The sequence below is a fragment of the Chryseobacterium pyrolae genome, from assembly GCF_025153485.1.
Lineage (GTDB): Bacteria > Bacteroidota > Bacteroidia > Flavobacteriales > Weeksellaceae > Chryseobacterium > Chryseobacterium antibioticum.
The window spans coordinates 634,387-749,729 of the sequence record NZ_JANZQH010000001.1; the positions used below are offsets into that span (position 1 = coordinate 634,387).

At 37.2% G+C, this 115,343-nt stretch carries 106 protein-coding genes, 3 tRNA genes and 1 riboswitch (2 of these 110 only partly in view); of the genes, 53 read left to right on the plus strand and 56 right to left on the minus strand.

The annotated features are described in order from the left end of the window. The 6 genes from NZD88_RS02780 to NZD88_RS02805 form a co-directional block, all read left to right on the plus strand. Positions 1-104, plus strand: partial view of a hypothetical protein gene (locus tag NZD88_RS02780; RefSeq protein ID WP_259827262.1) — the 3' end only. 373 nt of this gene lie to the left of the window's left edge; 104 of the gene's 477 nt are visible here — the last part of the coding sequence; the start codon falls outside the window, past its left edge; it ends in the stop codon at positions 102-104. A gap of 6 nt (positions 105-110) precedes the next feature. After that, positions 111-2,699: a DNA gyrase/topoisomerase IV subunit A gene (locus NZD88_RS02785; protein WP_259827263.1), complete on the plus strand. Its 2,589-nt coding sequence runs from the start codon at positions 111-113 to the stop codon at positions 2,697-2,699. An 11-nt stretch (positions 2,700-2,710) separates the two neighbouring features. Next, entirely contained in the window at positions 2,711-3,364 is a 654-nt protein-coding gene (locus NZD88_RS02790; protein WP_259827264.1) for a rhomboid family intramembrane serine protease, read from the plus strand. Between the two features lie 30 nt (positions 3,365-3,394). Continuing rightward, positions 3,395-4,504, plus strand: coding sequence for a helix-turn-helix domain-containing protein (locus NZD88_RS02795; protein ID WP_259827266.1), 1,110 nt, complete (start codon positions 3,395-3,397; stop codon positions 4,502-4,504). Positions 4,505-4,646: 142 nt separating this feature from the next. Further along, on the plus strand, positions 4,647-5,432 hold the full coding sequence (locus tag NZD88_RS02800) for an SDR family NAD(P)-dependent oxidoreductase (protein WP_259827267.1): 786 nt from the start codon (positions 4,647-4,649) through the stop codon (positions 5,430-5,432). Beyond that, positions 5,429-6,400, plus strand: a complete 972-nt coding sequence (locus NZD88_RS02805) for an NAD-dependent epimerase/dehydratase family protein (protein WP_259827269.1) — start codon at positions 5,429-5,431, stop codon at positions 6,398-6,400. The genes NZD88_RS02800 and NZD88_RS02805 overlap by 4 nt, the downstream gene beginning before the upstream one ends. Positions 6,401-6,454: 54 nt before the next feature. Here the strand turns inward: NZD88_RS02805 and NZD88_RS02810 are convergent, their stop codons facing one another. The 7 genes from NZD88_RS02810 to NZD88_RS02840 all read right to left on the minus strand — a co-directional run bounded on the left by NZD88_RS02810 (position 6,455) and on the right by NZD88_RS02840 (position 12,633). Then, positions 6,455-7,996, minus strand: coding sequence for an L-type lectin family protein (locus NZD88_RS02810; RefSeq protein ID WP_259827270.1), 1,542 nt, complete (start codon positions 7,994-7,996; stop codon positions 6,455-6,457). Between the two features lie 7 nt (positions 7,997-8,003). Beyond that, positions 8,004-8,576, minus strand: a complete 573-nt coding sequence (locus tag NZD88_RS02815; RefSeq protein WP_259827271.1) for a hypothetical protein — start codon at positions 8,574-8,576, stop codon at positions 8,004-8,006. Positions 8,577-9,144: 568 nt separating this feature from the next. Further along, a complete protein-coding gene (locus NZD88_RS02820; protein WP_259827273.1) occupies positions 9,145-9,504 on the minus strand; it encodes a DUF4180 domain-containing protein in 360 nt (119 codons plus the stop codon). Between the two features lie 156 nt (positions 9,505-9,660). After that, the gene (gene prmC, locus NZD88_RS02825) at positions 9,661-10,512 is read right to left on the minus strand and encodes a peptide chain release factor N(5)-glutamine methyltransferase (protein WP_259827274.1); all 852 of its coding nucleotides are present in this window, start codon (positions 10,510-10,512) and stop codon (positions 9,661-9,663) included. Beyond that, entirely contained in the window at positions 10,513-11,271 is a 759-nt protein-coding gene (gene yaaA / locus NZD88_RS02830; protein WP_259827275.1) for a peroxide stress protein YaaA, read from the minus strand. 4 nt (positions 11,272-11,275) lie between these two features. Next, the gene (locus tag NZD88_RS02835; RefSeq protein ID WP_259827276.1) at positions 11,276-11,977 is read right to left on the minus strand and encodes a CPBP family intramembrane glutamic endopeptidase; all 702 of its coding nucleotides are present in this window, start codon (positions 11,975-11,977) and stop codon (positions 11,276-11,278) included. Between the two features lie 44 nt (positions 11,978-12,021). After that, positions 12,022-12,633 (minus strand): L-threonylcarbamoyladenylate synthase, encoded by a 612-nt coding sequence (locus NZD88_RS02840; RefSeq protein ID WP_169234632.1) that lies wholly within the window; start codon positions 12,631-12,633, stop codon positions 12,022-12,024. A 101-nt stretch (positions 12,634-12,734) separates the two neighbouring features. Here NZD88_RS02840 and NZD88_RS02845 point away from each other — a divergent pair. The 3 genes from NZD88_RS02845 (at position 12,735) to NZD88_RS02855 (ending at position 13,031) form a co-directional block, all read left to right on the plus strand. Next, positions 12,735-12,807, plus strand: a tRNA-Met gene (locus tag NZD88_RS02845). Positions 12,808-12,846: 39 nt separating this feature from the next. Next, positions 12,847-12,919 (plus strand) — tRNA-Met (locus NZD88_RS02850). 39 nt (positions 12,920-12,958) lie between these two features. After that, positions 12,959-13,031 (plus strand) — tRNA-Met (locus NZD88_RS02855). A 234-nt stretch (positions 13,032-13,265) separates the two neighbouring features. Here the strand turns inward: NZD88_RS02855 and NZD88_RS02860 are convergent. The 4 genes from NZD88_RS02860 to NZD88_RS02875 form a co-directional block, all read right to left on the minus strand. Further along, positions 13,266-14,030: a GLPGLI family protein gene (locus NZD88_RS02860; RefSeq protein ID WP_259827277.1), complete on the minus strand. Its 765-nt coding sequence runs from the start codon at positions 14,028-14,030 to the stop codon at positions 13,266-13,268. Between the two features lie 117 nt (positions 14,031-14,147). Beyond that, positions 14,148-14,390, minus strand: coding sequence for an Ada metal-binding domain-containing protein (locus NZD88_RS02865; RefSeq protein WP_259827278.1), 243 nt, complete (start codon positions 14,388-14,390; stop codon positions 14,148-14,150). A 566-nt stretch (positions 14,391-14,956) separates the two neighbouring features. Next, entirely contained in the window at positions 14,957-15,538 is a 582-nt protein-coding gene (locus tag NZD88_RS02870; protein WP_259827280.1) for a hypothetical protein, read from the minus strand. 245 nt (positions 15,539-15,783) lie between these two features. Further along, a complete protein-coding gene (locus NZD88_RS02875; RefSeq protein ID WP_259827282.1) occupies positions 15,784-16,653 on the minus strand; it encodes an ATP-grasp domain-containing protein in 870 nt (289 codons plus the stop codon). Between the two features lie 455 nt (positions 16,654-17,108). On the opposite strand from NZD88_RS02875, the gene NZD88_RS02880 reads away from it, so the two are divergent. The 4 genes from NZD88_RS02880 to NZD88_RS02895 all read left to right on the plus strand — a co-directional run bounded on the left by NZD88_RS02880 (position 17,109) and on the right by NZD88_RS02895 (position 21,138). Then, positions 17,109-17,474, plus strand: coding sequence for a BlaI/MecI/CopY family transcriptional regulator (locus NZD88_RS02880; protein ID WP_259827283.1), 366 nt, complete (start codon positions 17,109-17,111; stop codon positions 17,472-17,474). A gap of 6 nt (positions 17,475-17,480) precedes the next feature. Further along, positions 17,481-19,505 carry a M56 family metallopeptidase gene (locus NZD88_RS02885; RefSeq protein WP_259827285.1) on the plus strand — a complete coding sequence of 675 codons (2,025 nt, stop codon included), beginning with the start codon at positions 17,481-17,483 and terminating at the stop codon, positions 19,503-19,505. 70 nt (positions 19,506-19,575) lie between these two features. Beyond that, positions 19,576-20,484: a GLPGLI family protein gene (locus NZD88_RS02890; protein WP_259827286.1), complete on the plus strand. Its 909-nt coding sequence runs from the start codon at positions 19,576-19,578 to the stop codon at positions 20,482-20,484. 96 nt (positions 20,485-20,580) lie between these two features. Further along, positions 20,581-21,138: a sugar O-acetyltransferase gene (locus tag NZD88_RS02895; protein WP_259827288.1), complete on the plus strand. Its 558-nt coding sequence runs from the start codon at positions 20,581-20,583 to the stop codon at positions 21,136-21,138. A 95-nt stretch (positions 21,139-21,233) separates the two neighbouring features. Here the strand turns inward: NZD88_RS02895 and fsa are convergent, their stop codons facing one another. Beyond that, entirely contained in the window at positions 21,234-21,887 is a 654-nt protein-coding gene (fsa, locus tag NZD88_RS02900; protein ID WP_259827289.1) for a fructose-6-phosphate aldolase, read from the minus strand. Positions 21,888-22,120: 233 nt separating this feature from the next. Between fsa and NZD88_RS02905 the strand changes: the two genes are divergently transcribed. Next, positions 22,121-22,615 (plus strand): YdeI/OmpD-associated family protein, encoded by a 495-nt coding sequence (locus NZD88_RS02905; protein ID WP_259827291.1) that lies wholly within the window; start codon positions 22,121-22,123, stop codon positions 22,613-22,615. A gap of 63 nt (positions 22,616-22,678) precedes the next feature. Here the strand turns inward: NZD88_RS02905 and NZD88_RS02910 are convergent, their stop codons facing one another. Beyond that, positions 22,679-23,233: a tetratricopeptide repeat protein gene (locus NZD88_RS02910; RefSeq protein WP_259827293.1), complete on the minus strand. Its 555-nt coding sequence runs from the start codon at positions 23,231-23,233 to the stop codon at positions 22,679-22,681. Between the two features lie 192 nt (positions 23,234-23,425). On the opposite strand from NZD88_RS02910, the gene pepE reads away from it, so the two are divergent. From pepE to blaIND, 4 genes are all read left to right on the plus strand, one after another. Continuing rightward, the gene (pepE, locus tag NZD88_RS02915) at positions 23,426-24,118 is read left to right on the plus strand and encodes a dipeptidase PepE (protein ID WP_259827295.1); all 693 of its coding nucleotides are present in this window, start codon (positions 23,426-23,428) and stop codon (positions 24,116-24,118) included. A 168-nt stretch (positions 24,119-24,286) separates the two neighbouring features. After that, a complete protein-coding gene (gene dacB / locus NZD88_RS02920; RefSeq protein ID WP_259827297.1) occupies positions 24,287-25,657 on the plus strand; it encodes a D-alanyl-D-alanine carboxypeptidase/D-alanyl-D-alanine endopeptidase in 1,371 nt (456 codons plus the stop codon). Positions 25,658-25,665: 8 nt separating this feature from the next. Beyond that, positions 25,666-26,820 carry a sensor histidine kinase gene (locus tag NZD88_RS02925; RefSeq protein ID WP_259827299.1) on the plus strand — a complete coding sequence of 385 codons (1,155 nt, stop codon included), beginning with the start codon at positions 25,666-25,668 and terminating at the stop codon, positions 26,818-26,820. Between the two features lie 273 nt (positions 26,821-27,093). Next, positions 27,094-27,813 (plus strand): IND family subclass B1 metallo-beta-lactamase, encoded by a 720-nt coding sequence (gene blaIND / locus NZD88_RS02930; RefSeq protein ID WP_259827301.1) that lies wholly within the window; start codon positions 27,094-27,096, stop codon positions 27,811-27,813. A 69-nt stretch (positions 27,814-27,882) separates the two neighbouring features. On the opposite strand, the gene NZD88_RS02935 is transcribed toward blaIND, so the two are convergent. From NZD88_RS02935 to NZD88_RS02955, 5 genes are all read right to left on the minus strand, one after another. Further along, positions 27,883-29,739 carry a M61 family metallopeptidase gene (locus NZD88_RS02935; protein WP_259827303.1) on the minus strand — a complete coding sequence of 619 codons (1,857 nt, stop codon included), beginning with the start codon at positions 29,737-29,739 and terminating at the stop codon, positions 27,883-27,885. Between the two features lie 191 nt (positions 29,740-29,930). Further along, positions 29,931-31,562, minus strand: a complete 1,632-nt coding sequence (locus tag NZD88_RS02940) for a M1 family metallopeptidase (protein WP_259827305.1) — start codon at positions 31,560-31,562, stop codon at positions 29,931-29,933. Between the two features lie 171 nt (positions 31,563-31,733). Then, complete coding sequence (locus NZD88_RS02945) at positions 31,734-34,703, minus strand: reprolysin-like metallopeptidase (RefSeq protein ID WP_259827307.1); 2,970 nt, start codon at positions 34,701-34,703, stop codon at positions 31,734-31,736. Positions 34,704-35,175: 472 nt separating this feature from the next. Then, positions 35,176-36,003 carry a twin-arginine translocase subunit TatC gene (tatC, locus tag NZD88_RS02950; protein ID WP_169234649.1) on the minus strand — a complete coding sequence of 276 codons (828 nt, stop codon included), beginning with the start codon at positions 36,001-36,003 and terminating at the stop codon, positions 35,176-35,178. A gap of 222 nt (positions 36,004-36,225) precedes the next feature. Continuing rightward, positions 36,226-37,185 carry a KpsF/GutQ family sugar-phosphate isomerase gene (locus tag NZD88_RS02955; protein ID WP_259827309.1) on the minus strand — a complete coding sequence of 320 codons (960 nt, stop codon included), beginning with the start codon at positions 37,183-37,185 and terminating at the stop codon, positions 36,226-36,228. Between the two features lie 158 nt (positions 37,186-37,343). Here NZD88_RS02955 and recQ point away from each other — a divergent pair, with 158 nt between their 5' ends. The 8 genes from recQ to NZD88_RS02995 all read left to right on the plus strand — a co-directional run bounded on the left by recQ (position 37,344) and on the right by NZD88_RS02995 (position 44,926). Then, the gene (recQ, locus tag NZD88_RS02960; protein ID WP_259827312.1) at positions 37,344-39,548 is read left to right on the plus strand and encodes a DNA helicase RecQ; all 2,205 of its coding nucleotides are present in this window, start codon (positions 37,344-37,346) and stop codon (positions 39,546-39,548) included. A gap of 227 nt (positions 39,549-39,775) precedes the next feature. Beyond that, on the plus strand, positions 39,776-40,090 hold the full coding sequence (locus tag NZD88_RS02965; protein WP_259827314.1) for a hypothetical protein: 315 nt from the start codon (positions 39,776-39,778) through the stop codon (positions 40,088-40,090). Between the two features lie 9 nt (positions 40,091-40,099). After that, positions 40,100-41,182: a glycosyltransferase gene (locus NZD88_RS02970; RefSeq protein ID WP_259827316.1), complete on the plus strand. Its 1,083-nt coding sequence runs from the start codon at positions 40,100-40,102 to the stop codon at positions 41,180-41,182. A gap of 77 nt (positions 41,183-41,259) precedes the next feature. Continuing rightward, complete coding sequence (locus tag NZD88_RS02975; protein ID WP_259827317.1) at positions 41,260-41,622, plus strand: hypothetical protein; 363 nt, start codon at positions 41,260-41,262, stop codon at positions 41,620-41,622. Positions 41,623-41,665: 43 nt separating this feature from the next. Further along, complete coding sequence (locus NZD88_RS02980; protein WP_259827318.1) at positions 41,666-42,052, plus strand: cupin domain-containing protein; 387 nt, start codon at positions 41,666-41,668, stop codon at positions 42,050-42,052. A gap of 129 nt (positions 42,053-42,181) precedes the next feature. Beyond that, complete coding sequence (gene lpdA, locus NZD88_RS02985) at positions 42,182-43,585, plus strand: dihydrolipoyl dehydrogenase (RefSeq protein WP_169234656.1); 1,404 nt, start codon at positions 42,182-42,184, stop codon at positions 43,583-43,585. Positions 43,586-43,811: 226 nt separating this feature from the next. Beyond that, positions 43,812-43,937 (plus strand): hypothetical protein, encoded by a 126-nt coding sequence (locus NZD88_RS02990; RefSeq protein WP_259827319.1) that lies wholly within the window; start codon positions 43,812-43,814, stop codon positions 43,935-43,937. Positions 43,938-44,101: 164 nt separating this feature from the next. Next, entirely contained in the window at positions 44,102-44,926 is an 825-nt protein-coding gene (locus NZD88_RS02995) for a CvfB family protein (RefSeq protein ID WP_259827320.1), read from the plus strand. A gap of 39 nt (positions 44,927-44,965) precedes the next feature. On the opposite strand, the gene NZD88_RS03000 is transcribed toward NZD88_RS02995, so the two are convergent. Further along, positions 44,966-48,982, minus strand: a complete 4,017-nt coding sequence (locus NZD88_RS03000) for a DUF7948 domain-containing protein (RefSeq protein ID WP_259827321.1) — start codon at positions 48,980-48,982, stop codon at positions 44,966-44,968. Positions 48,983-49,168: 186 nt separating this feature from the next. Between NZD88_RS03000 and NZD88_RS03005 the strand changes: the two genes are divergently transcribed. From NZD88_RS03005 to NZD88_RS03020, 4 genes are all read left to right on the plus strand, one after another. Further along, positions 49,169-49,762 (plus strand): TetR/AcrR family transcriptional regulator, encoded by a 594-nt coding sequence (locus NZD88_RS03005; protein WP_259827322.1) that lies wholly within the window; start codon positions 49,169-49,171, stop codon positions 49,760-49,762. A gap of 95 nt (positions 49,763-49,857) precedes the next feature. Further along, positions 49,858-51,210: a TolC family protein gene (locus tag NZD88_RS03010; RefSeq protein ID WP_259827324.1), complete on the plus strand. Its 1,353-nt coding sequence runs from the start codon at positions 49,858-49,860 to the stop codon at positions 51,208-51,210. A 9-nt stretch (positions 51,211-51,219) separates the two neighbouring features. Then, entirely contained in the window at positions 51,220-52,281 is a 1,062-nt protein-coding gene (locus NZD88_RS03015; RefSeq protein ID WP_259827325.1) for an efflux RND transporter periplasmic adaptor subunit, read from the plus strand. A 6-nt stretch (positions 52,282-52,287) separates the two neighbouring features. Further along, positions 52,288-55,476 carry an efflux RND transporter permease subunit gene (locus NZD88_RS03020; RefSeq protein WP_259827326.1) on the plus strand — a complete coding sequence of 1,063 codons (3,189 nt, stop codon included), beginning with the start codon at positions 52,288-52,290 and terminating at the stop codon, positions 55,474-55,476. Positions 55,477-55,855: 379 nt separating this feature from the next. On the opposite strand, the gene NZD88_RS03025 is transcribed toward NZD88_RS03020, so the two are convergent. The 3 genes from NZD88_RS03025 to metE all read right to left on the minus strand — a co-directional run bounded on the left by NZD88_RS03025 (position 55,856) and on the right by metE (position 60,233). Next, entirely contained in the window at positions 55,856-56,302 is a 447-nt protein-coding gene (locus NZD88_RS03025) for a KTSC domain-containing protein (protein ID WP_259827327.1), read from the minus strand. Between the two features lie 204 nt (positions 56,303-56,506). Then, entirely contained in the window at positions 56,507-57,589 is a 1,083-nt protein-coding gene (locus NZD88_RS03030) for a serine hydrolase domain-containing protein (RefSeq protein WP_341482999.1), read from the minus strand. Between the two features lie 322 nt (positions 57,590-57,911). After that, complete coding sequence (metE, locus tag NZD88_RS03035; protein WP_259827328.1) at positions 57,912-60,233, minus strand: 5-methyltetrahydropteroyltriglutamate--homocysteine S-methyltransferase; 2,322 nt, start codon at positions 60,231-60,233, stop codon at positions 57,912-57,914. 374 nt (positions 60,234-60,607) lie between these two features. Then, a riboswitch (cobalamin riboswitch) is annotated at positions 60,608-60,792 on the minus strand. A gap of 154 nt (positions 60,793-60,946) precedes the next feature. On the opposite strand from metE, the gene NZD88_RS03040 reads away from it, so the two are divergent. Further along, positions 60,947-61,408 (plus strand): Lrp/AsnC family transcriptional regulator, encoded by a 462-nt coding sequence (locus tag NZD88_RS03040; RefSeq protein ID WP_259827330.1) that lies wholly within the window; start codon positions 60,947-60,949, stop codon positions 61,406-61,408. An 86-nt stretch (positions 61,409-61,494) separates the two neighbouring features. On the opposite strand, the gene NZD88_RS03045 is transcribed toward NZD88_RS03040, so the two are convergent. Beyond that, a complete protein-coding gene (locus NZD88_RS03045; protein ID WP_259827332.1) occupies positions 61,495-62,259 on the minus strand; it encodes a hypothetical protein in 765 nt (254 codons plus the stop codon). Positions 62,260-62,421: 162 nt separating this feature from the next. Continuing rightward, the gene (locus tag NZD88_RS03050) at positions 62,422-62,802 is read right to left on the minus strand and encodes a VOC family protein (RefSeq protein ID WP_259827334.1); all 381 of its coding nucleotides are present in this window, start codon (positions 62,800-62,802) and stop codon (positions 62,422-62,424) included. Between the two features lie 153 nt (positions 62,803-62,955). Here NZD88_RS03050 and NZD88_RS03055 point away from each other — a divergent pair, with 153 nt between their 5' ends. Next, positions 62,956-63,159, plus strand: coding sequence for a hypothetical protein (locus NZD88_RS03055; RefSeq protein WP_259827335.1), 204 nt, complete (start codon positions 62,956-62,958; stop codon positions 63,157-63,159). Here NZD88_RS03055 and NZD88_RS03060 read toward each other — a convergent pair. The 6 genes from NZD88_RS03060 to NZD88_RS03085 all read right to left on the minus strand — a co-directional run bounded on the left by NZD88_RS03060 (position 63,156) and on the right by NZD88_RS03085 (position 67,272). Beyond that, positions 63,156-63,788 (minus strand): DUF2306 domain-containing protein, encoded by a 633-nt coding sequence (locus NZD88_RS03060; RefSeq protein WP_259827337.1) that lies wholly within the window; start codon positions 63,786-63,788, stop codon positions 63,156-63,158. The genes NZD88_RS03055 and NZD88_RS03060 overlap by 4 nt on opposite strands. Positions 63,789-63,861: 73 nt before the next feature. Beyond that, the gene (gene nudK / locus NZD88_RS03065; protein ID WP_259827339.1) at positions 63,862-64,443 is read right to left on the minus strand and encodes a GDP-mannose pyrophosphatase NudK; all 582 of its coding nucleotides are present in this window, start codon (positions 64,441-64,443) and stop codon (positions 63,862-63,864) included. A 27-nt stretch (positions 64,444-64,470) separates the two neighbouring features. Next, positions 64,471-65,388 (minus strand): TIGR01777 family oxidoreductase, encoded by a 918-nt coding sequence (locus NZD88_RS03070; RefSeq protein WP_259827341.1) that lies wholly within the window; start codon positions 65,386-65,388, stop codon positions 64,471-64,473. A gap of 27 nt (positions 65,389-65,415) precedes the next feature. Then, the gene (locus NZD88_RS03075) at positions 65,416-65,760 is read right to left on the minus strand and encodes a hypothetical protein (RefSeq protein ID WP_169234673.1); all 345 of its coding nucleotides are present in this window, start codon (positions 65,758-65,760) and stop codon (positions 65,416-65,418) included. Positions 65,761-65,764: 4 nt separating this feature from the next. Then, positions 65,765-66,367, minus strand: a complete 603-nt coding sequence (locus NZD88_RS03080; RefSeq protein ID WP_259827343.1) for an HPP family protein — start codon at positions 66,365-66,367, stop codon at positions 65,765-65,767. Continuing rightward, positions 66,367-67,272 carry an arginase family protein gene (locus tag NZD88_RS03085; RefSeq protein WP_259827345.1) on the minus strand — a complete coding sequence of 302 codons (906 nt, stop codon included), beginning with the start codon at positions 67,270-67,272 and terminating at the stop codon, positions 66,367-66,369. The genes NZD88_RS03080 and NZD88_RS03085 overlap by 1 nt, the downstream gene beginning before the upstream one ends. 434 nt (positions 67,273-67,706) lie before the next feature. Between NZD88_RS03085 and NZD88_RS03090 the strand changes: the two genes are divergently transcribed. The 9 genes from NZD88_RS03090 to NZD88_RS03130 all read left to right on the plus strand — a co-directional run bounded on the left by NZD88_RS03090 (position 67,707) and on the right by NZD88_RS03130 (position 74,288). Continuing rightward, the gene (locus tag NZD88_RS03090; RefSeq protein ID WP_259827347.1) at positions 67,707-68,039 is read left to right on the plus strand and encodes a single-stranded DNA-binding protein; all 333 of its coding nucleotides are present in this window, start codon (positions 67,707-67,709) and stop codon (positions 68,037-68,039) included. Between the two features lie 14 nt (positions 68,040-68,053). Beyond that, on the plus strand, positions 68,054-68,512 hold the full coding sequence (locus NZD88_RS03095) for an HRDC domain-containing protein (RefSeq protein WP_259827348.1): 459 nt from the start codon (positions 68,054-68,056) through the stop codon (positions 68,510-68,512). 124 nt (positions 68,513-68,636) lie between these two features. Beyond that, positions 68,637-69,986, plus strand: a complete 1,350-nt coding sequence (gene hisS / locus NZD88_RS03100; RefSeq protein ID WP_259827349.1) for a histidine--tRNA ligase — start codon at positions 68,637-68,639, stop codon at positions 69,984-69,986. A 193-nt stretch (positions 69,987-70,179) separates the two neighbouring features. Beyond that, complete coding sequence (locus NZD88_RS03105) at positions 70,180-70,716, plus strand: PH domain-containing protein (protein ID WP_259827350.1); 537 nt, start codon at positions 70,180-70,182, stop codon at positions 70,714-70,716. Positions 70,717-70,726: 10 nt separating this feature from the next. Further along, complete coding sequence (locus tag NZD88_RS03110) at positions 70,727-70,852, plus strand: hypothetical protein (protein WP_259827351.1); 126 nt, start codon at positions 70,727-70,729, stop codon at positions 70,850-70,852. Between the two features lie 101 nt (positions 70,853-70,953). Continuing rightward, positions 70,954-71,868 carry a PH domain-containing protein gene (locus NZD88_RS03115; protein WP_259827352.1) on the plus strand — a complete coding sequence of 305 codons (915 nt, stop codon included), beginning with the start codon at positions 70,954-70,956 and terminating at the stop codon, positions 71,866-71,868. Between the two features lie 13 nt (positions 71,869-71,881). Continuing rightward, positions 71,882-72,727, plus strand: a complete 846-nt coding sequence (locus tag NZD88_RS03120; RefSeq protein ID WP_259827353.1) for a PH domain-containing protein — start codon at positions 71,882-71,884, stop codon at positions 72,725-72,727. 16 nt (positions 72,728-72,743) lie between these two features. Next, positions 72,744-73,388 (plus strand): GNAT family N-acetyltransferase, encoded by a 645-nt coding sequence (locus NZD88_RS03125; RefSeq protein ID WP_259827355.1) that lies wholly within the window; start codon positions 72,744-72,746, stop codon positions 73,386-73,388. 108 nt (positions 73,389-73,496) lie between these two features. Continuing rightward, positions 73,497-74,288, plus strand: coding sequence for a class I SAM-dependent methyltransferase (locus NZD88_RS03130; protein WP_259827356.1), 792 nt, complete (start codon positions 73,497-73,499; stop codon positions 74,286-74,288). Between the two features lie 92 nt (positions 74,289-74,380). Here the strand turns inward: NZD88_RS03130 and NZD88_RS03135 are convergent, their stop codons facing one another. The 3 genes from NZD88_RS03135 to NZD88_RS03145 form a co-directional block, all read right to left on the minus strand. Further along, positions 74,381-74,617 carry a YtxH domain-containing protein gene (locus NZD88_RS03135; RefSeq protein WP_259827357.1) on the minus strand — a complete coding sequence of 79 codons (237 nt, stop codon included), beginning with the start codon at positions 74,615-74,617 and terminating at the stop codon, positions 74,381-74,383. A gap of 97 nt (positions 74,618-74,714) precedes the next feature. Further along, entirely contained in the window at positions 74,715-75,557 is an 843-nt protein-coding gene (locus NZD88_RS03140; RefSeq protein ID WP_259827359.1) for an isoaspartyl peptidase/L-asparaginase, read from the minus strand. Positions 75,558-75,657: 100 nt separating this feature from the next. After that, complete coding sequence (locus NZD88_RS03145; RefSeq protein ID WP_394332549.1) at positions 75,658-76,548, minus strand: cyanophycinase; 891 nt, start codon at positions 76,546-76,548, stop codon at positions 75,658-75,660. A gap of 197 nt (positions 76,549-76,745) precedes the next feature. Here NZD88_RS03145 and cphA point away from each other — a divergent pair, with 197 nt between their 5' ends. Beyond that, complete coding sequence (gene cphA, locus NZD88_RS03150; protein WP_259827361.1) at positions 76,746-79,376, plus strand: cyanophycin synthetase; 2,631 nt, start codon at positions 76,746-76,748, stop codon at positions 79,374-79,376. Between the two features lie 111 nt (positions 79,377-79,487). On the opposite strand, the gene NZD88_RS03155 is transcribed toward cphA, so the two are convergent. The 10 genes from NZD88_RS03155 to NZD88_RS03200 form a co-directional block, all read right to left on the minus strand. Further along, positions 79,488-79,982, minus strand: coding sequence for a MepB family protein (locus NZD88_RS03155; RefSeq protein WP_259827363.1), 495 nt, complete (start codon positions 79,980-79,982; stop codon positions 79,488-79,490). Between the two features lie 246 nt (positions 79,983-80,228). Continuing rightward, positions 80,229-80,930 (minus strand): glutamine amidotransferase-related protein, encoded by a 702-nt coding sequence (locus NZD88_RS03160; RefSeq protein ID WP_259827365.1) that lies wholly within the window; start codon positions 80,928-80,930, stop codon positions 80,229-80,231. A gap of 17 nt (positions 80,931-80,947) precedes the next feature. Then, on the minus strand, positions 80,948-82,126 hold the full coding sequence (locus NZD88_RS03165; RefSeq protein ID WP_259827367.1) for a hypothetical protein: 1,179 nt from the start codon (positions 82,124-82,126) through the stop codon (positions 80,948-80,950). Between the two features lie 185 nt (positions 82,127-82,311). After that, positions 82,312-83,145 (minus strand): type 1 glutamine amidotransferase, encoded by an 834-nt coding sequence (locus NZD88_RS03170; RefSeq protein ID WP_259827368.1) that lies wholly within the window; start codon positions 83,143-83,145, stop codon positions 82,312-82,314. Between the two features lie 35 nt (positions 83,146-83,180). Next, positions 83,181-84,299 carry a carboxylate-amine ligase gene (locus tag NZD88_RS03175; RefSeq protein ID WP_259827369.1) on the minus strand — a complete coding sequence of 373 codons (1,119 nt, stop codon included), beginning with the start codon at positions 84,297-84,299 and terminating at the stop codon, positions 83,181-83,183. A 31-nt stretch (positions 84,300-84,330) separates the two neighbouring features. Beyond that, the gene (locus NZD88_RS03180) at positions 84,331-85,284 is read right to left on the minus strand and encodes an ATP-grasp domain-containing protein (RefSeq protein WP_169234686.1); all 954 of its coding nucleotides are present in this window, start codon (positions 85,282-85,284) and stop codon (positions 84,331-84,333) included. Between the two features lie 60 nt (positions 85,285-85,344). After that, entirely contained in the window at positions 85,345-86,058 is a 714-nt protein-coding gene (locus tag NZD88_RS03185) for an alpha/beta hydrolase-fold protein (RefSeq protein ID WP_259827370.1), read from the minus strand. 27 nt (positions 86,059-86,085) lie between these two features. Continuing rightward, positions 86,086-87,297 carry an ATP-grasp domain-containing protein gene (locus NZD88_RS03190; RefSeq protein ID WP_259827371.1) on the minus strand — a complete coding sequence of 404 codons (1,212 nt, stop codon included), beginning with the start codon at positions 87,295-87,297 and terminating at the stop codon, positions 86,086-86,088. Positions 87,298-87,437: 140 nt separating this feature from the next. Next, positions 87,438-88,853 (minus strand): leucyl aminopeptidase family protein, encoded by a 1,416-nt coding sequence (locus NZD88_RS03195; RefSeq protein ID WP_259827372.1) that lies wholly within the window; start codon positions 88,851-88,853, stop codon positions 87,438-87,440. Between the two features lie 4 nt (positions 88,854-88,857). After that, complete coding sequence (locus tag NZD88_RS03200; RefSeq protein WP_259827373.1) at positions 88,858-89,979, minus strand: alpha/beta hydrolase-fold protein; 1,122 nt, start codon at positions 89,977-89,979, stop codon at positions 88,858-88,860. 203 nt (positions 89,980-90,182) lie between these two features. On the opposite strand from NZD88_RS03200, the gene glgB reads away from it, so the two are divergent. Genes glgB through NZD88_RS03220 form a run of 4 tightly spaced genes read left to right on the plus strand, consistent with a single transcriptional unit; the run spans position 90,183 to position 95,415 of the window. After that, complete coding sequence (gene glgB / locus NZD88_RS03205) at positions 90,183-92,129, plus strand: 1,4-alpha-glucan branching protein GlgB (protein ID WP_259827374.1); 1,947 nt, start codon at positions 90,183-90,185, stop codon at positions 92,127-92,129. A gap of 55 nt (positions 92,130-92,184) precedes the next feature. Continuing rightward, the gene (locus NZD88_RS03210) at positions 92,185-93,591 is read left to right on the plus strand and encodes a glycogen synthase (RefSeq protein WP_259827375.1); all 1,407 of its coding nucleotides are present in this window, start codon (positions 92,185-92,187) and stop codon (positions 93,589-93,591) included. Positions 93,592-93,595: 4 nt separating this feature from the next. After that, positions 93,596-94,132, plus strand: a complete 537-nt coding sequence (locus tag NZD88_RS03215) for an FEKKY domain-containing protein (protein ID WP_259827377.1) — start codon at positions 93,596-93,598, stop codon at positions 94,130-94,132. A 14-nt stretch (positions 94,133-94,146) separates the two neighbouring features. Then, a complete protein-coding gene (locus tag NZD88_RS03220) occupies positions 94,147-95,415 on the plus strand; it encodes a glucose-1-phosphate adenylyltransferase (protein ID WP_259827378.1) in 1,269 nt (422 codons plus the stop codon). A 73-nt stretch (positions 95,416-95,488) separates the two neighbouring features. Here the strand turns inward: NZD88_RS03220 and NZD88_RS03225 are convergent, their stop codons facing one another. Continuing rightward, positions 95,489-96,949, minus strand: a complete 1,461-nt coding sequence (locus tag NZD88_RS03225; protein WP_259827380.1) for a S41 family peptidase — start codon at positions 96,947-96,949, stop codon at positions 95,489-95,491. 267 nt (positions 96,950-97,216) lie between these two features. Here NZD88_RS03225 and NZD88_RS03230 point away from each other — a divergent pair, with 267 nt between their 5' ends. The 4 genes from NZD88_RS03230 to apaG all read left to right on the plus strand — a co-directional run bounded on the left by NZD88_RS03230 (position 97,217) and on the right by apaG (position 102,941). Next, the gene (locus NZD88_RS03230; protein WP_259827382.1) at positions 97,217-98,233 is read left to right on the plus strand and encodes an SRPBCC domain-containing protein; all 1,017 of its coding nucleotides are present in this window, start codon (positions 97,217-97,219) and stop codon (positions 98,231-98,233) included. A 124-nt stretch (positions 98,234-98,357) separates the two neighbouring features. Continuing rightward, positions 98,358-101,174 (plus strand): 2-oxoglutarate dehydrogenase E1 component, encoded by a 2,817-nt coding sequence (locus NZD88_RS03235; RefSeq protein ID WP_259827383.1) that lies wholly within the window; start codon positions 98,358-98,360, stop codon positions 101,172-101,174. A 40-nt stretch (positions 101,175-101,214) separates the two neighbouring features. After that, positions 101,215-102,471, plus strand: coding sequence for a 2-oxoglutarate dehydrogenase complex dihydrolipoyllysine-residue succinyltransferase (gene odhB / locus NZD88_RS03240; RefSeq protein ID WP_259827385.1), 1,257 nt, complete (start codon positions 101,215-101,217; stop codon positions 102,469-102,471). Between the two features lie 80 nt (positions 102,472-102,551). Beyond that, on the plus strand, positions 102,552-102,941 hold the full coding sequence (gene apaG, locus NZD88_RS03245; protein ID WP_259827387.1) for a Co2+/Mg2+ efflux protein ApaG: 390 nt from the start codon (positions 102,552-102,554) through the stop codon (positions 102,939-102,941). Here the strand turns inward: apaG and NZD88_RS21320 are convergent. From NZD88_RS21320 to NZD88_RS03260, 4 genes are all read right to left on the minus strand, one after another. Then, positions 102,938-103,102, minus strand: coding sequence for a T9SS type A sorting domain-containing protein (locus NZD88_RS21320; protein WP_423738653.1), 165 nt, complete (start codon positions 103,100-103,102; stop codon positions 102,938-102,940). The genes apaG and NZD88_RS21320 overlap by 4 nt on opposite strands. A gap of 101 nt (positions 103,103-103,203) precedes the next feature. After that, entirely contained in the window at positions 103,204-103,761 is a 558-nt protein-coding gene (locus NZD88_RS03250; protein WP_259827388.1) for a 3'-5' exonuclease, read from the minus strand. 278 nt (positions 103,762-104,039) lie between these two features. Then, positions 104,040-105,017, minus strand: coding sequence for a glycosyltransferase family 2 protein (locus NZD88_RS03255; RefSeq protein WP_259827390.1), 978 nt, complete (start codon positions 105,015-105,017; stop codon positions 104,040-104,042). Positions 105,018-105,022: 5 nt separating this feature from the next. Then, positions 105,023-105,907 carry a lysophospholipid acyltransferase family protein gene (locus NZD88_RS03260; RefSeq protein ID WP_169234702.1) on the minus strand — a complete coding sequence of 295 codons (885 nt, stop codon included), beginning with the start codon at positions 105,905-105,907 and terminating at the stop codon, positions 105,023-105,025. A 79-nt stretch (positions 105,908-105,986) separates the two neighbouring features. On the opposite strand from NZD88_RS03260, the gene NZD88_RS03265 reads away from it, so the two are divergent. Beyond that, positions 105,987-106,559, plus strand: coding sequence for a thioredoxin family protein (locus NZD88_RS03265; protein WP_259827392.1), 573 nt, complete (start codon positions 105,987-105,989; stop codon positions 106,557-106,559). A gap of 33 nt (positions 106,560-106,592) precedes the next feature. On the opposite strand, the gene NZD88_RS03270 is transcribed toward NZD88_RS03265, so the two are convergent. From NZD88_RS03270 to NZD88_RS03285, 4 genes are all read right to left on the minus strand, one after another. Next, the gene (locus NZD88_RS03270) at positions 106,593-107,954 is read right to left on the minus strand and encodes an aldehyde dehydrogenase (protein WP_259827393.1); all 1,362 of its coding nucleotides are present in this window, start codon (positions 107,952-107,954) and stop codon (positions 106,593-106,595) included. A gap of 43 nt (positions 107,955-107,997) precedes the next feature. Next, positions 107,998-109,560, minus strand: a complete 1,563-nt coding sequence (locus NZD88_RS03275; protein WP_259827395.1) for an MFS transporter — start codon at positions 109,558-109,560, stop codon at positions 107,998-108,000. Between the two features lie 336 nt (positions 109,561-109,896). Continuing rightward, the gene (locus tag NZD88_RS03280) at positions 109,897-110,943 is read right to left on the minus strand and encodes an HlyD family secretion protein (RefSeq protein WP_259827396.1); all 1,047 of its coding nucleotides are present in this window, start codon (positions 110,941-110,943) and stop codon (positions 109,897-109,899) included. A 5-nt stretch (positions 110,944-110,948) separates the two neighbouring features. Next, positions 110,949-112,286 carry a TolC family protein gene (locus NZD88_RS03285; RefSeq protein ID WP_259827397.1) on the minus strand — a complete coding sequence of 446 codons (1,338 nt, stop codon included), beginning with the start codon at positions 112,284-112,286 and terminating at the stop codon, positions 110,949-110,951. Positions 112,287-112,396: 110 nt separating this feature from the next. Here NZD88_RS03285 and NZD88_RS03290 point away from each other — a divergent pair, with 110 nt between their 5' ends. Both NZD88_RS03290 and NZD88_RS03295 read left to right on the plus strand, forming a co-directional pair. After that, on the plus strand, positions 112,397-113,227 hold the full coding sequence (locus NZD88_RS03290) for a helix-turn-helix domain-containing protein (RefSeq protein ID WP_259827399.1): 831 nt from the start codon (positions 112,397-112,399) through the stop codon (positions 113,225-113,227). Between the two features lie 66 nt (positions 113,228-113,293). Beyond that, entirely contained in the window at positions 113,294-113,470 is a 177-nt protein-coding gene (locus NZD88_RS03295; protein ID WP_259827401.1) for a hypothetical protein, read from the plus strand. Between the two features lie 16 nt (positions 113,471-113,486). Here NZD88_RS03295 and rplI read toward each other — a convergent pair whose 3' ends face one another. The 4 genes from rplI to NZD88_RS03315 form a co-directional block, all read right to left on the minus strand. Beyond that, entirely contained in the window at positions 113,487-114,008 is a 522-nt protein-coding gene (gene rplI / locus NZD88_RS03300) for a 50S ribosomal protein L9 (protein ID WP_259827403.1), read from the minus strand. A 171-nt stretch (positions 114,009-114,179) separates the two neighbouring features. Then, entirely contained in the window at positions 114,180-114,482 is a 303-nt protein-coding gene (gene rpsR / locus NZD88_RS03305) for a 30S ribosomal protein S18 (RefSeq protein WP_034706728.1), read from the minus strand. Positions 114,483-114,514: 32 nt separating this feature from the next. After that, positions 114,515-114,856, minus strand: a complete 342-nt coding sequence (gene rpsF, locus NZD88_RS03310; protein WP_073336304.1) for a 30S ribosomal protein S6 — start codon at positions 114,854-114,856, stop codon at positions 114,515-114,517. Positions 114,857-115,107: 251 nt separating this feature from the next. Then, on the minus strand, positions 115,108-115,343 hold the 3' end of the coding sequence (locus tag NZD88_RS03315) for a chloride channel protein (RefSeq protein ID WP_259827412.1). It continues 1,117 nt past the right edge of the window; the window shows 236 of its 1,353 coding nt (coding positions 1,118-1,353); its start codon lies off the right edge, out of view; its stop codon occupies positions 115,108-115,110.

The window sequence follows — 115,343 nt, forward strand, 5'->3', positions numbered from 1 at the left end:
CCATACTCAAATATGAAATATCCTATTTGAGCCAAAAAGAAGTAAACGATTTAAAAATCTCTCTGAATAAAGTAGTGAAGGCTAATAAAGAGATAAACGATTAAAAACAGATGACGACAGAAGAAAACTCGCACGAAGGTGAGAGCTTGAAAAAAGTCTCAGGACTTTATAAAGACTGGTTTCTGGACTATGCTTCCTATGTAATTCTGGATAGAGCAATTCCTTCCGTCTATGATGGGCTAAAGCCTGTTCAGAGAAGGATCATGCACTCTATGCGGGAACTGGAAGATGGCCGTTACAACAAAGTAGCCAATATTGTAGGAAATACCATGAAATATCACCCGCACGGTGATGCTTCCATTACCGATGCTATGGTACAGATCGGCCAAAAAGAGCTCTTGATAGATACTCAGGGAAACTGGGGAAATATCTATACCGGAGACTCTGCGGCGGCAGCAAGATATATTGAAGCCAGGCTGACCCCTTTCGCATTGGAAGTAGTATTTAATCCAAAAACTACTGAATGGGCGAAATCCTACGACGGCAGAAATAACGAACCTATTGATCTTCCCGTTAAATTCCCTTTGCTTCTTGCACAGGGAGTGGAAGGAATTGGGGTAGGACTTTCTACGAAAATTCTTCCTCATAATTTCAATGAACTGATCAATGCATCTGTCGCCCACTTAAAAGGTAAGAAATTTGAATTGTTTCCCGACTTTTTAACGGCAGGATATCTTGATGTTTCCGAATATAATGATGGACACAGAGGAGGTAAAGTAAGAGCGAGAGCCAGAATTACCCATACCGACAAGCACATGCTGGTGATCTCAGAGCTTCCTTTCTCAAAAACAACAAGCGACCTGATTGATTCTATCCTGAAGGCCAATGAAAAAGGAAAGATCAAGATCAAAAAAATAGAGGATAATACATCCGATAAGGTAGAAATCCTTATCCATCTTCATAATGATGTGTCGCCGGACAAGACCATTGATGCACTGTATGCCTTTACAGACTGTCAGGTGACCATTTCTCCGAATGCATGTGTAATCGTAGGGGATAAGCCTATGTTTATGAATGTTTCCGACATTCTGAAAATGAATACGGAACACACTGTTTCGCTGCTTAAAAAAGAGTTGGAAATAGAACTTCATGAACTGCAGGAAAGCTGGCATTTTTCTTCACTGGAAAGGATCTTCATAGAAAACAGAATCTATCATGATATTGAAGAAGTAAAGACCTGGGAAGATGTTATTAAAACTATTGATAAAGGTTTAAAACCACATACCAAGCATCTTTTAAGAGCGGTAACGGAAGAAGATATTTTAAAACTGACCGAGATCAGGATCAAGAGAATTTCAAGATTCGATTTAGATAAATTTAAAGAAAATATAGCAGCCCTTGAAGGCAAAATAGAGCAGGTAAAATACAATCTTGCCCATCTGATTGCTTATGCGATTGATTATTATTTAAATATTCAGAAGAAATACGGAAAAGATAAAGAAAGAAAGACCGAGCTTAGAATTTTTGATACCATTGATGCTACAAAGGTAGCGGTGGCCAATGAGAAATTCTATGCCAATTTTGAAGAAGGTTTTATCGGAACATCGCTGAAAAAAGACCAGTATCTGTTTGACTGTTCGGATATTGATGATATCATCATATTCAGAAAGGACGGAACGATGAAAGTCGTAAAGGTAGATGCTAAAATTTTCGTCGGAAAAGACCTCCTGAGCGTTGCCATATGGAAGAAAAACGACAAAAGAACGGTCTATAACATGATCTACCGCGAAGGCAGGGACGGACCGTACTATATGAAACGTTTTTCTGTAACGGCGGTGACCAGAAACACAGATTACCCGCTGGCTTCTGATAAAAAAGGTTCTGAAGTCCTGTATTTCTCTGCTAATCCTAACGGGGAAGCAGAAACGGTGAGCGTTCTTTTAAAACCGAATCCGAGAATAAGGAAAAACAAAATGGAAATTGATTTTTCCGATCTTGCGATCAAAGGAAGAGATTCCAAAGGAAATCTGGTGACCAAATATTCCGTGAAAAAGGTGGATATGAAAGAGGAAGGCGTTTCTACGCTGGCTCCAAGAAGAATCTGGTTTGATGATACGGTAAGAAGATTGAATGCTGATGCCCGCGGAACTCTTTTAGGCAGTTTCAAAGGAGATGACAGAATTCTCACCATTAATACAAACGGTGAAGTGAAACTGGTTTCTTTCGATCTTGGGAACCGTTTCGATGATGAATACCTGGTGCTGGAGAAATGGAAACCGGAACAGCCTGTAACATGTATCTATTACGACGGAGAAAAAGACATGTATTTTATCAAGAGATTCCTGTTGGAAAATACGGTGAATCTGCAAACCTTTATGCCATCGGAACACCCGAAATCATTCATAGAAAATGTGATTGTAGCCAACGGGGCTTCAGCAGAGATTATTTTTGCTAAAGATAAAGGGAAAGACCGCGATGCTGAAACGATAGATCTTGATGAATTTATTACCGTAAAAGGAATCAAAGCCATTGGAAACCAGTTTACGAAATTTAAAGTAAAAACCATCAACATCACCATCCCGGAACCTGTAGAAGAGGAGCCGGAAGTGTATGAAGAGCCGGAAACCGGAGACGGTATTGTTGATGATGACCGGACAGTAATCGGAGATCTCTTTGAAACCGATGAACCAGAAAATTAAGAATTTAAATTATGAATATTTTAATCGTATTTATTATCATTACAGCTATTATCAGTTTCGTTGCCTTCAACAATCCTGGTATTACTGAGAAATATAAATTCAGTGTAGGATCAATTCTGAACAGGAAAGAATACATCCGTCTTCTTTCATCAGGATTTCTTCATGCAGACATCATGCACCTGGTGTTTAACATGATGACGCTGTATTTCTTTGGACCCATTGTTATTCAAGCTTTCGGAAATATAGGTTTCGCCATCGTATATCTGGGCTCTATATTGCTTGGGAATTTTCTGTCACTTTATATTTACCAGAAGCAGCCCTGGTATTCTGCCGTAGGAGCGAGTGGAGGAGTTTCGGGAATATTATTTGCCTCAATAGCCATGAATCCTCAGATTGGTATCTATATCTTCTTTATTCCGATTCCGGTTAAGGGATATATTTTCGGACTGCTCTATTTCGGATATTCCGTATATATGATGCTTAATCCGAAACAGCATGATAATATAGGACATGCCGCCCACCTGGGAGGAGCTTTTCTCGGATTAATTTATGCAGTAGTTACAGCTCCCGATATTGCAATGCATAATGCTCTCTATTTGGGAATTATGTCGCTGCCTTTAATCTATCTGGGTTACGAAATTTTTGTCAGGAAGAGAATAGGATAAAAACTATCTTTACTATAAATATCAAAACCAATGAACACATCAGAATTAAACCGCTTCATCGTTGTATTAATCTATGGTTCATTGGTTTTGCTTTCTCTGTTGAAATTGTCCAATCCTTTACGGGTGAACAGGAAAGCCAATTTCTGGTTTGGGATATTTCTTTTTTTATGGTCGAGTTTCTGGCTGGATGAAGTACTTACATTGGTCAAAGAGTCTCCGATTGAGATTCATTCCATCATTTCAGTTCAGATCATACAGTTTCTCACGCCGATCATGTTCTATTTCAGTGTGTTATTTTACACCAATCCATCATTTAAATTTAAAATTTCAGACCTGAAGTATCTGATTCTTCCGGTTATTTTTTGGATCAACATTATATTGCAGCGTTTTGGTGGATTTAAGGATAATAGCATTTTTAATTATGTCTTTATTGGATTAATCCTTTTCCAGGCTTTATTCTATACCGGTCTTTCATACTTTACGATCCGAAAACATAAAAAAAGAATTCAGCAGTTTTCTGCCAATACGGAAGGCATCAATCTGAACTGGCTGGAATATATCACGATTATTATTTTCATTATCAATATTGCCTACGTAGTTTATAATTTATCCTATGATTCTAAAGCCCTGAATTTTTTCATTAACACCGCTTTTCTGCTGGTTATTTATTTTGTGGGATATTATTCGTTAAAACAGAAGGAAATCTATCCTTTAGAAGAAAAACAACGCGAAGAACTGATTTCGATCGACGAAAATCCGGAAGCAGCAGAAGTAAAGAAAAAACTGATCTCCGACGAAGAGGTAAGTAAAATCAAAAACCAGCTGGAAGAGATTATGACTCAACAGAAACCTTATCTCGATAGTGAGCTTAACCTGATCCGTCTTTCTGAACTTTTATTTATTTCTACCCATCATCTGTCCTACGTGATCAATACCGGATTTAAAAAGAATTTTTTCCAGTATGTGAATGAATACAGAATCGATTACGCCAAAAAACTTCTCAAGGATTCCCGGAGTAAACTGTCGATTTTGGGAATTGCCTACGAATCCGGATTCAATTCCAAGACTTCTTTCAATACCACCTTTAAAAAACTAACTGATCAGACCCCTTCCGAATATAAAAATGGTTCTGATTTATAAATCTTAACGCTATAGTTTTGCTAACTAGTTTTAATTCAGTTTATTATGTTTTTGTTTTTTTAATTTTAAAATAGGTTCAATCAGATAATCCTGAACATTCAAAGACCCTTTTGAGGATAGCTTTGCACCATAAAATTGTATTATGGATACCAAAGAATCATATGCGGTCGTAACGGGAGCGAGTCAGGGACTGGGAAAAGCGTTTGCAGAAAACCTGGCCAGCAAAAACATCAATGTTGTTCTGGTAAGTCTGCCGGGCCAGCATTTGAAAGAACTTTCCCAAAAGCTTGAAGAAACCTATCAGATCAAGGCACAGTATTATGAAGTAGACCTTTCTGTGAATGAAAATGTGATGAAGCTCACCGAATGGCTGAACCAGTCATTTGAAATTCATATTTTGATCAATAATGCCGGTCTTGGAGGGACTAAAAAGTTTGTAGATGCATCACCAGCTTATATCAATATGATCCTTCAGGTGAATGTAGCAGCAACATCACTGATTACGCACCAGCTGCTTCCCAATCTTTTGCGGCAACCCAAAGCTTATATTTTAAATGTATCCAGCATGGCAGCCTTTTCACCGATCGGTTTCAAAACGGTATATCCGGCTTCCAAAACCTTTATCCATTCATTTTCAAGAGGGCTTCATGAAGAATTGAAAGATACCAATGTTTTTGTAAGTGTTGTGAATCCCGGTGCAATGAAAACGAATATTGATGTCTGCAAAAGAATTGAAAAACAGGGTGTTTTGGGAAGACTTACCCTTCTGGATCCGAACAAAGTCGCAGCCTACTGCATCAGGCAACTTTTTAAAAAAGATTCTGTTATTATGGTGAATCCCATCAGCTGGCTCGTTATGAAGTTGCTGCCGATATGGATCAAGCTGCCTCTGATGACCAGTGCCATAAAAAAAGAAATTGAAGCATGAAAAAAGTTTTCGTGACCGGAGCCACAGGGCTTCTGGGTGCTAATACCGTTATTAAATTACTACAATATGATTATTCTGTTATTGCTCTGGTTCGTAAAAAAAGCAGCTGGATGGGTGAAGAAAATAAAAATCTCAGATTCATAGAAGGAGATCTGTTCTCGGATATTTCAGAATATTTGCAGGAGGTGGATGCCATCATTCATATAGCGGCAGAAACAAGCCAGAATTTGTTGTGTTATGAGGATTATAAAAAGATTAATTATGATGCAACTGTTCATTTATGGGCACAGGCTGCCGCTGCTGAAGTGGAAAAATTCCTGTTTGTGAGCACAGCCAATACTTTAGGATACGGAAACTCTGCCATCCCGGGTAGTGAAAATACGCCTCAGTTTTACCCTTTTACCCATTCTTACTATGCACAAAGCAAACTGGAAGCAGAGAACTATCTTCTGCAACAGAGCAGGGGAACGAAGACCGTTATTGTAAATCCGACTTTCATGATCGGAGCCTACGACCGTAAGCCCAGTTCGGGAAAGATAATCTTTTGGACCTGGAAAAAGAAGCTTGTTTTTTATCCGAAAGGCGGAAAGAACTTTGTTCATGCGGAAGATGCTGCCGAAGGACTGGTAAAAGCATTTGAAAATGGTAAAAACAGCGAGAAATATCTTTTAGCCAATGAAAACCTGACTTATAAAGAATTTTTCAAAAAAGTAAATACCATAACCGGGCAAAATCCAGTAATGATAGCTATTCCAAACAGAGTTTTGAGCTTCCTTGGATGGATAGGTGATGGTTTGAGGAAATTAAAAATTAAAACAAATCTCAGTACCTCCAATATGAAAGCCCTGCAGATCTGTAATTATTATTCTAATCAGAAATCCCTGAAGGAGTTAGGTATTCAATATCAATCCATTGATAAAGCAATCGAAGATGCCGTTCAGTATTTTATTAAAAACAATAAACATTGATTTTCACTCCGTTAAAAATAAAAAACCAGCTTTTAAAAGCTGGTTTTTATCAAATTATCTTGTTATTTTCTGAGTTACATTTTTGTTGGAAATAACGCAGGCTTTGCTGCAGTTATTTGCGCTTGAAATATTAACCTGTATCAACGCCGGCATTGATCTGTATTCTTCATTATTATAAGGAGCTTCAGTACCATTTCTTCCGCCACCTTTAATATCATATTGTATTTGGGCGACTCCTGTAAATCCAATGGCGGGCCTGAAAGAAAGCGCTCCTGTAGTGGATGAATAGGTCCATGTACCCTGACTGCTAGTATAAACTCCACCTGTTATATTCGGAATCACATTACCATTGATATCCAAAAAACGAAATGAATTAAAATCAAGGTTGTTATAAGAAAGTGTTGGCGGGTTTTGGCCACTTGCGGAAGAATAAGCTGCATCATTAAGTAAAGGAGAATACGTAGATTTTATCCCTGGGCATCCTGCAAATAGATCATCTGTTACTTCGGCTGCATAAGGTCTGGTAACCCCTAAGTTTTTCAATAAATGTATATTCTTGGCAGCTCCCGTAGAAGCAGCAAAGCCAATCCTGAAAGTAGCAGGAGGTGACGTATCCAGCGTTCTTACCGTACTGGTAGATATTGTACTCTCCGTATATTTCAGAGAAGTAGGATAATAATAATTATCAATAACTTTTTCTTTCACATTCCCGTGCTGTATTTCCAGAGTTATATTGTAACCACCGGCAGGATTGGGTATTAATGTAATATATGCTTTACGGAATCTTACGTCATTTTCATTTTGGGGAATCGTAGTTCCGCCACTTTCAATGCTGAATTGCTGAAGGTTCGGATTTTTAATGCCAATAAATTTCCCTGTCTGTGTATCCAGATAAGCGGATCTATTGGTGCTAGAAGGGGAAACATTGGTAGCTGTACTATAAAGTAATGGATAACCATTGTATCCAGAAGGTTCAGATGCCGACAGATATTGATTTCCGCGTTTACCTCTTAAAGAAATATTGCTTCGCCCATTGGCTAATGTTAAGCCAAAAATTCCATTTCTAACTCTTTCACCCTGGTTAAAGGTTGTTTTAAAATTTCCGAATTCATCCAGACCTATTCCCAGATATGCTCCTCTCAGTCCTTCCGTGGACTCACCTCCACGGACAAAACTATACCCTAATCCTCCTCCAAAATATCCGATATTGAGCTGTGCTTTAGGAATAGATCCGTCTACTAAAAATATAGAAATACCATCTCCTCCGTTAGTATTTCCTCCATAAATTGCAAATTCAAATTCGAATTTAATTCCCTGATCACTTTTGAATATTTTATCAGCAAGGATAACCCCACCTGAAATATTATTAACACTTCGGGTCAGTCGTAATCCTTCTGTGGTAAAAGTAGCATCATTCTGGACACCGCTGGTAGACACCTTATAGGCTTCCTGGGGTTGTAATCCCTGTGTAAAGTTGACAAAATATGGATAGCCCGTTCCTTGCTCATTCTGCGCCTGAATATTCTGGAAGAAAATAAACAATGAAAAAATAAGCAAAAATCTTTTGCTTTGTACAATTGAGGTACTTTTTATCATAACTCAATTATTTAACAACAAAAACAATATTAATAAAAGAACAGTCTGTAGCTGCTGCTTTTACATCATATGTCATTACACCATCATCAGAAATAGAAATATTGCTGAATACATTAGGATCAGCATCAGTCACATAATAGTAAAGATCTTTACTTGATGGGAAAAAAGGAATCGCTGCAGGCGCGCTGGTACTCTTTGCTTTTGGAGACCCGAACTGAGTTTTATATAATGTATACAAATCTTTAATTCGGCCATTGGCACTGGTGGAAGTGTCAAATGAAACACTAGGCATGTAAAACATTTTTACGGCATTACCACTTATACATAGCCAGTCGGGTTTGGTAGGTGTACCAATATTCTGGCTTAAACATTTTTTATCAGTATCATAAATGAGAAGTGAGGTGGCCGGATTGATAATAGCGTCTCTATTTGCAGTGGTAAGTCTTGGTACCAACATTCCTCTACTTTGACTATAAATATCCAGCGCAGCGCTTGCATCAGGTGTGGCCGTGTTAATGCCTATCTGGGCAAATGAAAATGAACTTACTAAAACGATTGGTAGAAATAATTTTTTAATCATGATGTACTTAATAATTTTTTATCTGTGTATTTTTTTGTTTTTATGTGTTTTATGGTTATGTTTTTTTTTGAAAGGCATTCAAAGGCAACTTAATTCCACAAAAGGAATAAGTAAGCTTCAACAATTCATTTGAATAATGAATTGTTCTATTCAAGAAATGGCATAAGGAAACGCTTTGTTCCAAAAACCAATGACAGATATAACAAGTATGCCTTATAAAAGAGCATTTTATGTTTCATCTGAAATAGTCGATAAAGTAAATTGAGTTAAGTAGCTTTGTAAGCTATATAAGTAAGATTCATATTCCGTTGTGTTTTTGCAAATGTACAAAAAAAATATTTAGGTACTCATTTTCAGATAATTAATTTTAATCTATCCGGATTTTTTAATTTAATTAATGTTTTTTAGTTTAAATTTTTATGTAATTACTAAACTATTAATTGTTATTTTTAATGTGCAAATCATTGTATTTTATTAAAAATCCTAAAAATAGACTTTATTGAGGTGATAATATTTGAAAAAAGAGGCTGTAAATTTTATGTTTTTTGCTAAATAGCTTCTACAGAGCCTATTTTGAAAAATTATTCAATGCATCTTTCAATAGTTCGACAAAATTGATGTGTTTTGTTTTATTACTTTCAAAAATGAAATCTCGGATGCTTTTGCTTTGATATTTTTCAAAATCTCCCACGATGGCAAGGCCTACACGGTAATTGGAAAACTTCTGAAGGATATCTCCTGCCATTTTCGTCTTCAGATCAAAGAATTCAGGAGTGATATTGTGTTCATATATGATCAGTTTATCGAAGCCCTGATAATAAATATCTCCAAGAAGATCCAACCCATCCTGAGCCGATTTGATAATGATTTCATCAGAGATAATTTCAGCAATTTTTGTTGTATTGATGTCATGAGATGTTATCTTCATCCTGTTTTATTCTAAGGTTCTTTTCATATCTTTTAAAAAATCAGTCACAGGAAATGCATCCCTTTTGCAGGATGAAAGCTGCAGAATGAATGTAAACCTTATCAATACACTGAATACAGACGTCCGCATAATTTTGTGGTTAAGAAGAGTATTTACTTATTTCTTTCCCACAATAAACCGGTCGTTTTCGGATAAATCTTTGATGAGTTGAGCATCAGAAAAATGTCCGGTATATAAGTCCAGCGTTTCAGAACCCAATTTTTGATTAATTTCCAAAAATAAAAGGCCATTATCCTTCAGATGTTTTTTAGCATCTTCAGCAATTTTCCGGTAGAAAATCAACGTATCCTGAACCGGGGAGAAAAGAGCCATTTTAGGCTCAAATTCCTTGACAGAATCGGCGATTTCAGTTTCCTCTTCAATGCCTATATATGGCGGATTGGAAATAATAACATCATAGCTTTCTGCCAATTCAAAATTAAGATAATCCCCATGAATGAAATTGATTTCCAGTTGATGATGTTCCGCGTTTCGTTGAGCTGTTTCCAAAGCTTTTTCAGAAAAATCAATGGATGAGATTTCTGCCCCGGGAAAATGTTTTTTTAAGACCAGGGGAATCACACCGCTTCCGGTTCCGATATCCAGAATCTTCAATCCCTGAACATCAATTTCTGAATCATGAATTTTATGAATGGCTATTTCAAGGAGTTCCTCCGTTTCAGGACGAGGGATCAGGACATTCTCATCCACGAAAAATACCATTCCGTAAAACTCAGTTTCCCCAAGGATCTGTTGATAAGGTCTTCCGGTTTTTAAATCTGACATTATCTGAAGAAGCTGCTTTTCATCATCTACAAGAAGTTCCTGACTGGATAACCTTCTCTGATGAAATGAGTCGAGGCCAACTGTCTTCTGTATGAAAACAGCGCACAAAAAAGCACTTTCCGAGTCACTATAGACTTCGGAAAGCTCTGTTTTGAAATGTTTTTTGAATTCTGTTATTGTCATTTATCTTGTGAAAACCAGTTTGCTGTCTGTAGATTTTTCTTCATCGATCAGGTAGCCTTCATAGTTGAATGCTTTTACATCGTTTAGAGTTTTGGCATTGGTTTCGGCACAGAACCGTACCACAAGGCCTCTTGCATGTTTGGTATAAACGACGATGGTTTTAAGCTTTCCTTCTTTCAATTCATAAAAATCGAAATCAATGACCTTATGGTTTAATTTTTTTCTGTCGATCACTTTTCCGTACTCGTTGCTGGCCAGATGAAGAAGAATTTCTCCTTTTTTCATTTCAGAATTAAGCTGTTCCGTGATCTTTTCTCTCCAGAATTCATATAGATTTTTGTACTGATCAAATTGAAAAGGACGTCCCATCTCCAGTCTGTAAAGCATCACTTTATCAGAAGGTTTCAACAGACCATACAGTCCGGAAAGCATTCTGTAGTTTTTCTGTAAGTAATCTACAGCATTTTTGTCCAGAGTTTTAGCATCCAGTCCTCTGTATACCTCACCTGTAAAAGCGAACATAGCAGGAGCGGATTCTTTTGCTGTAGGCTTATCTTTCCATCTCTGGTTTCTTTCCCAGTTTTCATCGGCCAGTTTTGGCGATATTTCCATCAGTTCGGAAAGATATTTCGGCGATTTATGTTTTAAATAAGACTGTATCAGTGCAGCTTCTTCGATGAATTTCGGAGTGGTAGATCTCAGTAGGTCTGTTGAATTCTCAACGTTCATCAGTTTCGCTGGAGAAGTTATAATTTTCATAATGTTAGAATGCAGATAAATGTTTAATGTCAATAAAATTCATCATCATCATAGACACAAAGTCGTACATAAAATGACAGATGATCAGAATCTTAATATTAGAATATATTTTATAAAATGAAGCAAAAACAGCTCCGATAAAGAAAGGTACCAGGACCTGTCCAATCGTTCCGTAGGTGCTGTGAAGAATCCCAAATAATGCAGCAGAAACAAAAATACCAACGTATGGATTGTTGTATGTTTTTTCAATTCTCGGCTGAATGTATCCCCGCATCAGAAGTTCTTCCACAGCTCCTGCGGTAAAGCAGGTCAGGATAATCAACAAATAATTACCCTTAAAAACAGAAGAAATTTGAGCCAGTTTTTTGCTTATCCCTTCCTGGGTCAAAAGCTGAATAATAAGATTCAGAAAAGAACCACCGAAAGCACAGATCAGATAAAGAACAATCACTGCTTTGATATAAAACAGGACAGGATATTTCTTCTCTTTCCAAAGTAGAAAAGTATTTTTCTCAATGAAAACGCTGTAAAGAAAGATCAGCCCAAGAACGGCCCAGAGTGCGATCCTTGTATAGAAGAAATTAACTGGTGTAAATGCTTTTATTCCCGTAATCAAATAAATAAACGGAAAAATATAAAGCATTACCGCGGCTAAAAGTACAAAGGTGAAAAGAATCCCCAGTGCGTATTTTCCGTTCAAACTCATAATCCCAAACAATCAGCTGTTGGCCCTCAACGATTTATACTTTATTAAATAATTCCTTTTCCCTGACGGATGATTTCCGGTTCACCGGAAGTAAGGTCCACAATGGTAGACGCTATATTATCCCCGTATCCTGAATCAATAACAATATCTACCAGGTGATCGTATTTTTCTGCGATCAGTTCCGGATCTGTAGAATATTCAATGATTTCGTCATCATCTTTAATAGAGGTTGAAGCAATCGGGTGACCCAGTTTTTCCACAATAAGCTGTGGAATCGGGTGATCGGGAACACGGATACCGATGGTCTTATGATTTTTGTAGGCCAGAGGAAGGCTCTTATTGGCATCAAGAATAAATGTGAACGGCCCCGGAAGATGGCTTTTCAGAAATCTGAAAACGGAAGTGTCAATAGGTCTTGTAAAATCTGAAAGATGGCTTAGGTCATTACAGATAATCGAGAATTTAGACTTTTCCAGCTTTACTTTTTTAATCTGGGCCAGCTTTTCCATGGCCTTTATATCAAAAATATTACATCCTAAGGCATAGATAGTGTCGGAAGGATAGATAATCAGCCCGCCATTTTTTAAGGTTTTAATAACCTCATTCACAAGATTTTCCTGAGGGTTGTCAGGGTAAATTTTCAGTATTTTTGCCATAAAACAAAGATACAAATAATAAAATAGTTTTCATAAAAGTCCTTTATTTAAAAGAAAAATTAGGATTTTTAAAAAATAGCCGTATCTTTGCAATCCAATATCGCGGGATGGAGCAGTAGGTAGCTCGTCGGGCTCATAACCCGAAGGTCATAGGTTCGAGTCCTGTTCCCGCTACTAAGCAAAGTGTTTTCGGTAAACACTCTAAAGATACACCGCGGGATGGAGCAGTAGGTAGCTCGTCGGGCTCATAACCCGAAGGTCATCGGTTCGAGTCCGGTTCCCGCTACTAAGTTAAGTGCTTTCGGTAAGCACTCTAAAGATACACCGCGGGATGGAGCAGTAGGTAGCTCGTCGGGCTCATAACCCGAAGGTCATAGGTTCGAGTCCTGTTCCCGCTACTAGAGAAAAAGAAGCAATAATTATATTGCTTCTTTTTTGTTATTTATAATTTTGGAGACATAAGTAAAATAGCGTCTTTTTTTAACGCTAAGTTGAATTTTGAAACTACAGATTTTAAGGAAGGAAAAGGCTGGCGGTGGTATTGCTGATGAAGATGCCGGATAAAAGGCTTGATTAAGTAAGTCAATTCTGATTGATTCCGTCTTTCTAAACCCTAATAAAACATTTGTATTTTAATCCAGAAATGTGGTGAGACTTTTGATACGGTCTGTCATCATCTTGGTTTTTTCATTTCCATATTCATCAAATAATCTCATATTTCCGTTGTATATAGATGGGTTTTCCTGGTAATTCTTTCTGGCTTCTAAAAACTGATCTTTAGATTTTGTCTTTACATTAGTTGTATAATTAAGAGGTTCTATTATTTCGCCAGATTTTTTAATATCTGTGGCATATATCTCAATGGTCCTATTCTTATTATATACTTCCAGTACAAGCCCGGATAAACCTTTAAATCTGAAAGGTCCGTCTGGGATCGCGATATCGTCAGTAAACCAGGCGAAAAAAGTTTCACCTGTATCGGTTACGGTTTTTGCCAACCGGCTTTTGAAACCTTTTATATCTTTTTTCTCATTCAGTATTTCCCATTTCAGTTGGGGCTCTTCGTAGGTGAAAATATATCTGCCAACAGGCATAGATACTATTAAATTGTCTTTGCTTTTATAAACACTGCTTACTGATTTGGGGTATTTGGGAATGCCTCCATAGTTGGTTTTTATGGTTTCTTTAGAATTTCTGTTATAAAATGCTTTAGCTTCCCGACTGTAATAAGAAGACTCCAGATTATTACACAATAAAGTGGAAGCATAAATAGCAAGCTGACTTTTGTTGACGCTGTCCTGAATAATTTTAGTTTCATAATTTATTTCCATGACGGCTGTCTGACCGCCTACTGAAATGAAACCGAAAATCAGAAATATACACGCTTTAATTTTCATACCCCTACATTCTTTTGATTTTACAATGGTATTAAAAAAAAGCGATTCATTGTTAATAAATTCTGTAATTCTGATCTATTTTATCATGTACAGAACAAGCTAAGAATACCAGAGCACTTACGAATTGTTTTTCCATTGTTTGTATTCTGTCTTCATGCAATGCCCGCAGGGGCGGTAATTATTTTCCAATGCTTCGTTTTCAGATATAAAGAAGATTCTGTTTTCTTTTTTCATTCTTTTGCCGGACGAACAAGAAAGTAATCCGTAAATCTTCAATTTCTGATTCCCTGCAAAATTGATTTCTTTTCTTCGTATTTTACTTTTTAAGACAGGATCAGATACTTCAATATGTTTTTCCATAGGATAAAGATCCGAAGTTGCTGGTATTCATAAAATCCGGAACGTGCTGTATTGGATTGTATGACCCAATTATCCTATTGTCTCAAAAGTAGTATTACTTCTACAAGACATGTAATTTAATTCTACAGGATTTTTTTTAACAGAACGGGACTGAAGCTTACTTTTGTATTACTCTTATGATCAGGAGACTGGTTGTAGAGTATATTTATGTTTAATGATCTCCGCCTCATTTTCTACTTTTTCCGGAATGTTTTATGATTAATTTATACGGCTTTCCCGGCGGAGATCGTTTTCTAAATCACCCTTTAAAAGATTTTTCATCAGGATATCAATGATGAGTATGTTATATATTCTAACGAAAAAGAGAGCTGCATCTGAGGTTCTCTTTTTTTTGCTTAAAAACAAATTATAACGGTTTTTAGATTAAGTGGATATGTTTTTCCATACCTCCTGATCCTACTATTTCCAGGACTAAGATAGCACGGAATATCAAAAATGACGAATCATCTGTAAAATAAAAATCCCACTTTCAAAAGCGGGATTCATTATAGTTTGTAGGATTAATATTAATGAGCTAACTGACCGAAAGGAGTCAACTTGTTATCATCAGACATTGTTTGTTCTAAAAAGTCTTTCTTTTGGTTTCCTTTCATTCTTCCTGCTGCTTCATGAGCATTGAAATAAGCTTCACTTAATTTTGTAGTAATATCAATCGGTTTGAAGTCAAATTTTGTATCCCCTTCCACACCTAAGTATCCGTTCTTTCTCGTAAGGTTTGAGATATAATTATTGTAGTTAAGGAATGTATTTCTCAGGTATTGCGTATGGTATTCCATGCATTTTTTAGCTTTTTTAGAAGAATTGTTCAGAATACAGTTCTTCATATTATTTCTGTAAAGGAACCACTCGGACTCCAGAATGCCATATTCTTTCCCTAAAGCAACTTTTCCGTTGGTAACGATATTGTTGTCACCTTCTTTATCAGCGATAGCCTGAAGATGCTTGATCACTAGGGGAACCGTATTTTCAATCTTTGTTTTGGTTTCCTTTAAGATACTGAGATCTGCAGCCGGAGAATTTTTCTTTTGAGCTGTAGTCACGTTAAAAATAAGCAGTAATAGTACAATCAGTAAATTATATCTTTTCATGAGAAATTTTTAAAGCACTAAAATAAATATATTTTCTCAGTTTAAACAACATCATTTTAATTTTATTTAATAAATTTTAACAAATCTATAATATTATTTGTCCATCATTGTATAAATGGTGATGAGAAGGTCTTTATTAATACAATTTTTAAACTAAATTCCTTAACTATAATGAACAATTAATGATCAGATCTATTGATGACAGTATGCTGTTTTTAAACCGACTTCAGAATCAACCCAGCAGCTTACGAAATTAAAACCATTAATGCCTTGTAATAGTTTTCCAATAAATTTTTATCATTATTTAGGAATAAATAGGGTTCTATTAATTCCAGTTCCATCAATTCAAATGAATTATTTATGAGTACACCATCCACTCTTGCATAAAGCGTTGACTGTGGCAGACTCTTTAGGTATTGTCCTGCCTGTTCAATATGGAGAGGGTTGGGTGTTGGATAACTGATTGTTCCGCCGTGATAATGTTGCACTCTGAAATCGTCCTTTTTAGGAGTCTTTAATGAACAGTGACTGTATTGGCCATTGAAGAACAGGAACGACCATTCCCCGTTTTTGATTTCTTCTACAAAAGGCTGAACAATATAATCTTCCGCTTTTAAGAGTTCTCCGATTTCTTCTGTACGTTCTTTTAGATTGTTTTTATTAACGGTTAAGGTATTTTGAGCGCCTGCACTTACACAAGGTTTCACAACCAGTTGATCGGTACCGAATAAGTCAAAGAACCGATCGTCAAAGGCAGAACCTTTATCAAGGTACTCGGAGGCAATGACAGGGAGCCCGTTTTGGGCAATGTCTTTCAGGTATTTTTTATTACTGTTCCATTGGATGATTTCCACCGGGTTGAGTACTTTGATATTTAATTTTTCCAGTTTATTAAGCCAATTCAAAAACTCTGGTAAGTGGTTATGATAATCCCAGGGAGATTTAATGATGGCTACATTGAAACTATTCCAGTCTACATGGTCATCATTCCAGATGACGGAAACCACATTCAAACCTTTATCTGTCAAAAAGTTTAAAACGTCTGCATCTTCATCGTTGGTAACACCCTGTGCAAACTTCTCCTGCTTTTTGTAACCTACTATTGCGATTTTCATTCTTCTATTTTTTTATATTTAATTGTATTAAGCTGATTTCTTTATTCCCGCGACTCAAAATCCGTATTTACTTTTGATATCAAGCTTCATCTGATACAAATTTCAGCAAACCCGACAAGTGTACGCAGATACAGTTTAGATTATTTAGACAGATACAGTTATTTCAAATTAAAGAATATGGTTACTGGATGTTTTTCTAACAAGTTGTAAAGATTACCAGCAGAATATGAATTTTTTCTGTCAATTAAACAGGGATGAGTAGAGGATATTAAAAATTTAACATACTTTGATAAAATTTATTTATTTGATTTTCAATGAGTTATATTTATTTATGTTTTATCACTATAAAATTAGTTGTTGGGTTCAGATTTATTTCTACATTTGTATAACTAATTTGTTAGTGATACAGGATTCTAGTAAAAGAGCAGGTCACTATAATGAAAAATGAAACGGGTATGAAAATTCAGAATTTAACAAAAGCAGAAGAACAGGTAATGCAGTATTTATGGAAACTTGAAAAAGGATTCCTGAAAGACGTTCTGGATCTTTTTCCGGAACCGAAACCCCATACGAATACCGTTTCTACTATTTTAAAAGTATTGAAGGACAAAGAATTCGTAGACTACAATGTATACGGAAGACAGCACGAGTATTTCCCTCTGGTAACCAAAGAACAGTATTCGGGGAAAACAATGAAAAGTCTGGTGAAAAATTATTTTAAAGGTTCTTATAAAAGTGCCGTTTCGTTTCTTGTGGAAAAAAATGAAATGACCGTAGAAGACCTTGAAATGCTTCTGAACGAACTCAAAAATAAAAACTAACGGATCATGGAAACTCTACTTCTGTACTTCGGAAAAGTAATTATAAGCTCTGGTGTAATGTTTTTGTATTATCAGTTGTCTTTAAAAGATAAGACATTCCATCATTATAACAGGTTTTATCTCCTGGGTGCGATGGTGATATCGCTGCTGCTTCCCCTGATCAGGGTAGATGATTTTACAATAGAAGTGAATAGTGACCTCTATATGCTTCTAGATAAAATACAAAATTTTAATACAGAAAAAAACATAGACAATGGCCACATTTATTTTAGAATTATTTTTTCAGCTTTGGGACTGGTTTCTCTCTATTTTTTAGGGAAGTTGATTGTAGGAATCTTTAAGATCCAACGGCTTAAAAAACAGTTTCAGAAAGAAAGTTTTGACGGGATCAACTTTTACCGTACAGACTTGACCGAAGCCCCTTTTTCATACTTTAAAAATCTTTTCTGGAAGAATACCATCACATTGAATTCTGATGTGGGAGAACAGATTTTAAAACATGAAATGGTCCACATTGAGCAGAAGCACTCATTCGATAAGATATTTATTGAAATTATTACTTCTGTTTTCTGGTTCAATCCATTTTTTCATATCATTAAAAAAGAGATCAGCCTGATCCACGAATACCTGGCGGATAAAAAAGCCGTCAAACAATCGGACACCAAAGCATTTGCGCAGATGCTTTTAGCAAGCCACTTTTCCGGAACACAGTTGCCTGCCACCAGTCCGTTTTTAAGTTCAAATCTAAAAAAGCGACTCAAAATGTTACAAAAACCACAAACCAAATTCGGATATGCGCGAAGAATTTTTGCATTACCGGTTTTATTTTCAGTAGCCTTTGCCTATATGGTGAATGCCAAGAACAACGAAATTAAAGAAACTAATATAGCGATTGAGGAAGCCGTTTCTCAGATCAAAAAAGACACCGTAAGACCTGAGAAAATTGAGCAGAAAGAAGCTATAGAGCCTAAATTTTTCAAAAATTCATCCAGTGAAAAGAAAATTACAGATCTTGGAAAGAAGATTGAAGAAAAAAGTAAAGTGTTAAAAACGCTGAAGCCTGACAGCAAAGAATTTCAGCGGAACCTTGAAGAGATTGGTGACCTTTCCGAAGAATTAGGAAAAGTTACAAATTCTGATGATTTTAAAATGGCTTTCGCTTTTTCTACATCAGAAGCCAAAAGAGTGAATGACTTTTTCAAATCAGACGAATGGAAAAATAAAACTAAAGCCCTTGAAGACCTTGGTGTGGAAATGCCGGACTTATCCAATCTGAATATCGACTTTCCTGAAGGCCCACCAGCCCCACCTACGCCACCCAACGCTCATGGTGTAAGAGTGTTCCGATTCAATGATGGCGTTTACCAAAACTGGAGCCCTGAAACTGAAAAAGAGACCCGAAAAGCAATGAAAGAAGGAAAGGCAGCCAGAAAAAAAGCTGAAAAGGCCAGAGCTGAAGCGATGAAACTAGGCGAAAAAGCTAGAATAATGGGTGAAGAAGCAAGAATAGCCGGAGAAAAAGCCCGGATTGAAGGCATGAAAGCAGGACAGATTGGAAGATTTCAAGGCGAAGCTGCAAGAGTAGCCGGAGAGAAAGCTCGAATTGAAGCGATGAAAGCAGGTGAGATTGGAAGAATGGCCGGGGAACAAGCTCGGGTAGCTGGTGAAAAAGCAAGAATAGCTGGTGAAAAAATTAGATTGGAAGTCGTGAAAAAGTTTTCGGAAGGTACTAAAGGAAACGTTTATTTTTACAGAAGCACAAATACGGATAAATCAGGTTCATTAAACAGAACCATGGAGCTGGAGGCAGATTATATTAAGAAAGATGCGAATGGAATCATTGCCATGAATGGCGTGAAAAAATTTAAGTTGAACAGTTCGGATAATACAAAAATTTTTATAAACGGAAAAGAAGTCAGCAAAGGAGAACTTGATGCGCTGAACCCTGAAAATATTGGAAGCGTTACCATCAATAAAGAAGGTGGAGCTAATATCGGACAAGGAGAAATAAGAATTCAGACAAAGAAATAAAGTACCATTAAGCTTTGTCAATTTATAATGGGCAAAGCTTTTTTAATTAGAGGTAAAAATTACATAAATTATGAAAAGAAATTATTTTATTTTATTAGCATTTCTAAGTGTGTTTGCCAATGCACAGACCAACAGATTCTTTTATGAGTACAAGTTTATTCCGGATTCTAACAATAAAGAAGAGGTGAAAAAGGAAATGATGCTCCTGGATATTAATAAAAAGGGATCGGCTTACTATAGCCACGATAAATTTGTTGCTGATTCTACTTCCAAAGCAGAGTTGGAAAAACAAATAAACTCCGGCAGCGGAAGCATCAGTGTGAACAGAAGAGACAGGCCGGGACAGGTATCTTATAAGGTAACTAAAGATTATCCGGATTTTAAGACGTATCTTTTTACAAGTGTCAGCACAGATAAATATAAAATAAAGGAAGATAAAAAACCGGAATGGAAAATTCTTCCGGATAAACAGAAGATTGGGGAGTACAATACCCAAAAAGCAGTAACAAGCTACGGTGGAAGAGAATGGACGGCATGGTTTTCATCAGATATCCCTTTTCAGGATGGCCCGTATAAATTCTATGGCCTTCCGGGACTGATTGTGAAAATAGAAGACGGAACAGGTTCACATACCATGACTCTGGTAGGAAATAAAACGATACAGAGTCCCTCAGAAGAAAAAGAAACCCAGCTTCCGGACAATGTAAGAATATTGGGAATGGGCGGAAAAGAGTTGGAGATCACGAAAGACCAGTACAAAAAAGTGTGGAAAGCCTATGTGAACGATCCTACCAAAAATATGAGGGAAATGATGATGAAAAATGGAGGAGATTCAAATACCAAAGTGGCATTTAAAATGAAAACGGCAGACGGGAAAGAGCTTTCAGACCCTAATCAGGTATTTAAAGAAATGGAAAAGAGAACGAAAGAAACACTGCTGAAAAACAACAACCCGATTGAACCGGATATGACGAAGTAGAAGACATACATTTTTAATAGGGAGCAGGATGGTTATTAATGACTATCCTGTTTTTCTTTTTATTGTCTTAATTTTAAAGCTTTAATTCTAAATATAATGACAGAAAAGGAAAAATGTGCTGCAGGACTTTTATACGACGCCAATTATGACAAGGAGCTTATGAATGAACGGCTCACCTGTAAAGATCTCTGCCTGGAATACAACCAGCTGAAAAATTCTGATACCCCAAATAGGGACAAGCTGATTAAAAAGATCATCGGAAAGACAAAGGAAAATATCTGTATAGAACCATCTTTCTGGTGTGATTACGGTTATAATATTGAAACGGGCGAGAACTTTTACGCCAATCATAATTTGACAATTTTAGACTGTGCAAAAGTGAAATTTGGGGATCATGTTTTCATCGGACCCAATTGCAGTTTTTACACCGCCGGACACCCGCTGGATGCCAAACAGAGAAATGAAGGTCTAGAATATGCCCACCCCATTACCGTAGGAGATAACGTTTGGCTGGGAGGAAATGTAGTGGTCCTGCCCGGAGTTTCCATTGGAAATAATGCCGTGATAGGCGCAGGAAGTGTTGTTACCAAAGACATTCCTGAGAATAGTGTTGCTGTGGGGAACCCCTGTAAGGTTATTAAAAATATTGAATAAATAAAACAACAATATCAAATTGGATATCTTTCAATAAAACGAAAATCCCGAAACGAAAGTTTCGGGATTTTTATATTTAAAATAGCTGTTGATGATTAAGCTAATTTCTGAGAATCTGCAATAAACTGAGCCAGTCCGCTGTCTGTTAAAGGATGCTTTAATAAGCTCAAGATCGGAGGAAGTGGAGAAGTGATCACATCTGCCCCGATTTTAGCACAGTCGATGATGTGCATAGAATGACGGATAGATGCCGCTAAGATCTCCGTGTCATACATATAGTTATCGAAAATTAATCTGATCTCCTGAATAAGACCCAGTCCGTCTGTTGAGATGTCATCTAATCTTCCCAAGAAAGGAGAAACATAACTAGCCCCTGCTTTAGCTGCTAAAAGCGCCTGTCCTGCAGAGAAAATAAGAGTACAGTTCGTTTTGATCCCTTTATCAGAGAAATATTTTAATGCTTTGATCCCGTCTTTGATCATTGGGATCTTTACTACGATATTCGGGTGGATTGCTGCCAATTCTTCACCTTCTTTGATCATTTCTTCGTAGGTAGTGGAAAGTACTTCAGCAGAAATATCTCCGTCTACAAGCTCACAAATCGTTTTGTAATGATTCTTGATCGCCTCATTCCCTTGAATTCCTTCTTTTGCCATTAATGAAGGGTTAGTGGTTACACCATCTAAAATTCCAAGGTCTCTTGCTTCTTTAATCTGTTCTAAATTAGCTGTGTCAATAAAAAATTTCATTTTGTTCGATAGATTTATTCCTGCAAAGATAACGATTCCCTTTGTGAGTGGAAAATTTTAATTTTAGTTAGAAGTTAGAAGTTAGAAGTTAGAAGTTAGAAGTTAGAAGTTAGAAGTTAGAAGTGGGAAGGAAGATGGAGTAGTTAGTTATATAAATCAACAGATAATTTATAAATTTGCCTAACACTTAACACTTAACACTTAACACCTAACACCTAACAATTGTATTAACAATGAAAACCAACAGTTTTACAGCCCTACTTGAAATTATTGGAATTAATCCATTTGTTTTCGTGCCTGAAGAGATTTTAAGTGAAATTTTCACGGCAGCAGGGAAGGATAAAAGCCCTATTCCTGTTAAGGGAACGGTGAACGGGAAAGAATTCAAACAAAATTTAATGAAATATTTAGGAGAATGGCGATTGTATATCAACCTGATGATGCTGAAAAATTCTCCCAAAAGAATAGGGGAAACCATTGAAATTTCAATAGAGTATGATGATTCGGATAGAAGTATTTCCATTCATCCCAAACTGGATCAGGCCATTAAAGCGAGTCCTGTTGCAATGAAGAATTTTGAAAACCTGATCCCCTCCAGAAGGCATGAACTGGTACGGTATATCAATAACCTGAAAACAGATGCCAGTATAGAAAGAAATGTTGAAAAGATCATCCGTCATCTTCAGGGTGAAACCGATTTTTTTGGTAAAAGAATTAATGAAAAATAGATTATTAAGATCAATAGATAAAAATAAAATCCGGAAAATTTTTTCCGGATTTTATTTTCTTTATTATGAATTTAAAGCTTTACTTAATTTTACAGCGTCCTGATTGGTAGGGTCGTACTGTATAGATTTGGCGATGTGTTCTTTTGCTTTAGCAGGATCACTTTGCTGTTCTGCGAAGGCAACATAGAAATACGCATAAGCCAGATTTTTTTTATTTTGCTCCACCTCTTCAGGTTTTACAGTAGCAATATACTTTTCATAAGCAAGTTTTGCATTGGCATCATCTTTAGCAGATTGGTAGGCATAGGCCTGACTGTAATAAGATGGAGCCCAGTCCGGTAATAAAGCAGATATTTTTTTCCAGGTATCTACAGCATTGGTCCAGTCTGATGCTTCCTGATAGGCGGCTGCCAGTTTTGCTAATGATTCTGTATCTTTTGGATTGGTTTCAATTTGTTTTTTAAGAGCGTCGATTGTTGGGTTACTTCCTGCCTGAGCTGTAGCAGCTGTAGTATTTGCGGTATCTGTTTGAGTTGTTTGAGCACTAACAAAACCTACACTTCCTACAAGTATCAACCCTGCAAAAAGGTTTTTGATATTAATTTTAGTCATTTTCATAATCTTACATTTTTAAAATTCTATAGATTGAAGTTCAATTATAATTCCACAAAAGTTCAAATTTTAGAAGCTTTAAGTTTTTTTAGAAAATATTAACGGATATATGTTTTTTTTTAGCTTAATTTTTGATTCGTTGATCTTTGAGTTTATCTTTGTCGCTCAACTATTTTTTAAACCATATAATTTCCTTGTATGAATATCATATTAGCCTCAACATCCACTATTTTCGGTGGAGAATATCTGGAATACCTAAGAGAAGAATTAATACAGCTCTATAAAGGAATTGATGAAATCATCTTCGTTCCTTTCGCCAGACCAGGAGGAATTTCCCATAACGATTACACAGCGAAGGCCCGTTCTTTTTTTGAAACCATCCATATTAAAGTGAAAGGTCTTCATGAATTTGAAAACAAAACAGAAGCTTTACATACTGCCAAAGGATACTTTACAGGCGGTGGAAATACATTTTTACTGGTAAAAACTTTACATGAAGAAGGCTTGATGGCTGTACTTAAAGAGAATGTTGAAACCGGAAAAGCTTATTTGGGATGCAGCGCCGGAAGCAATATCGGAGGTCAGAATATGAAAACGACGAACGATATGCCTATCGTGTATCCACCAAGCTTCGAATGTATGGGACTTGTGCCGTTCAATCTCAACCCGCATTACCTTGATCCAAACCCTGATTTGAAACACAACGGGGAAACCAGAGAAACCAGGATCAAAGAATTCCTTACTCAGAATGATACGAAAGTAATTGGTCTTCGTGAAGGAAACTGGATCAGAAGAATTGGAAATACAATTACCGTGGAAGGTAGCGAGCTAACCAGAATCTTTGAAAAAGACAAAGAACCTTACGAAATAGAGGCTGGAAGTGCTGTTTAGATCACTGAAACAAGCTCTTATTTTTACTATATTTGATCAGGCAATTGAATAACGGATGCTTCACCTATGATCAGTATGATGGTGCAAAAGAGCATTCAGATATCAGAAGTGTCATGCTGAGCGGAATCGAAGCCTATTGGTGAAGTTTAGATCTATAAAAACATGTCAATGAAAAAAACACTTGCAGTTCTTGTCCTGTCGGTTCAGATATTATCTGCCCAGAACATGGCGCAGAAGCTGGATAAAGCAACCAAAGATCTTATGGATTCTTCGGGCGCTGTTTCATCCGGTTTATCGTTTTATGTTGCCGATGAAAACGGGACATTTATATACGAATATCAGGGAAATAAAGGTCTTTCAACAGCGTCTACCCAGAAAATATTCACTGCAGGAGCAGCGCTTGAAACTCTGGGAAAAGAATATACGTTTAAAACAAAAGCGGGTTATTCCGGAAATATATCTTCAGGAGTTCTGAATGGAGATCTGATCATCACTTCAAATGGTGATCCCACCTTGGGAAGTTGGCGTTACGAGGACTATAAGCCGGAAAGTTTCAAGAAGAAATTCATTGAAGCCCTTAAAAACTCGGGAATTACTAAGATTTCAGGGAATCTGGTGATCGATGATTCTTATTTTGACCATCAGACCATTCCGGGAGGATGGCCGTGGGATGATCTGGGGAATTATTACGGAGCGGGAGCCTGGGGAATTAACTGGAGAGAAAATCAGTTTGACATCAATATCAATGGAACCGAGTTTAAAGGCTTTTCCTATCCGATTGACAATATAAAATGGCTGAATGACTTGAAAACAGGAGGTAATTCTGACCAGAGCCTTATTTTTACGGCTCCGTATTCTGATGTAGCTTTAATTAACGGGACACTTCCTGCTGGAAAAACAGTGACGGTTTCCGGTGCTTTGCCCAATCCGCCGCTTCAGCTTGGAACCGAAGCTGAGCAATGGCTTAAAGAATCAGGGATTGAAATCTCAGGAAAAGCAATCACCAGTTCACAACTTGAATTGGAAGGAAAGCAGGTGCCGGGAGCTCCGAAAAATGTAATTCTTACGTATCAGTCGCCAACTTTGGATAAAATTATCTATTGGTTTCTAAGGAAAAGTGTCAATCTTTATGGAGAAACTTTAATTAAAACCCTAGGAAAAGAAAAGAAAGGAAATTCCAGTTTTAAAAGTGGAGTCGCTTATTTGAAAGATTTCTGGAAATCAAAAGGAATCAACCCGAATATGATCAATTTTGCTGATGGAAGCGGACTTTCTCCTCAAAATTATGTAGCTGCCAAAGCAGAAGTTCAGGCCTTATTGTACGCGAAAAAGCAAGGCTGGTTTGATGCTTATTATGATGGTTTTCCCGTTCAGGATAACGGAATGAAGATGAAAAGCGGAACCATGAGGGATACCAAATCTTTTGCAGGATACCACACGGCCAAAGATGGAAAAAAATATGTATTTTCAATTATCATTAATAACTATCAGGGAAGTGGAAGTACAGAACTGCAGAAAATTCTGAATGTCTTAAAATAAAAACAGCTTTGAGGAAATCCATACTTTCCAGACTGAATAACTGGATCATATTTTTACTGATGACTTTGGTGGTTGTCACTATTGTGGTGGCATCAACTATCCTGATCAATTTTCTCCGTAAGGAAGAGATTAAAAGAGTAGACATTTTGGTGAGTGCTTTGAAATTTCAACAGGAAGTCACTACACCCAGTCTTGAAATCCAGGCATTGGTCCTTCAGATTTACAGTTCCAATACAACGATCCCGGTGATTATTTTAGATAAGGAGGATCGTCCGATTGAACATAAAAATATTCCCCAGGAAATTGAAAATGATTCAGAAAAAATTGTCGAACTGGCTAAAAAGATGGGAAAGAATTATCCTCCTATTGAATTAAAGTTCTCTAACAGGAACAATCAGTTTGTGTATTATGATAACTCAAAGTTGCTGAATGATTTGCGGTATTCACCTTTTATATTAGGATTTTTTATTTTATGCTATTTCCTGTTTTCATTCTGGTTTCTGAGAACCATCAAGAAAACAGATGAAGGGTATCTCTGGGCCGGACTGGCCAAAGAAACAGCCCATCAGATCGGAACGCCCCTGTCTTCTATGATTGGATGGATGGAGATCATGAAACTGGAAACCCCGGAATCTGAAGGTGTTTACGAGATTGAAAAAGATATAGAAAGGTTGAGAACCATTTCTGAACGTTTTTCAAAAATAGGATCCATTCCTGAACTGAATGATCTGAATTTCAATGAGACGATTGTACAGAATTATGATTATTTAAAAACCAGGATCTCAAAGAAAATAGATTTCAGTCTGCATCTCCCAACATATGCCGTTCTAGTTCCCCACAATAAGATCCTGATGAGCTGGGTAATCGAAAACTTAGTGAAAAATGCAGTGGATGCGATGAAAGGAGAGGGAACATTGCAAATGTCTGTTTTTGAAAGAAATAAAAATCTTTTGATAGAAGTAAAAGATTCCGGAAGCGGAATGACGAAACAGCAGGCAAGAAATGCTTTTAAACCTGGTTATTCCACGAAAAAAAGAGGATGGGGGCTTGGGCTTTCCCTGGCGAGAAGAGTGATTCACGAATACCACAACGGCGATATTAAAATTTCCCAGACAGAAGTGGGAAAAGGAACAACATTCAGAATAACGATCAGGAAAACTTAAGATTAGTTTGTTTAAACTTGTATTTCAAATTCTTTACTCTTACCATACAAATCCTGTTTTTTACAGGATACAATAGAAAAGCTACTTAAACGATTGGTTCTATTAAAAATAGTTAAATCTGTTTAATTTATATCAGTTTACACAAATTATAAATACCTTTGTCCTTCTTCCAAGCCGGAAAATATTCCAATTTTTTATATTATTAATCTATACTTAAGTAATCTTTGCTTAAGTAATTTCTGCTTAAGATTATCAATCAAATATTATGTAATAATGAGAAAAAGTATCAAAGTTTTAGTTATGTTGTTTTTATTCTTAATTAATTTTTTTAGCGCACAAGTAAGGGATTTTGTCATTGAGCCTCCTCTTGGTAAGAACCTGTATCTATACAAAACATTTGGTGTTTTTGATGGCAGAGAATATTCAACGAATGCTCTTTACCTGATTACAAAGAAAGGGGTTGTGCTGTTTGATGTTCCATGGCAGAAATCCCAATATCAAAGCCTTATGGACACCATAAAAAAGCGACATGATTTACCTGTAATTGCAGTATTTGCAACGCATTCACATTCCGACCGTGCCGGAGATCTGAGCTTTTACAACAATAAAGGAATTAGTACCTACGCAACTTCTAAAACCAATGAATTATTGAAAAAGGAAGGGAAAGCCGTTTCAAATAAAATAATAAAAGTTGGAAAGAAATATAAAATAGGAGGGGAAGAGTTTACGGTAGACTTCCTTGGTGAAGGCCATACCGTAGATAATGTGGTCGTATGGTTTCCTAAATATAATGTATTAGATGGCGGATGTTTAGTCAAAAGTATGAATGCCACAGATCTTGGCTATACAGGAGAGGCTAATGTCAAAGAATGGCCATTGACAATGAAAAAGCTTAAAGCTAAATACCCGGCCAATGCCAAAGTAATTCCGGGCCATGACGAATGGAAAGGGAACGATCATGTGAAACACACACTTGAGCTTTTAAATCATTAAATCAGAAGGCAAAAAAAATAAAAAGCGGAGAAAATTTTCTCCGCTTTTTTAGTACCTATTAATTTTTCATTATTTCTTCCCAGTCAGCCACTGATTCTGCAGTTTCTGTTCTGCCGGGGTTGGGTTTGTTTTATACTGCAGACTTTCAATCGTCATTTTATCCAAAACAGCTTTTCCCTTAAGGTCTATTTTATCTGTTTTGTCGCCATTTTTTCTAAGAATGGTAACCGTAACATTTTGACCTTCCTTGATTGATTTAGCATAGCCGATAAACTCCTGCATATTCTGAACATTGATTGTTTTTCCGTCCAGAGCAGCAATTTCGTCAGTGATTTTAAATCCTATACTTTTTGCAAAAGGTGATAAGGCAGAGCTTTCATCAAATACAAAAGTGTTATTCTTATCGTTATAACCAGTCTGATTTGGATCTTTGATGAACCAGAAAAGAGGAGGTGTATCTTTCTTCTTCGCTTCTACGCCTACCATATTCAGGTATTCGGCATAAGGTGTCGGTTGGTTTCCTGCAATATATTTGTTATAGAAATCCTTTACCTGAGGATATCCCGTTACTGTTACCAGTTCATCAATCAGTTTGTCATCTTTGAAAGGTTTATTTTCTCCGAATCTCTGAGACAGTTTTCTGATCATATCACGGTAGCCCATTTCGCCGTTAGACAGCTTTCTCAGCTCAATATCCAGACACATGGTCAGCAATGTCCCTTTTTCATAAACATTTCTGTACTGATCTTTGTATTCGTCTTTCAGGATGTTCTTACTCATCACTGTAAACGGCATTGTATCATCGTAATTCTTTGAATTGGTTATCTTTTCAGTGATTCTTTGAAGGAATTCATCTTTATTGATCAAACCTTCCTGGATCTGGAAAAGATTCGCAAAATATTCTGTTCCACCCTCATACATCCAAAGGTGTTGAGACATTTTAGGGTCTGCATAGTCAAAATAATGGATCTCTTCAGAATGTGTTTTCAAAGGATTCACCGTGTGGAAAAATTCGTGAGAAACCACGTCTGTAATTGTTTTGTCAATGGCTTCTTTAGGCATCATTTCAGGAAGCACTACACTTGTTGATTCATGATGTTCTAAGGCTCCGAAACCTTTAATTTGCGGTCCGTCACCTCCTGAAAGGTAAAGCATGATCGCATATTTTTTATTGGTATTCATATCGCCAAGAAATTTCTTCTGGGCCAATACCATTTTTTCAAGATTGTCTTTAAAATCTGCAGCTTTGTACTTTCCGGTTGGAGAATAAACGCCCAATACCAGATCCATTCCTCCGGCATTGAAGGTGATATAATCCGGTTTGGTGTACATCAGTGGAGAATCTGTTACTTTCGCATAATTAGCGAGTGTAAAAGTATCTGTAGCATCAGATTTATCCTGATCTACCAAAGCTGTTGTGCCATAGAAGCCTGCTGGTTTCTGAATGATCAGCTGATACGGAACATCCTGCATATTGTCAATATATCCAATGAAACCGTGGGTATTCACCATATATACTTTTCCTTGCTCGATATCAGTTCCTGACGGAGAAAATACAGCTTTATGTTTTGAATTGTCTATTTCATCATCAAAACTGTCATTAACCAGATAGGTAACTTTGGTTAAATCCTTAGCGTTTTTTAATGAATACGTATTTTCATTGACTTTCGTATACGTTAGTTCTCTCCCTTTATTATCATAAAACTTGATTCCTTCCACAAATCTTCCGTAGTCATCTACAGAATAAGTACCGGGAACCGTTTTGGGAAAATGAAATTTAATGTCTCCGGATTTCATTTTCGGAAACTCCATAGTAACGGCTACCTTGTCGTCTTTTACGTTCACAAGATCAATCGTTGTCTTTATAGATTGGGCATTCGCTAAAAAAGCGGCGAAAAGACCCAAGCTGATTGCTGTTTTTCTCATTAGGTTTAAATTTTATAGTTAAATAGTAGTTTTTTTGAACAATTTGTTACGGATAAGAGTATTAAACTTTTCTTAAAGTTTTCAAGGAAATAGTATTGATTTCATGATAGCTCAATTTGAAAAGCAATTTTTCGGGCTTTACAGGAAAATAAAAAAGGCAAATCCGTTACATACGGATTTGCCTTTTAGCTTTATTGAACTTCTTTATAATGAATATAGTAGTTTTTATTAAACTCTACCGGACTGTTCTTTTTAAGTTTTACAGTCTGCCAGCTTTCTGTAGGATTGATGGTTTGATTTCCGTCAATGATGATGGGAAGCTTAAGATCTTTAATACTATCCATATATCGGAATTTTAAAGATTCTCCATTCTGAGTATACTCAAGAGTAGGGATCTTTACTGTTCTTAAATATTGATTGAATATACTGGACAGATCAATTCCTGATTTTGACGACATATAATCTTCAATCTGTTTCGTAGTAACCGTCTGATGATAAAAGTCTTTGTTCAGTCCTCTTAAAATCTGTCTGAATTTTTCATCATTATTGATGATCTGTCTTATCGTGTGAAGCATGCTGGCTCCTTTTGGGTACATATCGCCACTGCCTTCATTTCTTACTCCATATTTTCCGATGATAGGAACATCATTGTCAATGTTTCTACGAATTCCTATTGCGTAATGGTCAGCAGACTTTTTATCCATGTATTTTTCTGTGAAAAGCACTTCAGAATACATCGTAAAGCTCTCATGGATCCACATATCTGCCTGATCTTTGGCTGTAATATTGTTGGCAAACCATTCATGGCCGCTTTCATGAATAATAATATAATCCCAGTTAAGGCCTACACCCGTTCCCGAAAGGTCTGAACCACGGTAACCGTTCACGTAGCCATTTCCATAAGCAACATTACTTTGGTGTTCCATTCCCAGATAAGGAGAATCTACCAGTTTATATGAATCTTCATAGAAAGGGTAAGGTCCGAACCAGTATTCAAATGCAGAAAGCATTGGTTTTACCTGCTGAAACTGTTTCTTGGCTTTTTCCAGATTATAGTCTATGACCCAGTAATCCAGGTCCAGTTTTCCCTTTTCCCCGTTGAAGGTATCTTTGAAATTGACGTATTTACCAATATTCGGAATAATAGAGTAGGCGTTAATCGCATTTTTCACTTCCCAGGTATAAGCTGTTTTACCGCCTTCCGTCTTTTTATCGGTCAGTTTTCCGTTTCCTACCCCTACAAGGTCATTCGGAGTAATGATTTTCATGATGACTCCATTCTCCGGTTCATCGCTCCAGATATCTTTTGTCGGCAACCAGATTGATGCTCCGATTCCTTCATCGGCAACACTCATCCACGGATTTCCTTTTTCATCTTTAGTGAAAACCCATCCTCCGTCCCAGGGTGCATTTTTAGCGATTACTGGCTTTCCGGAATACGTTACATTCAGAGTATATTTTTCTCCTTTTTTGAACTTCTTCTTTGCAGTGACAAAGATAAAATCACCATCCTGCTTATAGGTGGCAATTGGAAAGTCACCTTCAACCTTATCTGCCTTCATAGGCTTTTGCAGGTCGATCTGGAAAACAGGATCCGTAATGTCTTTTGTAATTTCAAAGCTGATCTTGTTATACCCTTTAATGCTTTTCTGATTAAAATCAGGTTCTACTGAAAGATCATATTTTTTGACATCCCAAAAGTTTCTGAATGAGGTATCAGAGCCTTTTAAAGTATCCTGTTTGGTAAAAACCTTATCTTTTTCAAAGAACTGCCCGAAGACCAGCCCCGAAGCGAATAAAAGTGTATATGTCAGTTTTTTCATTTAAAATCAAATTAAATTCTTTCAAAAATAGAAAAATTAATGGCACCATGGAGTGTTCCGTGAAAAAAATATAAAACTGATGTGTTCATCAGTAGAAGAGAAATCGCGATTATCCAATAGAATAAAAAAGCCCGGTAAAAACCGGGCTGTGATTGTATAAAAATAAAAGGATTATTTCTTAATAAATTTCAGTTTTGAAACTGTTCCTTTATCTTCAATAGTAATGACATATACTCCTGTACTTAGTTTTGACACAGGGATTTTCTGACCAGCAACAGTACCGTTCATTACAGCCTGTCCAGCCATATTGAAAATACTGAACTGTGCTTTAGAAGAAATGTTGGTTACATTCAGTACATCATAAGCTGGATTAGGGTAAATCTGCACCGTTGTATTGTCTTTTACTACGTCACTGGTACCTAATGCCTGAGGAAGAATTTTTACCGCATAATCTTCAACTTCTCCATATTGGAAGTTAGAACATCCGCTGGTTGGCTGGTCTTCATAGGTTAATACCACTCTCATCGTTGTATTGGCAGTTCCTGCATAAGCATCTGCCGGTACAGTGAATGTTGCTGAAACAGGTGTAACAGCATTTGGAGCGCTGGTATGGATGATTTCAGAATCGGAGAAATTTCCATCTCTGTTAAAGTCGATCCATGCAGTAACGCCTTCGTTGTACGTAGCAGATGTCCATCCTTTAGTAATGCTTACTGTATTACCGGAAGCTCCCTGTGTAAGGGTGATTAGTTTTGAAGGATCTGTAGTATAACTTGTATACGGTGAACCTACACTGGTATTTGACATAGCAGTTCCTCCGGAAGGAGTTACCGTAACATTTGAAATAAATTCATCTCCCGCATTTGCGGTATTGTTTGTACACAATGTATAACCTAGCGTTGTGAAATTACTTGGTGTAGAGAATGTTCCTGTTGTAGATCCACAAATATTAGCGATCTGATATTCATACTGGGTACTGTTGTCAAGTCCGGATACGAAAGAAGAGTTAGCGTTAATGGTAGCTGAAGTCCATGTAGGGGCACCTACCTTTCTGTATCTTATTGTATACTGTCCGCCCTGAAGCGCTGCCCAGTTAATATTGGCAGAAGACATGGTGATTCCTGAAACAGTGATTCCTGTAGGTTCTGCCGTAGAGCAGGCTCCTGCACTTGCACTTACCGTAGCACTTCCGATAGCATAGAATACATTACCGATAGCACTTACTCTGATCTTCACATTGGCACCTGTTGTAAGAGAAGAGAACATAAACGGTTCCGCTCCGTCATTAGGAGTAGATGGAGTGACAACTGTCCACGTTGCTCCGTTATCTGTCGTGTAATCAATTTTAACATTCTGTACCTTATAAGTATTGTTGTTGGTGTTGACAACATCCCACGTAATAGCTCCAGGTGTATTATTATAGACAGTCGTTGAAGTTACTTTGAATGGTCCTTCGTTTCCTATTTCAAGATCCATCCTTCCGCTTTGTGTCTGTTGTTTGGTGATATCAGGATTGTTATCTCTTACCGTTACTTTGAATCTCATTCCTCTAGGAACAGTAGAAACCGTTTCCCAACCTGCAATATTTGAAACAGAACCATTAAGAACTGTAGAAAGAAGAGGGAAATATCTCGTAGGAGATACCGTAGGCATCAGAGATCTGAAATTCGCTCCGTTTGTACGGGTGGCACTTACAGGTCCAAAAGTAGAGGCCGCAAGATCATATTGTTCCCATGTGTAGGTCATAGGATCATTTTGTGCGTCAGCAGCAGAAGCCGTTAATACAAACGCTGTTCCTTTTGGTACTGTTTTACTGGCAAGAGGCTGAATGGTAGGAGGCGTATTATTGGTAATGGTAGTCGTTGTTCCACATTCCTGAGAATCCACATAAGCCTGTACTTCCTCAATATTTTTGATATGGAAATAAGCATCGGAATTCATCTGAACATTGGCACCGGCAACTATACCGGCATAGCCCATAATAGTTGAGCCGGATCCAGGTTCCATGTGGGCACCGTGTAAAGCAACAGACATTGTATGGTTGCCTCCAAATTGGTGTCCGATTTCATGAGCTACAAAATCTATATCATAAGTATCTCCAAAAGGCTGGTCTACGATAAAAGGAGAAGTAATTCCTGCTCCTTTTGAAGTTGCATCATTATTATTTGCAGGATTTCTACATACATTTCCAACATCTCCTGCACTTCCACCGCCACCTCTGTGTCCGAAGAAATGCCCGATATCATAACCTGTATTTCCTATGGCTGCAGTGATTGTCTGCTGAACCTGCAGATTCCATGCGCCAGGTGCACTATAAGTACCATTTGTATTTTGAATTACATTAGAATATGGGTCAGTTGCAGCATTTGTGAAAATCAGCTGGGGAAGATCAAGAACATTCATATGGATGCCGAAATCTTTTTCGAATACCCCATTTACTCTCGTCATTGTAGCATTAATACGGGTTGCTGCACCAGCAACACCTCCTGCTAACTGCGTATATTCTGCATTTACAGAGATCGCTAATCTGTAAGTTCTGTATTTTTGGTCGTTATTTTTATGAGTCCCACCAAGGCCGTTTAGAACATTCTTAGATTGTAATAATTTGGACATTTCCTTTTTTGAATGTTCAGGCTCAGATGTTTTACATTCAAATGGATTTCCGCCTTGTGGTTTATTGGATTTTAAAAATACACCGTATACATCCTTTTCTTTATTGATAGGTTCAATAAACTCATATTTTCCGGTAACTGCGTCAAAAATCATTGACTGGAAATCATTTGGAGCTGTACTGAATCTGATTTGTCTATGAGGATTATCTACGCTAACCCCTGAATAAGCTCCCAGTTCATATCGGTCTGCCATAGATTTTTCCACTACTGGCGAACTGTAAACAGAAAATCTTTCAATTTTTCCATCTGTTGTAGGTAAAGAAATGATGACAGGGGCGCGACCTTGTCCTGCTTCAGGAGCATCTCTTAAAAGACCTCTCAAAGAGTTTAAATCTACCTTATAGGCATACAATACATTGACTTCCTTCCTTATAGGAGCCACTTTTTGGGATACTGGTTCCCAGTTTTGTGCCTGCAGGCCTATAAAGCTTGAAGCCAAAGCGCACACAAGAATAATTCTCTTTTTCATAATATTATTTATTTCGCGAAAGCAAATATAAAATAAATAAACCTTAATACAATCCTTAATTTGTTATTAAATAACAAATTATATTATAATATTAGGTGAGAGAGAATAGTGTTTTTGAACTTTAATGTGATTTTTTAGTATTTTTTATGGATTGCGATTTTTCTAAATGAAATTATTGTTTGAATCTTATAAGGATGCATTCATGGATATAGCTAAGTTCATCGTATCCAATAAACTAAAAAATTGAAATAACAGGGAGAGATAAATTTGAGTGGATCCTGTTACTCTTAACAAAACCTGAAAGAAATAAATGCCTTTATCATAAAGAGTAATTTCTTACTTCACGTTTCTAGAGACTGATTTTGACTGAACTGCATAGCAAGCTTTACACCCTAAAAAGTATAGAAAGATCAGACTGTAGGGTCTTTACATTTTACGGATGGGCAAATCGATATTTTCCCTTTTTCGTCTTTTATTTTTGAACTACCGGAAGATTAGCCGCATTTCTCTGTACTTTTTTGTAAGTGAAAGTACACATGATGATGCTGAATTCATACAGAATAAGCAGCGGAAAAGCAGCCATAATCATACTTAAAACATCTGCAGGTGTGATGATCGCAGCAACAACCATGATCAGAACAATAGCATGTCGGCGATAGGTTTTCATGAACATTGGCGTCAGGATTCCTATGCTGGTAAGGAAATAGATAAGAATAGGGAACAGGAAAATAATGCCCATCCCTAAAATAACCTGTAAAAACAGAGTTGTATAATCGCTTAAGTCATAAAGCGGAATGATAATATCTGAAATTTTGAAAATAACACCAAAATTAACGGCAAACGGAAGGATTAGGAAATAGCCGCATAAAACTCCGGTCATAAAAAGAATCCATACTGCATTGATAATAAAGATAGAATTCTTTCTTTCCTTAGGATGAAGAGCAGGCCCGATAAATCTCCATAACTCCCATACAATATAAGGAAAAGCTCCTACAATACCTCCAAAAACGGAAACCGCCATCATAACGTTGAACTGTTGGTAAAGTCTCTGTACACGAACCGGAAATTCTTTGGGAAGATGAATACTGTCTTCTCCTAAAAGCATCCTTGAAAAATGGTTGACTACCCTGAAAGTTGGAAAATCATTTCTTGTAGGTCCAAAAAAGATATGGTCCATGATCCAGTTAATATTGAATCCTACGGCAAAAGCAACAATTATAATAGCAATAATTGAGCGAACAAGATGACTTCTTAATTCTCCAATATGCCCCAAAAAGGACATTTCTTTTTTTTCGTCCATATACTACAGTCTATCTAAAATAGTAAACTCGTCCGAGTTAAGCTGTTTTAAGTTTGCGAAATTATGAAATAATAATCAGTATTTAGAATTATTGGGGAGGATTTTATTTAAGTTTATAGGGGAAGTACATTTATGTTTGATTTTCAGAAAAAAACAGACCGTATTTTGAAAGATACCGTCTGAAGATTTATTGTTATCAATGAAAAATGTCTTCAAGCAAGCTTAATTGATTCCTTCGTCTAATAATGTATGAAGGTCTATGATTCCTGAATATTTTCCGTTTTCTGTGACAATAAGCTGACCGATATTGTTTTCCTTAAGAATTTTCATCGCCTCTTTTGCCAGCGTATCGCTTTCAATGGTTTTAGGGTTGGCAGACATGATGTCTTTAGCCTGAACTTTAGTGATATCATCTCCCTTCATCAGCATTCTTCTTAAATCTCCATCTGTAATCACTCCGATGATCTTTTCCTCATCAGTTACTACCGTGATTCCGTGGCTTGATGCGCTGATTGAGATAATAACATCCCTTACCGGTGCATTTTCATCTACCTGAGGCTTCTTGGGTGATAAGAACTGGTCTACTTTAGAAACAAGATTCTTTCCTAAGCTTCCTCCCGGATGGAATTTTGCAAAATCATTCTCTCTGAAATCATTAAGTTCCATTAAGGCAACAGCCATAGCATCTCCAAGTGCCATTTGGATGGTGGTAGAACTTGTCGGTGCCAGTTTGTTCGGGCAGGCTTCAACATCTACATGTGTATCCAGAACAATTTCAGAAAATTCAGCAAGTTTACTGTTTTTATTTCCAGTCATCCCGATCAGAGCCGAAGAGTAGTCCTTTAAATAAGGCACCAGATTGGCTATTTCTGGCGAGTTTCCGGAATTGGAGATGCATAAAACTACATCCTGCTTCTGGATCACCCCAAGATCACCGTGAATCGCTTCCGAAGCATGCAGGAACTGTGATGGGGTACCTGTAGAATTTAAAGTAGCCACAATTTTATTGCCTACATGGGCAGATTTTCCGATTCCTACAACTATTAATTTCCCTTTTGCCGAATGAATGATCTTTACAGCTTTGGCAAAATCCTCATCTATTCTGTTTTTTAATTTTTCAAGTTCTGCAATTTCTATCGCTAAAGTGCTTTTGGCAATTGAAATAATGTCGGTTCTTTCCATTTAATTAGTATAAGGTATACAAAAAATCCATTGAAAAACGTTATATTTAAAAAAGAAAATTTAATATAAGTTTTATTTTTTATAAATTCGTTCGCTTTTATTTTAAGCAGAATTTTTATAACTTTGGGTTGGATGCAAATTTAGCAATAGAAAATTAGATGAGCGAAAAAAAAGCCAATTTATCAGGCGAATTGAAAAAGTATTTCGGGTTTTCTACATTTAAAGGCCAGCAGGAACAAATCATAGAAAACCTACTCAGTGGGAAGGATGTATTTGTCTTAATGCCAACAGGAGGAGGTAAATCATTATGTTACCAGCTTCCGGCACTTATTTCAGAAGGTACGGCAATAGTAGTTTCGCCCTTAATAGCGTTAATGAAGAATCAGGTAGATGCCGTAAATGGTCTATCATCTGATGACGGGGTGGCACACGTTTTAAATTCATCATTAAACAAGACACAGACAAAACAGGTCTTTGACGACATCAAAGGAGGCAAGACCAAACTTTTGTACGTAGCTCCGGAATCATTGATCAAAGATGATTATCTGGATTTCCTGAAAGAAGTGAAAATTTCTTTCGTGGCTATTGACGAGGCGCACTGTATCTCAGAATGGGGACATGATTTCAGACCGGAATACCGGAACTTGAAGTCAATTATTGATAGGATTGCCGATGTTCCGGTGATCGCTTTGACAGCTACTGCAACACCAAAAGTTCAGGATGATATCCAGAAAACTTTGGGAATGACCGATGCGCTGGTTTTTAAAGAAAGTTTCAATCGCCCTAATCTCTATTACGAGGTACGCCCAAAAGTCAATGTAGACAAAGAAATTGTGAGATTTATCAATCATCACAAAGGGAAATCAGGGATCATATACTGTTTAAGCCGAAGAAAAGTGGAAGAGTTTGCCCAGCTATTGCAGGTAAACGGGATCAATGCGCTTCCTTATCATGCTGGTCTCGATCAGAAAGTAAGAGTGGCCAATCAGGATAAATTCCTGATGGAAGAAGTAGATGTCATTGTAGCTACCATTGCATTCGGAATGGGAATCGATAAACCGGATGTACGTTTTGTTATCCATTACGATTTTCCTAAATCTCTTGAAAGCTATTACCAGGAAACGGGAAGAGCGGGAAGAGATGGCGGCGAAGGATATTGTTTGTCATTTTATGATCCAAAGGATATTGAAAAGCTTGAAAAATTCCTTGCACAGAAACCGGTTTCCGAAAGAGAGATCGGGCTGCAGCTTTTAAATGAAGTAGTAGGTTATGCTGAAACTTCCATGAGCAGAAGGCAATATATTCTGTGTTATTTCGGCGAAAATTTTGATCCGGTGAAAGGGGATGGCGCAGATATGTGCGACAATTCTTCCGATCCTCCGAAATTGAAAGATGCTACGGCAGATCTTACAAAAACCCTGGAATTGATTAAAGATACAGGAGAAAAATTCAAATCTAAAGATTTGATCTCTGTCATTGTAGGGAAAGAGAATGCAGTGACAAAATCATATAAACTGGAACAGACCTCCTATTTTGGTTTTGGAAAAGCAGAAAAAGACAATTACTGGAAAACCATCTTAAGACAAGCTACAGTTCAGGGATTTCTGCAGAAAGATATTGAAACCTACGGTGTTTTAAAAATGTCCGAGAAGGCCAGGGATTATCTGAATTTTGAATCTAAAGAACCGTTCTTGATTGCTGAAGACAGGGAGTTTGACCTCAGTCAGACCAAAGCAGAGAGCGAACAGGTACAAATGCAGGCCAGCAGTGGCCTGGATCAGAATCTTTTCAGTCAACTAAAAGATTTAAGAAAAAAAGTAGCCAAAAAACACGGTATTCCTCCATATACGGTTTTCATGGATCCAAGTTTGGAAGATATGACGGTACAGTATCCGGTATCGTTGGATGAAATTGCTAAAATTTATGGAGTAGGAGAAGGAAAGGCCAAAAAATACGGTAAAGAATTCGCAGACTTTATCAAAACTTATGTTGAAGATAACCATATAGAACGTACCCAGGATATGGTGCTGAAGCAGGTGGCGAACAAATCCAGTCACAAAGTTTTCATCATTCAGAGTACAGACAAAAAGATCGATCTTGAAGATATTGCCAGAGCTAAAAACCTTTCTATGACTGAGCTTTTGAAAGAAATGGAAAGCATTGTATATCAGGGAACCAAGCTAAATATCGATTATTATATTGAAGATAATTTTGATGAAGATATCGTAGATGGTTTCATGGAATTCATGACCGAATCTGAAAGCGACAGCATGAAAGTGCTTCTCGATGAATTCGGGGATGAACTGTCTGATGAAGAAGTGAGAATGCTGAGGATAAAATTCATCAGTGACGTGGCGAACTAAAAATGGATTTACACAGCAACGAAATAATTTTAAAAGAAATTCTTCCAAAGAAGAGTTTCTTTTTTAATATGACCGAAAAAATAAGAATCGTGTTTTCATTTTTTTATTTGGGAATATCTACAATCCTTCTTATCAATATGACGTCCTTCTTTTTCTTTTTTGCAATAGTATTTTTTGGAGCAGGGCTCTATGTAGCTTTTTTTAGATGGGTTTTACGGTATTTTGATTTGAGAGATAATTATTATCTCATTACTAACGAAAGAATTATTGTTGCTGAAAAGTTGACTAAAGAAATTGTCAAGGAAAAAAAGCTTACAGAAATAGATCAGGTTAATATTGAAATGAATAATAAATTTTTTGGAAATATTATTTTTGGTGAACCCGAAACTATTTTTGGGAAAAATAATGAACTTTTTTCTTTTAAAAGAAGTGGGATGAATTTTGATGAAGATGAATATGCCTTTATAAGTGTTGAAAATATCAGCGAAATTATTCCCATCTTTGAAAACTTAAAATTAAAGGTTAATAAAACTTTTTACTAACTTTAACTGATGAAAAAAATTTCTGTCATATTTATTCTGCCGGACCTGGAAACCGGTGGTGCAGAAAGGATTGTTACCACTATTGCCAATCATCTTTCCAGAGACCGTTTTGAACCAAAGATCCTGTTGCTCCGCAAACAGGGTGGATATCTTAATTTTCTTAAAAAAGATGTTGAAATTATAGATATCAATACAGAAAGGATCAGGCATTCCCTAAAACCTATTTTAGGTGAAATTTACCGCAGAAAACCGGATATTGTATTTTCGGGTTTTGGTGAAGTTAATGCTTATCTGGCCATGTTTATCAAACTTTTTCCGAGAACAAAATTTATTGCCAGGGAAACCAATGTGGTGACGCAGCATGTTACCCGAAAAGAAATTAAATTCTTCTATAATTTTTACAATAACTATCAGAAGATCATTGCACAGAGCGATGACATGATGCATGATCTGATCGACAATTTTAATATTAAGAAAAAGAAGATCGTTAAAATAAACAACCCGGTAGATTTTGATTTTATCAGTGAAAAACTGGTAGACTCACCCAAACCTGAATGTTTTAAATATAATTACAAAAATGTAGTAGCCATTGGAAATCTTTCTGCCAGAAAAGGCTTTGATAATCTTCTGAAGGTTTTTTCCAGACTTAAAAATGAAAATATTATGCTTCATATTCTGGGCGATGGCAAAGACAAAGATATATTGCTCCAGATGAAGGATTTTTTAGGGTTAAAAAATGTCATCTTTCATGGCAGACACGATAATCCTTACCAGTTTTTAAAATATGCTGATCTTTTTATTCTGTCTTCAAGATATGAAGGATTTCCGAATGTCCTTTTGGAAGCCGGAGCTTGTGGTACCTATTCTCTCGCCAATAACTGTCCCGGAGGGATCAATGAGATCATCCAGCATCAGGTGAACGGGGAAGTTGCGGATATTGAGGACTATGAAGATTTCTCCCAAAAAATAATGAAAGTTTTACAGGGAAATTATAACCGTGATGGAATAAAAAATTCTATAAGGTCAAGATTTTCAAAGGACATTATTATGGATAAATATGAAAAGGTTCTGATTGATCTGGTAAATAAATAATGACCAGATTTGCGTTATAGCTTCATATTTTTTTACATTTGACCTTCATTAAATTTATTTAAAATCAATATTCATCAATGAATAAAATCCCCAAAATTGGATGTGCTTGTGAAAAACCGACTTCGGACTATACTGAATACAGAAGTTCTGAATTAGGTATAGACCATACTAACGGAAGATACGCAGAAGTAACGATTCAACAATGCAAACTTTGTCAGAGAATATGGATTCATTATTTTGTTGAATATGAAAGCTTTTCCAAATCGGGAAGATGGTACAAAGGAATCGTTTCGAAAAAAGACCGTTCACAGATCACCCCCGAAAATGCGGTGGAGTATCTGGAAAGCCTTGAATGGTATGTTTATGGGGGCTCCTTTTTTGAAGGTACAGGAACTTTTGGGCAAGGAAAACTGAATGTGGATCTGGTTCATAAGCCATAAAAGACTTAGCATATAATTAAGAATAAATAAAATGGGAAATTTCATGAAGCCATTTATAATCGTTATTTTGATACTGAATTCTGTTGTAATGATTGCCCAGCAAAAGGCAATCTCCAGAAAAGAATTATTAAAAACGGCTATTGATCAGAGCGTTAAATCGGCGGAAATTCAGGAAATAACAATGGCTGCTGGACAAGGAGCTCCTGAACATCTGCACCCGTGTCCCGTTTTAGGATTAATAAAATCCGGGGAAGCCATTTTCCAGATAGAAGGTCAGCAGAAAGTGATACTTCATGAAGGAGATGCTTTCTATGAGCCTAAAAATGTAAAAATCCTTCATTTTGATAATGCATCCGCAGAAAAGCCACTCATTTTTACAGCAATCTACCTGAAAAAGGGGAATGAAGAAAATATAAAATTATTAAAATAATAGTTCCGTAAATCAAATCATCTGAATTGTCAATCTCAAAATTGATAAAACTCACTTTGGTGCTTGGTAATTTATATGTAAATTTGTGAGAATTAAGAAAGATAATAACAAACAAATTCATACAATAACATGAGTCAATTCGATGTTACCGTAATCGGTTCTGGTCCTGGAGGTTATGTAGCTGCGATCCGTGCAGCACAGTTAGGTTTCAAAACAGCAATTATTGAAAAATATTCAACTTTAGGCGGAACTTGTCTTAACGTTGGATGTATTCCATCAAAAGCGCTTTTAGACAGCTCTGAGCATTTCGAAAACGCGAAACACAATTTCGCAGGTCACGGAATCATTATCAATGAGCCACAAGCGGATATCGCAAGAATGATCGAGCGTAAAAACGAAGTGGTAAAACAGAATACAGATGGAATCAACTACCTGATGAGCAAAAACAAAATCACTGTTTTTGAAGGATTGGGAAGCTTCGAATCTGCTACTCAGATCAAAGTAACTAAAAACGACGGTTCTTCTGAAACCATCGAATCTAAATATACCATCATCGCAACCGGCTCCAAGCCGTCTTCTTTACCTTTTATTTCAATCGATAAAGAAAGAGTGATCACTTCTACAGAAGCATTAAATCTTAAAGAAATTCCTAAACATCTGGTTGTAATCGGAGGAGGAGTTATCGGTCTTGAATTAGGTTCTGTATACTTAAGATTAGGCGCTCAGGTAACGGTTGTTGAATTCATGGATAAAATCATTCCGGGAATGGACGGAGCTTTAAGCAAAGAATTGACTAAAGTTCTTAAAAAGCAGGGAATGAAGTTTATGCTTTCTACTGCTGTTTCTGCTGTTGAAAGAAACGGAGATACAGTAAAGATCACAGCTAAAGATAAAAAAGGAGAAGAAGTAACCGTAGAAGGAGACTACTGTTTAGTTTCTGTAGGAAGAAGACCTTACACAGACGGTCTTGCTCTTGAAAAAGCAGGCGTAGAACTTGACGAAAGAGGAAGAGTGAAAACAAACGATCACTTACAGACTAACGTTGCCAATATCTACGCTATCGGTGATGTTATCAAAGGAGCTATGCTTGCTCACAAAGCTGAAGAAGAAGGAGTTTTGGTTGCAGAACAATTGGCTGGTCAGAAACCTCACATCAACTACAACCTTATTCCTGGTGTTGTATACACTTGGCCTGAAGTAGCTGGAGTTGGTAAAACCGAAGAGCAGCTGAAAGAAGAAGGAGTAGCTTACAAAGTAGGTTCTTTCCCAATGAGAGCGTTAGGTAGAAGCCGTGCAAGTGGTGATATCGACGGTCTAGTGAAGATCATTGCAGACGAAAAAACTGACGAAGTTTTAGGAATGCACATCATCGGAGCCAGAGCAGCTGACCTTATCGCAGAAGGCGTAATTGCTATGGAATTCCGTGCAAGTGCTGAAGATATCGCAAGAAGTTCTCATGCCCACCCAACCTATGCTGAAGCTATTAAAGAAGCAGCATTGGATGCAACGGGTAAGAGACCTATTCATATGTAATTTTTAATTGAAAGATTTAAAAATTCAAATAATAAAAGATTAAAGAGAAGCATTTTGCTTCTCTTTTTTTGTGAATACAGAAAATGATTGATTTGTCCTCGTAATTCTTGTTTTTGTACTTTTTCGAAGGGTGAACAAGCACGATATTTTGATAAGAATAAATTTAAACATCATAATTATGGAAACCCTTGAATTGCATCTGTACTTAAAACGAATTGGAGCTTAAATGCCGGAAGAAAGTATCAGAAAACTGGAACTTTTGCAAAAGCTTCATCATCTTTCTGACAATGTATTGGAAAAAACGGATTTGAAATTGACAGATATTCAGGCTCATTTCAATGTCGCTCAATAGTAAAAGATAAAAGAGGGAGGTGCTTTTTTTAGTGCTTTTTTGATGAGATGGACATGTTTTATCAACGGTTTGAAAACAGAAAAGTGCTGTAGTTTGTAGTAAAATAGGATATGTAGTTTTAGAATCTTCAATTTTCCGTACCTTTGTGGCTAATTTTATATTCAATGCAACTCGGAAAAACCCAGACTTTAAAAATTTCAGAAAAAAATCATTCAGGATGGATCCTGGTGGATGAATCAGGCGAAAAAGCTTTCTTGCCTAAGGTTTTCACCAGTGATGATAAAGAAATTGATGATGATGTTGAAGTTTTTGTCTATCAGGATGACGGAAAATTAAAAGCGACCACTGAAATTCCATTGGCCGAAGTGGGAGAGTATGCTGTAATGAGCTGTGTACAGAGTCTTCCGAGCGGTGCATTTATGGACTGGGGAATTATTAAAGATCTTTTTATCCCTTACAAACAGCAGAAATCAAAAATCCTCGAAGGAAAAAGATATTTAGTTCATCTTTATGTAGATGAAGTTCTTGATCTGATCACCGGAACTACAAAATTCAAAAGAAACCCTCAATATCAGGATCTTCCTTTCGAAAAAGGTGAAAAAGTAGACCTGATCATGATGAATGAAAGCGAATTGGGCTGGAATGTCGTGATCAACAAAAAGTACATTGGACTTGTGTATACATCGGATGTATTTAAAAAACTGTACCCATTATCAGAAGAAGGAGGGTACATCAAGGCTATTCGTGAAGATGGCAAGATCGACATCTCTTTGCAGCCTGAAGGTTTTGAGAATGTAGATGAATTCAAGCAGAAAATTCTGGACAGACTGGAAGAGAACTACGGACTTCTTTATCTTTCAGACAAGTCTACACCTGAAGAGATCAAAGATGAACTTCAGATGAGCAAAAAGAATTTTAAAAAGGCCCTCGGTGGACTTTACAAAGATAAGATCGTTGAAATTCTAGACGATAAAATAAAATTAGTATAAAAATAAAAAACGAGCAGAATTTTCTGCTCGTTTTTGTTTTTACTCCCTGTTCTTTACCAGAAGCCATCCGCTGTAGGTTCTTCCGTCAGAAACTTTGATCGTATACCAATAGTTTCCCGTAGCTACAGGCTGCTGATGGTATTTTCCATCCCATACAAATGGTTTATTGGTAATGGTTTCTTTTAGAATAACAAATCCCTTTCTGTCGTATACATATATTTCTGTTCCGGGATAATTTTCTAATCCGGCGATTTTCCAGGTATCATTGTTTCCATCTCCATTTGGGGTCACTGCATTTTGAATGTTGAATATCGAGAATTTCTTCTGCCCGATAATACATCCTGATTTTGTCCTTACATATACCGTATATTCTCCTGTATTTAAATGCGTAAAGACATTGGAGTCCTGCCAAGTAAAATTATCTAAAGAATATTCATAGTTTCCGGTCTCAGAAAGAATAATGGTAGCTGTATTATTGTTGATATTGACCGCTACAATTGTTGCCAGAACAGAATAGGTGATCTGAACTGTTTTCGTATTCTCACATCCAAAGGCATTCTTTACGGTTACAAAATAGGTTCCTGGTGCAGAAACTGTAATTGTTCGGGTAGTTGCCCCTGTACTCCAGAGATAAGAAGCAAAGCCGGGGCCTGCATCCAGTGTAAGGGTTTTACCTTCACAGAAATCCAGTTTTTCGGGAAGTTCAATGAAAGGCTTTGGATTAAGCGTTAGAGTCAGTCTTACTGTGGTAAAGCATCCGTCAATCGTTGCTACCTTCACCATGATCACTGTTGTTCCTAGATTTAAAATATAGTTGGTCAGATTGGTAATGAGGTTTCCTGCATTATCTGTATAGGTGAAAATGTAGTTTCCAGGATTGTTGATGATGTTGCTTTCATAGGAATGAAGATTGACACTCATCGTATTTGCAGTCGTGCTGTTACATATGGCTATAGTCTGATTGGTCGCCGGAACATTGTTAGTAGAAAGTGTCACAGAAATAGCAAGCTTTTCAGATTCACATCCGTTGATGGTTTGTGTTGCATAATAGGTCTGTCCATGTACAAGAGGCGTAGTAATTGGCAGAACATTTCCTGAAGCATGGTAAAAAATAATAGATATCCCGGTAATAGTAAGATGAGCCAGAGTAGGAGATGCTGATGCACAGAAATCCTGAATAACATTCGCTGTTGGCTTGGGCGTACTGTTAATCGTTACCTGAACTGCTGTTTTACCACTTTCACATCCGTTAATTATTTGAGACGCATGATACGTTTGTCCATTAACGAGCGGTGTGGTAGTGGCTAATATATTTCCTGCAGGATCATACCATTTGATGTTCTGTCCTGTTACCTGAAGATCAGAGATCTTTGGAGTATTGGTAGCACAGAAGGTTTGAGCAGCGTTTGCTGTAGGATTTTGAACAGAATTTACAGTAACTGTTTGATTTTGTGTAAAGGTATTTCCGTTTCCATCATTATAATTCCAGTGGATGGTATAAGTTCCCGGAACTGAATAAGAGAGAGGATCCGGTGTAGTGGCCGTAATAGCTCCTGCACAATTGTCTGTTGCAGTTGGGAAACTGGTAATAACCGTATGGCAATCGCCTGTGATCATTGGTAGACTGGTGATATTGGGAACTGGAGCCAGATTATCTCCAACCACAACATTGACCGTGAAACTACCGTCGCAAGCTCCGGAACCTGAAACCTGACAGGTATAAGTTCCTGAATGAGCAGTTGTAGCATTTGGGATAGTGGGATTTTGCAGATTTGATGTAAATCCGTTGGGTCCTGTCCAATTGTAGGTTGTGCCCCCTGTTGCGTTGAATTGGACTGTTGAATTGGTGCAGACAGGAGAGTTGGAGGTTGCAGAAATTCCTGCGGCACAATCATGAAATTTTGCAAAGTTATTGGTTGTATTAGTTCCTCCTAAAGTATAAATGTTCTTGCTTTTTGCAAAAATAGAATGTATACCTCTATAAAAGTAAGAGCCCCAAATTTGATTTCCTAAGGTACTAAATTTTGTAAAAAAGCCTGAATGATAACCTCCGCCATTGTTAGGTAAGAATCCATTGGGAGTAGCGATTTGAGCATTGTTTGATGTTTGTCCGGCAAATACAAGGTTGTTATTATCATCTACAGAAAGCCCTAAAGCCAGATCATCATCTACATTATTATTGGTGGTAGCGCCAAAGTAAGTTCCCCAAATTTGATTTCCGGTTGAATTAAATTTAGTTAAAAAAATATCATTGCCGAGATTTGAAGTACGCTGTGTTTGGTGAGTTCCGGGTGTTGAAATTTTTTCATGAGCATCTGTATCTCCTAAAAGAATTATATTATTGTCTTTATCGATTTTTAAATCTTTTGAAGATGTTCTTCCTTCATTAGAATTCTGCTGAAGCCCATATCCATTTTTTCCGCCGAAGTATGTTCCCCATAACAATTGAAAATTGCTATTTAACTTTGCTATATATACGTTTGATTCTCCGATAATGTTCTGTTGGTGTGTACCTGCTGTTCCGGGTCCGCTATTATTATAAGTTCTGTGTACATCTCCAGTTACATATATATTGTCCGCGTCATCTTTTGCTATTCTTTTTATTCCATATCTTAAATTAAAATATGAACCATAGACTTGTTGTCCGTTAGTTGTGAATTTAGCTATAAATGCTGTTCCGTTATATAAATATAGATTGGTTGAAATTGCAGCATTGGAAGTTGCAATCCCATTATTACCCGCTGTAATACCCGCCAATACTAAATTTTCATTAGAATCAAGAACTAAAGAATTAATAGCGTCAAAATACTCTCCTCCAAAATAAGTTCCCCAAATTTTAAGACCATTATCATTTAATTTTACGATAAAGGCATCTGTATTATCAGATTGGTAGAATTGATTTACATATGATGAATGTTCTTTATGGGCTCCCGGAGTTGTAATAGTATTTGTTCCAGCTTGTGTATCTCTTGCGTAGCCTACAGCATATATATCATTGTTGCTATTAATTACGATATCTTTTAATACATTGGTTTCATCTCCGCTATTGTGATGATTTCCAATATATGTTCCCCATATTTTATTTCCTGAAGGATCAAATTTTGAGACATATCCATAGTTTTGAGAATCAAAATCCATCACAGTATAGGTGCTGGTAGCGATATTATATCTTGCAATAGTTGTAAAACTTGTATAGACCTCCTGATTAGAATTTGCTAAAACTCTGTAATATCCATACTCTGAGTGCCATACCCAATTTGACAAATTTTTAATCCATAAAGGTGTTGGTACAGGATCAATAACCAAAGTTTTATTATATACATCTTGTTTACCAATGAATCCATAAACATTTTCATCAATTTGTTTAAAATTAATCGCCGTTTCCTTTTTAGATGTACCTTCTAATAACCATGAAAGAGGAATGTTTTCCTGTATCTCTCCAAAGCGAACTTTCATGATGATTTTATTGTCTTTTAATGATGTTTTAGCACCATTAAATTTCATTTTAATGTCTGAAACTTTTCCGCCTGGTCTTACAATAAAATTATATTCAATCGGTTTTAAAGTATCTTTTGGTTTAAAAAAGACAAGATCTATATTGTTATAAATACCTTTATAGATCACTTTTTTAAATCTGTGTACGTTTGTTACTCCATTAGGTTTACTCGGGACGTTATAAAAATTTTCATAATCGGGAGATTGATCTTCGGCAATAATTTCTGTATTAAGATTAGAATTGACCAGATCTATATCAATTCGATGATATTTATATTTTATTTTTTCCTGCCTTTGATCAGATAAATTATGAGTCTTTTTAGAGTTGTTTTCTTTTATTTTTTCTAATTGATAAACATCATAAGAAAATCCATTAGAACGCAATTGCACATTCAATCCGGCAGAGTGGAAGAGATACTTTACATCGGCATTTTCCTTGCCATCCTGATCAACGATCTGACCTTTATTTTCATAGAAATAATATTCGTTGCTTGTTGTTTTGTTTTGGGAATAGAACAGCACACAGTAAAACACTGTGAACAAAAATAAAATTTTTCGCATCAATGATTAATATTTTTGCGGCAAAGATATAAAAATGCCCTTTCCAGCAAAGATTAATTCATAATAATCTCAAATTGAGCATCAAAAACATGATGCAAATCATGACAATTTTGTTTAATTATTTTGTTTAACAATTTTGTCAAAAACAGAATTTGATTTACATTTGCACAAAATTGTTTAACAATAATGTCAAATCAAGCGAAAAAAGACCAAACACAGGAATTGATCAAGGAGACAGCGAAGAATTTATTCTTTGTGAAGGGGAAATTTGATGCTACTACCCAGGAGATTGCAGATGAAGCCGGAGTGAACAGAACATTGATCAACTATTATTTCCGCTCAAGAGATAATCTGATTCAGATCATTTTTGATGAAGCTCAAAGAGTGGAACAGGAAAAATCCAAGATCATTCAGAATGCAGATCTTCCTTTTAAAGTGAAGATCAGCAAATTTGTAGAGGGCAGCCTTTCTACCAGTCTTCAGTATCCCTATCTGGAAACGTACATTGTTTCACAGATCAATAAAGGAAACTGCAATCAGAGAGACATCGAAGAAGATGTTCTTGAAACTCTTTATAAAGATATTGAAAAAGAGATGGAGCTCGGAAATATTGAAAAAATGGCTCCGGTTCAGTTTATTCTGAATATGGTTTCTCTGCTCGTATTCCCGAGTGCTATCAGACCTTTATTTATGGAGAATCTGATGATCAGTGACGAGGAATATGACAAGATTATTTCCGAGAGAAAAGAGATCATTATCAACATGCTTTTTAAAAATTAAAAAAATGTTAAAGTATTTTATGAAATGATTCGTCCTTTAGAAACAAAAACCTTGACAGAAAAATTACATTAAAAAAATAAACGAAGTATAATATTATGAAAAGAAAACGTATAACTGCTAAAAAGCTAAAAATTGGGATAGCTGCAGCATTTATGATTTTCGGCTTTTCATCGGTATCTGCCCAGCAGCAGGTTTCTTTACAGGAAGCTATCAAGCAGGCACTACAGAACAAAGCAGAGGCCAAAAAAGCTGCTTTACAGATCAAAAAAGCTGAATATAAAATTGATGAGGCCAGAGCTGGTGCCCTTCCGCAGATCTCTGCTACAGCAGGACTTACCTATAACCCTGTTATTCAGGAGTCCTTGCTTGAATTTGGAGGAGAGAAAATCAGAGCCCAATTGGGACAGCCTTGGAGCTCTACAGCTTCCGTACAGCTTCAGCAGGCTTTATTTGACCAGAGAGTTTTTACAGGTCTTAAAGCCGCGAAATCTACAAGAGAATTCTACGTTTTGAATGCTCAGCTGACGAACGAACAGATCATTGAAAATGTAGCAACAGCTTACTATCAGGTGTTTGTACAGGTAGAAAATTTGAAGACGGTAGAAGCCAGCTATGCCAATACCGAAAGAGTAAGAAACGTGATTAAAAGCTTGGTAGATAATGGTCTTGCAAAAGCCATTGACTTGGATCGTACCAATGTTCAATTAACGAATATCGGTTCAAACAAACAGCAGCTAATCAATTCTGTTGAACTTTCAAAAAATGCTTTGAAGTTTTATATGGGAGTTCCGATCGGTACTGAAATCGAGCTTGAAGAAAAAACAATCGAGCCAAAACCGGAATTGATCGCAAGTACTTTAAATCTTGATAACCGTACGGAAATTAAAGTTTTAAATAAGAACAGAGAACTTCTTCAGTTTAATAAAAAAGCGACCGAAGCCTATCTTTATCCTACCGTGAGCCTTACAGCAAACTATGGCTGGGCTGGTATGGGTAAAAAATTTCCTTTAACCAATGGTCTTAATAATGGAGTTCTTTGGAGCGACTATTCTGCCGTAGGTTTAAACATCAATGTTCCGATTTTTACAGGGGGTGCTACAAAAGCTAAAATTCAGCAGGCAGAAATTGATATTCAGGATCTTGATCAGGATATTCAGAATACGCAGCTGACTTTGGATCTGGATCATAAAAATGCCATTGCCAATATGGAAAATGCCATTATCAATATCCAGAGCATGAAAGATAATGTTGATCTTGCTGAAAGAGTTCAGAAAAATACACAGTCGAATTATCAATATGGTTTAGCAACATTGACCGAAGTTCTGGATTCTGAAAATGCATTAACGCAGGCAAAACAGAACTATTCAAACGCATTGCTGGATTACAAACAGGCTGAGATCAAATTAATTAAAGCTAAAGGGGAACTGAACACACTACAAAACTTATAATAAACTAAAATGAAAAAAACTTTAATATATATCATCGTAGCAGCGGTCTTAGTCGGTTTAGCGGCTTACAAGATTGCAGATAACAAAGAGAAACAGACAAAAGAAGTTAAAGAAGTTGCCAAACAGGTTGATAAAATCAACGTGAATGTGGTAACGGCTACAAGAGAAAATATTGATACTGATTACTCAGCCAACGGAACTTTCATTCCTAAGCAGGAAATGAATCAGTCTTCTGAAATCGCAGGACGTATTGTGAATGTTCTGGTAAAAGAAGGATCAAGAGTTTCTGCCGGACAGACTTTGGCAACCATTAAAAAAGATGCTATTGAGGTAGATGTAGCACAGGCTCAAAATAACCTGCAGAATGCTATTATCGACAATCAGCGTTACGAAAATGCCTTCAAAACAGGAGGGGTTACCAAACAACAGGTTGACAACTCAAGATTACAGCTGAAAAATGCACAGGCAGCGGTGAGAGCACAGGGAGTAAGAGTGAATGATGCTAGTATCCGTGCAGGAATCAGTGGTACGATCAATAAAAAAATGGTTGAACCGGGAACTGTAGTTTCAATAGGAACTTCAATGTTTGAAATCGTTAATATCAACAGCCTTAAATTGTCTGTATTGGTAGACGAAAGCCAGGTGGGAAGAATTGCATTGGGTCAGGAAGTTCCAATTAATGTTAATGTTTTACCGGAAGATTCTTTCAGCGGTAGAATTACATTTATTGCGCCTAAAAGTGACGCCTCTTTAAATTTCCCTGTGGAAATTGAAGTTCAGAACAGAGGAAACTTAAAAGCAGGTATGTACGCAACGGCTTTGTTTAAAACCAATCACGGTGCTGAAACTCAAAATATGCTGACTGTTCCTGCAGAAGCTTTTGTGAACGGAGTAAGTTCAGGGCAGTTATTTATCGTAAGCAACGGAACGGCTAAACTGATCAAAGTACAAACCGGAAAAGTATACGGTGATAAAGTTCAGATCTTAAGCGGACTGAATGGCGGCGAACAGGTAATTACCAGCGGACAGATCAACCTTGATAACGGTTCGAAAATCAATATCGTAAAGTAAGAGAAGATGAAGTTAGCAGAAATATCCATTAAAAGGCCGTCCCTGGTTATCGTATTGTTTACGATATTGACGTTGGGTGGTTTATTAAGTTACTCCATGATGGGGTACGAGTTGATTCCGAAGTTTGAAACCAATATGGTAACCATTTCTACGGTATATCCGGGAGCTTCGCCTGCTGAGGTGGAAACTTCGGTAACCCGAAAAATTGAAGATGCCGTGGGTTCACTGGAAAACGTAAAAAAAGTAGAATCTTCATCTTACGAAAGTTTATCGGTAATTATGGTTCAGTTGAATACCGGTGCCGATGTAAACTATGCTTTGAATGATGCACAGAGAAAGGTAAATGCTATTTTGGCAGATCTTCCCGACGATGCAGATCCTCCTTCTTTGCAAAAATTCTCCTTGGATGATCTTCCGATCATGACTTTGAGTATTTCCAGTGACAAGCTGAATAATAAAGATCTTTATGACCTTTTAGATAAAAAAATTGAGCCTATTTTTTCCCGTGTGAACGGGGTAGCTCAGGTTGACCTTGTAGGTGGGCAGGAGAGAGAGATTCAGGTAAGCTTAGATGAAAAGAAAATGCAGGGATATGGTCTTGCCATCGCAGACGTACAACAGGCCATTCTTTCCTCCAACTTAGATTTCCCAACGGGAGCTTTGAAGACGAGAACTTCAAGATCTACGATCAGACTTTCCGGAAAGTATAAGAGTGTAGATGAGATGAATAATCTTGTAGTTTCCAATAAAAATGGAGCTCAGGTTCGTTTGTCTGATATTGCAACTGTTTTCGATACACAGAAAGATGTGGAGAAAGTGGCAAGATACAATCAGAATTCAACGATTTTGCTTCAGGTTAAAAAACAATCTGATGCCAATGCGGTTTCAGTTTCAGAAGCAATTCAGAAAACGATTGCTAATGTTCAGGACAATTATAAAACTCAGGGGGTTAAAATCAATATTGTAGATGATACAACAGATTTTACGCTTGAAGCTGCAGACCACGTAATCTTCGATTTATTCTTAGCGATTATCCTGGTAGCAGTAGTAATGTTATTATTCCTTCACAACATCAGAAACGCATTTATCGTAATGGTTTCAATTCCGATGTCATTGATTGCAACGGTAATCGGGATGTATCTGATGGGGTATACCTTAAACCTAATGAGTTTACTGGGACTTTCACTAGTTGTTGGTATTCTTGTGGATGATGCAATTGTAGTTTTGGAGAATGTTTACCGTCACATGGAGATGGGGAAAAGCAGAATTCGTGCAGCCTACGATGGGGCTTCAGAAATTGGGTTTACGGTAACGGCTATTACCTTGGTAATCGTAGTGGTATTCTTACCGATCGCGATGAGTTCAGGGCTGGTTGCTGATATTCTGGCGCAGTTTTGTGTCACGGTAGTTATTGCGACGTTATTTTCATTGTTAGCCTCATTTACCATCATTCCTTGGTTGTCATCAAGATATGGTAAACTGGTACATTTGACAGGTAAAAATCCTTTTGAGAAATTTATCCTTTGGTTTGAAAAGCAATTGGAGAAATTCACTCATTGGATCACAGGAATTTTGGAATGGGCGTTGAAATCTACATTAAGAAGAGTTATGACGGTGATCGTTACGTTCATTATCCTGATTTCTTCATTCATGTTGGTGGCTTTCGGATTTATTGGAGGTGAATTCTTCCCTAAAATGGACAGAGGACAGTTCCTTGTTCAGATGGAATTACCAAAAGATGCTTCTGTAGAGAAAACCAATCAGATTACTTTAGCGGTTGAAAAATACCTTAGAAATGATAAAGATGTAGTGGATATGATCACGACAGTTGGTCAGCAATCATCAGGTTTTGGTGGGGCACAGGCTACATTGTATCAGTCAGAAATTCAGGTGATTTTAGTAGATAAATCTGAGCGTAATGAAAGTACAGATATCAAGTCTGCAAAAATAAAGAGAGCCTTGGAAGAAAAATTCACAGGAGTTGAATTTAAAACCGCACCGATCGGATTAATGGGAGCAGATAATGCACCAATTGAAATGGTGGTAACAGCCCAGGATAACGAAACAGCCAATAAAGAAGCAAACAGAATTCTTGAATTGCTTAAAAAAGTTCCTGGTTCTGTAGATGCAGAATTATCCACGGACTCCGGAAGTCCTGAAGTACAGGTGAATATCGACAGAGATAAAATGGCATCTTTAGGCTTAAATCTTTCCAGTGTAGGACAAACGATGCAGACTGCATTCAGTGGAAATACAGACGGGAAATTCAGAGCCGGAGAATATGAATATGATATTAACATCCGTTTTGGTGATGCCAACCGACAGTCTATTGATGATGTAAGAAACCTGATGTTTACAAACCCTAAGGGTGAGCAGATCAGACTGAGTCAGTTTGCAGATGTAAAAATGGGTTCAGGTCCGAGTTTGTTGGAACGTAGAGATAAAGCACCTTCTGTAAAGGTAAAATCTAAAGTGGTAGGTCGTCCAGTAGGAGATGTTGCCAACGAATGGGCCGCTCAGTTTATGGAAAACGAAAAGACCAAACCAGCGGGAGTAAGCTATATCTGGAGTGGTGATATGGAAAACCAGACTGAAGGTTTTGGTACCTTAGGAATTGCCTTGATGGCTGCTATCGTATTGGTTTACCTGGTAATGGTTTCACTGTATGACTCATTTGTATATCCGTTTGTGGTACTATTCTCCATTCCTCTGGCATTGATCGGGGTAATGGTTATTCTTGCCATCACCGGAAATTCATTAAACATCTTTACGATGCTGGGTATGATCATGTTGATTGGATTGGTAGCGAAGAACGCGATTATGATTGTCGACTTTGCGAATATGAGAAAAGAAGCCGGTGCCAATACGCATGATGCTTTGATTCAGGCCAACCACGCACGTCTTCGTCCGATCCTGATGACAACGATTGCGATGATCTTCGGTATGATCCCGATTGCGATTGCAAAAGGAGCAGGAGCAGAGATGAACAATGGATTGGCTTGGGTAATTATCGGTGGTTTAACATCATCATTATTCCTGACGTTGATCATTGTACCGGTAGTGTATTCATTATTTGATTCAATTCTGAGAAGAATGGGCAAAGGTGAGAAAGTAGACTACGATACTGAAATGAAAGCTGAATATCAGCATAAAGAACTAAGTGAAGACGGTTACACCCCGAAACACGTAGACTAATATAACAACCTTTAATTAACCTAAAAGCGCATCAGATTTCTGATGCGCTTTTTTGATCTTAAATGGCTCAGTTTTTTAACGCAAAGTTTCTATTCTGCACTTTTTATTTTGAGGAAGACAAAGAAAAGATAGCTACGCCGCTGATTAAGCTATCTGGTAACCATACATCTTAATCGAATCAATCTTTGATTGATTCCCTCTTTGCATCCTTATTATGAATTATAATAATTAATCCTTTGCGTCAAAAAAAGCATAAAAAGATTCAGCTTATAGGTTCAAACATTGTTTTTTAGAACTGAAAAAAGGCTTCCAGAATGAACTGGAAGCCTTTGCTTATTTATTTATTTATTTATTTATTTATTTATTGTTATACAGAAAATTAATCTGCCATAGCCTCACCGGCTTTTCTGTAGATAAAACTTCCGTAAATGTGCCTTCTTGCAAAACGGCTTGGAGAATCAGAATTCACCATTTTAATATACGTATTTCTTGGAACACCAATATATTCATACATATTTCCGTTCAGATGCTGAACCTTCAAAACTGCTTTCTCAAGATAAAAATCCTGAATATTAGATTTTGTGATCGTTTCCGTGTATTCTTCTTTATATTTTTCCTGCGTTTCCTCGTTGATGCTTACCAAAAAGTGGTAGGCTTCAATCACTGCCTTGCTTTTTTCTTCCGCTTCCAGCTTTCCGGCTTCGTCATTAGCAAATTTATCAGGATGCGAATCTTTCATCGTATTTCTGTAAATTGTCTTTAACTCTTTTAAAGTAACGTTTTTATCAACCCCAAGAAGCTTTCTGTGTTCACCAACTCTTTTCATACTATATAATCCTTATTTCGGGGTGCAAAATTAAGCTTTTAAATTTAAAAAATCATAACTTATTCAGTATTAATTTATTTGGTGGTTGAAAAATGTGATTTCTGTTGTTTAAATAAGATAAATGATTGAGGGCTAAAGATAATGGTGCTCTAAAATATTGTATAAAGTGAGCCTCAGGGAACGGCATTTGTTTTTTTAATATATTTACTTCATCTCAATCTCCACAACCTTCTTCCCATATTCCCCCAAATATTCCGTTAGCAATTTTTCAAAAGATTTATAACCATCATCCACATTAGTGAAAATCACAATCCCGTCTTTCGTCTTAGGGATGATAAAGAAAATGGTTTGTACTCCTTTGTCTGATCCGCCATGAGATAGAGTGATATTTCCATCTCCCAAATTGTAGATCTCGAAGCCCAGACCAAAAGCTTTTCCCTTTTTAGTGATCACCTGTCCGGTTTTCATATCCTCAACAACTTTTTTGGAGAGTCCATTACCATCCATCACACTGATTAAAAACCGACTGTAATCTGATATGGTAGTCATGAGGTCGTCTGCCGCGTTAGAGGTAGTTGATTTTACCGTTGGGTACATTTCCCCATCCTTATCATAGCCTTCTGAAAATAGTAGGGCATCCTTTTTCTCGTTCCAAATATAGGAAGTATCCTTCATCTTTAAAGGTTGAAAAATAAGTTCTTCCGCAAGCTGGTTCAGGGTTTTATTGAATTTTTTTTCCAAAGCTCTTCTCAAATATTCAAAACCTTCCCCTGAATACTGATATTTTGTTCCCGGATCAAACTGAAAATTCAGTTTTCCGTCGGCATTCATCCAACGCCAGTTAGGAAATCCTGTCTGGTGGCTTAAGATGATTCGGGTTGTCAGTTTCTTATTTCTGGGATCCTGGGCAATATCAGGATCTGTCCAGTACTTGTCAAGAGGCTCATCAAGATTCCATTTTCCTGCGCTGATCAATTTTAAGGCCACGATGGCTGTAACTGGTTTAGTAAGGGAAGCCACATTGAATAATGTATTGTCAGGCGCTGCATTTCCATTCCTCAGTGCTCCATAGACTTTTATCTTTTCAATTTTTCCGTTTCTAATAATGCCAAGTCCAACATTTGGAACTTTATTTTCCTTCATCCACTGTTCAAAATCTTTGTCATTATCCGTTTTAACTCTCTGATCCGATTGTTGATTCGGTTTCAGGTCAGGATTTCTTTCAGTCTGTGCAAATAAATTTGATGTGATGATGCACAGACTTACAGTGATAATGGTTTTTTTCATTAGGGATAATGGTTTTATGATGGATGTGATATCAAAACTACGGTAATTTTTATTGAGAAGGAATTTTATAGTAAAATAAATTTTGGCTAAAGCCGAATGAATATTTTCGTTTTTGAAAATGGGCTTTAGCCCATTTCTATTGAATACAGAGTTTGTGATAACAACAGTTTTTATATACGACCCTAGTACTTCCTCTATTAAAAATTCAATAGGAGCGGGCTTTAGCCCGCTTATCATAAAGGCAGAATGAAAAAGGCTTTAGCCAAAACATAAAAAAAGCAGAAGTAAAAACTCCTGCCTGAAAATTATAATGATTATATCTTTAGCTTTCCTGTAGTACATAAGCTGCGGCTGCTTCCCGTGAGGCTTCCACCATCGCAATCAACGCCTTTTCCGTTTCATCCCAATGCCTTGTTTTCAAACCGCAATCAGGATTTACCCAAAGTTGCTGTGCAGGAATTACGGCCTGTGCTTTTTGCAGCAGATGAATCATCTCTTCTTTGGACGGAACTCTTGGAGAATGAATATCGTAGACTCCCGGACCGATCTCATTCGGATATTTGAAATCTGCAAAAGCCTGAAGTAATTCCATCTGGCTTCTGGAGCATTCGATGGTGATCACATCAGCATCCATATCAGCTATATTCTGGATGATATCGTTGAATTCAGAATAGCACATATGCGTATGAATCTGTGTTGTATCCTCCACACCCGAAGCTGAAATCCTGAAGGCTTCTACGGCCCATTTCAGGTACTGCTGCCATTCGAATCTTCTGAGCGGGAGCCCTTCTCTGATGGCCGGTTCATCAATCTGAATAATTCTGATCCCCGCTTTTTCCAAATCGTTTACCTCATCGCGGATTGCCAGTGCGATTTGTTTACAGGTTAAAGATCGGGGTTGGTCATCACGGACGAAAGACCATTGTAAAATGGTCACCGGACCTGTAAGCATTCCTTTTACCCATTTTTGAGTGAGAGATTGTGCATACTGAGACCAGTAAACCGTCATCGGGTGCGGTCTGTGAACGTCACCATAGATCACGGGAGGTTTTACGCAACGACTTCCGTAGCTTTGTACCCAGCCGTTTTGAGTGAAGGCAAATCCGTCAAGTTGTTCACCGAAATATTCCACCATATCGTTTCGCTCAAATTCTCCATGTACCAATACATCGATGCCGATCTCTTCTTGCCAGCGAATGGTTCTTTCTGTTTCTTTTTTAAGCAGATCATCGTATTGACCGGTAGTCAGTTCGCCTTTTTTGAATTTTGCTCTCCAGGTTCTTACTTCTTTAGTCTGAGGAAATGATCCGATGGTTGTTGTTGGAAACAGGGGAAGTTGAAGAACTTTCTGTTGATCTTCTTTTCGGATACTGAACGGGCTGTTTCTCTTGGCATCATCTTCAGTGGTTACATCTACACGGTCTTTCACATTCTGATTGTGGATTAACGCTGACGTTTTACGGGTATCGGTGGCTTTTTTGTTTTCGGCATATTGCTGTAAGGTCGGATAGTCTGCATTGCCTGAAGCCAGTTTTTTCAAGGTAACAATTTCATAGACTTTTTGTTTGGCAAAAGCCAGCCACTGTTTAATTTCAGGAGATAATGTCTTTTCATTCGTCTCCAGATCAAGATCGAAAGGTGAATGGAGGAGTGAGCAGGATGGAGCAATGAAAACTCGTTCAGAGCCGATCGAATGTATTGCTTTTTCTATGAAGCTTAATGAACTTTCAAAGTCATTTTTCCAGATGTTTCTTCCGTCTACAATACCTAAGGACAAGCTCAGCGTTTGAGGGATGGTATTCAAAATCTCATCCAGCTGTTCAGGAGAACGAACCAGATCAATGTGTAAAATATCAACCGGAAGAGAAGTTGCCAGTGTAAGATTATCTTTTAATCCATCAAAATAAGTAGCCACAATAAACTTTAAATGGGGAAACTGTTTCCTGATTTCAGTGTAAATTACTTGATAGGTTTCTTTTGCTTTTTCATTTAAATCTAATGCTAAGAACGGCTCATCAAACTGAATATATTCCGCACCGTGATTTTCCAGGTCTTTTAGAATCTGAATATAAACAGGAAGCAGGTTTTGAGCTAAATCCAGTTTATCGAAACCCTCTTCTTTTTCTTTTCCCAGCAATAAATAAGTCAGCAAACCGATAATGACAGGTTTTGCATTGATTCCGGCTTGTTTTGCACTAATAAATTCCTGGATGATTTTATTGGAGAATAATTTGAATTCCTGCTTTTTCTGAAATTCTGGAACGATGTAATGATAATTGGTATCAAACCATTTCGTCATTTCCATGGCAGTGATATCCAAACCATCTTTTTGAAAACCTCTTGCCATGGCAAAATACAGATCAAGCTCTGAAGAAGATTCTTTGGAGGCGATTTCCTGATAACGTTCCGGAATAGCTCCAACCGTCAATGTCATATCCAAAACCTGGTCATAATACGAAAAATCGTTGCATGGAATAAGATCTATTCCTGCTTCCTTTTGCAGTTTCCAGTTTTGATGGGTAGTTGTTTTTCCGATCTCCAAGAGTTCGTTTAAAGATGTCTTGCCTGACCAATATTGCTCGCAGGCTTTTTTGAGTTCTCTGTTGCTACCAATACGCGGATAGCCAAGTAGATGGGTTTGCATTTTCTTTTCAACTTTTAAATTAAATAATAATTGTAAAGTTCTTTTAGAATGCTTCGCAACGCTGCCGAATAAAGTGATTTTGAGAAATAGAGTAGATACAGTCAGAACATAATTTGAGAATTGGTTTAAAGTTTTTAACGCAAAGTTTTAATTTAAATTCCTTTATATGTTAAGAAAGCAAAGAGGAATCAATACATGATTTTCTGAAGCTAACGTTTTATCCATAAGCTTCATCAGCGATTTATCGCATTTCTTTGCAGCCTAAAATAAGGCATTAGTATAAAAAATCTTTGCGTTTAAAATCAAAACTATTCAAAATTAAACGCTCAAAAAGTATCATCTGTATGACCTAAAAAGCTTCAAACCGCGAAAGCATTGTCCATTCAGAATAGGCAGGTCTCCTGACTTGTAACAGTTTTTATCATCCTTCCCGCTTGCGCAGTGGATATTCATGGACAAAAACCCTTGTTGTGTTACTTACAGTTGCGCGACAGCTCGTGATTTTCACACGATTCCCTATTAATCTACGTTATGTAAAACCTTTTCTGTTTGATGAAGGATGTTAAAGAACAAAATCTGGGATAAAGGTATTGATTAAAGTGAATTGATTGGTTGTTGTACTTTAATTAAGTATATAATTCTGTTTAAATGATATTTTAAAGTCAAATATTCTGTACATTTGAAAAAAATAACCCCAAAAAGAATATTATTCTGTGGAAAGACTTGATGAAAAGGATCTTCAGTTGCTTAGAATCCTGCAAAAAAACGCAAAACTAACTGTAAAGGAACTTGCTAAAGAAATTAATCTTTCGCCATCACCCGTTTTCGAACGGATGAAAAGGCTGGAGCAGGAGGGATACATCAAACATTATGCAGCCATTTTGGAAGCTGAGAAACTAAATCGGGGTTTTACGGTTTTTTGCCAGATCAAGCTTAAGATCCATGACCGTTCCGTAGGAAATCAATTTGTTGAAGATATCTTACAGATCGACGAAGTGGCTGAATGTTATAATATTTCCGGAGATTTTGATTTTCTGCTTAAAGTTCAGGTAAGGGATATGAAACATTATCAGGATTTTGTCTTCAATAAGCTTGGTTCAGTAGATTCCATAGGAAGTGCGCACAGTACTTTTGTGATGGCTGAAGTAAAAAACATTCATGGAGTGAATATCTAAAAAATAAAAACAGTACCCAAACCGGATACTGCCATTATAATTTTTAAATCATTCAATCATTCAATTTTTCAATCTTTAAATCAAAATCATGGCTCATCACAATCCTGCTTCAGTTTTGTAAAGACCTTATCGAATTTTTCGTAGAGCGTTCCTTCATCATTCGGATCTGGCCTGAAACTGCCGTTGGCACAGTTATAGAAGCCGAAACCTATCAATTGAATCAGTGCATAATCATCTTTTTTTGGATCGTTGAATTGGGCTTTGAATTTATCTATTACTAATTGCGGATCAGAGTTATCCTTGCTTTTAGCTTCGACGAATTTTTTCCAAACGGTGTACATTTTCTGTTTGTCAGGAGAAGAAACAGCATCAATATATTCTTTGCATGTAGTATAAAACTTGCTGTTTTTTAAGGATGCAGGATCAGAATAAGCAATAAGATCTTCTTTTTTCAGCTGATATTCGTTTTCAAAAGTCTGAATCGTTTCCTGGTGAAGTTTTTTCCACTCAGGAAGATTGATGACCTGTATACCGTACAGTTCTTTTTTCTTTTCCTGATATTGCTTTTCGAGTTGCTGGAGATAGATGTTTTTATTTTTCCGGACATCTTCAAGATCAGAAAGTTTAAAGACAGTATGATTGTCAAACAGACCGCTGTTGAATTGATACAAAAGCTTATTAACGCCGTCTATTTCCTCTTTCTTATATTTTCCCGGATCAAAATACCCTTTATTGTCACAGTTGAAGGTTTGATAAGTGTACAATACCAGATTACTGGTTTTGGTGGCTTTCTTCTGTCCCATGACTGTTACAGAAAGAGCCAGTGAAAGAGTAAGTATTAATTTTCTCATATATTTTGGTGTACGATATTTTTTGAAAGGTGCTTTTTGAATTTAATTGTAAAATTAATATTTTAGATTTAAAACAGGAAGAAATGGAGTTCATCTAACGAATAAGTTTTAAGTCATTAAGATTTTTGAGTTGTAAAGTGGAGTTAAGGTAAAAATCAGTTATTAGCCGTAATTACTCACTTCAATAAGGTTCATATCAGGATCGCGGAAATAGACAGATCTGATTTTTCCCAGAGCACCGGTTCTTTCAACAATACCTTCTATAATTTGAATGTTTTTTTGTTTCAGTTCTTCCAGCACCTCGTGAATATCCGTTTTTGCAATAAAACAGAGGTCTGCAGAACCACAGGTCTGTCTTTCTGCCTTTGGTTCAAACTCATGACCTTTTTGGTGAAGATTGATCTTTTGATTACCGAATGTCAAAGCTTTTCTATTTTCACCGAAAGAGATAGCCTTAAAACCTAGAATAGTAGTGTAAAATTCTACGGTTTTATCAATATCTGCTACGGTAAGCACGATGTGGTCTAGGTTTTCTATTTCCATTTTCTTTGTTTTAACGAATTCCACGAATCATTTTGTGAAAACTTGTGTTTGAAATTTGTGCTATTTGTGTTTTTATTTTAATTACACTTATTTATAGATCTGTTTATTGTTTATTAATTTTAAAATAATAGTTTTGATATAAATTTAATAACTATGGACTGGGAGCTACTTTTTTTCGTCTTTATTTTACTGATCTTCGCAGGGATATCTTACCTTGTTACACGTTTTTTTAACCGATGGACTGCAAAATCTCAATATAAAACTGCATGGAATGTGTTGATCTTCGTTGGATCATTGGCATTAATCCTTTTCACCTCATTTGTTATTTTTATGATGAATGTCAATTTGGGACGTTAATATCTTTGGCTTCTAATCATAAAAAATGCTACAGAAAGATTGATTGCCATGGAAAGCCAGACATTCAGTCCGTAAAATAGTTCATAATCATACAGGTTTTCCTTATAGAACAGATTTTTTATAATTCTGAAAGTAATAGCCGTAATAGTCACGGCATAGCTTAAGATCATATATTTTTTATGTCCGGCAATATGCCCTTTCTTTATTAAAAGGACAGCATTAAGCGTGAAATAGGCCCAAAGAATATCCTGTAAAATAAATCCTGTAATTCCTATTATTCCACCATTTGAAAATAGACCCAGAACAAAGCAGGCCGGAACATTGATGATTAGAATATTGTAAACATACATCTTTCCTACCCATTGATGCAGCTTCCTGTTTTCCATTAAAAACCGATTCGAGAATTGCGTAAGTCCGGCCAGAAGACAAAGCGTAATCGAAAAAATGTGAATGTAAAAAAAGACCATCCAATATGGATTGCCAACTACTTTCTGCTTAAACATCAGGAAACCCACATTTTTATCAAAACCTGTATATTGGGAGATTACTTTCAGCATCAGCATGCTGAAAATCAAAACGGCAGGGATAGCAAGTACCCTGATGATCTTTATCCCAAGAGATCTGTTCATCTGTTTTAGCGGCTAATATTTTTACATATTATTTCAATAAAGCCAGTGCAGGCAATAATTTCTCATCGTATTTTTATAGAATGCTTTTAATCCGTAAATGCTGCAACAGCATTATTGTTTTGGCATCCATGATCTCACCTGTATCTATCATAGAAAGTGCCTGATCAAAAGGAAGTTCCAAAACTTCAATGTTTTCACCTTCCTCTTCAAGTCCGCCACCATCTGTGATCTTCATTTCAGCAGAATATTCGGCCATGAAAAAATGAAGGATCTCCGTTACAGAGCCTGGCGACATATAGGCTTCAAATACTTTTTCCACTTTTGAAATTTTGTATCCGGTTTCTTCTTCAGTCTCTCTTTTGATGCACTCCTCAGGATTATCATTATCGAGTAAGCCGGCACAGGCTTCGATGAGCATTCCCGTTGTATTTCCATTGATGAAAGTGGGCAGCCTGAACTGTCTGGTTAAGATCAAAGTCCCTGCCACTTTGTTATAAAGCAGGATAACCGCACCGTTTCCTCTGTCATAGGCTTCTCTGCTCTGGGTTTCTGTGGTTCCGTCTTTCTTTGCAATGCTGTATGTGACTTTGTTTAGTGTATACCAGTTGTCAGAAAGAATTTCTGTTTTAAGAATATTGATGTTAGGAGTATGCATAGTTGTTAAGATCTTTTGAATAATTTTTTATTTTGGTTGATTGTGAATTAATAAATTTTCCAATGCTTTCTTCAGGTCAGGAAATTGAAACTGGAATCCGGTATTCAGGATTTTCTGTGAAGAAGCCCGGGAACCTTCCAGCAAAGCATCAGCCAGTTCTCCAAACATCAGTTTTAGAACAAACGATGGTACATTTGGCATAAATAAAGGTTTCTTCAGAACTTCAGCGATCTTTTTGGCCAAATTTTCATTCGTGGTATGTTGAGGAGATACTGCATTGTAAGCCCCGTCTATATTGGTGTTTTTCAAAGCAGCCTCATAAATAGAGCAGATATCATCAATGTGAATCCATGGCATATACTGCTTTCCGCTTCCTAAGGCAGATCCTATCCCGTATTGTATGGTTGGGAGCATTTTCTTTAATGCGCCATCTTCCTTGGAAAGGACCACGGCTGTCCTTATTTTGACCACTCTTTCGGCAAGATTCTGTTCTTTAAAATCATCTGCCGCTCTTTCCCATAAAACCACCACTTCGCTCAGAAAATCATTTCCTGGTGGATCTTCTTCCGTATAGGTTGTATTGGTCGTTACCGTTCCATAATAATTGATCCCTGATGCGGAAATGAAGGATTTAAGCTTAATATTTTTCTTTCTTAAAGTTTTCAATAGAAGTCCCGCTGAATCTACACGGCTGGAAATTAATTCTTTTTTTCTCTCATCGGTCCAGCGCTTTTCAGAAATATTGGCTCCGGCCAGGTGGATGATGTGGGAAACATTGTCGAGAGCAGACTCATCGATTGTTCCATTTTTGATGTCCCATTCAAAATCATGGTCATGTTTTTTCTTTCGGGTCAGGAATCTTACAGTATATTCTTTCTCTATTTTTTTAGACAACTCACGGGCGATCATACCGCCGGCACCAGTTATCAGAACGATTTCTTTCATAATATTCTATTTTTGAATGGTGTGGAATTAAGCCTGATTTCTTACAATCAGAACAAAATCTTCTTCTAAAAATTTATAACCGTAATCATAAATAAACCTGTATTCAGAGCCGTTTTTATAAACTTTCAGATTGGTGAAGTAATCAAAATCAAAACCTAAGCCATCCATTCTGGATCTTGCAATTTTTGCTTTGCCGTCCGTATTCAGTTCCATAAGGATGCGGTAGTTTTTGCGAAGTTTGTTGTTCACATTCCGCATCAGATTGGTGGAATCTTTATTCTGCTTATTATTGTAGGCATTCCGGCAGGCGTCATTGCAGAATTTTTTATCAGACCTTCCGATAATTTTTTCGCCACATTCAAGACATTCCATGTTTTTATTTTTTCATTTTGTGTGTATGCTCATGTTTTTTTCTTAGTAACCTTTTGAACCTGGTGTGGGAAGGGTAGCTTCTGTTCGCGGTCATATTGTTGAATAATAAAGCTGTGAGAAGAAGAATGATACAGCCTGACAGAACAGGAGAAAGAACATACCAATATCCAAGTTCAGGAATCTTTCCTACAGAACTCACCGCGATCAGCGCGGTGGCTCCTCCTGGCGGATGAAGCGTTTTGGTATATTGCATTAGGACAATAGAAAAGGCAACGGCCAGCGGTGCAGAAAGCCAGATAATATCAGGGACGATCTTATAAACGGTAACTCCTACAATGGCTGAAATAACGTGTCCCCCGACCAGATTTCTGGGCTGAGCCAATGGACTCTGGATGGCTCCATAGATCAAAACACTGGATGCTCCGAAAGACCCGATCAGGAAAATATTTTCAGTGGCTGATACGGAGTGGGACTGGATAAAGGCGATGAGGCCAATTCCTACGAACGCTCCCAGAAATGACCAGAAATGTTCCTTGTAGTCAACGAGCGTTTCTTTATATATGACGTATTTCGAAACTCTGAATGTTCTTTTTATAGTCTTCTTCATTAATCTTCTTTATTTTTTATTATTTGGATTAAATTTTTTACAAACGGTTGGGTATATATCCCATCTTTATCATAATCGGGATCCAAAATCGTGATTTCTATTCCAAAGCATAGGGGAGAATGAACCAACGGTTTCAGGATCTCCCTTAGATTATCATAATCGATTCCGTTTTCCATTCTGCTGTCTACGGCAGGCATTAGTTCATCATTCAGAACATCTACATCAAGATGAATGAAAAATCCAGTCAGTGCTTTGCTGTTGACCATTTTTAGAAAATCCTCTGCCGTTTTTCCGAAACCATTTTTTCTGAGCTCGTACAGGTCAAAATAATGGATATCAGAATTGATGATCTGTTGTACATATTCATCATCATCGGTCTCCGCATTTCCGGCACAGTAGATGTTTTCTTCCAAAAAATAAGGCTTAAGCCCTTGAATATTGGTTAATTTTTCATGTCCTGTTCCCGTAATAATGGCAAGATCCATTCCTGCGGCGGCAGATGTTTCAGAAAGATGGGCCGGAATAAAGTCAGTATGCCCATCCAGATAAAATAATCCAAAATTTCCAAGCTTCTTTAATGCCAGAGCAGTTCCTATCAGTATACTACAGTCCCCACCAAGCATAATGGTGAACGTGTTTTTCTGATGGTTCTTGGAGATGAAATCTGCTTGTTTTTGAGCATAGTCAATAATACCTTCTGCATTTAAAACGCCTGATTCCTGATCAGGTTCCATCAAATAGTCTGGTGCTTCCAGTCTGAAAATATGGTTAGGATTGATTTCTTTATGAAAATCAAATTTTCTAAACCAGTCCGGAAGTTTTTTGACACCAGGCTCAGTTTCGTGATCTTTTTTCCTAAGCCCGAGATTGAGAGGGAATTCAAAAATATCGATATTCCTTTTCATAGATGATGTTTCCTCAAAGGTACGGAATTATCCGTTTGAAAACGGGTAAAACTATATATAGCAATGTTTTTTTAATCCTCTTTAATTAATACTATTCTTAGGATAAGTAAGAAAAATAATGGAAATGTTTTAAAATTTTAATTAAAAGAAATTGATTGTTATTTTTTATTACTTGATTTAAAAAAGAACAGCTCATTTTTTAAACTTAAAAATAGAATAGGGCATATCAAAATGTATCGAAGTCCATATCTATATTTAATAACAAATGATTTAATAAAGATTTAAAAAAAATATAAGACAACAAACGACTACAAGCGAATTTAAATAGTTTATAACCGATTAAGGTGCTGCACCATGACAATCTTTGCAACAGAGATTTGAGAAACACAGTGAACGTCTCTGATCTGAATTATTAATCTTAAAAATTTATAGCTATGTCACTAAGAAACAAAGTAACATTAATTGGTTACACAGGAAAAGAAGTTGAAACCGTAAACTTCGAAAGCGGAAACGTAAAAGCAAGCGTGTCTTTGGCAACCAGCGATCATTACACCAATGCAAAAGGCGAAAAAGTAGAAGAAACACAATGGCACAATCTGATCGCCTTTGGAAAAGCAGCGGAGATCCTTCAGAAATACGTACCCAAAGGAAAAGAAATTGCTATTGAAGGAAAGCTTACGTACAGATCGTACGATGATAAAGATGGCGTGAAGCGATATATAACAGAGATCAGAGTAGATGAAATTCTTCTTTTGGGAGGTAAATAATTCTAAAAACACAAATGATGAAAGTAAAAGTTTTTAAAATCAGACTTCCTGAAGAATTTCTCTACAAAGATCAGAAAATGCTTGATCACTTTCTGGAAGCAAACGAAATTATAAAAGTGGAAACCGCTTTTGTAAATGATGAATCTTATTGGTCTGTTGTCCTGTATTTTGAAGAGCTGAAAACGGCTAAAAATAATATAGTGAAAGAACCAAAGGCAGTAAAATACTCTGCAGATAATGATGTTTTAAACTCCGATGAAGAGAAAATTTTAGATGCCCTGAAATACTGGAGATCAGAGAAGGCGAAAGAACAGAATCTCCCCACTTATTTTATTGCGAGCAACAAAGAACTGATGTCTGTAGCCAAGTATAAGCCAGTGAAAAAAGAAGAGCTGCTTGAGATCAAAGGTTTCGGAAAACATAAGATTGAAAACTATGGTGAAGAAATCCTGGAAATCATTGAAAGCGTCTGATTTTTCAGATTAAATAATGATTAATGCATCCAGAGCTGGGGAAGATTTCTTCCTCAGTTTTTTATGTTTCGGAAAAGTCCTTTCAATTCCTTATTTTTGCATATATCAAAATGACATACAGCAAATGAAGCCAAGTTTAGCAAAAGGAACAAGAGATTTTACAGCACAGGAAGTTTCCAGAAGAAAATATATCATCAATGTTTTACAGAATAATTTCGAGTTATTCGGATTTCAGCCATTGGAAACGCCAAGCTTTGAAAATCTTTCTACTTTGACAGGAAAGTACGGAGAAGAAGGGGACCGACTGATCTTTAAAATTTTAAATTCAGGAGAGTACGCCTCGAAAGTGAATCAGGAAGACTGGGACAATAAAAACCATCAGAAACTGATTTCACAAATTTCAGATAAAGCCCTTCGTTATGACCTTACCGTACCTTTTGCAAGATTTGTGGCGATGAATCATGGAAAGCTTACATTCCCATACAAGCGTTACCAAATTCAGCCTGTATGGAGAGCAGACCGTCCGCAGAAAGGAAGATTCAGAGAGTTTTACCAGTGTGATGCGGATGTGGTAGGAAGCGAAAGTTTGCTACAGGAAGTGGATTTGGTTCAGCTGTATCTGAAATCGTTCTCAGATCTTAAAATTCCTGTGACTATCCATATGAATAACAGAAAGATTCTTTCCGGTTTGGCGGAATATGCCGGTATTACAGAAAAACTGATCGAATTTACTGTGGCTTTGGACAAACTTGACAAGATCGGGAAGGAAGGGGTCGTAAAGGAATTATTGGAGAGAGAAATTTCTCAGGAATCTATTGATAAATTGGAATTTTTATTCAATCAGTCGGATGATGCATTGGAAAACCTTCTTCAGTTAAAAGAAAAATTTGCAGACAGTGAAATTGGACTGAAAGGAGTGGAAGAGCTAGAGTTTGTTCTTACTCAATCTTTGAATCTTGGAGTAGATATGCAGAATCTTGTGTTCAATATTACGCTGGCCAGAGGTCTGGATTATTATACCGGAGCTATTTTCGAAGTGAAAGCGGATGAGGTAGCGATGGGATCTATCGGCGGCGGTGGAAGATATGACAATCTAACCGAGGTTTTCGGAGTTAAAAATATTCCGGGAATTGGTATTTCATTCGGTTTAGACAGGGTTTATCTTGTGATGGAAGAGCTTAATCTCTTCCCAGAAGAAGCTTCAACTCAGGTAGAGTACCTGTTTGCTAATTTCGGAGGAGAAGGAACGGTAGAAGCTTTAAAACTGATCATGCAGCTGAGACAAAAGGGAATTTCTGCTGAACTTTATCCGGAAAATGCCAAACTGAACAAACAGTTTACCTATGCGGAAAAGAAAGGCATTAAAAACCTAGTCTTCTTAGGAGAAGAAGAAATCAAAAACGGAACGGTTACTTTTAAAGACCTTGCTGCCGGAGAACAGAAAACACTTTCTTTGGAAGAATTTTTGGGATAATATCTAAAAAAATATAAAAGAAAAAGCATTATCTATTAGGTAATGCTTTTTGTTTTTAATGACTTTTATTATAGCTGGGTGTTGGCTGAGCTACTGTGGGATTTATTAATTGGTATAAAATAATAGCCTTATGTCTTTCCGTATTTTAGAAAAAAATTAAATTTGTAATATCTACCATTTATAAAAACAAATAATGAGTGAAAAATCAAGACTTGACGAAATAAAAGATGAGCTGGAAATATTAGATATCAATCCCACCATTTTTGCCAGAAAAGAAATTCATGCATTGCCGGAAGTGCTTTCAGAGAATGAAAAAATTGTGTATCTGATTGAAGGAAGAAATAAACTCACCAACCATCATATCATTTTAGTAGCCACTGAAAGGAGATTGATTTTTGTGGACAAAGAATTTATGTATGGATTGAAAGTAGAAGATTTTTCTTACGATAAAGTCAGTTCTATACAATATGAAAAGTCTTTCATGCTGGCCTCCATAGATATTCATATCTCGGATAATATTCTTGAGATCGATAATGTAGGAAAATATTATGCAGAATTATTTTGTGAAAAAGTAAGAGACTTTATGGCCCGTCCCAAAGAATATTTTCAAAGTCAATCCGAACCTACGGTTTTAGATCAATTGGAACAGTTGGGAAGACTAAAGGAGAGCGGAATTTTATCAGAGGAAGAATTTGCTGCACAGAAGAAAAAGCTGATGGAGAAGCTCTAAAATAAGATTAATGGGAAATATAGAATACCAGATCAGAAAAATGAATCCCTATCTTTTTTCATGGGCGCAGTCAGAAATGAGTGACTTTTCTCATTTCAGAGGAAGAATTTTCATCACAAAAGAAAAAATTGCTTGAAAGATTGTAATATTATCTTTCATTGTAGACACAAATTTGTAATTTGGATTAATGCCAATACTGTGTGGCATCAATCATTAAACTATTAAACATAAAACCAGATGAACACTGAATGTTCTTTATGCGGAGTTCCGCTTACATCCATGGATACCCTTTTAGGCGAAAATAAACTTTCGGACGGAGGGATTTTGTGCAATAAATGCCTGAATAAAGCCACGAATATTAATAAAGATCTTGTATCCGACCTTGGAAACTATAGCATTGTCCAGATCAGGAGTATGGTACTGAACGGAGGTGGTGAACAGGAGATGGCCATCGAAACTGAAGAGTTTCAAACCATACAGATTGCCCAACCCCGAATTGTTGAAACTCCATCTCAAAGTATCCAATTCACTTATACAGCGGACGCACCTTCGAGACTTGACGAGATCAAAGACCAAATCGTAGCTACAGGGGCTAAACTCAGCCTTTTCGTAGACAGTGAAGTAGAGGAATTGGTTAATGTTCTTGATAAAGACGAAAAACTTATCGCGATTGCAGAAGGGAAATATCTGTATAACAATCTGGAAGGAATTGTAGTATCAACCGAGAAAAGAATCATTTTCGTTGATAAAAAGTTTTTCGGGGGAGTTTTTGAAAATGAATTTCCACTTCACAAAGTCAGTTCAGTACAGCATGATACAAACCTGATGTCTTCAACGCTAAAAGTATATACACCCGGTTTTACGGCTGAATTTAAACTTTACATAAAGAGTGCGGCAAAAAACTTCTTTGATGCTGTACAGAACTATATCGGCCGTTCTGAGGATCAGATCAGACTTCAACAGATGCAAGTGAAGCTGCAACAGCAGCAAACGGTACCTCAACCTCAGCAATCTCAGCCGAATTCTGAACCGAAAGAAGCTCCCGCCGTGATTTTTGATCAGCTTGAAAAACTGGGAAAACTTCGCGAACTAGGTGTTCTTACCGAAGAAGAATTTGCCGAACAAAAGAAAAAGCTGCTGGCTAAACTTTAAAATATCATAAAAAATGAGCAATACCTGTGTATTATGCAACGCTGAACTGACGTCCATAGACACGCTTTTAGGCGAAAACAAACTTTCAGACGGAGGCAATCTATGTAATAAATGCCTGGATAAAGTAAGCAGTACCCATCAGGAACTTCTGTATAACCTCAATGCGTTTAGTATCAATGATATCAAAAGTCTTGTTCAAACAGGAAAAATAGAACCGGAAACAGAACAACTCCAAAAAAGAACAGAAGAAGCTCAGATAAACAGTATGGTTCAGTTTATGGAACCAGGTGATATGCCTCATGATCTTTATAAAAGAAGACTAAAAGAAATAAAATATCAAATGGAGCAGATAGGCGCCAACCTTTCCATGTTTGCAAAAGGGGAAATCAAAGAATTGCCCCGTATACTTGCCGTGGATGAAGTCATTTTGGCGGCAACAGATGCCCAGTTCTTAAAGACAGTGGACGCAGGCGTTTTACTGGTGACTCCCAAAAGGATTGTTTCTGTCTCAAAGGCTATGTTTGCACCGGTAAAGGTGAATACCTATCCCAATGAAACCATCACTGAAGTAAGTTTCGTAAGTAATCCCATATCTCCGGTTATTAAATTGCATACTGCAGATAAAGTTGTGGAATTTGAATGTTTCTGTGACAGACTGGATGCGGAAAGGTTTTATGGTTTCATCAACAAAATTTATAATCAGGTTAAAACTCAGAAGGAGATCGCTCCCACAAAGGAAGTAGAATCCAACCTTATTTTTGAACAGCTTGAAAAACTGGGAAAATTAAGAGAAAATGGAATTTTGACCGCTGAAGAATTTGCGGAGCAGAAAAAGAAATTGCTGGATCAGCTTTCATAAATAAAACCATAAAACCATGGAAACCAAAGTATCTCATGATATTGTAGAAAAATGGCTGAAGGCATGGTCGTTGTCCAGAAAGCTTTCGCTTCCGGTCAGATATAAATCCGGTTTTAAAGTAGAAGTAGGAGAGGAAAGACAAAAAATACGGTATGTTTTTTCTGAGCTCAATCATGATTTTATCAAACTCTCAAAACAGATTGATGAACCCTGGACCTATCTTAAAGTCTGTGCATTGCCGGATGAGGTAAAAAATACCGTATCAGGAAAGTGGATTATACAACCTCCAGGATACATGATGCATTGTTTCGGACCGATGAAAAATTCCGATACAAATCTTTGTGAAGATTATCGAATCGAGTATAAAAAATATAATTCTACAACAGTAATCAAAATCATTGCTGAAAACGGTGAACTGGCGTCTATTGGCCATATTGTAGTCGCAGATGATCTGGCGGTTTATGATAGAATTATAACCGAAGAAAAGTACCAAAGAAAAGGCCTCGCTACTTTCTTGATGCGGGAACTTGAGAAAATAGTCTTATCAAAAGGTATCACTAACAATTTCCTGGTAGCAACAGAGCAGGGAAAAAGGCTTTACGAATCGATGGGATGGGAGCTTTACAGTAATTATACTTCCATCGTTATTCCTGGCGACTGATTTTTCAGATAGCAGTTCTCAATTTATTAAAGTTTAAAAACTATCAAAACAGTCTCTCTATAAGAAGATTTAAAAACATTAGCTATATTAGCCTAAACTATTAAAATCATGGAAAACTACCTGGAAATCAATAAAAACTCATGGAATGCTAAAGTAGATCCACACCTGAAGTCGGATTTTTATTTTGTTGATGAATTTTTACAGGGTAGAAGTTCACTCAATTCGATAGAACTTGAGCTTTTAGGAGAGGTCAAAGGCAAAAGTATTCTGCATCTGCAGTGTCATTTTGGACAGGACTCTATTTCCCTCTCAAGAATGGGAGCGGACGTGACAGGCGTAGATTTGTCAGACAAAGGAATTGAGGCTGCACAGGATCTTGCACAGAAGTGCGGAACTGATACAAAATTTATCTGTTCGGATGTTTATAGCCTGCCAGATATTCTGGATGAAAAATTTGATATCGTCTACACGAGCTACGGGGTAGTAGGCTGGCTTCCTGACCTCGACAAATGGGCAGGATTGATTAATCATTTTCTAAAACCGGGCGGAAAGTTTGTGATGGCGGAGTTTCATCCTGTCGTCTGGATGTTCGATGATGATTTTACAAAAGTTGCCTACAATTATTTTAACGAAAAGCCTCTGGTAGAAACCTATGAAGGAACCTACGCGGATAGGTCGGCGGATATTGTTCAGGAGTATGTGATGTGGAACCATTCTTTAGCTGAGGTTTTACAGAATTTGATCAAGCACAAGATAGAGCTGGAAATCTTTCAGGAGTTTGACTGGTCACCATATCCGTGTTTTAGTCATGTAGAAGAATTTGAAAAGGGAAAATGGAGAATTTTACATTTAGGGAATAAAATCCCGATGGTGTATAGCTTGAGAGCACAGAAGAAGTAATACATTTTTTGTTTATACCATAAAAAAAGTCATCATAATCCTAAGACTATGATGACTTTCTATATATGAATGTTAAAAAAACTAATTTGCTCTTAGCTTAAAGTATCTTCAGCTTTTGTTTTAGCCTCATCTACTTTGTTCTGAACTTGGGAAGCAACGTCATTTGCTTTGTTCTTTACATCATTTCCCCATTTGTTTAGATTGTCCTTAGCGTTATTAATTTTATCTTTTACTGCCTGCTGCTCTTCAGGAGTAGAGTTTTTGTATTTCCAAAATGCTAAAGCACCGATACCTAATAAAGCTAATAATCCTTTTGTTTTATTTCCCATGATTTCTATTTTTAAAATGTTGTATTAAAATTTGTTATTGATTAACATGTAAAATACGTGCCAAAAAATTCAATCAGATGATAAAAAAATGTTAAAATTATTGGAAGACCTGAAAATTTTCACCATCGAAACTTGCAAAGACCATCGTAGGGTAAGAATCCTGATGGTACATATTTCCATCTTTATCAATAGCGATCGCTCCTGCGAATCCGTCAATGGTTTTAAGTTCCTCAAAGGTCTTCTGAAAAGCCTGTTGAAGACTCATCCCATCTGTAGTTCTGGTAACGATCTTTGCGGCGGTGGCATTGCTTACAATATCTTCTCCTACGCCGGTACAGCTCACTGCACAAATAGAATTGGCATAATTTCCGGCCACTGTGGCTGAATCTGAAATTCTCCCGGGAATCTCAAAACCTTTTCCGCCCGTGGATGTCGCTACGGCCAGTTTTCCTTCTTTATCCAGAGCCACACAGCCTACAGTTCCTTTTCCGCCGATCTTAAGTTTAGCTTCGTATTCACTTCTTCTTTGAGGAATCTCAGTTGAGAAGTTTTCAAAACCATGTTCGAATGCATACGTTTTGGCACCGTTTCCGCCGAGAACCCTGTCATCTTCTTTAATCAGCTCTTTCGCTACAAAAATAGGATTTTTGACATCCTGAAGGTTGATGACACCGCTTAGCTTCTGCGTTTCGCCATCCATGATAGCTGCACTCATCCGGATTACACCATCGCTCTGAATCTGAGAACCTATGCCCGCATTGTACAAGGGATCGTCTTCCAAAAGAGAAACTGCATACGCTGCCGTATCAAAAGCGGAATGGGACTGAAGATACTCGAAGGCTTTCTGTGTTATATGTTGTAAAGAATCTTGTTTTGCTGTTTTTACTTCATGGCTTTGGTCGCTTTCAGAGAAAAAACCGCCGTGGATTATTATTTTCATATGTTGTAGGTGTCAATTGTGAAAGTCAATTGTCAATTTTAAAGATAAGGTTAAAAATTTTAGCTGGTGAAATTCACCATTCACCATTTACCATTAACTTTTACTTATCCTGCGGTATCGGATTAAACTGAGAATTCTCGATCGTAAGTTTCTTTGTGGTAAGATCGTAATGGTCATTCATAGACATTACGTGTACGGTAAGATTATCGATTGAAATAGGTTCGCCCAGATTGATATTGGTAAGATTGGTATCCTTAATAAATCTTCCGTCTACCAGAATCACAAGTCCGGAACCTACAGCAGTCATGACATCATCGTGGATAAAAAGTCCTGTATCTTCACCCAATCCTATTCCTAATGTTCGCGGATTGTTGACAACCGCCTGGAAAAGACGTCCGATTCTGCCTCGCTGAACGAAATGCGTATCGATGATTACATTATCGATTAAACCAAGTCCCTGTGTTGTTTTGATCTCTCCTTTTAAAAGAGATTCAGAGCTGCTTCCCTGGTAGATCATATTTTCAGAAGCGGCGGCAGCACCTGCAGAAGTTCCTGAATAGATGAAATCCTGCTCCTGGTATTTCAGTAAAATAGTATCGTGAAATCTTGTTCCACCCAGAATAGAAGTCAGCCTAAGCTGATCTCCACCAGTGAACATCACCACATCAGCTGCATTGGCTCTTGCAGCCATAGCATCAGAATTAGCCTCTTCACGGTTGTGGATGTCAAGGATATTTACATTTTTAGCACCAAGAAATTCAAAAGCTTTTTTGTATTCGGTACCTACAATTTGAGGGATTTGGGAGGCTGTCGTTACAATTTCGATGACAGAGTTTTCCTTATGCTTTGATTCGTTAATGATCTTTCTCAAGATGCCTCTTTCAAAGAAATTAAGGTTTTTTTCAATGTTCTGATCGAAATCGGTTTCTGCAAAGCTTCCTTTGTTTACAGCTCCTCCGATAATAATTAATTTTCCAACGGGTCTCATCATATGTGCAAATTTAAAAAATATTTAACATTTGGCGAAATCCGTGCCACATTTAAATGGTTTTTAATGTTTTAGGATTGTTAATTTATTTTAATTCTTTTTTGAGAAATGTTTAAACGTGGTATAGTTTCGTTTAGGGTTTTACATTATCTTTGATTTTTGAAGGAGTTATTGTTAACTGATAAAAATGCAAATAGATTATGAAAATTGAGAAGATACAGGCATTACGCGGCCCAAATATCTGGAGTATCAGAAGAAAGAAGCTGATACAGATGAGATTGGACCTGGAAGAAATGGAAAATTATCCAACGAATAAGATCGACGGTTTCAGAGAAAGAATCCAAAAACTTATTCCATCTCTGATCACCCACAGATGTTCAGAAGGTGTAGAAGGCGGATTTTTTCATAGGATAGAAACAGGAACCTGGATGGGACATGTCATCGAGCATATAGCGTTGGAAATACAGACGCTGGCAGGGATGGATGTAGGCTTCGGAAGAACCAGGGAAACAAAATCACCGGGAATATATAATGTTGTCTTTAATTATATTGAAGAGAATGCGGGGATTTATGCCGCCGAAGAAGCTGTGAAAATAGCACAGGCTTTAATCGATGATCAGGAATATGATATCCAGGCCTGTATTCACAAATTGAAGGAGATCAGGGAACGTGTCCGTCTGGGACCTTCTACAGGAAGTATCGTAGAAGAAGCTGTTTCCAGAAGAATTCCATGGATCAGATTAGGAACAAACTCTTTAGTACAATTAGGTTACGGGGTGAATCAACAGCGTTTTCAGGCTACTATTACCGGAAAAACAAGCTCCATTGCGGTAGATATTGCGTGCAATAAAGAACTGACAAAGAAAATGCTTCACGATGCTGCCATTCCGGTTCCGATTGGAGATCTGATCATAGATGAAGAAGGTTTAAATGATGTGATAAGAAGAATAGGGTATCCTATCGTTTTGAAACCACTGGACGGAAACCACGGAAAAGGTTCTTCCATTAATGTGAACGATTGGGAAGCTGCAAAAATAGGATTGGAACATGCCCAAAAATATTCAAGAAAAGTAATTGTAGAAAAGTACATTACCGGATATGATTTCAGGGTATTGGTCATTAATAATAAAATGGTGGCTGCAGCAAGAAGAGTTCCTGCTCATGTGGTAGGTGATGGTGAAATGACTATCCAGCAGCTTATAGATAAAGAAAACAGCGATCCGAGAAGAGGATATGGTCATGAAAATGTCCTTACCGAAATAGAAGTGGATAAAGATACCATGGAACTTCTTGAAAAGCTCCATTATACCCTTGAAACGGTTCCCCAGAAGGGAGAAATCGTTTATCTGAAGTCAACGGCTAATCTTTCTACAGGAGGAACATCCATAGACGTTACAGATATGGTGCATCCTGAAAACATAACAATGGCTGAGAGAGTCTCTAAGATTATAGGTCTGGATGTTTGCGGTATTGATATTATGGCTGAAAATCTTACACAGCCCCTGAAAGAGAGCGGAGCTGCCATTATTGAAGTGAATGCAGCACCGGGATTCAGAATGCACCTCGCACCAAGCGAAGGCCTTCCCCGAAATGTAGCTGCTCCGGTGGTAGACATGCTCTATCCTCCCGGAAAACCTTATACAATTCCTATTATTGCCGTGACAGGAACGAATGGTAAAACAACGACAACGAGACTGATCTCGCATATCGTAAAAAGCAACGGCTATAGAGTAGGTTTCACGACTTCTGATGGTATTTATATTCAAAATACCATGTTGACAAAAGGAGACACTACAGGGCCGCTTTCTGCTGAATTTGTTTTAAAAGATCCTACCGTAGAATTTGCGGTTCTGGAAACTGCCAGAGGTGGTATTCTTCGTTCGGGACTCGGGTTTTCACAATGTGACATCGGGGTTCTGACCAATATTGAGGAAGACCATTTAGGATTGAATGACATTCACAACCTGAAAGACCTTACCAAAGTAAAAAGAGTCGTTCTGGACAGTGTGAAGAAAAACGGATGGAGCGTACTGAATGCCGACAATGAATATTCAATGAAGATCATGAATGATATTGACAGCAATATCGCGATTTTCAGTATGGATGAAAATAATCCTCATATTGTAAAATTTGCTAAAGAAGGACGGATTACCTGCATCTATGAAGAAGGTTTTGTAACCATCAAAAAAGGAGACTGGAAAATCAGAATAGGAAAAGCTAAAGACTTCCCGATTACCATGGAAGGGAAGGCCCGATTTATGATCGAAAATGTTTTGGCAGCAAGTTTAGCGAGTTACCTTTATGGTTTCGGAATTGAAGATATTTCCAATTCCCTGAGAACTTTTATTCCAAGTGCACAGCTTACACCAGGAAGGCTGAATATTTTTAAATTCAAAAGCTTTAAGGTACTGATTGATTTTGCACACAATCCTTCCGGTTATGAGGCCATCGAAGATTATCTGAAAAATGTGGAAGCTACAAAGAAAATAGGTATTATTTCAGGAGTAGGAGACAGACGTGACAGTGATATCAGAGAGTGCGGAAAAATCGCAGGAAGAATGTTTGATTATATCATCATCAGAAACGAAAAGCACCTGAGAGGAAGAACGGAAGAAGAGATCAACGGACTTATTATCGACGGGATCAACGAAGCAGGAAGAGATGTGAGCTATGAGATCATTCCTAAAGAAATAGAAGCTTTAAAGCATGCTATGGGAATGGCTGAAGACGGAACTTTTATTACCGCTTTAAGTGACGTTATTTCGAATGCAATCGACCTTGTACAGGAATATCAGGCAAGGGAAATTCTCGAAGACGATAAAAATTCATAAAAAATAAATAATCTATAAGAAAACGGCTGAATTTTCAGCCGTTTTTTCTATTTTAAATATCTGGTTTTAAGATCAGTATTTGCTTTGAAAAACAGACAGATTAAACAACTTCTATTTCAAATCAAATAATAACTTAGCTTTTTGAAGATACGATTCCGCGCTTTGAGATAGATCAATAAAATATACAGTCTGCCATTTTTGGGTAGCTTTAGCCTGTTTACTTTCCGTAAGATCCCAGCCTGGATAGACCCTGATTCCTCTTTTTCCAATTCTGTTTCCGTGAGACAAAATTGCTTTTTCGATAAGCATTTCCTTCGGGAAGATAAAAATGCCTTTGTCATTATCTTTGGATGCAGAGATCAAATAGAAATCAAAGGGATCATCCGAATCAAATGGAGCCGTTTCTCCGTCTTCATTCCGTTTCCAGATGGTGAAGAACTGACCGGTTTTAGTCGGCGTTATTTTAGACGTACGGAATTTTATATTCAAACCGTTTAATACAAAACTACAGCCGGAATATTCTCCGGATTCTCTGTCTTCCTGTGCATTTAAAAGTTTCAGTCCAAGCGGCTGAAAAATTGTTTCATCAACATTTTTAAGGGTCATTAAAATCATTTTTATTTTCTGTATCAGAGTTATCTTCTCATACAGTGAAGTTTCTATAAAGCTAAAAGCTTACTATCAAGTTATTATTTATATCTTAAGAACAAATTACAAAAAAAAGAATACATTATCTTGTTTTACTTTGTTGGTCTTATAAGTTTATAGCTTTGAAAATATCTTTCCAGCTATAATAAGAGTTGAATTCATAAAGAAATCAACTCTTGTTTTTATAATATTTTACTGAAATATTTAAATTTTCAATGACTTCTTTACAAACTCAATGATTAATGGGTTTGGGGCTTCAAGGGTAGAAGTCAAAGCGGGTTGGAATAATGTTCCTACAAAAAAAGGATGATCTGTAATCTCAAATGATCTGTGATTTCCATCCTCAGAAATTGATGTGAATACCATTCCATGATCCCTTAATTTGTTAATATATAGTTCGTTAATGCCGTAGCTGCAGTGATATTTTCCTAAAAGCGTATCCTCTTTTAAAATTTGATACAGAAAGCTGTTTTTTTCAGTTATATTAAGAATTTCTTCTTCACCTTTTAGGGAACAGGCTAATTTTTTTATCAGAAGATCCGGGCTTGTAGGGTCTGTTTCTTCATTTCCGGCATCTTGTATACCACATACATTCTGGGCAAATTCTATAACCATATGCTGGAATCCTCCACAATTTCCAAAAGTTGGAATATTATTTTCTCTTGCATAGCAGATGGTATTAAGTACACCATTCATATCCTTATACGGGCTTCCGGGTGCTACCCATAAACCTTTATAGTCTTGTTTTTCAAATACAATTCTTGCATCAAAAATATCTGTCGATATCCAGTCAAATTGAATCTCTTTTTTTAAGACCTTCTGTACATCCCTCGTTGTATTATTTAATTGGTGTAAGGTGTAATGTATGGGATTAAAATCTCCTAAAATTGCTATTTTTTCTATCATTTGTTAGTCTGTTTTTTTTATTCAAAAAATGCATTAGAACTTCCGATCCATATGGCATCTTTCTTATTAAAATCTACATTCACCATAGCTGCTTTAGTCATTCTTCCCAGATTTTCCAGAAGAATAGGGCGTTCCTCATCTTCATGCCATACATACAGCAGTCGGATCTCTGCTTTTGAAAATTCTCCGTTAATATCTTCGAAAATAGGCTCGTAAGTTACTTTTCTCTGTAAAATGTAGTTTTCCTTATCTTCAATAGCCTCTGTGATTTCTTTTGTAGGATTTAAATTAACTCCACTTCCTGCAAACGAAAACAAAGGTTTCAGAACAAAGTTGTCAAGATTTTCATGCTCCGGAAATTCATGCAGAAAATAACTTTTCGGAACAAACTGATGCTTCAGCATCGGAAGAAGAAATTTAGAGATTTTAAAGAACCAGTTGGGGTGCGTGATCCATTTTACGTCAATATCTTCACGGAAATCAAATCCTGCTTTTAAATCTGGAATTCTGTCCAGCTCATCAAAGATGACACGGTTATAGATTCTTTTGATCTCAACAAGTTGTCCATCGTTTTCATAGAAGAGCTTTCGGCCTTCTTTTTTTACTTTCGTAAGGCATACGGTTTTTATTCCTAATAACTTTTCTGTTAATGCAAAATCTATTGCCGTTTTCTGTTTCTCCGGAAATATTTCAAGAAGAATAACATGTTCAGGATTTTCGTCTCCTATGATCAGTTTTTTTAAATGATTTGTGAATTCATCATCAGGCATTTTGTTTCCGAGCTCCGAGAGAAAAGGGTAGAACTCACAAAAGGTTTCTTCAAAAGTTTTCTGAAAGGCATATAATGATGGAAAAGCCTGCAGCTCTATCAGTTGTGGTTCTATTTCTCCGTTTTCACTTCTGCAGATCCCGAAATCTATCGTGAAAAAATGAGGTTGAAGGGTGTCGTTGGGAACCCTGCAATTTTCAGGAACGGCCTTATAAAGAGTTTCAGCAGGGAGTTCCTTGATTTGGTCTATAATACTATCGCTGGCGTTAAGAAGTTTATTTTTAAATTCATGAGTAAGAAAAAGCGGACTTTCTGAAATTCTGAATGCAGGTGCAATACCTCCTTTCTGAGCAAGACGCTCTTTAAGCTGTTCGTATTTTTCCTGGGAAAACTCCTGGTTGAATTGTTTTCTATATTTTGAGATCATATTTTTTTCTTTGTGGTTTGATTTTAAAAAATCGAGCAGTGATTGCCCGATTTTAGTGTATTGTGGTTAATAAAATATCATTCTATTAAGATGCTTTGACCCGCTCAGTATGACATCTCTGATGCTAACTGTTTTTTAGCATTGTCCTGCCGGGCGGAGCCGAAGCATTTATTGTATAAAAAGGATTAAGCCAAAACTTTACTTCCCTTCAAAATGTTTTTTTTTGCTGACTGAAGAAATCTTGGCAGGATCTGGCCTCTGGTAAGTATGATCTTGTCTTCATCATCGATTCTATCTACCGTTTCAAGGTATTTTTCCATTCCGAAGTTCTCAATCATTGCCGTTTTATTTTTCTCGTCTTTCAGGTTTTCAATCATGCCTTTTGGATCAGCTTCCGGATGGAACTGTGTTCCAAATATTTCATCAGAGAAACGGACGGCCATTACAGCTCTTTCAAGATTGATATGGGGTCTGGATTTCTCGATAGCCATAATTTCCATACCTAACTCCTCAAAACGGTCTACATTGGGTTCGATGAACTGATAAGCTCTTGAATCTACAGCATAAAAAGGATCCTGAAGGTTTTTGAATAAAAATTCCTTCTCGCCTTCCTCTGTTTTGTGAACCGGCATTACCCCGAAAGAATAAGATCTTCTTTTGCAGATATTACCCAGTTTCCAGTGGATACTTGCCAATTGGAATGAATGGCAGATCAGAAATAGATATTTTTTATCCTCATTGTACTTGTTGTGTTCCAGAACAGCATCCAGAAAACCTGCATATCTGTCTTCCCACTCCAAGCCTTCTCTGTGTGGATTTCCCGGCCCGCCTGAAGAGATAAAAATGTCAAAATCTTCAATGTCCGGCATTTCATTCTTGAACCTTACATCAAATGTTTTGATGATTACATTTTCTTCAGAGCTTTTCTGGAATGCTTCCGAAATTTCTTTAATATTTCTAAAGCCTTGATTGACATGGTTGTTGTTCATATCCACCAGAGCGATTCGAATATCTTTCATACTACTTCATATTTTTTACAAAGTTACCAAAAATATTATGAAGCCATTTCGCCATGTGTTATGCCATACTCCGTTTCAGAGATCATATAATCCACTACTTTGGTAAGATCGCCTGTTTCATTAAATACTTTAAGTTGTCTGTCGGCTCCTGTTCCGTTTTCCAAAATGGTCCAGGCGTACTCAACCTCTTTTCTGCAGTCGAGCTCATCAACAACATCATCAATGAATTCCAGAAGTTCCTTCAACAAATGCGGATAAGGAACAGATTCTTCTTTTCCGAAATCGATAAGATGGGCCTCGATACCGCTTTTGGAAGCTCTCCATTTATTTTCGTTGAGCAACAGTCTTCTGTAGCTTCTGAAACTTAAATTCTGCTGGTGAAGTTTATAGATTTTGGCCACAAGACACTGCATGATGGCAGCCATACAAACCGTTTCTTCTATTCGTAAAGGCATGTCGCAGATTCTAAACTCAATGGTAGGGTAGAATGGGTGAACACGAAGATCCCACCATATTTTCTTGGCATTATCTATTGTTCCTGTTTTTACCAGAAGTTCTACATAACTGTCAAACTCAGCCAGTGAATTGAAATAGCTGGGAATACCGGTTCTTGGGAATTTCACAAAAATTTCCTGTCTGTAAGATTTGAAACCCGTATTTCTTCCTATCCAGAAAGGAGAGTTTGTAGAAAGGGCATAGACGTGCGGAAGGAAATAACGCATCACATTCTGAATTCTTACGCCTTCTTCACGGTTGGGGATTCCGATATGCACATGGAGCCCGAAAATTAAATTTCCGCGGGCAACATCACCCATATCATCTACAATTTTATTGTAACGTTCACCGTTAGTAATGGTATTATGTTCCCAGTTTGAAAAAGGGTGTGTTCCTCCTCCGGAAACCCGAAGTCCTTGTTCATGGGCTGTATTGATTAAATGCCTTCTCAGGTTAGTCAGTTCTTCCCTGGCTTCTTTGATATTCTGACAGATGCCGGTTTCCATTTCAATCATGGATTCGTGCATTTCATGCTTTAAATTTTCACTTAAAACCGCTTTGCCACCCTCAATAATTTTCGAAACATGAGATATTAAGTCTCTGCTTTCAACATCAATGATCTGATATTCTTCTTCGATTCCAATAGTAAATTGATGCATTTTTTTTCGTGTTTTTTTGTTTTTTTAATTTTTATTTTACTGAGTCTTTTACAAAAGTACCCCATGAAATATTAGGTTTTCCGGGAACGTATTCTTTAGCTTTTTCAATGGCAAGTTTAGCAGAATGCTCTACAATCCAGGCAAAGTTGTCTTCGCCAACAGAATTTCTGTCCGCATCAGGAGCTGGGTTACAGAAATCGATAGCATATGGAATTCCGTCTCTGATAGCAAATTCTACCGTATTGAAATCATAGCCAAGCGCTTCGTTCATTGTGATCGTGTAATCATGGATCGTTTTTAATAATTTCTCCAGTTCTTGTCCCTGAGTCTGATGCGTTGTAGCATATCTCAAATGGTGAGGATTACGCGGTTCATACGGCATAATGTGAACGTATTTTTTGCCCAGACAGTAAACCCTGTAATAATCGTCGAAAACAATTTCTTCCTGAACCATCATTACCAACTGTTCTGTTTCGCTTAATTTATTCCAAAGATCATCCGGATTTTCCACTCTGTATACGCTTTTCCAGCCACCGCCGTCATGGGGTTTCATATACGCAGGAAAACCAACATATTCGAAAATGTATTCCCAGTCATGAGGAAATTTAAGGTTTCTGAATGATGTTTCTGAAGTGTCTGAAGGTCTTTCGTGTGAAGGAAGCAGTACCGTTTTAGGAAGTGGAATTCCTAATTTTGACATCAGTGCATTATTGAAAAACTTTTCATCTGCGCTCCACCAGAACGGATTATTAATTACATAAGTTCCGTTAAGTGCGGCATTTTTCAAATAAGCTCTGTAAAAAGGAACATCCTGCGAAATTCTGTCGATAATTACTGCATAGCCGTAATCAGCACCTTGTTCTAGTTTGTCGATATTTACCGGTTCAGCAATGATTTCTCCGCCACCCAGTTCATTCACCTTGTCGATAAACGCCCAAGGAAATGTATCTTCCATACCGAATAGAATTCCCACTTTTTTTGCCATAATTTCTGTTTTTAAATTGGTATATGTGTTATTATTTTATCTTCTTAAATGTACTGTTTTTTATGTAAAAAAAGCACCTATAAATGTAGGAAATACCATTCTCCATAATGGCCAGTCGTGATTGATCCATTTTCTTTCGTCGTACCAGAAGTCTATTCCTTTTGCCTTTAAGATCTCTGCCATTTCAATATTTTTATCCCTGCAGATGTCCTGGTCGGAAGTACTCAGAACAATGTGCATATGTTTGTATTTCCAGGCTTCATCATTTTTGACAAATTCTTTCGGACAGTTAAAATAAACCAGTTCATCCGAATATCCATCCATAAAATTTCTGATGCTGAATGCCCCCGAAAGACAAAATAGATGAGAAACTACATCCGGAAACCTGAAGGCAAAATTGGCGGCATGATAACCTCCAAAACTTGCTCCGGCTACTGCTACACGGTGTGTCTTGTGGATCTTCTGGATGTATGGGATAAATTCCTGAATCAGGAACTGCATATACAGCTCATAATTCTTTATTCTTTTCTGGGGTGAAATCTTTTCATCATAGAAACTCCACGCGTCAATGGTCTGAACATTATAAAGCTTTATTTTCCCTTGTTCTATAAACCAATTGATGCTTCCGTTAAGATGGAAATCATGATTTTGGGTGTACTGTCCCTGAGAAGTCGGAAACATAATGATCGGATGACCATAATGTCCTGTAACTTCTACCTTAAGACTTGTTCCTAATATGTTCGAATAATAATCTGTATGTTCTATATGCGGCATAGATAAATTTCTTTGATTATAATGTGTTTAGCTTGTCAGTTTACTTTTAGGCGGCAGAATATTCAGCATTTCTGCCTGAATTTTTTCTGCAGCACTGTCTAACCTTTCCTGTATAATATCCGGATCACTGGATTTGTAGACAATTCCAACGTGATGATCGATCGGAAGGAACTTTATAGCCTCTTCACTTTCAAATACACTGTAATCTGGATGTTTGTCCTTGATCAGGGCAACGATCAATCCTGAATAGTACCCTGTAGGTTTTGAGGCCTGGTAGCTGTTTCCACGCAGCAGGGCATCTTCAATTTTTGCCCATTCGCGCCAGATATTAATATTGCTTGAAGCTTCAACAAGATCGGGAATGTGTGCACCACCAACTCTGGAAGAGGTTTCAAGAAAATACCATTTTCCATCAGCTTTTCCCCGGATAAATTCAGTGTGGGTAGCTCCGTTGAGAAGTCCAAAACTGGAAAGAACCTTTGCATTGACCTCATCAAGCGCTTTAAATTCCTCAGAATATCTTCCCAATGTTTTCGATCTGAACACGCCACCTTCATGAGAAACCTGCATAGGTGGGGCCAGATATTTGGAAGCAGAGGTAAATACAATTTCTTTATTAAAAGTCAGGCTGTCTACATGGTAAACATCTCCCGGCTTAAAGCTTTCGAGTAAAAAAAGATGCCGCTCCTCTCCAAGCGCATCCAGTTCAGCCCAAAGCTCATCTTTGGATGAAAACTTTTTAATGCCCGATGCGGATGCTTCCGAACGTGGTTTTAATACCCACGGGGCAGGAACCTTTTCTGTAAAGCTGTTGACTTCATCATTATTGAAGACGGCCGTAAACTCCGGAACACTAATTTCTGAATCTTTTGCTTTCTGACGCATGGCCAGCTTATCTCTGAAATACCTGTGTGTAGTTTGACCCATTCCGGGAATACGGAATGTCTCTCTGATCAATGCGGCTTTTTCTACATCATAATCATCAAGTGCCACTACGGCATGTATTTTCCGGGTTTTCATCAGATGCGAAAACCCTTGCACAAGATGCTCTAGATTCCAGACAGAAGGCTTCAGCTCAGTCATGTAAAAGACCTCGTCAATCGCATGCCAGGGCCAGTTTTTTTCTTTAAGACTCTCTGATGTTACTAAGATGATTTTGTTACCGAGCTTCTTCATTTCATCCATGAAGTCATAGCCCTTATAATAGCACGAAATACATACTATGATTTTCTCCTCCATATAATGTTTTTTTATTTTTAGTAAATTATCAAAGATAAAAGTAAATTTCTGTTGATTAATTAATGTTAAAAGTAGAAATAAACTGCGTTTTTGAAAACATACAATCAAGTATACAGAGAAATTTTGAAAAAAACTAATTTTTAGTGATAATTTTCAATTAAATCAGCCAGTAATTGTACCCCAAAGCCGGTTGCAGCTTTTTCCTTTGCGTATCCCGTATTTCCGAAGGCAACGCCTGCAATATCCAGATGCGCCCATTTAGGATGGTTTTCAATAAACTGTTCCAAAAATTTAGCAGCCACAATACAGTCTCCAATCGGTTTCATTGAGATGTTTTTAAGATCAGCAACGTCAGACTGGATATCATCTTTCCAGACATCCCAAAGAGGCAGATTCCATACCCTTTGATTGGTCATATCTCCGGTTTTTATCAGAAGGTTTTTAAGTTCATCATTATTGGAAAACATTGCACCACAAGTATCTCCAAACATTCGGACGGAGCTTCCCGTCAATGTAGCAAGATCAATAAGGAAATCTGTTTTATAGTTTTTGGACAGATAAGAAAGTCCGTCTGCAAGGATCATTCTACCTTCTGCATCTGTATTCAGAACTTCAATAGTTTTCCCGTTATAAGCTGTAATAACGTCGCTTGGAAGGAAAGCGTTTTCAGAAATAGCATTGTCTGTGATAGGAAGTACCACAACGATATTCACCGGAAGTTTCATTTCTGCAGCATAGATCAGTGTTCCTATAACTGCAGTAGCCCCACCCATATCAGACTTCATATAGTGCATGTTGTCCGGGTTCTTCAGAGAGATACCTCCTGTGTCAAAAAGGACGCATTTTCCTACCAGGCCAAATGTTTTGGCGTTTTTAACGGTAGTTTTGTATTCTATGATTGTGAAAGCAGCATCATAAGCACTTCCTTGATTGACAGATAAGTAAGCGCCAAGGCCCAGTTCCTCACATTTTTTCCTATTGAATGCCGTGTATTTTAAATCGTATTTCTTTGCTAAATTTTTAAGATACAGACTTAAAATATCCGGTTTTTTAAGGTTGGCAGGTTTGTTCAGCCATTCCTGGCAGGCCGTTTGTCCGTTGGCCAGTGCTTCAGCTTTTGAACCTATCGCATCTAATTTTTTCTGGCTTAAATTTTCGAAATGAATTTCAAATTTGGCGTTCCAGAATGCATGTTTTTTATCAAAAGGGTAACTGTATGTTCCTAAAAGTAAACCTTTGACAAACTCCTCAAATTGTTTTTCTTTCAGGAAATCTGCCAAAACAAGGGTAGGAGCGGCCTGAAGCTTTTCTTTCTGCGTTTGAGAGAATTTAACAGCTACCTGCTGGATTTCGAAATTCTGAAGCGTAGATTTTCCTAAACCGATCAGATAAGTAATACTTTGGGCATCCGTATGAATGAATACCTCATTTTTCTTTCCGGAGAAAAAAGAAGCAACATTTTTATTGTAATTTTTGCTGGATTTTGTCCATTCTTCTTCCGTAAAAAGCTGAAAGATCTGGGTGTAGTTTTTATTTTTTTTGTTGATTAATTTCATAAACTTAATTTTTAATGCTCTGTTGTTGTGGTTTTACTTCTACCGGGTTTTCTATGTTGTCATAGAACAGCCATTCAATGGCTCTCGGGAACTCCTGTGACCAGTAAAATTCACTGTGGGTTCCTTCCGGATTGATACTGGTTTTAAATTCAAAATCAAAAAGATTCTTCTTTTCCCAACGTTTTAAATATTCTTCAAAAACATGGATTCTTTTTACCATTTTAGAACCTTCCTGACCGCCACCGTAGAGGTAGATCTTTGTTTTAAAAGGAACTCTGAAGTTCATCATCGGAAAATTATTATTAGGCTCCACCCAAAGGGAAGGGGAGAAAATCAGCAGTTTAGAATAAACCTCCGGATAGAGGAATCCACTGTAAATACTTATCAAAGCGCCCAAAGAGCTGCCTCCGATTCCTGTATTGTCACGATCTTTCTTGGTACGGTAATGTTCATCCACAAAAGGCTTCAGTGTGTCTGTAATGAAGCGGATGTATTTTTTGCCCTCCGATCCGTTGGCCACATTGTCGTTGTCAAAGATATATTCCTTGATGCGTTCTTCGCTACCATGTTCTATGGCAATAATAATAACGTCACCACGGCCGTATTCCGCAAGGATAGATAGTTTTTTATCGATTTCCCAGTTTCCGTAGCCGCTTCCTTCGTTGAATAGGTTTTGGGCGTCTTGAAGATAAAGTACGGGGTAGCTTTTATCTGCTATGTAATAATCATACGGCAACACGGCCCAGACTTTACGGTAGCGGTCGAGCTGGGGAATATAGAATTCGTCAGAAATAACTTCTGCAATCGGGAAAAATTCTTTTTTGAAAGGGCCCCAGTTGAGCCTCCATTTTTCAATGATATCTGATGTTTTCCCCTTTGCTTTTTCAGCCTTACGGTTGGGTGTGATATTTCCGTACTTATCGAGCTCCACGTTTTCCCAGCCTCCCTTTGTGAATTTGTACTCCACGGTATCGGGAAGGATTCCACTGTCGATTTCTATGAAATAATTGTTCGGATCCAGCTGTTTAAGCTGATAATTGGAGTCTCTGGGATTCCAGTTGTTAAAATTTCCGGTGATGTATACCGTTCTGTCGTCGCTTTCTTCGCTATAAAGTTCAAACCTCATCCTATGTGTTTAATATAAATTGGTAGCTAAATTTATAAAAAAGATTGTTTTAAAATCATAAAAAAATGAATGTAAAAAATAATATATTTGATTAATGTGCCAAAAAGGTAGTAATTAACATAATAATTATTTGATTAATTATTAACCATTATTGCAGGGAATTTTCGTAGTTTCAAAGAAAAATAAAGTACAATAATATCTTGATGAATTCTGTTAAAACCTATACACTGTTTACGGACCATGATGTCTACCTTTTCAAAGAAGGAAGACATTATAAGCTGTATGGGAAATTTGGTGCACATTCTGTTGAAAAAGACGGTGTAAAAGGCGTCTATTTTTCGGTGTGGGCTCCCTATGCAAAAAAAGTTTCCGTCATAGGGAATTTCAATAACTGGAATCATCAGGATCATATTCTCTTTCCCCGATGGGACGGATCCGGGATTTGGGAAGGTTTTATTACCGGACTCACCTGGGGTACTTTATATAAATACGCTATAGAAACGGCCAGAGGCGAAATTCTTGAGAAGAGTGATCCTTACGCGTTGAGCTGGGAGCAAAATTTGCAGGCAGCCTCACTGGTTTCCACGACTTGGTATGAATGGAGTGATGAAGAGTGGATGGAAAAGCGATGGAAAAATAACAGTCTGGATGCCCCGATATCTGTTTACGAACTTCATTTAGGTTCATGGGTAAGACAGGGTGATGCTCCCGATAAATATCTCAATTACCGGGATATTGCTGAAAAATTAGTTCCTTATGCTAAGGAAATGGGCTTTACCCATGTAGAATTTATGCCTGTTATGGAATATCCGTATGATCCGAGCTGGGGATACCAGATTACGGGGTTCTATGCCGCTACTTCCCGTTTTGGATCTCCGCAGGATCTGATGTTTCTGATTGATCAGCTTCATAAAAATGACATTGGGGTTATTTTGGATTGGGTACCTTCCCATTTTCCTGGAGATGCCAACGGACTTCACCGTTTTGATGGTTCTTACCTTTATGAACATGAAGATCCGAGGAAAGGCTTTCATCCCGACTGGAAATCCTATATTTTCAACTATGGCAGGAATGAAGTTAAATCTTTTCTGATCTCCAATGCGATGTTCTGGCTGGAACGGTATCATGCCGACGGACTTCGTGTAGATGCCGTTACATCAATGCTTCACCTGGATTATTCAAGGAATGAAGGGGAGTGGGAACCTAATGTAGAAGGTGGAAATGTAAACCTTGAAGCCAAAGCTTTTCTTCAGGAATTTAATACAGCGGTTTATAAAGAATTTGGAGATAGTATCATTACGATTGCTGAAGAAAGTTCAGATTTTCCTTTGCTTACCAAACCTGTTCATGACGGGGGAGTAGGTTTCGGAATGAAATGGATGATGGGATGGATGCATGATACGCTGGATTATTTTAAAGAAGCTCCTGAAAACAGGAAATACCATCACCATAAAATTACATTTGCCTCCGTGTACATGTATAATGAAAATTATATGATGCCATTGTCACATGATGAAGTGGTTCACGGAAAAGCAAGTTTAATCTATAAAATGCCGGGTGATGAATGGCAGAAATTCGCCAATCTCCGAGCGCTCTACGTATATATGTATACCCATCCGGGCGCTAAACTCCTCTTTATGGGAGATGAATTTGCGCAAACTGGTGAATGGAATTTCACCCGCAGCCTGGACTGGCACCTCCTGGAGTATCCGGTTCATAAAGGAATACAAAGCCTCATAAAAGATTTGAATCATCTTTATCGTGATGAATCTGCTTTCTATGAAAATCAGTTTAATAAGAGCGGTTTTGAGTGGGTAGAAGCTGATGATCTCGAGAATTCTGTCTATGTTTATCTGAGAAAAGGTAAAAAAAGAGATGATGTTTTGATGGTGGTTTTGAATCTTACCCCACAGGTTTTAGAATATAAAATTGGAGTCAATGCAGGAACCCATTGGGAAGTTATTCTCAATTCTGATGACAACAAATACAATGGAAGCGGTACAGATGCAGATATTTTGAGTGAAAAACATGAAGAATGGATGGGGCATCCAAAATCCATTACCATAAAACTTCCTCCACTGGCGGGAATTATTCTAAGACAGAAAAAGGATAAAAAGTATAAATTACACAGAATAAAGCATAAGAAATAAATCATAATGCTGCTGAGGACAAAAAAACGGACGAAATACAAATGACATTGAAATTATGGTAATATATCACTTAAGTACAGAATGTTATCCAATCGCCAAAGTAGGCGGTTTGGCAGATGTTGTGGGGGCACTGCCGAAATATCAGAATAAAATAAAGGGAATAGACGCTAAGGTGGTGATGCCCTGGTATAACAAACCTTTTGTTCATGATCATAAATTTGACATTGTTTTTGATGGTTTTATCCATCAGGGACCGGATATGCTGCAGGTTCAGGTGATGAAGGAGAAATCGGATGTTTTGGGATTTGAATTGTATATGGTGAAAATTCCGGGACTTTTGGACAGGGAAAATCCTTATGGTTATCAGGACGAGAGCTTTCAGTTTATTGCTTTTCAACATGGTGTACTTCATTGGCTGAGCGCTATGAAGATCCGTCCGGATGTATTACACTGTCATGATTACCATACAGGGCTGGTGCCTTTTATGACCCAGCACTGCCCAGAATTTGCATTTTTAAAGGGAGTAAAAACAATAGGGACAATCCATAACGGAGAATATCAGGGGATGATGAGCTGGAATATGGCGAATTATATGCCGTCTTTTGATTCTTACAAATGGGGGCTGATGGATTGGAACGGTTTTATCAATCCACTGGCGAGTATGATCAAATGTTCCCATGCCTTTACAACAGTTTCTGAGGGATATCTGGAAGAACTTTTTATCAGCTTCAGAGGATTGGAAAGTTTGGTACGCGAAGAATTCGGAAAAGCATACGGAATCATCAATGGCATTGATACAGAAATTTGGGATCCTGAAACAGATCCGATGCTGGATTTCAATTTTAATATTAAAAATGCGGTTGCCCAAAAGAAGAAAAATAAAGAAAAACTCTGCAAAGAATATGGTCTGAAGCCCGAACTTCCATTGTTTGCTTTTATCGGAAGATTTGCTACGGAAAAAGGAGCAGATTTCCTGCCAGATGTGGTATGGAAGAGTATAAAACAAAGCTATGGAGCATTAAATATTATGATTTTGGGTTCAGGAAACAACTATATTGAAAATAAGCTCAAAGAATATGAGCATACCTATACCAATTTTGCCCTGGATCTGGGGTATAAAGAGCATCTTTCCCATAAGATCTACGCTTCGGCAGACTTTCTGCTGATGCCATCAAGAGTAGAGCCTTGCGGACTGAACCAGATGTATTCTATGCGATATGGTACTGTGCCGGTCGTAAGATATACCGGGGGCCTCAGAGATACAGTGGAGGATATTTCCACGGGAGGCGCAGGTCTTAATTTTACTTATCCGGGTGTAGATGATATTGTTCATGCGATGAACAGGGCGCTGGGAATTTATAATCAGAAAGGTGTGATGAAAGAACTTATTCATGCCAACATGAATTTTGATTTTGCATGGGAGAAATCTGCAGAAAAATATATAGCTTTATACAATAACTGATGTGATGAAGGTTTCCTGTTTTCTTTTTATCATCATGATCCTGCTTTCTTCATGTAAAGAAGATGAGGGAAGTTACCATGGCGGATATTACTGGGTTTATGGAGCAGGCCTTAAAGATATGGATAGAAGTGAAGCTGTAGAAGGTATTTCTGAAAAATGGAAAATTAAATCTATAGATGCTGGAGGCTGTACTATTGATGGTGATATCACAAATAAAATAAAGGCAGCCAATAAGAAAACGTTTGCTGCAATAGAGAAAGAATACGGAAAACATTGGATGGCAGCTTATGATAAAGACCTGCATGATTTTGCCATGAAAAAGATAGAGGTCATGGATGTTCTGATCACGAATAAATTGTTCAGAGAAGAGCTTAAAAAGCATTACATTGAGGTCTATAATGTAGACAAAGAAGTGTTTGAACTTAATAATGAAGGTGAATTTAAAGTCATTGTGTATAATAATGAACTCAAATACGAAAATAAAGAGTGCTTTAGATTAGCAGTAAACACTAAGAATAGAACAGTAAATTTAATTCAATAAAACGCAAGATACCTATGAAACGAAATGTAATCTCCATTGTTTTGGGAGGCGGCAGAGGGACAAGATTATTCCCGTTAACATATTCAAGATCAAAACCGGCAGTTCCTATTGCAGGAAAATACAGGTTGGTAGATATTCCTATTTCAAACTGTCTGAATTCGGGACTGAATAAGATCCTGGTTTTAACACAGTTCAATTCAGCTTCCTTAAATTCACATATCAAGAATTCTTATCACTTTGACATTTTCAGCAAAGGATTTGTAGATATTCTTGCTGCCGAGCAGAATGTAGAAAACGAAAGCTGGTACCAGGGAACAGCCGATGCAGTCCGCCAGTCGATGAAGCACCTTGAAAAGTATGATTATGACTATATTCTGATCCTTTCCGGCGATCAACTTTATCAGATGGATTTCAGGGAAATGCTGGATTTTCACATTGAAAACGGAGGCGATGTGACGATTGCCACCATTCCTGTGGTTGCTAAAGATGCTACAGGATTCGGAATTTTAAAGTCTGATGATGACGGTAACATCACCTCTTTCTATGAAAAACCTGAATATGAGATTCTGGAAGGCTTAAAATCTGAAGTTTCGGAAGAAAATAAACATAAAGGAAAAGAATATCTGGCTTCGATGGGGATTTATATTTTCACGAAAAGTATTCTTAAAAAAATGTTTGAAGATGGAGCAGGAGATGATTTCGGAAAAGATATTATTCCAAATTCTATTGGGAAGTATACAACGTTAAGCTATCAGTTTGAAGGATATTGGACGGATATTGGAACCATCGAATCTTTTTATGAAGCCAATATAGATCTCTGCCAGGATTTCCCTCAGTTTAATTTATTTTCATCTTCGCCAATTTATACAAGAGCGAGAATGCTTCCGCCGTCAAAAATCAATGGCTCTTATGTAAGTAAAGCCGTTTTCGGTGACGGATGTATTATTATGGCTGATAAAATTGAAAATTCCGTGATTGGAAACAGAACCAGGATAGATAAAGGAAGTACCATCGTGAATTCTTACGTAATGGGTGCTGATTTTTACCAGAATACAACAGAAATTGTTCTTAACGACAGAAAAGGCCGTCCAAACATGGGCATCGGAAAATATTGTTATATCGAAAAAGCAATTTTAGATAAAAACTGCTATATCGGAGATAATGTAAGAATTATTGGCGGAAAACATCTGCAGGATGGCGACTTTGGAACACATTCTATTCAGGACGGAATTGTAGTGGTGAAAAAAGATGCCGTGATCCTTCCGGGAACTCATATAGGTTGATAAAAAAATACCCAAAATAAAAAGAGGAGACCAGCAAAGGTTTCCTCTTTTTGTAGATATAAATATCGATCTTTTATTGAGAAAGCAGGTTTAAGGAATATTCCAATTCCGGATCTTTATGTTCCTTTAATGATTTTAAAAAAAAGTCGGTTTTAACAGTGTAATCAGGGATTACACCTGTACATTTGGCAACATTTTCTTTATCATGATTATTAAAGAAAATTTCCGTCCTTGGAATGGAAAGAATAGACTTAGTATGAGGCAGCCTGTAAGTGAGAAACCATGCAGCAGTAGTAAAATTACTGCAAGAACCGGTTTCTTTTCCTACAATTTCTCCTCTTTTTTCACTTTTGAATAAAGACGCAAAATAAGTGGCAGCAGAGAAGGTACGGTTGTTGGTCAGCAATATAGTCTTGCCATCAAAAAACAATCCGTCTCTTGGATAGCTTTTTATATAAGTGTCGTCTAGCCTTGAATTTCCAAAATAATAATCGCCTTTCTCTGCTTTGTCAAAGCGTTGTCTCATAAAATTATTTTGATCTGCAATGTCTTTATCCGAATAATAGCGGTTGGTCTGGGGATCTACCAAATAATCGGTATAATTAATGTCAACAACTTTAGTTCCGTATTTATACTCGTTATTAAAGTTTTTCTCTTTGGCTATAAAAGAATATAATAAAGCTACATTGCTGATAGCCCCACCTGAATTGTTACGGATATCTATGATAAGTTTTTTAGATTTCAGATTTTTTATGTCCTGGAAATATTTTTTTAATCTTTCGTAGAAAAAACTTTCATCGTAAGAGAAGGATTTTACGGATAAATAATATGTTTCTGCATCTATTTTATACCCATAAATCCCGTAGCTTTCTGAAACTAAGTCAATAGGTAATACAGCATGTTTAGTTTCGTAATAATACTGAGGGTATTTTATGCCATTTACTTTCGCTGTTTTTTGTTCTCCATTTAAAGCTTTATATTTTAAAGTAAAATCATGGGGGCTGTTTTTTAAAATAAAAGGGATATTGAAAGGGATATCCAGATCTTCCACTTTAATATTTCCGTCTGCAGCTTTGGGGATTTTTTTCAGAATAGTATCTGCACTTAAACCATTAATTTCAAGGATCTGACTGCCTGTTTCAATAGCGTATTTGTTGGCTCCGTTCACATATATGTTACCATTATGGACATACGTTGAAAGAGGAAAATAGTAGGTAGAATGTATAACATCTTCAAAATAGTTGGGATCAGTACCAAAAGAACTGTGACCATCACCAATTATTCTTGTAGGGTTGTTAATAAGCAAATTGATATAGCCGGGATTTTTTTTAATTTCATTACGGAGAGAATCCAGTTTCCTGATAATAGCTTCTTTGCCGTGAAATCTGTAAGGGTTAGGATGTTGTTTTTGAATGATATCCACTGCAATATCGAAGTCTTTGAGATAACCATCTTCAGGGATTTCTGAAATTGAATACTGAGAAAAGCCCATTGAAAAAAGTAAAATCAAAGGAAATACAAATAACTTCTTCATAGAAAAATATTTAATTTTAGGCTTTTTCACTCATCAAAAAATAGACCATTTTTCTGTTATTTAAAAGTGGAGTTATTTTTATAAAATAATATATTTATAATTAAAATTTCCAATTATAATGAGCTTTTTTTAAGAGTAGGAGGTGAGATAATTCACTTTTTTATTTTGCTCTTTTTGGGAAATTAAATTTTTAAGAATAACTAAGATATTGGTTACTTTTTTTATTTGTCTTACTTTTGTGTAATGCGTTTTTTTAAAATAACAGCCGTGATTCTTGTTTTACTGGTAGGAGCTTATGCTGCTTCCATGTATTATTTTGTAGATGAAAACAAGGATTTTAAGATAGAAAAAGAGATTGATTATCCCGTAGATAAAGTCTTTTCCCAGTTCAATAATCTCCAGCACTTTACCCGCTGGAACAATTTTTTCACAAGTTCCCAGTCTATTGATATCGATTATTACACTCCCTATGAAGGACAGGGCGGTGCAATCAGTTATGTAGATCCGAAAAACGATACAGACGGTGAAATGTTTATCCGTTATGAAAATCCACAAAAGAGTCTGCGATATCAGCTTTTTGAGGATAGAAACGAGAATCCTACGGTAGTTGATGTTCAGTTTAAAGCGGTTTCTGCGGGAAAAACAAAGATCACCTGGATGGTACATACGCCAAAACTTTCGGTATTGAGAAGAGTTGAAAACTTCTGGACCGAAGACCGGTTTGCTGAAAATATTAACAAAAGCATGATCAACCTGAAAAATGTGCTGGGCAATAAAGTAGAAAAAGATAACCAGATGGCTTCCATTAAGTATGACAGTCTGATGGTAGAAAATGAAGAAGACAAGCTTCTGTTGGGGATCAACGTAAGTACATCCAACAAAAAGGAGACTCTTTATAAAAATATTGTCATGAATTATAGTAAAATTTATAACTATGTGACAATGGATCTGGGTAAAAGAGACGATGAATTTGGCTTTCCTGTGTTGATTACTGATGCAGATAATTACAAAGATAAAGAGGTTTCTTACTTTCTGGGAATTCCACTTTCCAAGAAGATTGGAGTAACAGATAATAATTTTAATTTCCGCACCATCAATGCTTCTCAAAACTATGTGATGTACTACAAAGGAAATTATGAAGGCAGAATAAAGGCGGTTCAGCAGCTGATTCAGAAGGCCAAAAAAGACGAGATGCGCTTCGGAGATGTCCGTCAGACCTTTATTGAACGTCCGGTCGAAGGGCAGGAGGTAAACATGAAGCTCTCATTATCAGTGTTTAAGTAATTTTTTTTAAGTAATTTTTTTCTTAATTTTTTTTAACGGTCTCAGACTGTCTTAACTCGGTTTTTTTTATTAAATTTGAAGATTAATTCTACAAATAAATTTTAATAATAGATAAACTGTAATAATGGACAGATTTTCATTCCTAAACGCAGCTCATTCTCAGTTAATTGAGGATTTATACCAACAGTACTTAAAATTCCCGGATTCTTTGGAGCCATCATGGAAAGCCTTTTTTCAAGGCTTCGATTTTGCTTTGGAGAACTATGGAGATGATGATAGCATTCAATACATCCAGGCTCCGGCCAATGCTGCTCCGGCAGTACAGCAGATCTCTCAGGCAGTATCCAGCGGAGAAGTTCCTGAGCACATCAAAAAAGAGTTCAAGGTAGTAAACCTTATTGAGGCTTACAGAACGAGAGGGCACTTGTTCACAAAAACAAACCCAGTTAGAGAAAGAAGACACTATACGCCTACTTTAGACATCGAGAACTTCGGTCTTAGCAAGGAGGATTTAAATACAAAATTCAACTGTGCTGTTGAAACAGGTATGAAAGAGCCTGCAACACTACAGGACCTGATCAAGCATTTGGAAAGTATCTACTGCGATTCTATCGGGGTAGAATACACGTATATCAACAATGTTGAAGAAAAAGATTTCATCAAGAAATGGCTTCAGGTGAACGAAAATCACCCAAGTCTTTCTGCAAATGAAAAAACTGAAATTTTACTAAAATTAAATCAGGCAGTCGCTTTTGAAAACTATCTTCACACCAAATTCGTAGGACAGAAAAGATTCTCCCTTGAAGGTGGGGAAACATTGATTCCTGCATTGGATCAGTTGATCTCAAGATCTTCTCAATTAGGAGTAGATGAAGTGGTTCTTGGAATGGCTCACAGAGGAAGACTGAACGTGTTATCAAACATTTTTGGGAAATCTTACAAGCAGATCTTCTCAGAATTTGAAGGGAAAGAATTCGAAGAAGATGTATTCTCCGGTGATGTTAAATACCACTTGGGATCATCCAAAAAAGTAAAAACAGCTTCAGGAGAAGAAGTAGCGATCAACCTTACACCGAATCCATCTCACCTGGAAACCGTAGCAGCTCTTGTAGAAGGGATTTGCCGTGCGAAGATAGATGATAAATACAAAGGAGACGGTTCTAAGATCCTTCCTATCGTGATCCACGGTGACGGAGCTATTGCAGGTCAGGGAATTGCTTACGAGGTGGCTCAGATGATGACGCTGGAAGGATATAAGACAGGAGGAACTGTTCATATCGTTGTTAACAACCAGGTTTCATTTACCACTAATTATGCAGATGCAAGATCTTCAACCTACTGTACAGATATTGCGAAAGTAACGGAATCTCCGGTAATGCACGTTAATGCTGACGATGCTGAAGCGGTAGTTCACGCAATGCATTTTGCAGCAGATTTCAGAGCGAAGTTTGGTAAGGATGTTTATATCGATTTATTAGGATACAGAAAATATGGACATAACGAAGGTGATGAGCCTAGATTTACACAGCCTAATTTGTACAAATTAATTTCAAAACACCCGAATCCAAGAGAAATTTATAAAGATAAATTACTTAAGGACAGCATTACTTCCAACGATGTGATCGCAAAAATGGAATCAGATTTCAAAGCGCTTTTAGATAAAGACTTTGATGCTTCCAAAGAGATCGAGAAAAATGCAATGGACCTGTTCATGGCAGATGACTGGATCAATTATCCTATCGGAAAAAGAGGAGCTGTTCAGATTCCTGTAGATACAAAATATGACTTGGAAAAGCTTAAAGAACTGGCGATTAAAATGTCGTCTCTTCCAGCTGACAAAAATTTCATCAATAAAATTACAAGACTGTTTGATAACCGTGTTAAGGCTATCGAAGGAAATTCATTAGACTGGGCTCTGGGAGAGTGGTTGGCATATGCTACACTTCTTGTGGAAGGCCATAATGTAAGAATTTCCGGAGAAGATGTTGAAAGAGGAACATTCTCTCACAGACATGCGGTGGTAAAAACTGAAGATACTGAAGAAGAATATATCCCGTTAAGACACGTATCAGAAAGCAGATTTGATGTATTCAACTCTCACCTTTCAGAATACGGAGTTTTAGGTTTCGACTACGGATATGCAATGGTTTCTCCTAATACATTAACGATCTGGGAAGCTCAGTTCGGAGACTTTGTAAACGGTGCTCAGATCATCGTTGACCAGTATCTGGCTGCAGCAGAAGAAAAATGGAAGATCCAGGACGGACTGGTGATGTTATTGCCTCACGGTTCAGAAGGTCAGGGAGCAGAACACTCTTCAGCAAGATTAGAAAGATTCTTAACGCTTTGTGCGAACGAAAATATGGTGGTAGCCAATATCACTTCACCTGCCAACTATTTCCACTTACTAAGAAGACAGCTTAAATGGTCATTCAGAAAACCATTGATTGTGATGAGCCCTAAATCTTTATTGAGACACCCGAAAGTGGTTTCCCCATTAGAAGATTTTGCAAACGGTTCATTCCAGCCAATATTGGATGATCCTACGGCAGATCCTAAAAAAGTTGAAAAATTAGTATTGTGTTCAGGTAAATTATACTTCGAATTATTAGCGAAGAAAGAAGAACTGAACTGTGAAAATATTGCATTGGTAAGATTGGAGCAGCTATATCCGCTTCAGGCAGATGCAATAGATGCTATCTTCAGCAAATATGACAACAGAACACAATTGGTTTGGGCTCAGGAAGAACCGGAAAATATGGGAGCTTGGTCTTATATCCTGAGAAACTTCAGAGATACAGGAATCCAGGTAGTCTCTCCGGTACCAAGTGGTGCTCCGGCTCCGGGAAGTCACAAAATGTTTGAGAAAAACCAAAATGCAGTGATCAACAGAGTTTTCGATAGAGATGATGCTCCTGCAAAAAGACCCGTTACAGCGTAATTAAGAATAATACCCAATTAAAAAATAAAAAATACTCAATATGTCAGTTTTAGAAATGAAAGTTCCTTCACCGGGAGAATCCATTACAGAAGTTGAAATTGCAACTTGGCTTGTGAAAGATGGTGATTATGTAGAAAAAGATCAGCCCATCGCAGAAGTAGACTCAGATAAAGCAACTCTTGAATTACCAGCTGAACAAAGCGGTGTAATTACATTAAAAGCAGAAGAGGGTGATGTAGTACAGGTTGGTCAGGTAGTTTGTTTAATTGATGTGGATGCTCCAAAACCTGCAGGCGGAAGTGCTCCAGCTGCGGAAGCTCCAAAACAGGAAGAGGCTCCAAAAGCTGCTGAACCAGCAAAACAGGAAACTCCAAAACCAGCTGCTCCGGTATCTGCTCCACAAACTTATGCAACGGGAGCTCCATCTCCTGCAGCTAAAAAGATCCTTGACGAGAAAGGGATTCAGGCAGGACAGGTTTCAGGAAGCGGAAGAGACGGAAGAGTCACTAAAACTGATGCAGAATTAGCTGCAGTTCCTGCTTTAGGAGGAACTCCTGCAACTGCAACCGGTGCACGTACAACGACGACGACTAAACTTTCAGTTCTAAGAAGAAAAATCGCTTCAAGATTGGTTTCTGTAAAGAACGAAACAGCGATGTTGACGACTTTCAACGAAGTTGATATGTCTGAAATTTTCAGATTAAGAAAATTATATAAAGAAGAATTTGCTCAGAAACATGGAGTTGGACTAGGATTTATGTCTTTCTTTACAAAAGCGGTTACAAGAGCTTTACAAATGTATCCTGATGTGAATGCATCTATCGACGGAGATTTCAAAATCAATTATGACTTCTGCGATATTTCAATTGCCGTTTCAGGCCCTAAAGGATTAATGGTTCCGGTATTGAGAAATGCTGAAAACATGTCTTTCAGTGGAGTTGAAGCAAATATCAAAGATCTTGCTACCAAAGTAAGAGACGGTAAAATTACTGTTGATGAAATGACGGGAGGTACATTTACCATTACCAATGGTGGTACTTTCGGATCTATGTTATCTACACCTATTATCAACCCGCCACAATCTGCTATCTTAGGAATGCACAATATTATCCAGAGACCGGTAGCTGTTGACGGACAGGTAGTAATCAGACCAATGATGTACGTGGCGATGTCTTATGACCACAGAATTATCGATGGAAAAGAGTCTGTAGGATTCCTTGTAGCGGTAAAAGAAGGTATCGACAACCCTGTTGAAATATTAATGGGAGGTGACGAAAGAAAAGGCCTTGGATTATAGATTTTAATACAATTATACTATAACTTACAATCTCGCCTTAAAAAAGGCGAGATTTTTGTATTTGTTAAAGAAATACTAAGATGATGTTCTCAAAAATGACTTCCAATATCAAAGTTTCAGTATTACCTGAATATGATAGTAAAAACAGTTATCCATCTGAAAACCGTTACGTCTTCAAGTATAATATTACAATAGAAAATGACGGCAGTTTTCCTATTAAAGTAATTAAAAGAAAATGGCTGATCTTCGACGTAGGTTTTGGATACACTGAGATTATAGGTGATGGAGTAATTGGATTAACACCAGAGATTCCAACAGGCGAAAATTTCGCTTACTTCTCCAATGTAATGCTTCGGTCCGGTGTAGGAAATATGAGCGGAAAATACCTTGTTAAAAACATGGACACACAGGAAACCTTTGAGATAGACATTCCGAAGTTTAATCTGTTGTCCGAAGTTTTAAGCAATTAGTATGATTCCTTGATGAATTGATGTCTGCTTAGACCTTGTTGAGATTTGATTTCTAAGAAATATCTTCCTTTTGACAGGCTCGAAACGTCTATTTTGGAATTAGCAGAATTTTGCTGAACGAGTTTTCCTTCAGAACCGTAAATGCTTTGTCCATTCGAGATGTTCTAGGCCTTTAATTTAAAGGAAACCGCTCTCAACAGGGTTAGGTTAGGGTGTTTATTAATGATTATAGTCGGGGGTAAAAACTTTTTACATTTTAAGGTTATAGTTTCTTAACGTATTTACTTAAAAAGGAATCATGTATTTCTTCATTTTGAGTGATGATTAACTTTTCAAAAGCCAACAGAGCGATTTTTGCACAAGCTTCTGCGTCATCTCCGGCCCGGTGATGATTCAGACTGATCTGATGGTGTTCAGCCAGATGTTTTAGTCCGTATTTAGGAAGATAGTTCCATGATTTTTTGGCCAGCTGAATGCTGCAAAGGTAATTCAGTTTTGGGGTAAACATTCCGTAATGTTCAAAACACCCTCTTAAAACACCAGCATCAAAACTGGCATTATGGGCAATCATCAGCGATCCGTACATCATTTCTTCAGCTTCATACCAGATCTCATCAAAAGTAGGGGCGTCCTTTACATCTTCGGGTTTTATCCCATGAACATCAATATTGAATCTGCTGAAATAAGGAAAACTCGGTGGTTTTATAAGCCAGGTCTTGGTTTCAACGATTTTGGAGTCCTGAACAATACAGATACCCATTTCACAGGCCGAATTTTTTTCGTGAGTGGCTGTTTCAAAATCTATTGCGCAAAAATCCATTTTTTTTAAGTGATAAATTAAGAGTTATGAATGATGAATGTCCTGATACTGCCTGAAAATAGCAGAAATCGATGATTTACAGTTTGAAATTTAAAGGGTAGAATTTAAAATTATTAAAGTGTAAGTTATACATTTTTTCCGAAATCAGAACATCCCATAATTTTAAACTACTTTGTCTGTTTGTTCGGTGAAAAATAGTCTACTTTAGAGAAAAGCCAGCGCTTATTTTTATCAAAGTTAAACCTTATCCCGGAACAGGTTTCAGGATTACAAAACTGTTATTTGCCTCCTAAAAAATGTTTAAAAATCAACCATTTTGATTGGTAGAATTCACTTTTTTGGTGGTTCTGACGCAGTTTCCATGTTCCAGGAAGTTGGGCATAAAATCCAAAATGTGCTCGTACAACCGCCCAAAGATGGGGGAACCCATTTTTTAATCCAAAATAAATTCCTGCAATTCCATCCAAACAAAGCCTGAAGAATATCAGTCCTACCAGTTGGGGAAATGGGAGATTTTTCAGCATCATCGAAAGATTATTTCTGATGTTTAAATAAGTTTTCTGTGCGCTCTGTTTGTTCAGTGTTCCACCGCCTACGTGGTAGACTTTTGATTTTCCGGTATAGAAAATTTTCTTTCCTGAATTAATAAGTCTCCAGCAAAGATCAATTTCTTCCTGATGGGCAAAAAACCTTTCATCGAAACCATTTTGTTCCCAAAAATCTTTTGAACGCACAAAAAAGCAACACCCCGAAGCCCAGAAGATTTCCGTTTCGTCATTGTATTGTCCTTTGTCTTCCTCCACATCATCAAAAACACGTCCGCGGCAGTACGGATAGCCCAGATTATCTATAAGACCTCCTGCGGCACCTGCAAATTCAAAGTGATTTTTATGGTTGAAAGATAAAATTTTAGGTTGAATAGCGGCTATGGAAGGGTCTTTTTCAAAGAGGTCTATAACGGGATTTATCCAGTTTTCGGTAACTTCCACATCAGAGTTCAGAAGACAGTAATATTCGTTCTTTATTTCCTTTAAACCTTCATTATATCCGCCTGCAAAACCATAGTTTTTATCGTTTCTAATGATTTTTACGGATGGAAATTGAGTTTTTGTAAATGCTATAGAATCATCGGTAGAAAGATTGTCAATGACATAAATATCAGCATTCTGAGAAAAGCTGACTACGCTTGGAAGAAATTTTTCGAGCCAGTTTTTACCGTTCCAGTTTAAAATAACAACTGCTAAATTTTTAGGCATGAGAATTATATTTTTTCAGCATCAAACGTTTTAATGGAATCCTGATATTTCCACTTTCTGTGCGACCATAGGTAGTTGTCCGGATGTTTGTGTAACGTGTTTTCAAGAAGCTTATGAAATTTTCTTACGACTTCATGCTCTGTAAACTTTTCACCGTCAGGATAAATTCTATGATAATTCACCTGATAATAGCCTCGTTTTACTTTTTTCATTTCACAATAAATAAAAGCAAGGTCCATTCTGGTGGCCAGTTTATCATATCCGATAAATGCAGGCGTTTTCTGGTTTAAAAATTCTAATCCATAGTTCACATGGGCTACATGTGGAGTTTGGTCTGCAACAAACATATAAGCTGATTCGCCGTCATTTTTAGACCTGAAGATATTCTTGATCACTTCATTGGCCTCCAGTGCTTCATTTCCAAACTTATTTCTCACTTTCTTCATCTGATTTTCCCAGAAATCGCTGTTTACCTTTCTGTAGACCGGGTGACAGTGTTTTTGAGGAATAATCCTGGCGAAAGCATTCATCCACTCCCAATTAAAGACGTGTCCGGCAAGCATAATAATATTTTTGCCTTCAGCTTTAGCTTCGTGAAACACATCCTGGTTGATGTGCTGCATTCTGACTCTGGCCTCCGTCTCGGAAATACTGAAAGATTTAATGGTTTCTACCAGATAATCTGAGAAATTTTCATAAAATTTCTTTCTTATAATGGCAATTTCTTCTTCTGACTTTTCAGGAAAAGAGTTTCGTAGATTTTGGGTGATCACGTTCTTTCTATATCCTACCAAATAATAATTTAGAAAGAAAATAACATCCGAAAAAATGTATAATACTTTAAGCGGAAGTTTAGAAATGAAATATAATATTTTGATTAAGAAATTCATAAAACATGCAAATTTAGTGATAAAAAAAATATGGTTCTATTTTTGCTTGTAATAAGTATTATTTTTTTATTTTTATGTTATGAAAAAATTGTCGATCATAGCCTTTCTTGGATTAAGCGTCCTTGCTTTTTCTCAGGATACCAAAAATCAACCGGAAGCACGAAAGCAGGATAATGCACTTCTGGTAAAAGCTGATCATGCAGAGCTTGATGCGAAAAAGAAAGCAGGTGAGGAAAAGGCAAAACTTCCCAAGCCTTACGACCCTAAAGCAAATGCAGAGGCTGATATTAAAAAGCTGGTTGCCCAGGCTAAAAAAGAAGGAAAAAACATTATCATCCAGGCTGGTGGAAACTGGTGTATTTGGTGTCTCCGTTTTAATAATTTTGTCCAAAATACTCCCGAACTAAAGGAAACTGTAGATAAGAACTATCTGTATTATCACCTGAACTATTCTCCGGAAAATAAGAACGAAAAAGTTTTTGCCCAATATGTTGATATCAAAGAAAAGCTGGGTTACCCGTTTTTCATTGTTTTAGATAAAAATGGTAAAGTGGTTCATGTCTTAAAAGACAGTTCCGTTCTTGAAGAAGGAAAAGGATACAGTAAAGAAAAAGTAAAAGAGTTCTTTGATCAATGGGCTCCTAAGTCATAAAGTTAAAACCGGGAAATTTTCCCGGTTTTTTATTTACAACAGCTTCCTGATCCAGCTTAATTTCTTTTCCGTGTAGGGAGGATATTTAATGCTCGGTTCGCCCCAGGTTGCTTTTTCGAGAATAGATTTCTGATGCGAAAAGGCTTCAAAACCATACTTTCCATGATAATTTCCGATACCGGAGTTTCCAACACCTCCAAAGGGCAGCCGGTCATTGCCTAAATGCATGATCACATCATTGATACACCCGCCACCAAAAGAAATTTTAGACTTAAAAGCTTCTTTTTCCTCTGAATTCCGGGTGAAAAGGTAAGCGGCAAGCGGTTTTTCCAACTCCAAAATGGTTGTAAGCACCAGATTAAAGTTCGTAAAACTAATGACAGGCAGTATTGGTCCGAAAATCTCTTCCTGCATCACATCATCTTCCCAATTGATATTATTTAAAAGAGTAGGCTCTATATACAGCTTTTCTGTGTCGGAATTCCCTCCGAAATAGAGTTTGTCTTCAGGAATAAGCTTGACCAACCGATCAAAATTTCTCCGGTTGATAATTCTTGTGTACTGTTCGGCATCCTGCCCGTATTGAAATTCTGTGATATACTTTCTCAACATTTCCAGAAACTGCTCATGGATGGATTCTTCAACGAGCAGGTAGTCAGGTGCCACGCAGGTTTGTCCGGCATTGAGAAATTTGCCCCATACAATTCTTTTGGCGGCAACTTCAAGGTCAGCATCTTTGGTTACAATCGCAGGAGATTTTCCACCTAATTCGAGGACTACAGGAGTTAGATGTTCTGCAGCGGCTTTATAGACAATCTTTCCAACTTTAGTACTTCCGGTAAAGAATATCTTGTCAAATTTCAACATTAAAAGTGCTGTGGTTTCATCAATACCGCCTTCGTAAACATATAGATATTCAGGAGGAAAATTTTCATTGATGAGTTTTGCCATTGTTTTCATTGTATTTTCAGCAATTTCACTCGGTTTTAAAATACAGCAGTTTCCTGCAGCCAATGCAGCAATCATAGGAGAGAGTGATAATTGGTAAGGATAATTCCATGCACCAATAACCAAAACACAGCCCAAAGGTTCAGGATGAATACTGCTTTTTCCGATCTGATTGGCTAGGTTGGTCGTTACCTTTTTAGGTTTTGAAAGTGAATTCAGATTCTTGAGATAATAATCAATATCATTAAGAACAAAGGAGAGTTCCGTGGTAAAAGTATCAAACTTTGACTTGCCAAAATCCTTGTGAATGGCTTCACATAAAAGATCTTCATTGTTGATAATGATATCCCGAAGTTTTTCAAGATACATTTTCCTGAACTTGATGTTCTTCGTTTGCTGGGTGTTGAAAAAAGCTTTCTGATTCGATACGACTTCCTGAATTTCCATACAATCAAATTTCAGAAATTACAGCAAATTTCCGGCCTAAAAATCACATAATATTTCTCACTGCAATTTTCACAGGATGATAGAGCAGTAAAGCGAATGCCGTGATCAAAGCCAGCCAGAACAGTCCGGTAAAAATTTCCATATTGGAAAGAAGGATCGATTGGGCGGTTATTTTGGCTTTAAATGCCCCGGCAGTCATAGATAAAGATTCATTTACAGGGAGTTTAGACAGATTAGCACCAAATAACTGGCTCCATTGGCTGTAGAAAACAGGATTGGTATCGGTCAGGTTAAAGCTTAAAGTATCAGCATGCTTTAACGTTAAAAACAGCATCAGATTCTGCATTAATGCATACCCAGTCGCGGTAGTCCAGAAACGGGTTGTTGTTCCTAAAGCCGTCGCGTTGGCCACGTATTGCTCCGGCATTCCTGAAATTAAAAAGAAAACCAAAGGCGTGAACAATAATCCCTGTGCAATTCCCTGCAGAAATAGGGGTGGACAAATCGTGGAAAGGGTAGTGTCAGGATAAAAAGTATAGGTAAACCACGCGCAATCTACAGCCAGCAGCAGAAATCCGGTAAAGAAAACAATTCTTGAGGAAACGCCCCGCATCAGGCATATTCCTGATAAAACCACCCCCAATAAAGTTCCTGCTACATTCCAGTATTGAATGTTGACAATATAATCCCAAGGCCATTTCCATACAGTAGCCATAATGCTGTAGACATTATTCAGCCCGGAGCGGATCAGGTAAAAAATAAAAAACAGGATCATTCCGGCAATGACATTCTTTGAACTAAACACTTCAAAATGAAAGATCGGTCTTTTGGAATTTCTCTGTTTAAGCATAAACAGCCCTCCTGAAATCAGGAATATGAACAAACACATGATCATCGTGTCAGACTCAAACCACATCAGTCTTTTACCATAAATAATAGCATATCCTCCCGACTGCAGGCAAGCCCATAACAGGAACCAGCTCGTAATATCCAACTGGTAAAGGGGCATTTTAGGGAAAAATCTGTTGGTATTGAAAAGAGCAATGCCAATGATCAGGACAAAAATGTGAAAATACACCATCATTAAAATCATATGCTGGAAATTATAATTTTCAATGCTGGATTTCAGTAAGGAAGTTGTAATTGTTCCGCCCGTCAGCATGATGGTGTACATCAAGAGATAGGCTATGACCTTAGCATGTTTCGTTTTTAATTCGGCGATGATCAACGGTAGAAAGATGGCGCCTTCCATCAATCCGAAAATGCCTTCCAGAAACCGGATAATCAGGATGACCTGATAATTGTTGGTGACGGACAAAGCGTATAAAATGATTACAGAAACGGACGACATCAGCAAGATATAATATTTCACACTGAAGTAAGACATAAATCTCTGTAAAACTAAAAGGGTGACTACAAATGTCCCATACATCAGAATCATTAAATATTGAATGTCATCTGAATCTACATCCATAAAAGAAGAGGTAAATGCACTGTTGGAATGTAAAATGGACAACAGCATCAAATGGGGAAACAGGGCGAGTACCAAAAGAGGCAGTTTCAGCCATTGGGGCACCCATTGATGATAAACGGTATTATGCTGCATGAGGATGTGTTAATATGATGACTTGATGATGCTATAAAGCAGGTAGATAAATTTATGAATTGGCCTTCTTGAATTTTTCCGAAAAAAAAGCGAAAAGACAAAAGAGCAGGTTGTAAAAGTAAAAGGTAAATGACAAACACTAATAAATCATCAGAAGCTTGTCACTGCAGTTCTACCTTTCCGCTGAAAAAATCTAATCTGGCTATGTATTGAATTGATCATGTGGTTATTTGAAATGCGCTGGTGTGATCATTATTAAAGTATTCTTCTGCATTAATACCATCCGGTTCTAATAACTTTCACACCCTCACATTCTCTAACATTCACACAAAATCACTATATTTTCTTCGCACTCACCAGAACATTCATTCCGGAAAGTAGTTTTTCGTTATTTTGATTGTTATCGAGAATAATTTTCACGGGGAATCTCTGTTCGATTTTAACGAAGTTTCCCGTAGCATTATCTGGTTTTACCAGAGAAAACTGTGAACCGGACGCAGGTGAAACGGAAACCACTTTCCCTTTAAATTCAAGATCAGGATAAGCATCTGCGGTGATCGTTACTTCCTGTTTGGGATCGATCTGCCCCAGTTGCGTTTCCTTGTAGTTGGCAATGATCCATTTTTCTTTGCTAACGATTTGTACCAGAGCCTGACCTTCCTTGATCAGTTGCCCTTCCTGGATTGTTTTCTTTCCGACCCAGCCGTCATAAGGAGCTGTAATCACGGTGTAGGAAAGGAAAAGTTTGGCATTGTTCAGGCTTGCAGAACTTTGCTGGATCTGGCTTTTCACGGGAGCAACTTTGGTCTGTTGTTCGTTGGCGCCCGCTCTTACTGCATTTTTCTGTTGTTCTAAAGCTAAAAGATTGGCTTTTGTCTGCTCATAGGAAGCTTTTACATTTTCAAACTGCTGTTCGGTTGCGGCATCTTCTGAAACTAGATTTTTATATCTCTTAAAATCCTGTTCTGTTCTCCATATATCGATTTTTGCGGAAGCAATCTTGGCATCGATGATTTTAGAATCACTTTCTTTTGTACTGACTCCACTTTCTATGGTAGTGATATTTTCAGCATTGGCGTGAAGGCCTGCTTCAGCGATTTTAACCTGGTTAACGAATTCTCTGTTGTCTATGATGATCAATGTATCTCCTTTACGAACAAACTGGTTCTCGTCAAACTGTATGGTTTTAATAAATCCTGAAACCTTGCTGGAAACGGGAGTAATATATTGTTCGATCTGAGCATCATTGGTGGTGACATTTTTTCTTGAAAAAAGATAGAAACTTACCATTCCTGTAATCCCGCTGATGATAAGGATCCAGGCCAGGAGCGTGATCGTTTTATTAATTCTTTTTTCCTTTTGTGTCAGTTGTTTCTTTGCCATAGTTTTTATAAGTTGCCAATCGTGTACTGGAGTTGGTAATATTTTAATTGTCGGTTAATTTTTACGGAGATAAGATTGGACTCAGCCTCCAGATAAGCATTGTCCGCATCGATGAGTTCGGTGATAAGACTCAGTTTATTAGCATATTTTGTTTTTACAATGCGATAGTTTTCTTTGGCCTGGCCAATGGCTTCCTCTGCGATTTTTACTTTCTGGTCGGTTTCTTCAAACTTTTTATAGGCTTCGTAAACGGTATGTCTTACATTTTCGTCGTTTTCTTCAATCTGAAGTTTTGCCAGATCAATATTCTCCCTGGCTTCCTGCATTTTATACTTGTTTTTGTACAGATTTTCGATGGGATAGGTAAGGTTTACGCCCAGCATTCCCAAACGGTAGGCATAAGGCTCAGGAGGGAAAAACATCATATTGGGGTACTTTATAAAATATTCTCCACCTGCTGTAATCTTCGGTAAATAATTCGCTTTCGTGATCTTCTGATCCAGTACCTTTAACGATAGGTTTTTATGGGTCATTTCCACCGATTCGTTCTTGGCTAAAGCGGTTTTTGTTAAGTCATCAATACAAGGGATCACTGTTTTATCAGAGATAAGATCTTCGGTGTCTACATGCATTTCCTGGTTTTCCGGAAGCGAAAGGATTGTTTTAAGTTTATGTTCCGCAATCTGGATGTCATTGTCCAGTTCTGTCCAGCTCATGGTATGATTGGAAAGCTGTAAAGAAGTTCTCAAAACTTCATTGACTGTGACAACACCGTTGGCTTTTAAAGATTTTACCTGTTTGATATTGATAGAATCTTCCTTCATTTTATCATTGATAAGACTCTGTTGTTCTTTTAAATGATGGATCTGAAGAAAGGCTGTAATGATCTCCATTTTAAGCTGTCTCTCATCCCGGTGTGTTTTCAATGCCGAGATTTCAGTGTCGATGGATGCCTTTTTCTCTGTATTTCTGATTTTTCCGCCCATATACACCGGAATCGATGCAGACAGGGTAAAATCATACATTCCGTTGATGACGTCATACTTGGTGGCTTTATTGAAAAATCCATTTTGATGCTGGAAAAGATTGGTCACCTGATTGTAGCTGGTATGAAACTCAATATCCGGTAATTTTTCCATCGAAAGGCCTTTTTCCCTGGTGGCAGACATTTCCTGTTTTAAATGGCTTATCTGAATGTTTTTGTTATTTTTCAAACCAGTTTCTATGGCCTGTTGAAGACTGAGACGCTGGTAGTCGATCATCTGTGAGTGTAAAAAACTGCCTGTCAGCAGTAAGAACAACGACATGCACTGATATCTGCACGCGTTAAATATCATATTCATAATTTATTTAAAGGATTTTTGCTAAAGTGATTTTGATACTGCAAAGTTACGTTAGAGAGCATGGGACCCGATTTGTGAAAACAGAAAAATATTTGCTCATTTACGCCATTATGGAATTTTCTTCCTACCTTTATTTTATGAACGACAGCCATTTTAAAGCAGTAGAAGAGGAAGATGCAGAATTTTATGTCTATAATGTGCTCGCAGGAAACGTTACCACGGAGATTCACCATCACAGTTCTGCCCAGTTGGTATATGCAGAGGGAGGGATAGTACATGTTTTTACAGATCTCAAGCATTGGTATCTTCCGGCAAGATGTTTTATGTGGATCCCGGCGGGTATACCTCATTATATTTTTTCAACCAGTCCCAAGGTAGATCTTTACAATTTTTATTTTAAAAAAGAAGACCATGAAAATGGCTTTTTTGATGAAATTAATATTTATTCGGTGAGTCATCTTCTTAGGGAAATGATTTTGTACACAAAAGACTGGAATGGGAAAATCACAAAAAATGATGTTCCAAAATATTATTTTCTCAAAGCTTTAAAAGGAATTCTTCCTGAAAAAAGAGATAAAAAACTGGCTTTTCCGGTCCAGCATCCGTTTCCAAAAGATGAAACGCTGCTGAAGATTGCCAGGTACATTCATGCCAACCTTGAAAAGCCTCTTACGATAGAATCTACGGCGAAAGAATTCGGAATGAGTACAAGAACGCTCTCCCGGAAGTTTAAAGAAATTTTAGGGATGAATTACGTCCGGTTTTTGCGGGCATTGAGAATCACCCGTTCTTTGGAATTGATGTTGGAAGGGAAATATAATATGTATGAAATCGCTATGATGGTAGGGTATAACAGTTTGTCTTCCTTCAGTACTATTTTCAAAAAAGTAATAGGAGTTGCTCCAAGTGAATATCAGCAGAAATTGAGAGGGAATCGGTAAGTGGGAGAGTTGATGTGTTTTGAGATTGCTTCGTCGCTACACTCCTCGCAATGACGGAAAGTAGTGATGACGACGAATGCCCTAGCCCCGATAGGAACGGTTACCCCGCAACTGGAAGCAGGAAGTGGAAGGGTTTTGGAGCTGGCGTGTTGGCGTGAGGAGTATGAATGGATAGCGGGATTAAGCTTCTCAATAGGATTGAAAAAGAAAAACCACTTCAGACGAAGTGGTTTATATATTTGAGAAAATCTCTGGACGATTAAGCTTCTTCAGAAGGAGTTTCTTCTACTACTACTTTAGCTTTAGGAGCAGCTGGTTTAGGAGCTTCTACCGGAGCGTCAGATACAACGTCAAATTCGAAGTTGTACTCAACATTTCTGTGTAGTCTGATGTTTGCAGTCACTTTACCAGTTCTCTTGATTGTGTTCCCTGGAATTTTGATGTATTTCTTCTCTACAGAAACTCCAGCTTTAGCAAGAGCAGCAGATAGGTCAGAATTGTTGATAGATCCGAATAACTTGTCACCAGAACCTACTTTTGTAGGGATTGTGATAGAAGTTTTCTTCAATTGATCTACTACACCGTTAGCTGCAGCGATTAGTTTAGCTTCTTCTTCTTTTCTAGCTTCTAAAGTAGCTTCTAGAGCTGCTTTGTTTTTAGGAGTTGCTAAAAGTGCAATTCCCTGAGGAAGTAAGAAGTTTCTAGCATAACCAGGCTTTACGCTTACTGTATCAAACTCAAGTCCTAAGTTTTCTACGTCTTTTTTTAGGATGATATCCATTGTTGTTGTCCTTTTTTAGAATTTAGATGCTAGATATTAGACATTAGATATTAGACATTAAGTCTGAAATCTGGAATCTGAGATCTATTAATCTAAATTAAGTTAGAATTAAAATTATTTATTCAGCAACAAAAGAAGAGGTTGCCCTCTTCTTTTATTTATTTTTTTGTCTTATTTCAATAAGTCAGCTACGTAAGGTAGTAAAGAAAGGTGTCTTGCTCTTTTGATCGCAGCAGAAACTTTTCTTTGGTATTTTAAAGAAGTTCCAGTGTATCTTCTTGGTAAGATCTTACCTTGCTCGTTTACAAACTGTAATAAGAAATCAGCATCTTTGTAATCAACGTGCTTAATTCCGTATTTTTTGAATCTACAATATTTCTTTTCAGATTTTGTATTGATATCAAGTGGAGTAAGGAATTTTACTTCTGATTCTCCTCCAGCAGAGGCTTGTTTAGCCATTTCGTCTATTGCCATGTCTTGTCTTTTTTAAAAAATAGGGTTAATAATTAAGCTCTAGCCGCTTTGATTTTAGTTCTTCTAGTTACAGCGTACTCAACAGCGTGCTTGTCAAGTTTTGTAGTCAGGTAACGGATTACTCTCTCGTCACGTTTGAATGCTAATTCTAGGTCAGCAACTACAGTACCTTCACCTTTAAACTCAATTAAAGTGTAGAATCCATTCTTTTTCAATTGAATTGGATAAGCTAATTTTTTTAGTCCCCAGCTTTCTTTGGCAACGATTTCACAGTTCTTTTCTTTTAAAAGATCTTCAAATTTTTTCACTGCTTCCTCTACCTGAGCATCAGATAGAACGGGAGTTAAAATGAAAACAGTTTCGTAATTGTTCATAATGTTAAATGAATTTGTTAATTATTTCGAGGTGCAAAATTAGAGAATATATTTTGAATATACAATACTTGGGTGAATATTTGTGCCCGGGATTTATTGGTTCTATGGGTGACAGATAGTGAGAACAAAAAGTGGGAGAAAAGAATAAAGAATAAAGATTTTCAAAGCTCAAATGAGGAAGAAGATAAGTAGTGTTAATTTTAATCCACTTATTGATCCAAAACTGAAACCCCGGATCCTAGATCGCTAAACTACTCCTTCTCCCTGATCTCCGTCAGAAAATTCACCTTAATTACATCGTACAAAGAATGTCTGCTCACTAAAATAGAAGCAATGGAGGAGACCATTCCCGCCAGCATTAAATGAAAAATCAGGGAATGCCTGTCCGTCATTTCCAGTACAATAATTGCTGAAGTAAAGGGTGCTCTGGTAATTCCGGTAAGAAAGGCCACCATTCCCGCAAGAATAACCACATTGGTTTCATTAG

What these genes read in the sequence shown, in the direction of transcription:
- NZD88_RS03070 (WP_259827341.1), bottom strand. Translation starts at nt 65,388, where the DNA reads ATGAAAGAAATCGTTCTGATAACTGGTGCCGGCGGTATGATCGCCCGT.
- NZD88_RS03120 (WP_259827353.1), top strand. Translation starts at nt 71,882, where the DNA reads ATGAGCAATACCTGTGTATTATGCAACGCTGAACTGACGTCCATAGAC.
- NZD88_RS03005 (WP_259827322.1), top strand. Translation starts at nt 49,169, where the DNA reads ATGTCAAATCAAGCGAAAAAAGACCAAACACAGGAATTGATCAAGGAG.
- NZD88_RS03140 (WP_259827359.1), bottom strand. Translation starts at nt 75,557, where the DNA reads ATGAAAATAATAATCCACGGCGGTTTTTTCTCTGAAAGCGACCAAAGC.
- NZD88_RS03185 (WP_259827370.1), bottom strand. Translation starts at nt 86,058, where the DNA reads ATGCCGCATATAGAACATACAGATTATTATTCGAACATATTAGGAACA.
- nudK (WP_259827339.1), bottom strand. Translation starts at nt 64,443, where the DNA reads ATGCATACTCCTAACATCAATATTCTTAAAACAGAAATTCTTTCTGAC.
- NZD88_RS02975 (WP_259827317.1), top strand. Translation starts at nt 41,260, where the DNA reads ATGAATAAAATCCCCAAAATTGGATGTGCTTGTGAAAAACCGACTTCG.
- NZD88_RS03020 (WP_259827326.1), top strand. Translation starts at nt 52,288, where the DNA reads ATGAAGTTAGCAGAAATATCCATTAAAAGGCCGTCCCTGGTTATCGTA.
- NZD88_RS03115 (WP_259827352.1), top strand. Translation starts at nt 70,954, where the DNA reads ATGAACACTGAATGTTCTTTATGCGGAGTTCCGCTTACATCCATGGAT.
- NZD88_RS03265 (WP_259827392.1), top strand. Translation starts at nt 105,987, where the DNA reads ATGAAAAAATTGTCGATCATAGCCTTTCTTGGATTAAGCGTCCTTGCT.
- NZD88_RS03015 (WP_259827325.1), top strand. Translation starts at nt 51,220, where the DNA reads ATGAAAAAAACTTTAATATATATCATCGTAGCAGCGGTCTTAGTCGGT.
- NZD88_RS03235 (WP_259827383.1), top strand. Translation starts at nt 98,358, where the DNA reads ATGGACAGATTTTCATTCCTAAACGCAGCTCATTCTCAGTTAATTGAG.
- NZD88_RS03260 (WP_169234702.1), bottom strand. Translation starts at nt 105,907, where the DNA reads ATGAATTTCTTAATCAAAATATTATATTTCATTTCTAAACTTCCGCTT.
- NZD88_RS03145 (WP_394332549.1), bottom strand. Translation starts at nt 76,548, where the DNA reads ATGATGAGACCCGTTGGAAAATTAATTATTATCGGAGGAGCTGTAAAC.
- NZD88_RS02860 (WP_259827277.1), bottom strand. Translation starts at nt 14,030, where the DNA reads ATGAAAATTAAAGCGTGTATATTTCTGATTTTCGGTTTCATTTCAGTA.
- NZD88_RS02800 (WP_259827267.1), top strand. Translation starts at nt 4,647, where the DNA reads ATGGATACCAAAGAATCATATGCGGTCGTAACGGGAGCGAGTCAGGGA.
- odhB (WP_259827385.1), top strand. Translation starts at nt 101,215, where the DNA reads ATGTCAGTTTTAGAAATGAAAGTTCCTTCACCGGGAGAATCCATTACA.
- NZD88_RS03210 (WP_259827375.1), top strand. Translation starts at nt 92,185, where the DNA reads ATGGTAATATATCACTTAAGTACAGAATGTTATCCAATCGCCAAAGTA.
- NZD88_RS02875 (WP_259827282.1), bottom strand. Translation starts at nt 16,653, where the DNA reads ATGAAAATCGCAATAGTAGGTTACAAAAAGCAGGAGAAGTTTGCACAG.
- NZD88_RS03045 (WP_259827332.1), bottom strand. Translation starts at nt 62,259, where the DNA reads ATGAGAAAATTAATACTTACTCTTTCACTGGCTCTTTCTGTAACAGTC.
- hisS (WP_259827349.1), top strand. Translation starts at nt 68,637, where the DNA reads ATGAAGCCAAGTTTAGCAAAAGGAACAAGAGATTTTACAGCACAGGAA.
- NZD88_RS02795 (WP_259827266.1), top strand. Translation starts at nt 3,395, where the DNA reads ATGAACACATCAGAATTAAACCGCTTCATCGTTGTATTAATCTATGGT.
- NZD88_RS03060 (WP_259827337.1), bottom strand. Translation starts at nt 63,788, where the DNA reads ATGAACAGATCTCTTGGGATAAAGATCATCAGGGTACTTGCTATCCCT.
- yaaA (WP_259827275.1), bottom strand. Translation starts at nt 11,271, where the DNA reads ATGAAAATTATAACTTCTCCAGCGAAACTGATGAACGTTGAGAATTCA.
- NZD88_RS02970 (WP_259827316.1), top strand. Translation starts at nt 40,100, where the DNA reads ATGAAAAAAATTTCTGTCATATTTATTCTGCCGGACCTGGAAACCGGT.
- NZD88_RS03175 (WP_259827369.1), bottom strand. Translation starts at nt 84,299, where the DNA reads ATGCATCAATTTACTATTGGAATCGAAGAAGAATATCAGATCATTGAT.
- NZD88_RS03290 (WP_259827399.1), top strand. Translation starts at nt 112,397, where the DNA reads ATGGAATTTTCTTCCTACCTTTATTTTATGAACGACAGCCATTTTAAA.
- recQ (WP_259827312.1), top strand. Translation starts at nt 37,344, where the DNA reads ATGAGCGAAAAAAAAGCCAATTTATCAGGCGAATTGAAAAAGTATTTC.
- NZD88_RS03010 (WP_259827324.1), top strand. Translation starts at nt 49,858, where the DNA reads ATGAAAAGAAAACGTATAACTGCTAAAAAGCTAAAAATTGGGATAGCT.
- rplI (WP_259827403.1), bottom strand. Translation starts at nt 114,008, where the DNA reads ATGGATATCATCCTAAAAAAAGACGTAGAAAACTTAGGACTTGAGTTT.
- NZD88_RS02785 (WP_259827263.1), top strand. Translation starts at nt 111, where the DNA reads ATGACGACAGAAGAAAACTCGCACGAAGGTGAGAGCTTGAAAAAAGTC.
- metE (WP_259827328.1), bottom strand. Translation starts at nt 60,233, where the DNA reads ATGCAAACCCATCTACTTGGCTATCCGCGTATTGGTAGCAACAGAGAA.
- NZD88_RS03030 (WP_341482999.1), bottom strand. Translation starts at nt 57,589, where the DNA reads ATGAAAAAAACCATTATCACTGTAAGTCTGTGCATCATCACATCAAAT.
- NZD88_RS03055 (WP_259827335.1), top strand. Translation starts at nt 62,956, where the DNA reads ATGGACTGGGAGCTACTTTTTTTCGTCTTTATTTTACTGATCTTCGCA.
- NZD88_RS02820 (WP_259827273.1), bottom strand. Translation starts at nt 9,504, where the DNA reads ATGAAGATAACATCTCATGACATCAATACAACAAAAATTGCTGAAATT.
- NZD88_RS03195 (WP_259827372.1), bottom strand. Translation starts at nt 88,853, where the DNA reads ATGAAATTAATCAACAAAAAAAATAAAAACTACACCCAGATCTTTCAG.
- lpdA (WP_169234656.1), top strand. Translation starts at nt 42,182, where the DNA reads ATGAGTCAATTCGATGTTACCGTAATCGGTTCTGGTCCTGGAGGTTAT.
- NZD88_RS03285 (WP_259827397.1), bottom strand. Translation starts at nt 112,286, where the DNA reads ATGAATATGATATTTAACGCGTGCAGATATCAGTGCATGTCGTTGTTC.
- tatC (WP_169234649.1), bottom strand. Translation starts at nt 36,003, where the DNA reads ATGGACGAAAAAAAAGAAATGTCCTTTTTGGGGCATATTGGAGAATTA.
- NZD88_RS03295 (WP_259827401.1), top strand. Translation starts at nt 113,294, where the DNA reads ATGACGACGAATGCCCTAGCCCCGATAGGAACGGTTACCCCGCAACTG.
- NZD88_RS02980 (WP_259827318.1), top strand. Translation starts at nt 41,666, where the DNA reads ATGAAGCCATTTATAATCGTTATTTTGATACTGAATTCTGTTGTAATG.
- NZD88_RS03105 (WP_259827350.1), top strand. Translation starts at nt 70,180, where the DNA reads ATGAGTGAAAAATCAAGACTTGACGAAATAAAAGATGAGCTGGAAATA.
- NZD88_RS02955 (WP_259827309.1), bottom strand. Translation starts at nt 37,185, where the DNA reads ATGGAAAGAACCGACATTATTTCAATTGCCAAAAGCACTTTAGCGATA.
- NZD88_RS02805 (WP_259827269.1), top strand. Translation starts at nt 5,429, where the DNA reads ATGAAAAAAGTTTTCGTGACCGGAGCCACAGGGCTTCTGGGTGCTAAT.
- fsa (WP_259827289.1), bottom strand. Translation starts at nt 21,887, where the DNA reads ATGAAATTTTTTATTGACACAGCTAATTTAGAACAGATTAAAGAAGCA.
- NZD88_RS02835 (WP_259827276.1), bottom strand. Translation starts at nt 11,977, where the DNA reads ATGAGTTTGAACGGAAAATACGCACTGGGGATTCTTTTCACCTTTGTA.
- NZD88_RS03130 (WP_259827356.1), top strand. Translation starts at nt 73,497, where the DNA reads ATGGAAAACTACCTGGAAATCAATAAAAACTCATGGAATGCTAAAGTA.
- NZD88_RS03275 (WP_259827395.1), bottom strand. Translation starts at nt 109,560, where the DNA reads ATGCAGCATAATACCGTTTATCATCAATGGGTGCCCCAATGGCTGAAA.
- NZD88_RS03220 (WP_259827378.1), top strand. Translation starts at nt 94,147, where the DNA reads ATGAAACGAAATGTAATCTCCATTGTTTTGGGAGGCGGCAGAGGGACA.
- NZD88_RS03080 (WP_259827343.1), bottom strand. Translation starts at nt 66,367, where the DNA reads ATGAAGAAGACTATAAAAAGAACATTCAGAGTTTCGAAATACGTCATA.
- NZD88_RS03075 (WP_169234673.1), bottom strand. Translation starts at nt 65,760, where the DNA reads ATGGAATGTCTTGAATGTGGCGAAAAAATTATCGGAAGGTCTGATAAA.
- pepE (WP_259827295.1), top strand. Translation starts at nt 23,426, where the DNA reads ATGAATATCATATTAGCCTCAACATCCACTATTTTCGGTGGAGAATAT.
- NZD88_RS02990 (WP_259827319.1), top strand. Translation starts at nt 43,812, where the DNA reads ATGCCGGAAGAAAGTATCAGAAAACTGGAACTTTTGCAAAAGCTTCAT.
- NZD88_RS03250 (WP_259827388.1), bottom strand. Translation starts at nt 103,761, where the DNA reads ATGGATTTTTGCGCAATAGATTTTGAAACAGCCACTCACGAAAAAAAT.
- NZD88_RS03165 (WP_259827367.1), bottom strand. Translation starts at nt 82,126, where the DNA reads ATGATCTCAAAATATAGAAAACAATTCAACCAGGAGTTTTCCCAGGAA.
- NZD88_RS03215 (WP_259827377.1), top strand. Translation starts at nt 93,596, where the DNA reads ATGAAGGTTTCCTGTTTTCTTTTTATCATCATGATCCTGCTTTCTTCA.
- NZD88_RS03125 (WP_259827355.1), top strand. Translation starts at nt 72,744, where the DNA reads ATGGAAACCAAAGTATCTCATGATATTGTAGAAAAATGGCTGAAGGCA.
- NZD88_RS02865 (WP_259827278.1), bottom strand. Translation starts at nt 14,390, where the DNA reads ATGGAAAAACATATTGAAGTATCTGATCCTGTCTTAAAAAGTAAAATA.
- cphA (WP_259827361.1), top strand. Translation starts at nt 76,746, where the DNA reads ATGAAAATTGAGAAGATACAGGCATTACGCGGCCCAAATATCTGGAGT.
- blaIND (WP_259827301.1), top strand. Translation starts at nt 27,094, where the DNA reads ATGAGAAAAAGTATCAAAGTTTTAGTTATGTTGTTTTTATTCTTAATT.
- NZD88_RS03255 (WP_259827390.1), bottom strand. Translation starts at nt 105,017, where the DNA reads ATGCCTAAAAATTTAGCAGTTGTTATTTTAAACTGGAACGGTAAAAAC.
- NZD88_RS02935 (WP_259827303.1), bottom strand. Translation starts at nt 29,739, where the DNA reads ATGAGAAAAACAGCAATCAGCTTGGGTCTTTTCGCCGCTTTTTTAGCG.
- NZD88_RS02790 (WP_259827264.1), top strand. Translation starts at nt 2,711, where the DNA reads ATGAATATTTTAATCGTATTTATTATCATTACAGCTATTATCAGTTTC.
- NZD88_RS03085 (WP_259827345.1), bottom strand. Translation starts at nt 67,272, where the DNA reads ATGAAAAGGAATATCGATATTTTTGAATTCCCTCTCAATCTCGGGCTT.
- NZD88_RS02880 (WP_259827283.1), top strand. Translation starts at nt 17,109, where the DNA reads ATGAAAATTCAGAATTTAACAAAAGCAGAAGAACAGGTAATGCAGTAT.
- NZD88_RS03190 (WP_259827371.1), bottom strand. Translation starts at nt 87,297, where the DNA reads ATGGAGGAGAAAATCATAGTATGTATTTCGTGCTATTATAAGGGCTAT.
- NZD88_RS03135 (WP_259827357.1), bottom strand. Translation starts at nt 74,617, where the DNA reads ATGGGAAATAAAACAAAAGGATTATTAGCTTTATTAGGTATCGGTGCT.
- prmC (WP_259827274.1), bottom strand. Translation starts at nt 10,512, where the DNA reads ATGACAATAACAGAATTCAAAAAACATTTCAAAACAGAGCTTTCCGAA.
- NZD88_RS03000 (WP_259827321.1), bottom strand. Translation starts at nt 48,982, where the DNA reads ATGCGAAAAATTTTATTTTTGTTCACAGTGTTTTACTGTGTGCTGTTC.
- NZD88_RS03025 (WP_259827327.1), bottom strand. Translation starts at nt 56,302, where the DNA reads ATGAAAAGAGTTGGTGAACACAGAAAGCTTCTTGGGGTTGATAAAAAC.
- rpsF (WP_073336304.1), bottom strand. Translation starts at nt 114,856, where the DNA reads ATGAACAATTACGAAACTGTTTTCATTTTAACTCCCGTTCTATCTGAT.
- NZD88_RS02945 (WP_259827307.1), bottom strand. Translation starts at nt 34,703, where the DNA reads ATGAAAAAGAGAATTATTCTTGTGTGCGCTTTGGCTTCAAGCTTTATA.
- NZD88_RS03200 (WP_259827373.1), bottom strand. Translation starts at nt 89,979, where the DNA reads ATGAGGTTTGAACTTTATAGCGAAGAAAGCGACGACAGAACGGTATAC.
- NZD88_RS02895 (WP_259827288.1), top strand. Translation starts at nt 20,581, where the DNA reads ATGACAGAAAAGGAAAAATGTGCTGCAGGACTTTTATACGACGCCAAT.
- NZD88_RS02905 (WP_259827291.1), top strand. Translation starts at nt 22,121, where the DNA reads ATGAAAACCAACAGTTTTACAGCCCTACTTGAAATTATTGGAATTAAT.
- NZD88_RS02870 (WP_259827280.1), bottom strand. Translation starts at nt 15,538, where the DNA reads ATGAAAAGATATAATTTACTGATTGTACTATTACTGCTTATTTTTAAC.
- NZD88_RS02885 (WP_259827285.1), top strand. Translation starts at nt 17,481, where the DNA reads ATGGAAACTCTACTTCTGTACTTCGGAAAAGTAATTATAAGCTCTGGT.
- NZD88_RS03280 (WP_259827396.1), bottom strand. Translation starts at nt 110,943, where the DNA reads ATGGCAAAGAAACAACTGACACAAAAGGAAAAAAGAATTAATAAAACG.
- rpsR (WP_034706728.1), bottom strand. Translation starts at nt 114,482, where the DNA reads ATGGCAATAGACGAAATGGCTAAACAAGCCTCTGCTGGAGGAGAATCA.
- NZD88_RS03090 (WP_259827347.1), top strand. Translation starts at nt 67,707, where the DNA reads ATGTCACTAAGAAACAAAGTAACATTAATTGGTTACACAGGAAAAGAA.
- NZD88_RS03050 (WP_259827334.1), bottom strand. Translation starts at nt 62,802, where the DNA reads ATGGAAATAGAAAACCTAGACCACATCGTGCTTACCGTAGCAGATATT.
- NZD88_RS02940 (WP_259827305.1), bottom strand. Translation starts at nt 31,562, where the DNA reads ATGAAAAAACTGACATATACACTTTTATTCGCTTCGGGGCTGGTCTTC.
- NZD88_RS03095 (WP_259827348.1), top strand. Translation starts at nt 68,054, where the DNA reads ATGATGAAAGTAAAAGTTTTTAAAATCAGACTTCCTGAAGAATTTCTC.
- NZD88_RS02910 (WP_259827293.1), bottom strand. Translation starts at nt 23,233, where the DNA reads ATGAAAATGACTAAAATTAATATCAAAAACCTTTTTGCAGGGTTGATA.
- NZD88_RS03155 (WP_259827363.1), bottom strand. Translation starts at nt 79,982, where the DNA reads ATGACCCTTAAAAATGTTGATGAAACAATTTTTCAGCCGCTTGGACTG.
- NZD88_RS02995 (WP_259827320.1), top strand. Translation starts at nt 44,102, where the DNA reads ATGCAACTCGGAAAAACCCAGACTTTAAAAATTTCAGAAAAAAATCAT.
- NZD88_RS03160 (WP_259827365.1), bottom strand. Translation starts at nt 80,930, where the DNA reads ATGATAGAAAAAATAGCAATTTTAGGAGATTTTAATCCCATACATTAC.
- apaG (WP_259827387.1), top strand. Translation starts at nt 102,552, where the DNA reads ATGATGTTCTCAAAAATGACTTCCAATATCAAAGTTTCAGTATTACCT.
- NZD88_RS03225 (WP_259827380.1), bottom strand. Translation starts at nt 96,949, where the DNA reads ATGAAGAAGTTATTTGTATTTCCTTTGATTTTACTTTTTTCAATGGGC.
- NZD88_RS02840 (WP_169234632.1), bottom strand. Translation starts at nt 12,633, where the DNA reads ATGGCAAAAATACTGAAAATTTACCCTGACAACCCTCAGGAAAATCTT.
- NZD88_RS03170 (WP_259827368.1), bottom strand. Translation starts at nt 83,145, where the DNA reads ATGAAAGATATTCGAATCGCTCTGGTGGATATGAACAACAACCATGTC.
- NZD88_RS03270 (WP_259827393.1), bottom strand. Translation starts at nt 107,954, where the DNA reads ATGGAAATTCAGGAAGTCGTATCGAATCAGAAAGCTTTTTTCAACACC.
- NZD88_RS03180 (WP_169234686.1), bottom strand. Translation starts at nt 85,284, where the DNA reads ATGGCAAAAAAAGTGGGAATTCTATTCGGTATGGAAGATACATTTCCT.
- NZD88_RS03110 (WP_259827351.1), top strand. Translation starts at nt 70,727, where the DNA reads ATGGGAAATATAGAATACCAGATCAGAAAAATGAATCCCTATCTTTTT.
- NZD88_RS02810 (WP_259827270.1), bottom strand. Translation starts at nt 7,996, where the DNA reads ATGATAAAAAGTACCTCAATTGTACAAAGCAAAAGATTTTTGCTTATT.
- NZD88_RS02815 (WP_259827271.1), bottom strand. Translation starts at nt 8,576, where the DNA reads ATGATTAAAAAATTATTTCTACCAATCGTTTTAGTAAGTTCATTTTCA.
- glgB (WP_259827374.1), top strand. Translation starts at nt 90,183, where the DNA reads ATGAATTCTGTTAAAACCTATACACTGTTTACGGACCATGATGTCTAC.
- dacB (WP_259827297.1), top strand. Translation starts at nt 24,287, where the DNA reads ATGAAAAAAACACTTGCAGTTCTTGTCCTGTCGGTTCAGATATTATCT.
- NZD88_RS02890 (WP_259827286.1), top strand. Translation starts at nt 19,576, where the DNA reads ATGAAAAGAAATTATTTTATTTTATTAGCATTTCTAAGTGTGTTTGCC.